Raw genomic sequence first — 108,543 nt, forward strand, 5'->3', positions numbered from 1 at the left:
TGTCCGCCGCGCTCGCCGCCCCCCGCCCCCCCGGGGCCTCCTTCCCGGGCGCGGACACCCGCCGGCCCGGCGCCATCCGGATGGCGCCCCGCTAGGTCAGTCCGCCCGCCCGCGGGCGGCGCGCACGGCCAGCCGCCCGACGGCGTCCGAGACCAGCACGGCCGCGACCGCCAGGGTCGCGGCCACCAGGCACAGCGCCGCGGCCCTGGCCTCGCCGCCGGGGGACTGGACGGCCGCATAGATGGCCGAAGGCAGGGTCAGGGTCTCGCCCGGGATCGCGGCCACGAAGGTGATGGTCGCGCCGAACTCGCCCAGCGCCTTGGCGAAGCCCAGGATCGCCCCGGCGGCCACCCCCGGCGCGGCGAGCGGCAAGGTGACGCGGATGAACCGCATCAGCGGCGGTGCGCCCAAGGTCAGGGCGGCCTCGACCACCTCGCGGTCGATCGCCTCGATCGCCAGCCGCATGGGCCGCACCATCAGCGGAAAGGCCATGATCGCGGCGGCGAGGGCCGCGCCGGTCCAGTCGAAGGCGAAGACGATCCCCGCCTTCTCCAGCAGCGCCCCGAGCGGGCCGCGCCGGCCGAACAGCAGCAGCAGAACATAGCCGGTCGCCACCGGCGGCAGCACCAGCGGCAGGGTGACGAGAGCGTCCAGCGCCACCCGCACCCCGTAGCGTCCCCGCGCCTGGGCCAGCGCCGTGAGGAGGGCGACCGGCGCGCTCGCGATCGTCGCGGCCGCCGCCACCTTCAGCGACAGCAGGACGGCGGCGAGGTCTTCCGGCCGAAGGCTCTCCATCAGGCCACGGCCGCCGGCGGGACCTCGACGCAGACGCCCGCGGCGGCCAGGGCCCGAAGCTCGGCCGCGTCCGCCGGCGCGGTGACCACCCGCACGGCCGTGCGCCCGGCCCGCGCCAGGGCGATCAGCGCCTCGGCCGTGGCCTCGGCGGCCTCCAGGCGCTCGGCGTCGCGCCGGGCGAGGGCCAGGATCGCGGGGTCCGCATCCGGGTCGGCGATCAGGAGGTCGGCGGCGGCGAGCGCGCGCACCGCCCGCAGGGTCAGGAGATCGGCCGGACCCCGCCCGGCCACATACACCACCCGTCCGGCGCCGGCCGCGCCCTGCGCCAGCGCCGCGCGCAGCAGTTCGGCCGCCGTCTCCGTGTCTCCCGCCATGGCCGCCTCGGCCACGGGCCCGCTCAGCTGGCTCCGCAGGAACGCGCGGCGTTGGGCGAGGTCCGGCAGGGCGGCGCGCACCTCGTCCTGCAGGCGACGGAACAGCGCCGCCACGCGTCCCGCGCCCTCCGGCACCCGCGTTTCGATGTCATGGCGAAGCAGGGTCGCCAGCATCGGCGACGCGCCGCCGGTGCCGATGGCGGCCACCACCTCGCCGCGGTCGATCACCGCCGGCGTGGTGAAGTCGCAGGCGGCCGGCCGATCGACCACGTTCACCGGCACGTGCGCAGCGCGCGCGGCGCGGGCGGCGGCCTGGGCGAACAGGTCGTCGTCGCTGGCGACGAAGGCGAGGACGGCGCCGGCGTAGGTCCCCGGCAGGAAGGCGGCGGGGCCTTCGACGCGCTCGACCCGCGCCGGCGAGCCGTCGAACAGCCGCGCCTTGGCCTCGGCGGCCTCGCCGGAACCGGCGATCACCACCCTTCGCCCGGCGAGGGGGAAGTATGCGGGAAAGGCGTCCACGGGCGCCTAGCGTCCCAGAAGCCCAAGCGGCGCGGGACCGCCGCTCACTTCAGCGTCCGAACATAGTCGACGAGAGCCGCCCGGCTGGCGGCGTCCGGAACAGCCGTGAGCATTCGGGTTCCGGGCGCGAACCCGGCGGGCTTGGCCAGGTAGGCGTCGAGATTCTCGGCCGACCAGGTCCCCGTCTTCGCCTTCAGTCCCTTTGAATAGGCGTAGTCCGACCGCCCCGCGATCTTGGCTCCGAAGACGCCGCTCAGCGTCGGCCCCATCGGCGTGCTCTTGGCGCCGTGGCAGGACTTGCACTGCAGGGCGAAGAGCTTGGCTCCATCCGCGGCCGCAGCAGGCGCGGCGCAGGCCAGGACGGCGGCGAGGGCGAACAGCAGGGTACGCATCGGTGACTCCCTTCGGGCTGCAAACCCTAGCCCGTGACGGGCTGGACCGCCACTCCGGCTCAGGTTAGGTTCGCGAGCTGAACGCTGTTCAGATCCAATCTCAAATCGCTGGAGGGCTGCGCCAATGGCCACGACTCTCGACGTCAACGGCAAGTCGGTGGCTGTCAACGCCGCGCCGGACACGCCGCTTCTTTGGGTCCTGCGCGATGAGCTCGGCCTGACGGGAACCAAGTACGGCTGCGGCATCGCCCAGTGCGGCGCCTGTACGGTGCTCGCCGACGGCCAGCCGATCCGCTCGTGCTCGGCCACCCTGGAGATGGTCTCCGCAGCCAAGATCACGACCATCGAGAGCCTGGGCGGCCAGCATCCGCTGCAGCAGGCCTGGGTGAAGCTCGACGTGCCCCAGTGCGGCTACTGCCAGTCGGGCCAGATCATGTCGGCCGCCGCGCTGCTGCAGGCCAATCCAAGCCCCAGCGACGAGGACATCGACGCGGCGATGGACGGCAACATCTGCCGCTGCGGGACCTATCAGCGCATTCGCGCGGCCATCAAGGAGGCCGCCTCCGCCGCGACCACCCCCGCCACGACCGCCCCCACTACGGCCGCCTGATCGGAGGACCACCCATGAATGCTCCGGTGAACCCTTCCCGGATCGGCGCCACCCGCCGCGACGTGGTGGTCGGCGCGACGCTGGCCGGCGGCGCCCTCTTGGTCGGCTGCTCGCCCGCCGACATGCTGAGCCTCGGCGCCAACGACGACTTCGGCGCCTTCGGCCCGTTCGTGAAGATCGGCGACGACGGCGCGGTGACCGTGGTCTCCAAGCACATCGAGTTCGGCCAGGGCAACCACGCCGGGCTCGCGGCGATCGTCGCCGAGGAGCTCGACGCGGACTGGACGAAGGTCAAGGTCGAACAGGCAGCCGCCAACGCCAAGGTCTACGGCAACACCCTGATGGGGGTTCAGGGCACGGGCGGCTCCACGGCCATCGCCAACTCCTGGGACCAGCTGCGCAAGGCCGGCGCCGCAGCCCGCGCCATGTTCGTCCAGGCCGCCGCCGCCAAGTGGAACGTCCCCGCCGGCGAGATCACGGTGAAGGACAGCGTCGTCAGCCATGCGGCCTCCGGGCGGTCGGCCGGGTTCGGCGAGCTGCTGGCCGAGGCGGCCCAGGTCGCCCCGCCCGAATCCCCGGCCCTGAAGGAGCCGAAGAACTTCACCCTGATCGGCACCGACCGGGTCCGCCGCAAGGACGCCCAGGCCAAGAGCGACGGCACGGCCCGCTTCACCCAGGACGTCACCGCGCCGGACCTGCTGATCGCCATGGTCGCCCATGCGCCGCGGTTCGGCGCCAAGGTGGCCTCGTTCGATGCGGCGGCGGCCAAGGCGGTCCCCGGCGTCGTCGAGGTGGTGGAGATCCCGAGCGGCGTGGCCGTGGTGGCCAAGAACACCTGGGCCGCGCACAAGGGGCGCGAGGCCCTGAAGGTGACCTGGGACGAGGACAAGGCCGAAAAGCGCGGCTCCGACCAGATCCTGGCCATGTACAAGGACCTCGTCGCCGGCAAGGGCCTGAACGACAAGCTGAAGTGGGAAGCCTTCGAGACCAGGGGGACGGTCGACGAGACGGCCACGGGCCCGCAGGTGTTCGAGGCGGCCTACGACTTCCCCTTCCTGGCTCACGCCGCGATGGAGCCGATGAACTGCGTGGCCCAGGTCAAGGGGAACAAGGCCAAGCTGACCTTCGGCTCGCAGATTCCCACGGTCGACCAGCTCAACACCGCCAAGATCGTGCTGAACCTGCCCGGCGCGGTGGAGATCGAGACCCTGTTCGCCGGCGGGTCCTTCGGGCGCCGGGCGAACTTCCAGTCCGACTACGTGGTGGAGTGCGTGCACATCGCCAAGAAGGCGGGCAAGGGCCGGCCGGTGAAGCTGGTGTGGACCCGCGAGGACGACATGCGGGCCGGCTACTTCCGGCCCATCGCCCACCATGCGGTGCGCATCGTCACCGACGCCGAGGGCTACCCGACAAGCTGGCGGCACCGCATCGTCACCCAGTCGCTGATGAAGGGCTCGCCCATGCCGCAGAAGGGCCTGGACGAGACCGCCGTCGAGGGGACCAAGGGCTCGCCCTACCTCAAGGCCACGGCCAACGTCGACGCCCAGGCGATCCTGCCCGACACCGGCGTGCCGGTTCTGTGGTGGCGCTCGGTGGGGGCGACCCACACCGCCTTTGTGATGGAACACACCATCGACCAGCTCGCCCGCAAGGCCGGCAAGGACCCGGTGGAGTACCGCCGCGCCCTCTACGCCAAGGCCGGCGCCAACCGGCATCTGGCGGTGCTGGACCTGGCGGCCGAGAAGGCCGGTTGGACCACGCCCGCCCCCGAGGGCTGGACCCGCGGCGTTGCGGTGCACGAGAGCTTCGGCTCGGTGGTGGCGCAGGTCGCCGAGGTCAAGATCCAGGACGGCGAGCCCCGGGTCGGCCGCGTGGTCACCGCCATCGACTGCGGCGTCGCCATTTCGCCCGACCAGATCGCGGCGCAGATGGAGGGCGGGACCTGCTACGGCCTGTCGGCTGCGCTCTTCGGCGCCATCACCCTGAAGGACGGGGCGGTCGAGCAGGCCAACTTCGACACCTACCGCGTCCTGCGCCAGAGCGAAGCGCCGACCGTGGAGACCTACATCGTCGCCTCCGGCAATCCGCCGAGCGGCGTGGGCGAGCCCGGCACGCCCGTGATCGGGCCGGCCGTGGCCAATGCGCTGCTGGCGATCGACGGCAAGCCGACGAACGCCCTGCCCTTCGTCAGGATCTAGGGCGGTGTCGTCCGTCAGCGTCGAGACGCGAGGGCGGACCGCGGTCGTCACCATCGAACGGCCGGAGCGCCGCAACGCCGTCGATGGTCCGACGGCCCGGGCGCTCTACGACGCCTTCAAGGCGTTCGACGCCGCCCCGGACGTCGATGTCGCCGTCCTGCAGGGCCGCGGCGGGGCGTTCTGCGCCGGCGCCGATCTGCATGCGGTGAGCCAGGAGCAGGGCAATCCGTTCATCGCCACCGGCGACCTCGGCCCGATGGGCTGCACGCGGCTGGAGCTGTCCAAGCCGGTGATCGCCGCCGTCGAGGGCCACGCCGTGGCGGGCGGCCTGGAGATCGCCTGCTGGTGCGACCTGCGCGTCGCCGCAGAGGATGCGGTGTTCGGCGTCTTCTGCCGCCGGTTCGGCGTGCCGCTGATCGACATGGGCGCGGTTCGCCTGCCGCGCCTGGTCGGCCAGTCGCGGGCGATGGACATGATCCTCACCGGCCGCCCGGTGGGCGCCGCCGAGGCGCACGCCATGGGCCTGGCCAACCGCGTCGTCCCCCCGGGCCAGGCGCTCGAAGCGGCCCTCGAGCTGGCCGCCCGGCTCAGCGCCTTTCCCCAGACCTGCCTGCGCAACGACCGCGCCCTGGCGCTGGCCCAATGGTCGCTGGAGCACGACGCGGTCCTGGCCCTGGAGCACCGCCTGGGCACGCAGACCCTGCGGTCCGGCGAGGCCCAGGCCGGCGCCGCCCGCTTCAGCCAGGGCGAAGGCCGCCACGGCCGTTTCTGAGACGTCCCCCGATCGGCGCCGTTGCGTCAGGCGAACAGACGTTTGATACTCGCGGCGGAATGCGTCCGGCGGCGTTTTCGGCGGGCGCGCGCATACCGACTTTTCGAATTTTTGGCCGGCGACTGACGCGGGAGGATTGAATGGCTTGGGATTTTGAGACCGATCCGGAGTTCCAGAAGAAGCTCGACTGGATCGAGGACTTCATGCGCGAGGAGGTGGAGCCCCTCTCCCACCTGGGCATGATCGCCCACGGCTCGCTGGGCCGCGAAAAGCTGATCAAGCCGCTGCAGGACAAGGTGAAGGCCCAGGGCCTTTGGGCCTGCCATCTGGGGCCGGAACTCGGCGGCCAGGGCTACGGCCAACTGAAGCTCGCCCTGATGAACGAGAAGCTCGGCCGCAACAGTCTCGCCCCCACCGTCTTCGGCTGCCAGGCGCCGGACACGGGGAACGCCGAGATCATCGCCCACTACGGCACCGAGGCGCAGAAGGAGAAGTGGCTTTGGCCGCTGCTGAACGGCGAGATCCGCTCGGCCTTCTCCATGTCCGAACCGACCGGCGGCTCCGACCCGCTGACCTTCAAGACCCACGCGGTCAGGGACGGCGACGACTGGATCATCAACGGCGAGAAGTGGTTCTCCACCAACGCCCGCTACTCCAAGCTGCTGGTCGTCTATGCGATCACCGATCCGGACGCCAAGGATCCCTACCGGCGCACCTCGATCTTCCTGGTGCCCACCGACACTCCCGGGGTCGAGATCATCCGCAACGTCGGCGTCGGCGGCGGCGGCGAGATCGGCGGCGGCAACGAGGGCTATGTGCGCTACAACAACGTGCGCGTCGGGCCCGAGGCGCTCCTCGGCGACCGCGGCCAGGCCTTCGTCATCGCCCAGGTGCGCCTGGGCGGCGGACGCGTGCACCACGCCATGCGCACGGTCGGGGCCTGCAGGCACGCCCTGGACCTGATGTGCCGCCGGGCGGTCTCGCGCACCACCCGCGACGGGCGGCTCTCCGACCTTCAGATGGTCCAGGAGCAGATCGCCGACAGCTGGATCGCGCTGGAGCAGTTCCGCCTGCTCGTGCTTCGCACCGCCTGGCTGATCGACAAGCACAAGGACTACAACAAGGTCCGCAAGGACATCGCCGCCATCAAGGTGGCCATGCCCAAGGTCTATCACGACATCGCCACCAAGGCCGCGCACCTGCACGGCGCGCTCGGCGTCTCCAACGAGATGCCGTTCATGCACATGGTGACGTCCAGCCTGGTCATGGGCATCGCCGACGGCCCGACCGAGGTGCACAAGGTCACGGTGGCCAAGCAGGTGCTGAAGGACTACCGCCCCGACAACGACCTCTTCCCCAGCTACCACATCCCCAAGCTGCGCGAGGACGCCCAGGAGCGCTACGCCAAGGAGCTCGACGAGCTCAAGGCCGCCTACGCCGAGCAGCGCGGCGCCGGCCGCCGCGAGAAGGCCGAGGCCTAGTCCACATTCGGGGTCGGGCGAAAGCGCCCGGCCCCGAATCCCCGACATCGGCGCGCCCATCCTGCCGCCCCCCGGGCCGGCGGATTTGCTTTCCCCTGCGCGGTAGGGACCATTATCTCAGTGCGGCCACGGTCGCGCCTTTCGCTCAGACGCATTCTCGAGACCTCATAAGCATGTCCCAGGCTTCTCCTTCCGCCGCCCCCTGGCCCGTGATGACCATCGCCGAGGCTCACGCCCGGCTCACCGCGCCGGGCCAGCGCTTCGAGATGGAGGAGAAGACCATCCGGGGCGTGACGACGCGGGTCTGGAAGAACGCCCCGCCCACCCTGCGCGACGTCTTCCTCAACGGCCGCGCCTTCCAGGACCGCGAGTTCGTGGTCTACGAGGACGACCGCGCGACCTACGAGGGCTTCGCCCGCGCGACCATCGCCCTGGCCCGCCAGCTCCAGGCGGACGGCGTGCGGAAGGGCGACCGGGTGGCGGTCGTCATGCGCAACCTGCCCGAATGGCCGGTCGCCTTCTTCGCCGGCGTGCTCTGCGGCGCCATCGTCACCCCGTTGAACGGCTGGTGGACCGGGCCGGAGCTGGAATACGGCCTGGCCGACTCCGGAACCAAGGTCGCCCTCGTGGACGACGAGCGGCTCGAGCGGATCGCCCCTCACCTCGCCGCCTGCCCGGCCCTGGAGAAGGTCTACGTCTGCCGCCACGCCGGCGCGGTCCCGGGCGAGCGCGTCCATCGCCTGGAGGACGTGATCGGGCCGGTGAACGCCTGGGGCGGGCTGCCCGACCAACCCCTGCCCGGGGTGGCGATCGACCCGGACGACGACGCCACCATCTTCTACACCTCGGGCACCACCGGCCGGCCCAAGGGCGCCCTGGGCACGCACCGCAACATGACGTCCAACATCATGGCCAGCGGCATCGCCGCCACGCGCAACTTCCTGCGCCGGGGCGAGCCGCCGCCGGAGTCCGATCCGCACAAGCTGCCCCAGCGCGTCACCCTGCTCGTGGTGCCGATGTTCCACGCCACCGGCTGTTCGGCCACGCTGTCGCCGGCGATCAACGGCGGCGGCAAGCTGGTGCTGATGCGGCGCTTCGAGGCCGAGGAGGCCATGCGCCTGATCGAGCGCGAGAAGGTCACCGCCACCGGCGGGGTGCCCACCATCGCCTGGCAGATCATCGAGCATCCGGCCCGGGCGAACCATGACCTGTCCAGCCTGCAGCAGGTCACCTACGGCGGCGCCCCGTCCGCGCCCGAACTGGTGCGGCGCATCGTCGAGGTCTTCCCCGCCAGCCTGCCCGGCAACGGCTGGGGCATGACCGAGACCACCGCCACCTTCACCTCGCACCTGGGACGCGACTACGAGGCCCGCCCCGACAGCGCCGGCCCCGCCGCGCCGGTCGGCGAGATGCAGATCCGCGATCCGGCCGACCCCGCCGTCGTCCTGCCGGCCGGCGCAGTCGGCGAACTGTGGGTCAAGGGCCCGCAGGTGGTGCGCGGCTACTGGAACAAGCCCGAGGCCACCGCCCAGACCTTCGTCGACGGCTGGCTGCGCACCGGCGACCTCGCCCGTCTGGACGAGGAGGGATTCCTGTTCATCATCGACCGGGCCAAGGACATGCTGATCCGCGGCGGGGAAAACATCTACTGCGTCGAGGTGGAGAACGTGCTCTACGAACACCCCGACGTGATGGACGCGGCCCTCGTCGGCCGGGCGCACAAGACCTTGGGGGAGGAGCCTGTGGCGGTGGTGCACCTGAAGCCCGGCGGAACCGCCACGGCGGGGGACCTGCGGGCCTTCGTCCGCGAGCGGCTGGCCGCCTTCAAGGTTCCCGTGGACGTGATCTTCTGGCCCGAGACCCTGCCGCGCAACGCCAACGGCAAGATCCTGAAGACCGAACTGAAGACGGCGGTGCAGCCGGCGGCGGTGGAGGCGTGAGCGCCCCTCGCGAGCGCCCCCTGATCGTCGGCCTTGGGGGCACCATCCGCGCCGGGTCCTCGACCGAGAAGGCCCTGACGGTGGCCCTGCGCGCGGCCGAGGCCGGCGGCGCGGAGACCCGCCTGCTGGGCGGGGAGTTCCTGGCCAGCCTGCCGATCTTCGACCCTCGGCCAGGCGAGCCCACCCCCGCGCAGCGCGATCTGGCCGAAGCGATCCGCGCCGCCGACGGCGTGATCATCGCCAGCCCCGGCTACCACGGCTCGGTCAGCGGCGTGATCAAGAACGCCCTGGACACCCTGGAGCTCACCCGCAGCGACCCTGCGCCCTATTTCCAGGGCAAGGCGGTCGGCTGCATCATCTCCGCCGACGGCTGGCAAGCCGCCGGAACCACTTTGACGGCGCTGCGCGCGATCATACATGCCTTGCGTGGCTGGCCGACGCCGTTCGGCGCGGCCCTCAACGCCGGGGCGGCCCTGTTCGACGAACGGGGCGAGTGCCTCGACGCCAAGGACGCCTGGCAACTGGCCACGGTGGCCCAGCAGGTGATGGAGTTCGCGAGAATGCGGCAGGCCCTGAACACGCGAGCAGCGACATGAAGACCCCCTATCTGGTCCAACCCGGCGCCGAGCCCGCCAAGGCCGCGGCCCAGGAATCCCTGTCCTCGGCGATCAGTCCGATCGAGGACATCATCGAGGACGCGCGCAACGGCCGGCCCTACATCCTGGTCGACGCCGAGGACCGGGAGAACGAGGGCGACGTCATCATCCCGGCCCAGTTCGCCACCCCCGACCAGATCAACTTCATGGCCAAGCACGCCCGCGGCCTGATCTGCCTGTCGATCACCGGCGAGCGTGCGCGCCAGCTGCGCCTGCCGCCGATGGCCGCGGACAACCAGTCCGGCCACGGCACCGCCTTCACCGTTTCCATCGAAGCGCGCGAGGGGGTCACCACCGGAATCTCGGCCCATGACCGGGCTCACACCATCGCCGTGGCGATCGACCCGACCAAGGGCCCCGACGACATCGTCGCGCCGGGCCACGTCTTCCCTCTGGTGGCCAAGGACGGCGGCGTGCTGGTCCGGGCCGGACACACCGAGGCGGCCGTGGACATCAGCCGCATGGCGGGGCTGAACCCCGCCGGGGTGATCTGCGAGATCATGAAGGACGACGGCTCCATGGCGCGCCTGCCGGACCTCGTCGCCTTCGCCCAGCTCCACGGCCTGAAGATCGGCACCATCGCCGACCTGATCGCCTATCGCCGGCGCACCGAGCGCCAGGTCGAGCGCGTGCTGGAGACGCCGTTCGATTCCGCCTACGGCGGCCGCTTCCGGATGGTGATCTACCGCAACATCCTGGACGGCACCGAGCACGTGGTGCTGACCAAGGGCAAGATCGACCCGGACAAGGCCACCCTGGTCCGCATGCACCGCGTCGACTTCGCCGCCGACATGCTGGGCCACGTCGAGGCCCGCCGCGACTACGTGCCCCGGGCGCTCAAGGCGATCGCCGAGTACGAAGGCGCGGGGGTGGCGGTGTTCATCCGCGACTCCAATCCGGCCTGGCTGTCCGAACGCTACGGACACAGCCAGTCCCCCGAGGACCGCGGCGCCAGCATCCTGCGCGACTACGGCATCGGCGCGCAGATCCTGCTCGATCTCGGCGTGCGCGACATGGTGCTGCTGACCTCGTCCAAGACCGTGCTGCCGGGCTCCGGCGGCTATGGCCTGAAGATCGTCGCCCACCGCAGCTTCGACTGAAACGGAACCAGTCCCGGGCGCGCCGACTCACCCGTCCATGACGGCGCTGCGCATCGGCTGCTCGGGCTGGACCTATGACGACTGGGCCGGCTCCTTCTATCCGGAAGGGGTCCGCGCCAAGGACCGCCTCGCCTGGTACGCCAGCCGCTTCGACACCACCGAGGTGAACGGCAGCTTCTATCGCCTGCCCAGCGAGAAGACCGTGGCCGCCTGGGCCGAGGCGGCGCCGGCCGGGTTCCTGTTCGCCTGGAAGGTCTCCCGCTTCATCACCCACAACAAGAAGCTCAGGGACTGCGAGGACAGCGTCGAGCTGGTGTTCGGCCGAATGAGCGGGCTCGGCGAGGCCGAGGGCCCGGCCCTCATCCAGCTCCCCCCGAGCCTGCGCCGCGACGACGAGCGGCTGGAGGCCTTCCTGAAGCTGCTGCCGGCGCGGGTTCGCCGCACCGTCGAATTCCGCCATCCCAGCTGGTACGACCCGGCGGTCTTCGACCTGCTTGGCCGCCACGGCGCGGCCCTGTGCATCTCCGACCATCACGCCGCCCCCTCGCCCTGGGAAACGACGGCGGACTTCGTCTATGTGCGCCTGCACGGGCCCGGCGGCCGCTATCACGGCCGCTACCCGCAGGGGGATCTCTCCGCCCTTTCCGAGCGCATCACCAGCTGGCGGCGGGGCCGGCGCGACGTCTACTGCTACTTCGACAACGACATGAAGGCCGCCGCGCCCCACGACGCCCAGGCGCTCCTGGAGCTCTGCGCCTGATCGGACGATTGTCGTTTTCTTGCAGGCGGAACAGGCCTATATCAAACGTCAATACCCTCGCGCCCGGCCGAAAGGTCGGGCGCCGTCATTTCGAGAGCCTGCCCATGACCGAGATCCTGATGCCGAAGGCGACCGCCGTCTGGCTCGTGGACAACACCTCGCTCACCTTCGAGCAGATCGCCGACTTCTGCGGCCTGCACCCGCTGGAAGTGAAGGGGATCGCCGACGGCGAGGTGGCGCGCGACATCCGCGGCGCCGATCCGATCGCCAACGGACAGCTCGCCCGCGAGGAGCTGGACGCCGCCCAGGCCAACTCCTCCTATCGCATGAAGGCCCAGAAGAGCCGCCACGCCGAGCTGCTCAAGCCGGTCAAGAAGGCGCCGCGCTACACGCCCGTCTCGCGCCGGCAGGACCGGCCGGACGCGATCGCCTGGTTCCTGCGCAATCACCCCGAAGTGCAGGACAGCCAGATCGCGCGCCTCCTCGGCACCACCAAGGCCACCATCGACCAGGTGCGCAACCGCACGCACTGGAACTCGGCCAACATCAAGCCGGTGGACCCGGTCACCCTCGGCCTCGCCACCCAGCTCGAGCTGGACGCGGTCGTCCGCAAGGCGGCCGACAAGAAGGCCAAGGACGACGCCCGCCGGGGCGTGACCGAGCCCGAGGGCCCGACGCTGCGCGCGGCCGGCGACTACGAGGAACCCTTGTCGGCCGAGCCGGCGCCCGAGGAGCCCGTCTTCGAGGACGAAGGCTACACGGACGACTGACCGGCACGAGCGCCTGCGATGCAAAAGGCCCGCGAACGCGGGCCTTTTTTCATCCGTGGATCAGTGGAGTCTGGCGCGGAGGGTTTCCATTTCCTCCTTGAGCTTCAGCTTCTGTCGCTTGAGCTCCTTCAGTCTGACGTCGTCGGCGGCCGGTCGTGTCATCTCTTCGTGGATCGCGTCTTCCAGGGCGCTGTGGCGCGAGCCGAGTTCGCGGATCCGAGCTTCAACGGCCATCGGTTAAGCCTCCTTCTTTGAACGTCTATTGCAAAGTGAACACCCGCTGGCTGACGCTGTCAGATCACATATGTTTGCAGCGGGCGGTGGTTGATCGGCGCCTGCAGCGCAGGCGCGGGAAAGGCTCAGATGGCGAAATCCGAACGGCCTAGGCTGGTGGTCGGCCTCTCCGGCGCCTCCGGCGTGGTCTATGGCCTGCGGGTGCTGGACGCCTGCCGGGAGCTCGGCGTGGAGACCCATCTGGTCCTCACCCGCGCCGCGGCCCTGACCCTTAGCCAGGAGACGGCGCTTTCCCTCGCCGAGGTGACGGCGCGGGCCGACGTGGCGCACAGGCCCGGCGACGTGGGCGCGTCCATCGCCTCCGGCTCCTTCCCGACCCTCGGCATGATCGTCGCGCCCTGCTCGGTGCGCACCATGAGCGAGATCGCCACCGGCGTGACCTCCTCGCTCATCACCCGCGCGGCCGACGTCACCCTCAAGGAGCGCCGCCCCCTGGTGCTGATGGTGCGCGAGACCCCGCTGCACCTCGGTCACCTGCGCACCATGGTCCGGCTGGCCGAAATGGGCGCCGTGATCGCCCCGCCCCTGCCGGCGTTCTACGCCAAGCCCGCCAGCCTCGAGGAGATGGTGGACCAGTCCGTCGGCCGCGCGCTCGACCTGTTCGGCCTCTCGTGGGACGCCGTGCGGCGCTGGGGGCGCGACGTGGGCCCGCTCGCCGGCGAGGCGTGAATGGCGATCTGGGACTGGGCCCTCGCCGTCTACGCGCGCCCTGGCGTTCCGGAGGCCTGCCTCAAGCTGCAGGACCTGCACGGCCAGAACACCTCGCTGCTGCTCTGGGCGGCGTACGCCGGGGCCCAGGACGAGGCGATCCTCGCCCGCGCCTGCGCGATCGCCCGCACCTGGGACCAGACGGCCCTGCTGCCGCTGCGGGCCGTGCGCCGGGGGCTGAAGCCGCCGCTGCCGCCGGTCGACGACCGCGCCCGCGAGGGGCTGCGCGACGACGTCAAGGCCGCCGAACTGCGGGCCGAGCGGGTTCTGCTGGAGACTCTCGAATTGCTGGGGACCGGCGGCGCCGACGCGGTGAGCGCCCTTCGCGCGGCCAGCGCCGCCTGGGGCCCGCGCGCCCCGGACGCGGCCCTTGTCGAGCTCGCCCGGGCGCTTGGCTGAGCCGCCGCCAACGGCCGCTTGCCGCAGGGTGCAGCTTTGCGCATCATCCGCCCAGTTGGCTCGGGCGGGCGGGATTGCATGAACGATCATCTCGATGGCGGCGACGCCGAGGCGGCGCTTCGCGCCAGGCTCGCCGACCTGATCCAGCAGCACGGGGACCTGGACGTCGCGGTCAACGCCATCGCCCAGTCGGCCATGCCCGACATGCTGGTGATCGGCCGCCTCAAGCGCAAGAAGCTCGCCTTGAAGGACGAGATCACCCGCCTGCAGGACATGCTCACCCCGGACATCATCGCCTGAGGGCGCCGTCGCGGCGCCGGACCTAGGCCGCCCAGCGCGCCAGGTCCTGCCGGTTCTGCAGCACGTCCAGCACATCGCGCATGCCGAACGCCGGATCGGCTGGATGGAGGGCGTCGTAGACCGCGCGCGCGAAGGCGAAGTCCGCCGGCGTCTTCACCCGCCAGTCCAGCGCCGACCAGTCCCGGCCCGCCCGGAAGTGGGCCTGGTCGAACAGGTCCGGCCGACGGCGCACCAGGCCGAAGGGCGAGGTCGTGCGCGCCTCCTCCGGCTCGGCCTTGGCGGCGGCGGCGAAGAGGATGCGCGCGGCCGCGACCTCCACCTCCAGCCCCTTGGGAAAGCTCGGGCGCACGCGGTTGGAGACGTAGGCGGCGCGGGAATTCAGGGCCAGGCGGACGCACTCGTCGATCAGTCCGGCGTCGATGAACGGAGAATCGCCCTTCAGCCGCACCACGTGGCTGACCGGCCCGGCGGCCTCGACGCAGCGCAGGAAGCGTTCGGAGAGATTTTCCGAGGCGCCGCGGAACACGGTCTGACCGCGGGCGAGCAGGAAGGCGGCCAGGGGATCGTCCACCGGCTCGGCGCTGGTGGCGACGATCACCTTGGCGAGGCAGCGGGCCTGGCGGATGCGTTCCACCTGCCGCCAGATCATCGGCTCCCCCCGCAGCGGCGCCATCGCCTTTCCCGGAAGCCGCGGCGAGGTCATGCGGGCCTGGAGGATGGCGAGGATCATGGCGGGGGCTCCTTCTGAGCGGCCCGGAGGGGGAGCCGCTCTAGGCGGCGGCCCAGCTCCGGGGATCGAGGGCCACCGGATCGTCCAGGGCCATTTCGTCCCAGTCGAGGTCGGGCGGCGGGCTGGAGGCGGCGGCGATCACCGCCGACAGCTCGGCGGCCGAGGTCACGCCGACCAGCACGGCGGCGGCCTCCGGACGGGACAGGGCGAAGCCCAGAGCGGCCTGCAGCGGATCGCTCCGCCCCTCGGCGATCAGGCGCCTGGCCCGCGACAGGCGCCCGGCGGCGCCCTTCAGCTGGTTCGGAATGCGGTCCGGCGGCAGGAACAGGAGGCCGTTCAGGAAGATGGAGCGCAGATGCACCTCCACGCCCATCTCGCACAGGGCCGCCAGGGTGCCGTCCACCAGGAGGCGCTGGTCGAGCAGGCTGGCCGGCGCCTGGACCACGTCGGGCCGGAAGCGGCGGGCCACGCCCACCGGATCGTCCGACGCGTAGAGCGACACGCCGATGCGCCGGCACAGGCCCTGGTCGCGCATCATCTGCAGGCGGGTCCAGAGCGCCAGGCCGTGCGGGCCGAACAGGTCGCTGGCCGAGGGCACGAAGATCACGTCGACCTGGTCCAGGTTCAGGCGGCGCAGGGCGGCGCGGGCCTCGGCCTCCACGACCTCCGGGCCCTTGTCGGGGCGGACGGTGGAGATGGAGACGCGGAACGGGTTGGGCCTGGGCGCCACCTGGCCGAGGATCGTCTCGGCCTGCGGCGAGCGGCCGGCGACGTCGAACACCGGCAGGCGCGAGCGGGCGGCGATCTCCAGGATGTCCCGCACCTCCGCCTGGGGCGGCCGGCCGCGGGCCGTCCCATGGACCTGGTCCAGGGGGAACTGGCCGGAGCCCAATCCGAGCTTATCTAGGGGAGAGGTCATGCGGTCTGGAGACGCTCTTACTGAACCTGACGGCGGCCATCCTGACGAAGATGCCTAAAGAACCCGTATCTGGAACCTTGCCGGGGAGTTAAGGTCCACACATGCAAGATCCGCTGCCCGAGTGGCCCCTCTTCGGCATGGCCGACGACGTCCGCCCCGCGCTGCGCAAGGCCCGGGCGGCCGGCCGGCCCATGGTGCTGGCGACCCTGACGGCCGTCGAGGGCGGCGGCCCGCGCCCGCCCGGGGCCCAGATGGCGTTCGCCGACGGTATCGTTGCGGGCTACTTCTCCGGCGGCTGCGTGGAGGGCGACGTGGCCGGCCACGCCGAGGCCTGCCTCGCCGACGGCGAACCGCGCACCCTGGTCTATGGCGAGGGCAGCCCCTGGCCCGACATCCGCCTGCTCTGCGGCGCGCGCATCGAGATCTTCCTTGAGCGGGTCGCTGCGGACGACGTTGCGCTGGCGGAGCTGCTGGCGGCGCAAGACGCCCGCCGTCCGGCGCTGTGGCTCAGCGACGGCCGCCGCCGCGTCTGCGGGCCCGCCGACGGGACGCGGCCGTGGCCCGGCGCCGTCGCCCGCGCCTACGAGCCGGCGCCGCGCCTGATCGTCGTGGGCGGCGATCCCGCCGCCCTGGCCATCGCCGGCCTGGGCGCCCAGTCGGGGCTGGAGACCACGCTGGTCCGCCCCAAGGGGCCGCAAAGCCCTCCGCCGATCTCCGGCGTCGCCTATCGTCGCGAGGAGCCGGCGGCGGCCCTCGCCGCGATCGGCCTCGACCGCTGGACCGCCGTCGCCGTCGCGAGCCACGACCTGGAGACCGATCAGGCGGCCCTTTGCGCGGCCCTGCCGTCTCCCGCCCCCTATGTCGGACTGCTCGGCGCCCGCGCCCGCCTGCCCGAGCGGCTGGCCCGGCTGCGGGCGGCGGGGGTGGCGGAGGCCGCCATCGGCAAGCTGCACGCGCCCATCGGCCTGGACATCGGCGGAAAGGCGCCCTGGGAGGTCGCCGTCTCGGTGATCGGCGAGATCATGGCCCTGCGCTATGCGCGCGCCAGCGGCAGCACCTCGCAGGCCGCGCCTTCCGCCGCCGCCGGCGCGCCGGGTGCCCGCCGCAGGAGGGCGTCCGCCCCGGCGAACACGGTCACCAGCGACGAATCCTGATCGCGGTAGGGCAGCGCCCAGACCTCGCCCTGGCGATGCTCCAGCCGCGCCCGCATCCAGTGCTCGCGGGGGCCGTTGGCGCCGAGGGCGCTGGCCAGCCGCGCGCCGATCGTCCGCGGCCCCGCCGCCGCGCCCTGGAAGGCGTTCAGCACCGGCCGCAGGAAGAGTTCGGCGCAGACCAGGGCCGAGGCCGGATTGCCCGGCAGGCCCAGCAGCCGCCGCCCGTCGCCGAGCACGCCGAAGAAGGTCGGCTTGCCCGGCCGCACCGCCACGCTCTGCACCCGCGGCTGAAAGCCCAGGGCCTCGGCGGCGGCGCGCACCAGGTCGTGGTCGCCCACCGAGGCGCCGCCCACCGTCACCACGAGGTCGGCCTCGGCCTCCCGGAGGGCGGCGATCACCGCCTCCAGCTCGTCCTTGACCGGCCGCGCCTTGAACGGCGTCCCGCCCCAGGCGGCCACCAGGGCGCACAGCGCCGGAGCGCCCGAATCGTAGATCTGGAACGGTCCCGGGACAGCCGGCGCCTCCACGATCTCCTCACCGGTGGAGATCACCGCCACCTTCGGCCTGGCCCGGACCCGCACGCTCGCTCGGCCGGCCGCGGCCGCCAGCGACAGCCGCCAGGGATCGATCCGCTCGCCGGACCGCAGCAGCAGGGCCTCGGCCTGGAAGTCGCCCCCGGCCGGACGCACGTTGTCCCCGCTGTGGGCCTGCGGCGTACGAACCGCGTCGCCATCGCGCTCGGCGTCCTCCTGGATCACCACCGCATCGGCGTCCTCGGGCAGGGCCGCGCCGGTGAAGATGCGCACCGCCTCGTGCGGCCCGAGCCGCCCGTCATAGCCGCGCCCCGCCGCGCTCTCGCCGACGATGCGCAGCGCGCCGGGCGTGTCCACCGCCCGCACCGCCCAGCCGTCCATCGCCGACGCCGCAAACGGCGGCTGGTCGCGCACGGCGGTCACGTCCTCCGCCAGAACCCGGCCGATCGCCTCGGTCAGGGGCGCCGTCTCGGCGGCCAGAGGCGCGATCTCGGCCAGCATCCGCGCGCGGGCTTCCTCGACGGGCAGAAGCTTCATGCCCGCGTCCAGTCGCCCGAGGCGCCGCCCGATTTCTCCATCAGGCGCACCGCATCAATGGTCATGGCCTTATCGGCGGCCTTGAGCATGTCGTAGATGGTCAGGCACGCGACCGACACGGCGGTCAGGGCTTCCATCTCCACGCCGGTCTGGCCGGTGGTGCGGACCCTGGCGGTCACTGACAGCCCGTCCTCCGCAGGCTCCACGCGCACCTCCACCTTCGACAGCGCCAGGGGATGGCACAGGGGGATCAGCTCCGCCGTGCGCTTGGCCGCCATCACGCCGGCGATCTCGGCCACGGCGCGCACGTCGCCCTTCTTGGCGTCGCCCGAGAGGGCCAGGTCCAGGGTCTCGGCCGCCATGCGCACGCGGCCTTCGGCCAGCGCTTCGCGGGTGGTGACCGCCTTGTCCGAGACGTCGACCATGCGCGCCCGGCCGCTCTCGTCGATGTGGGTGAGCCGGCTCATGCGACCGCTCAGGCCTCCAGGAGGCGCGGCATCAGCTCGACCATGTTGCAGGGCCCATGGCGGCTGTCGAGCTGGGCGGAGATGACCTTGTCCCAGCCGTCCTTCACCGCCCCGTTCGAGCCGGGCAGGCAGAAGATGAATACGCCCTTGATCAGCCCCGCCAGGGCCCGCGACTGCAGCGTCGACAGGCCCACGGACTGGTAGCTGACCATGTGGAAGACCACCGAGAAGCCGTCGATCTCCTTGTCGAGCAGGGGCCGTACGGCTTCGGGCGTCACGTCGCGGCCGGTGATGCCGGTCCCGCCGGTGGTGACGATCACGTCCACCGAGCCGGAGGCGACCCACGCCTTGACCTGCTCGCGGATGCGCACGACGTCGTCCGGCACGATGGCGCGGTCGGCCAGCTCATGGCCGGCGTCCCTCACCCGCCCGGCCAGGAGGTCGCCGGAGGTGTCGCTCTCCTCGTCGCGGGTGTCCGAAATGGTCAGCACGGCGATCCGGACCGGCGTGAACGGCTTGGTCTCGTCGATCTTGCCGCCGGGGGTGAAGGGCGCATTCATTCTTGGGTCTCCCAACGGGCGATGTCGGCGTGGTCCTGGTCGCGCGGCTCGATCCAGCGCTCCCCGTCCGGGCCACGCTCCTTCTTCCAGAAGGGCGCCCGGCTCTTCAAGTAGTCCATCAGGTAGTCGCAGGCCTCGAAGGCGGCCCTCCGGTGCCGCGCGGCGGTGGCCACGAACACGATCGGCTCGCCCGGCGCGATCCGGCCCACTCGGTGCAGGATCATCAGGTCGTCGAGCTGGAACCGCTCGCGCGCGGCCGTGGCGATCTCGCCGATGCGCGCCTCGGTGAAGCCGGGGTAGGCCTCCAGCTCCAGGATGCGCGTCTGGCCGGCCTCGGCCCGGGCGAGCCCCGTGAAGGTGGCCACGGCCCCGGTCTCCGCCCGGTCGTGGCAGAAGGCGCTCAGGAGCGCGCCCGGATCGAAGGCCTGATCGACGAGCTGGATCATCCGCCGCTCATCGGAGGCAGGAACGCGACCTCCGCCTTGGGATGCAGCGGGGCGTCGCCGCGCACGATCGCCTGGTCCAGCGCCACCTGCACGCCGGGCCCGCGCAGCGCCTCGCCCAGGCGGGCGTCCTCGGCGGCCAGCAGGTCGCGCAGGGCGAAGACGCTGGCGGGCGTGGCCTCCAGGTCGCGCTCGCGCCAGCCGGCGAGATCGCGCAGGGGGCCGAATAGCAGCACCCGGGCCATCCTCAGCCTCCCGTGGTCGACATATGCCGGGCCACCGCCGGCTCGGCGGACCGTTCGATGCGGAAGTCGTGCCCCTGCGGCTTGGCGTCCACGGCCCGGCGGATCGCCTCCACCAGGCCGGCGTCGTCGGCGCCCGCGCGCAGCACCGCGCGCAGGTCGCTGGCGTCCTCACGCCCAAGGCAGGTGTGCAGCGTGCCCGTGCAGGTCAGCCGCACCCGGTTGCACGCCTCGCAGAAATTGTGGCTGAGCGGGGTGATGAAGCCGAGCCGGCCGCCCGTCTCGGCCACCCGCACGTAACGCGCCGGCCCGCCGGTGTTGAGCGGCAGGTCCTGCAGCGTCCAGAAGCTCTCCAGGTCCTGGCGCACCTGCTTCAGCGACAGGAACTGGTCCGTCCGGTCGGTTTCGACCTCACCGAGCGGCATGGTCTCGATCAGGGTCACGTCGAGGCCGCGGCCGTGACCCCAGGCGATCAGCTCGGGAATCTCCGCGCCGTTGTCGTCCTTGAGCGCGACGGCGTTGATCTTCACGGCCAGGCCCGCGGCCTGGGCCGCATCGATCCCCGCCAGCACCTTGGAAAGCTCGCCGCCGCGGGTCAGCCGCCGGAACAGGTCGGGCCTGAGCGTATCCAGCGAGACGTTGATGCGCCTGACGCCCAGATCCGCCAGGGGACCGGCGAACTCCGCCAGGCGCGTGCCGTTGGTCGTCAAGGTCAGCTCGTCCAGCGCCCCCGAGCGCAGGTGCCGCGACAGGCTCTCGAACAGGCCCATCACGCCCTTGCGCACCAGAGGCTCGCCGCCGGTCAGCCGCAGCTTGCGCACCCCCAGGCTGACGAATGCGGAGGAAATCCGGTCCAGCTCCTCCAGCGTCAGCACCTCAGCCTTCGGCAGGAAGGTCATGTGCTCGGCCATGCAGTAGACGCAGCGCAGGTCGCAGCGGTCGGTGACCGAGACCCGCAGATAGGTCACCGTGCGGCCGAATCCGTCGATCAGCGCCGGCCCGCGGGCCGTGGCCGCTTGCGGCGATGGGGCGTCATAGGGCGTCATGTGGCCCCTAACATAGAGAGGATGCGGCGGTGACGACAGGGGCGCAGGCGCCATTCGAGGCCGTGGTCCTGGCGGCGGGAGCCGGCAGCCGCTTCGGCGGGGGAAAGCTCCTGGCGCCGTTCGAGGGGGGCGTCCTCTTGGACGGGGCGCTGCGGGCCGCCCTCGCCGCCCCCGCCCGAAGCGTCACGGTCGTCACCGGCGCCGACGCCGAAGCCGTCGCCGCGGCCGCCCGCGCCCATGCCGAGGCCGCGGGCCAGTCACGGCGGCTGCGCGTCCTGCACGCCCCCGACCACGCCCTCGGCATGGGCGCGTCCCTGCGCCGCGCGGCCCTGGAGCTGCCGCAGGACGCCGGCGGCGTCTTCGTCTTCCTGGGCGACATGCCGCACATCCCGAGCGCCGTGCTGAGCCCGCTGGCGCAGGCCGTGCGCGACGGCGCCCCGGCGGCGGCGGCGGCCTTTCAGGGTCGGCGCGGCCATCCCGCGCTGATCGGGGCCGGGCTGTTCCCTGCGCTGCGCACCCTGGCCGGCGACGAAGGAGCCCGCGCCGTCCTGCGCGGCCTGGGCGAGCGCCTGGCCCTGGTGGAGACCCAAGACGCCGGCGTCCTGTTCGACGTCGACACGCCCGCGGACCTCGGCCGGCCGGGGCTCGATTCCTGAGGCCCAGCCGCTACAGTCGCGGTCGCATTCCAAGACGCGAGGATTTCATGGCCGCCGCCTCCCTGGGCTTCTCCCAAGACCGACTGCAGAAGATCGACCGCTTCATCGCCGACCGCTACATCGGCCCGGGCAAGATCCCCTGCGCCCAGATCCAGGTCCTGCGGGGCGGCGAGCTGGCGCACGAGGCGGTGCTCGGCATGGCCGACGTGGAGCGCGGGCGCAAGCTCGAGGCCGACGCCATCTTCCGCATCTACTCGATGACCAAGCCGATCACGAGCATCGCCCTGATGATGCTGGTGGAGGAGGGCGCCATCGCCCTCGACGATCCGGTGCACAGGCACATCCCCGACTGGAAGGACCTCGGCGTCTTCCAGGCCGGCCTGCCGGGCCAGTTCCTCACCACCGTCCCTGAGCGGCCGATGCAGGTGGTCGACCTCCTGCGCCACACCTCGGGCCTCACCTACGGTTTCCAGAACCGCACCAACGTCGATTCCGCCTATCGCAAGCTCAAGGTCGCGGAGGTCTACGGCGGGCGCGACCTGGCCGGCTTCATCGCCCAGCTCGCCGAGCTTCCCCTGGAGTTCTCGCCGGGAACGGCTTGGAACTACTCGGTCTCCACCGACGTCGTCGGCTATCTGGTGGGCAAGGTCTCGGGCATGGCCTTCGAGGACTTCCTGAAGACGCGGATCTTCGAGCCCCTCGGCATGGCCGACACCGGATTTCACGTCCGTCCCGGCGAGGAGAAGCGCCTGGCCGCCTGCTACCAGGCTCTCCCCGGCGGCGGCATGAAGCTGCAGGACGATCCCGAGAAGAGCCCCTATCTCGCCCCCCCGACGATGGTCTCCGGCGGCGGCGGCCTGGTCTCCACCGCGGCTGACTACGCCCGCTTCTGCCGCATGCTCCTGAACCGCGGCGAGCTGGACGGCGCCCGGCTGATCGCCCCCAGGACCCTGGCTCTCATGACCGCCAACCATCTGCCCGGCGGGACGGACCTGACGCAGATGTCCCGTTCGCTGTTCTCCGAATCCACCAACGCCGGCGTCGGCTTCGGCCTGGGCTTCGCCACGGTGTTCGAGCCGGCCCGCACCCTGCTGCCCTCCAGCCGCGGCGAGTACTACTGGGGCGGCATGGCCTCCACCGCCTTCTGGGTCGACCCCGTGGAGGAGGTCGCAGTGGTGTTCATGACCCAGCTCATGCCCTCCAGCACCTACGCGATCCGCCGCGAACTGCGGACCCTGGTCTATTCGGCCCTGATGGAGACCAACGGCTAGAGCGCAATCCGCCGAGGTGGACACCGGTTCGGCGAAACGATTGCGCTCCAACTCGAAGAGATGGAGCCAGATGATCCCGATCAGGTCGATTCAGCCTGATCGGGTCGGGCTCTAGGGTTCCCGCCTCGCCAGCGCCGCCTCGTCGTCCATGTCCGGCGGGGCCATGCCGGTGTCGGCGGCCTGGCCGTGCGGAGCCGTCTCCATCAGCCGGGCCTTCCGCCAGCCGCCCCAGCGGTAGTAGGCGAGCGCCAGGGCGCAGGAGACGGCGCTGCCCATCGGGAAGCTCCACCACACCGCCTCGGCGCCCATCGTCTGCTGGAAGTAGCCGGTGAAGGGGATGCGCACGAGCCACATGGAGATGAACAGGATCACCAGCGGCGCCACCACCGCCCCGGTGGCCCGCACCACGCCGAACAGCACGAAGGCCGCGCCAAGGGGGATGAAGCCCCACAGGGCGAAGGCGTTGATGTGCATGGCGATCGGCAGCGAGGGGCTGGTCGCCGGCAGGAACAGCCGCAGGATCCAGGGCTCCACCGCATAGATCGCCAGCACCGGGGCGGCGGTGAAGACCAGGGCGTAGGCGACGCCGCTGTGGGCGACCTTGTCCACCCGGTCCATGCGCCCGGCCCCGACGTTCTGGGCGGCCATGGAGGAGACGGCCGCCCCCAGCGCCATGGCGGGCATCTGCACATAGGTCCAGAGCTGGATCGCCGCGCCGTAGGCGGCCGCCGTGTGGCTGCCGTAGCGGTTGACGAAGCTGATCATCACCACCGCCGCGCCCGAGACCACCAGCATCTGCATGGCCATCGGCAGCCCCTTGAAGACCAGGGCGCGCACGACGGACAGGTCCGGCTTCAGGAGCGGCCAGTCGGCCGGACGCAGCACCAGCACGCTGCCCTGCCGGTAGAGGTGGACCAGCATCAGCCCGAGCGTCAGGCTCTGGGAGATCAGGGTCGCCGTCGCCGAACCGGCGACGCCAAGGCGCGGCGCGGGCCCGATCCCCATGATCAGCACCGGGTTCAGCGCCACGTCCAGCGCCACGGCGAACAGCGAGAACCAGAACGGCGTCCGCGAGTCCCCCGTGCCCCGCTGCGCCATCATGACGAAGCTGAAGAAGTACATGAACGGCATGGCCAGGAAGATGACGCGCAGGTAGTCGATCGCCTGCTGGCGCGCATCGCCCGGCGCGCCCATCGCGGTCAGTATGCCGGGCGTCAGCAGCCACCCGGCCGCCCCGACCCCCAGGGACAGCATCAGGAAGAAGCTGGTGGAGGTTCCCACCACCTTCTTGGCCAGGTTCCGGTCGTTCGCCCCCACCGCCTGGGCGATCATCAGGTTGGCGCTCATGCTCACGCCGAACACCGCGCCCAGCATCAGGAACATGACGTTGTTGGCGTTGGAGGTGGCGGCCAGGGCCTCCTCGCCCAGGGCGTGGCTCACCCAGATGGCGTTGGCCGAGCCGTTCAGCGACTGCAGGATGTTGGAGCCCATCACCGGCAGGGCGAACAGGATCAGGGTGCGTCCGATCGGCCCGGTGGTCAGGTCCTGAACGGTGCGCCCTTTGGCGGGCGCGCCGGACGCCTTGGGCGGGTGGTCGGATGTCGAGTTCACGCGGGGTCCTGGACGGCGGCGGCGGGCGCTCCGGCCCCGGTCGGATCAAGACTAGGCGCCGAGGCGGCCGCCCTCAAGCTCGGGCGCCTCAAAACCGCCACGGCGACACGGTTTGAGCGTGCGCCCCGAGGCTGCTAGACGAAGCCTCCCAACGTCAAAATGACGTGGCAAGCGCGCATCCATCGCATACGAAAGACCTCATGAAGATTCTGATCACGGGCGGCGCGGGCTTCATTGGCTCGGCGGTGGTTCGCCGGGCGGTGGCCGAGGGGTTCCAGGTGGTGAACCTGGACGCGCTCAAGTACTCGGCCAATCTGGACAACGTCGCCGAGGTCGCCGGCTCGCCGCTCTACGCTTTTGAACAGGTCGATATCTGCGACGAAGCCGCCGTGCGCGCCGTGTTCGCCAAGCACAGCCCCGATGCGGTGATGCATCTGGCCGCGGAGTCCCACAACGACCGCGCCATCGAGGACCCGCTGAGCTTCGTGCGCACGAACGTCATGGGCACGGCGGTGCTGCTGGACGCCGCCCGGGCGCACTGGAACGCCCTGCCGGCCGATCGCAAGGCCGGGTTCCGCTTCCACCACGTCTCCACCGACGAGGTCTTCGGCGCCCTCGGCGAGTCCGGCGACTTCTCCGAAACCACGCCCTACGATCCCAATTCGCCCTACTCGGCCAGCAAGGCCGGCTCCGACCATTTGGTCCGCGCCTGGAACCGCACCTTCGGCCTGCCGGCGGTGCTGACCAACTGCTCGAACAACTACGGCCCCTTCCAGTTTCCCGAGAAGCTGATCCCCACGGTCATCTCCCGGGCCATGGAGGGCAAGACGATCCCGGTCTACGGCCAGGGCCTGCAGGTGCGCGACTGGCTGCACGTGGACGACCACGCCGAGGCCCTGCTCCTGGTGCTGCGCAAGGGACGGCTGGGCGAGACCTACTGCATCGGCGGCGACAACACCGTGCGCAACATCGAGCTGGTGAAGACGCTCTGCGCCCACCTCGACAAGTACGCCCCGGCCAACACGGCCCACGCCGAACGCATCGCCTTCGTCGCCGACCGGCCGGGCCATGACTTCCGCTATGCGATCGACGCCTCCAAGCTGAAGCGCGAACTCGGCTGGTCGCCGCGCATCGCCCTGGACGACGGACTCGAGGACACCGTGCGTTGGTATGTCGAGAACCGCGCCTGGTGGGACGGCATCCGCGCCCGCGGCTTCCACAGCGAGCGGATGGGCCTGGTCAAGGCATGAGCCTGAAGATCCTGCAGTTCGGCGCCACCGGGCAGCTTGCACGCGAGCTGCTCGACCGGCGGACCGACGGCGTGGAGATCCGCGCCCTGTCGCGCGCGGACGTCGATCTGGCCGATGCGGACGCGGTCTCCCGCGCGGTCGGCGAGGCGGGCGAGCTGGACCTGGTGATCAACGCCGCCGCCTACACCGCCGTCGACAAGGCCGAGAGCGAACCGGACCTGGCCTACGCGGTCAACGCCCGCGCCCCCCGCGCCATGGCCTGCGCCTGCCAGGCCCGCGGCGCGCCCCTGGTGCAGGTCTCGACCGACATGGTGTTCTCCGGCGCCAAGGACGGCGCCTACGCCGAGGACGATCCGGTCGGGCCGCTGCACGTCTACGGCGCCTCCAAGCTCGCCGGCGAAGACGCCGTGCTGGACAACTGCGACCGGGCGATCGTCCTGCGGGTTTCCTGGCTTTTCTCCGCCTACGGACAGAACTTCCTGCAGGCGATGCTTCGCCTGGGCCAGACGCAGCCGGTGCTCAAGGTCGTCGCCGACCAGCGCGCCCGGCCGACCGCCAGCGGCGACGTCGCGGCGTTCGTCCTGTCGCAGGCGCCGCGTCTGGCCGGCCTGCCGGCCGGGGCGGCCGAGTGGGGCCTCCTGCACTTCGCCAACGCCGGCGTCGCCACCCGTTTCGAAATGGCCGAGGCGATCTTCGCCGCCGCCTGGCCCGACAGACCGCCTCCCGCCATGGAGCCGGTCCCCACCAGCGCGTTCCCCACGCCCGCGCGGCGCGCCCTCAACGCCGAGCTCGACTGCTCGCGCCTGGGCGCGGTGTTCGGCGTCGAGCCGCGTCCCTGGCGAGAGCCCCTCGCCGAGGTCGTGGCCAAGATCGTGGACGCCAACAACAGGAAGGTCGCATGAGGCGCGGCATCGTTCTGGCCGGCGGGTCCGGCACCCGGCTGCACCCCCTGACCATCGCGGTCTCCAAGCAGCTCCTGCCCATCTACGACAAGCCGATGATCTACTATCCGATCTCGGTGCTGCTGCTCGCGGGCGTCCGCGAGATCCTGATCATCACCACGCCCGAGGACCAGGCCAACTTCCAGCGCCTCTTGGGCGACGGCTCGCAGCTTGGCGTCCGCTTCGAATACATCGTCCAGCCCAGCCCCGACGGCCTGGCGCAGGCCTACATCCTCGGCGAGGAATTCGTGAACGGCGAGCCCAGCGTCATGGTGCTGGGCGACAACATCTTCTGGGGCCAGAACTTCGCCCAGATCCTGCGCAGCGCCGACAAGCGCCAGTCCGGCGCCACGGTGTTCGGCTATCCGGTGCACGATCCGGAGCGTTACGGCGTGCTTGAGCTCGGGCCGGAGAACCGTGTCCTCGGCATCGAGGAGAAGCCCAGTCAGCCGAAGTCCAACTACGCGGTCACCGGCCTCTACTTCTACGACGGGCGCGCCAGCGAGTTCGCCAAGACCCTCACTCCCTCCGCCCGCGGAGAGCTGGAGATCACCGCGCTCAACCAGCGCTACCTCGACGAGGACGACCTGCATGTCGAGCTCCTCGGCCGCGGCTTCGCCTGGCTGGACACCGGCACCCACGACAGCCTGATCCAGGCGGGCGAGCTGATCCGCACGCTGGAGCAGCGCCAGGGCCTGCGCATCGGCTGCATCGAGGAGGCCGCGTTCCGCATGGGCTTCATCGACCGCGCCCGCCTGGCCGAGCTCGGCAAGGCTCAGGCCAAGAGCGAGTACGGGCTCTACCTGCGCCAGCTCGCCGAAAGCCCCCTGGCCGCCGACGAGCCGGCGGAGTAGGCCTCAGGCTCGCGCCAGGCGGCTCGTGCGCCGGCCGTAGGCCATGTAGACGGCCACTCCGATCAGGTTCCAGATGAAGAACCTCACCATCGTCGCCTGCGGCAGGCTGACGAACAGGTAGATGCAGCCGGCCACCGCCAGCGGCCCGACGATCCAGGGCTGCGGGCAGCGGAACGCCCGCGGCCGGTCCGGATCGGTGCGGCGCAGCACCATCATGCAGACCGCCGTCGCCACGAAGGCCAGCAGCGTCCCGGCGTTGGCCAGCTCGGCGATCTCCTTCAGGGGCAGCAGACCGGCGATCACCGCGGCGATGGCGCCGGTCAGCAGCGTCACCGGAACCGGCACCCCCCGCGCGCCGACCTTCGCCAGGCCGGCGGGCAGGACGCCGTCGCGGGCCATGGCGAAGAAGATCCGGCTCTGGCCGAACATGAAGACCATGATCACCGTCGGCAGGGCCACGATCGCCGCGCCGGCCACCAGGGCGGCGGCCAGGGGGTGGTTCAGGTCGCGCAGGATGAAGGCCAGCGGCTCGGCGCTCTGGGAGAACACCTGGAACGGCGAGGCGCCCAGGGCCGCGGCGGCCACCACCATGTAGATGGTCGTGCACACGACCATCGAGCCGATGATCCCGATCGTCAGGTCCCGCGCCGGGTTCCTGGCTTCCTCGGCCGCCGTGGAGATGGCGTCGAAACCGTAGAAGGCGAAGAAGATCAGCGCCGCGGCCGCCATGACCCCGCGCTTGACCCCGTCGGCGTCCTCGTGGCCGGCGAAGCCGAACGGGGCGAACGGCTGGAAGTTGCCCGCCTCGAAGGCCGGCAGCGTCAGGACCACGAAGGCGGCCAGGGCGGCGATCTTCACGATCACCAGCACGAAGTTGACCGTGGCGCTTTCCCGGGTGCCTGCGAGCAGCAGCCCGGTCACCGCCAGGGCCACCAGCACCGCGGGCAGGTTGACGATCCCGCCGGCGTGCGGCCCGGCCGCGAGCGCCGCCGGCAGATGCACGCCGGCCTGCTCCAGCACGCCCACCGCATAGGCCGCCCAGCCCACCGAGACCACGCTGCAGACCACCGTGTATTCCAGGATCAGGCTCCAGCCGACGATCCAGGCGACCAGTTCGCCCAGGGCCGCGTAGCTGTAGGTGTAGGCGCTGCCGGCCACCGGCATCAGGGTGGCCATCTCGGCGTAGGCCAGGGCCGCGCAGGCGCAGACCGCGCCGGCGATGGCGAACGAGAGGATCACCGCGGGCCCGGCCAGGCCCGCCCCCACGCCCGTCAGGGTGTAGATTCCCGTGCCGATGATCGCGCCGACGCCCAGGGCCGTCAGGTGCGGCCACGACAGCGTCGGCTTCAGCCGATGATGGGGCGCGTGGTCGGCGAGGCCGTCGATCGACTTGCGGCGCGTGACGAAGCTCATGAAAGTTTCCCCCGTAACCAGATGGGCCACCATGCCCGGCCGTCCGCAGAGGGGAAAGCCATGCTGAAGGGATTGATCGCGGCCGCGGTGCTGCTGGCGGCCGGGCCGGTCTGCGCCGCGCCCCTGGACGAGCTGATCGCCGACTACGAGGCCTTCGCCCTGGCGGACGATCCGATCACCGCCGGCCAGGAGGGCGACCGCGCGGCGCTGTCGCGCCTGCCCGACGTCACCCCCGCGGCCGACGCCCGGCGCATGGCCGAACTGCAGCGCTTCCAGGCGCGGCTGCAGCGCATCCCGGCCGAGGGGCTCTCGCCGGACGCGGCCCTGAACCGCGACTTCCTGGCCTGGGTGATCGGCGAGCGGCTGGAGAGCCTGGCCTTCGACGAGGGCCGCATGCCGTTCAACAGCGACGGCGGCTTCCAGTCGCTGATGGGCTATCTGGCGGCGGTCACCCCGGTGCGCTCGGCCGCCGACGCCAGGGCCTGGATCGACCGGCTGAACGCCCTGCCCGGCTACTACCAGGCCAACATCGCCAACGCCCGCCGCGGGATCTCCAGCGGCTTCACCCAGCCGCGCCCGACCATAGAGGCGGTGATCGCCCAGGCCCGGCGCCAGGCCGACGCCCCCGTGGAGACCGATCCCCTGCTCGCCCCCCTCGCGCGCCTGCCCGCCGCCATGCCCGCCGCCGAACAGCAGGCCCTGCGCGCCGAGGCCCAGGCCGTGGTGCGCGACAAGGTCCGCCCGGCGCAGCGCGAGTTCGTCGCCTTCCTCGAGCAGGACTACCTGCCCGCGGCCCGGGCGGGCCTGGGCGTGCGCTCGGTCCCGGGCGGCGAGGCCTACTACCGCTGGCTGGTCCACGACCACACCACCACGAACCTCACGCCGGACCAGATCCACGCGGTCGGCGAGGCCGAGGTGCGGCGCATCCGCGCCGAGATGGACGCGGTGATCGCAAAGACCGGCTTTTCCGGCGACTTTCCGGCCTTCGTGGCCATGCTGCGCAGCGACCCGCGCTTCTACGCCGCCTCCCGCCAGGACCTCCTGGAAAAGGCCTCGGAGATCGCCAAGCGGATCGACGACCAGCTTCCCGCCTGGTTCGCCACCCTGCCGCGCCTGACCTACGGCGTGCGCCCGGTCCCCGCCGACATCGAGGAGACCTACACCACCGGCCGCTACTTCTCCGGCAGCCCGGCCCAGGGCGTGGCCGGCGGCTACATGGTCAACACCTCCCACCTGGACCAGCGCCCGCTCTACGAGCTGCCGGCGCTCACCCTGCACGAGGCGGTCCCCGGCCATCACCTGCAGATCGCCCTCAGCCAGGAGCTGGAAGGCGTCCCCGCCTTCCGCCGCAACGCCGGCGTCACCGCCTTCACCGAGGGCTGGGGGCTCTATTCGGAGAAGCTCGGCGGGGAGATGGGCATCTACCGCGACGCCTATGAGCGGTTCGGCCGGCTCTCCTACGAGATGTGGCGGGCCTGCCGCCTGGTGGCCGACACCGGGATCCACTGGATGGGCTGGAGCCTGGGCCAGGCGCGCGCCTGCTTTACCGAGAACTCCGCCCTCTCGCCGCTGAACATCGACGTGGAGCTGGCCCGCTACGTCTCCTGGCCCGGCCAGGCCCTGGCCTACAAGGTCGGCGAGCTGAAGATCGTCGAGCTCCGCGCCAGGGCCGAGGCCGCCCTCGGCGAGCGCTTCGACATCCGCCGCTTCCACGACGCGGTGCTCCTGGCCGGCCCCCTGCCGCTGGAGCTGCTGGAGCCCCGCATCGACGCCTGGATCGCCGCCGAAAAGGCCCGCTGACCGCCCCGAAAGATGCTCCCCCCGGCCCTGGGGGAGCTCCCGGCGGAGCCGCGCGAGGGGACTGAAACGTCCCTCGGCCGCGCTTTGCGCAGGGACCGCGCGGGTCGCCGCCGCCTCGGGCGGCTAGACCTCGTCAACCCCCCGAAACCCCGGCAGCGACCAGCCGAACGCGATCGCCCCGCCGCGCACCACGGCGGCCACGGCGAAGCCCGCCAGCGCCGCGCTCACCGCCGGCAGGCCCGAGAGCGTCAGGAGCACATAGGCGCTCGCCCCGCCGAGCGCGGCGGTGACATAGATCTCGCGCTTGAGCAGGATCGAGGGCTCCTCGGCCAGCACGTCGCGCAGCACCCCGCCGAAGGTGGCCGTCAGCACCCCCATGATCACCGCCGAGAACGGCGGCGCGCCGAGCGCCAGCGCCTTGGCCGAGCCCACCACCGTGTAGGCGCTCATGCCCAGCGCATCGAGCCAGGTCAGCAGCCGCGCGCGGAACCGGCGCGGGCCTAGCAGCCACACGGCCACCGCCGCGGCCAGGCAGGCGGCGACGTAGGTCGGCCGCGCCACCCAGAACACCGGCGCCCCGACCAGCAGGTCGCGCAGCGTGCCGCCGCCCACGCCGGTGACGGCCGCGAAGAAGCCGAAGGTGACGATGTCGTGCCGCCGCCGCGCCGCGGCCAGCGCCCCCGTCGCGCCGAACACGAACACCGCCGCATAGTCGAGCGCCGAGAGCGCGGTTCCGATCGAGTCCATCCCGGCCCTCCCTGGACGGCCAGCCTACCGCCGGCCGGGGGGCGGCGTCATCCCCTGGGGCGGAGGGTCGTGATGACTGAGGGGTGCCAAGAGTGAAAGTTGCGACCGGAGCGGGAAACGGACGTTGAGTGTACCCTACCCTCGCTGGTCCTAACGGCCCACCGAGAGCCGACGCCCATCGACTCGCGCATACCGTGCGTCATTCTCGATCGCACGTGCTAACCTGTATGGGGGAGTCACCATGCACGTCGTCGATCTCCGTATTGAAAACTTCCGAGGCGTTCGCGAAGGGCACGTACGATTTGGGAAACACACTGTCCTTGTTGGCCCAAACAACAGCGGAAAGACGACAATCATTGAAGCGCTAGCTTTGTTGTTCGGCCGGGACAGAATGGTGCGAACACTTACTGAGCATGACTTCTACGGCAGCGATCCGCAGCCTATCGACCGCATTCGCCTGATTGCCACTATTGCCGGGTTCGAGGACAACAATTTCACCAATCATCCGGATTGGTTCAGAGATGATCGTGCAATCCCAAAGTGGTGGAACCCTGCCACGGGTGACGTGACGGCGGTGCGCCCTGCTGATGACGCGCAGCTTGCCTGTCAGATTGGATTTCTGGCGCGCTTCGACAGGAACGAATTAGAGGTCGAGACGCTTCGCTATTTCCACGATGATGACGCCGTCGGTGACCTTTTCGTCGATGAGTCCGCCACCCTCGTGCCCTCGCGGCTCATTCGCGATATTGGCTACTTCTTGGTTCCAGCGAGCCGGACCTGGGACCGCGTTGTTTCCTTCGGGTCGGAGTTGTTCCGGCGGGTCATTGCTTCTGCGGGCGGCCACCCTTCGGAGTCAGTGCTCGGCGAGCGTGACCGCCTGCGGCGGCCAAATCAGCCGCTGGAGAGTGACACTCACCTGCAGCCGATCATCGCGGATTTAAACGCAGAATTGGCGGGCTTCTTCCACGCTGGCCCTACTTTGCAGCTCCGCGTCACCACCACCGACAGCGAGGGCCTACTTGATGCTGTCATGCCTCACTACGCAACCGGTGTGGGCCTCGGCGTCCCAGCTCGGCGGCATGGGAGTGGTCTACTATCGCTCCAGCACTTGCTCTTGCTGCTGCAGTTCGGTCGTCAACGCGCGGCCGCGGGTGAAGGGTTCTGGATGGCGCTCGAAGAACCCGAGCTTCACGTCCCGCCGCCGCTACAGCGCCGATTGGTGCACCGAATACAGGCGCTCTCGTCACAGACCTTCGTGTCGACCCACTCGCCGATGGTCGCGGCGACCGCCAATCCCGCGTCGGTCGTTGTGTTGCGCAACGATGGGGGTCGCTTGACTGCAACCTCACTACTGCCCGGTGGCCTCCCAGCTGCAACGCCTAACGGAGTGCGCAAGCTGTTCCAGCTCAACCGCGTCGACACGATCGGCGCGCTCATTCACGACGCTGTTCTTGTTCCTGAAGGCCGCTTAGATTTCGAGTGGCTGCGGCTGCTGATGCAGGCGGTCGACCTCGGGCAAGGCTGGGGAGCCGAGGAGAGCCGGTTCAGCGCCCGCATCGGCCTAATACCTACGCACGACGCAGCGATTGTCGCGTCGATTTCAGCCTTGGAGTGTCTGCACCCGCGCCTTTGCGCCGTCGTAGATGGAGACGCCGCGGGCCAAGGCTATCGCGACGAGCTCTGTCGCCAAAGGCCAGGACCTCAGGTCGTGGTCCAATGGCCTGCCGGGTGGACGATCGAGGACGTTGTGGGTTGGATTCTTCAGGTGGATTCCGCCGGAGCCATCGGAGCCTTGGCGGCCAACTTGCCCGCACCTCCGCCAGATGTTCCCACGCTCGTGGCGAACCTGAAGTCGGAGGTTCGCGCCGCGGGCGGGCTGAAAGGCGATCTTGTGGCCTATGAAGCCGTGGCAGACGCCGCTAGCGGCGTCGATCTCTGTAGGCGGCGGGCGCAGGATCTCCTCAACGGGCTTTGTGATGCCCTGCTTGGCTCGCCGTCGCCACTTTTCGTGTCCGAGGCCAATGCCGATCCAAGGGTGAAGACCTTTCGCCCATGACGCTGTTCGCCATCGAAGGGGCAGCTGGCTGCGGCAAGACCGTGCGGCTGATGAGCGAGGTTGAAGCCGCCCTCGAAGAAGCGCCGTTGCTCGACGGACAGCGCGTTCTTGCCGTCACTTTCATGCACGGTGCAAGGCGACGCCTGCATCAGAAGCTCAATGATGTCGCGGCCCTACGCGGCCGACTGCACTGCGTGACGATCGACAGCTTCGCACAGCGGCTAGTGGCGCGGTGGCGGGGTCTCGCGCTCGAACTTGGGATACAGCCGCCGCGAGCGGACGAATGGGATGCCTGCTGCGATCTTGCCGGTCTGCTCCTTGAACAGCACGAAGTCGCCCGTTGGGTCGCGGCGAGCTTCCCGATCATCCTCGTCGACGAGGCGCAAGACCTGAAGCCACAACGGCTCCGGATGATTGCCGCGCTGACGCCAGCGGTCCGGCTGTTCGTCGCGGCTGACGACTTTCAATGTCTGGATCAAACGCTCAGGCCCAACCCTGCAGTGGCTTGGTTGCGCGCCGCGTGCCAGCCAGTGACGCTTGACCGGGTGCACCGCACAAACGTCAATGCGCTGCTTGCCGCCGCGGGTGCCCTCCGTGCGGGCCGAGCGCCGGCAGCTGACGGTGCCTTTCGGATCTTTGCCGCGCGAGGTGCGCCTCTTGCCGCCGCCGCCCTCTCGAACGCCCTCGCTTGGCGTCGCGGCGGAAGTGTTGCAGTGATCACACCAGCGACGGCGGGTGGCTTCGCGCACGACGTGGTGCAACGGGTCGGGGCAGGCCCCATCGGGCAACGGCAAAACGGCCCCTTCAGGATCGTCTGGGAGCGATCGGAAAGCGACGACGCAGATGCCGTCCTAGCGGGCTTAGTTCTGGTTGGGCCCGCAAGTCTTGCTGATACCGTCGGGGCTCTCCGTGGTCTGCCGGACGCAGGCGTCGCTCGCGCGGTCATAGGTCGCGTGCGGCGGCAAGCGGCAGCTGGTGGCGCGGCGCAATTCGATCCAGCAGATATAGTTCAGTTGATCCGCAGGCAGGTCGCTGTAAGACGCCAGCATGGTCATTTCGACGAGCCGACGTTCGCCGCTATGACGGTTCAGCAGGCCAAGAACAGGGAGTTCGACGGCGTAGTGGTACTGTGGCCGTTTCGGGTAGGAGGTGACGCAGAACACAAGCGACGCTTACTCTACAATGGCATCACTCGCGCGCGGCGCTGGTGCACGGTCATACTACAGAGCGAGAATTTGCTCCGCAGTCCACCGTTCAGCGTCCCGATTGTCTAGGCTAGGCCCTATCCGAGAAACGGTTCTGGGCATCAATGCCCCGAGTTCCCTGCGGGTGCCGAACCGACGTTCTGAATGTCGCCTTGGAGCCCAACGCGGCCCATCCACACGCCAGCTGGCGCATGCCCCGCCCACCCGAAAATCCTTGACGTCCGTCTCGACTTATGTTCTTGTTTTGTTCATGTCCGGAGCGGGCAATAACATACTTGACTCAGGAAGTCACTCAGGCTATATTGGGGTCATGGAAACGAAGCCCGCCCCTCAGCCCAAGACCCTCATGGAAGCGGTTCGCTATTTCGCGGACGCCGACCGCACGCTTGCGATGGCGGTTGAGCTTCGCTGGCCGGAGGGCGTGCATTGCCCGACCTGCGGGCGCACGGACGTTCGGTTCCTGTCGACCCGCCGCATCTGGGAATGCAAGGAGAAGCACCCCAAGCGCCAGTTCTCGGCGAAGGTTGGCACGATCTTCGAAGACAGCGCCCTTCCGCTGGACAAGTGGTTCGTCGCGATCTGGGCGGTCGCCAACTGCAAGAACGGGATCAGCAGCTACGAGCTGGCCCGCGCCGTGGGCGTCACGCAGAAGTCGGCTTGGTTCATGCTCCACCGCATCCGCATCGCCATGGACGCGGGCTCCCCGACCAAGATGGGCGGGATCGTCGAGGCGGACGAGACGTTTATCGGGGGTCTCGCCAAGAACATGCACGAACGCAAGCGTAAGCAGCGGGTCACAGCCGGCGGCGGCGACGCCGACAAGATGACTGTCATGGGCCTCATCCAGCGTGGCGACGGCAAGGTCGCCAGCCGGGTCCATGCCCGCGTGATCCGCGACCGGAACGCCAAGGCGATCCAGGGCGTTGTGCGCGAGATGGTGGAGCCCGGTTCCATGGTCTTCTCGGACTCGCACATGAGCTACCGGGGCCTGAGCGCCGACTACTTCCACGCCTATGTGAACCACGCTGTGGAGTACGTTCGTGGCCACGTCAGCAGCAACGGCGTGGAGAACTTCTGGAGCCTCCTGAAGCGCACCGTGAAGGGAACGTACGTCTCGGTCGATCCCCACCACCTGAACCGCTACCTGGGCGAACAGGCGTTCCGGTTCAATGAGCGCAAGGACAATGACCTTGGTCGCTTCCGAAACGTGCTAGGCTCCGTCGCAGGCAAGCGCCTGACTTGGAAGGACCTGACGAACCATGCCCTCTCGCCCGCCTTCTGAAGGCGTCCCCAAGGACGCGGAAAACGAAGAGCCGGAAGCCAAGGTGACGCGCGGTAATTTCGAAGCCCTCGCGAGGGGGCTCTTTCGCGTGACGCCTAAGCAGTACGCCATCGCCGAAGAGCGACGTCGAGAGGCTGGCGGCGACAAGAAGGCATGAATGTGGAGGAGGTGTAGCTCTGCCGCAACATTCTTGCAGCCCTCCCCTCGCGAAACGCCAAAAAATACCCACTTTTTGTTGGTAGAAACTTAAACCTCCCGTAGCGCACGATTCGTGCCGCGAATGATTCCCCTTGAGTCAAGAGGAACGGGCGCTAGAACGGCTGGTTGTAGAAACGGAGTTTGACCCCATGAACCGAGCGAAAATGAAAGCGCTCGTGCATTACGTGATCGCCAAGAGCGATCCGTCACGCCTGGGCGCCGTCCGACTGAACAAGATCCTTTTCTACATCGATTCAATCGCCTTCCGAGCGGACGGCCAATCGGTGACGGGGGGGACGTATGTCAAGCGTCAACTGGGACCGGTTCCGAAGGATATTCTCAGCATCCTAGGTGAGCTTGAGCACGAGAACGCGATTGTCATCCGCAATCGCGATCGGTTTGGCATGTCGATGCGTGAATTTATTGCCCGGACCGAAGCCGACACGTCGGCTTCCCTCTCCGATGACGAACTAGCCCTTACCGAGTCTGTGCGCTCTGTGATCTGCGAGGATTTCACGGCGAACGGCATTAGCGCTCTGTCACATGATAAGGTGTGGGAAGCCGCGAATATCGGTGAGGTTATCCCTCTCGCAGCTACGCTCGTCGCTGGCGAAGGGGAGTTCAGAGACGAGACCTACAAGTGGGCGGACTCTGTCGTCGCTCGCTACGAGGCGATTCAGAAAGTCGCCTAGATGACCTGGAAGACGCTGCGCACTGTCATCCACGAGTTGGACGTATCCGTGCTCGTGGATGCCCTGACGGAGCGCCATCCCCGCTTCGCTGAGGTCTGGGAGGGCATAGAGTGGCTTCTTGCCCGGACCCCAGACCTTAAGGGGTCCGCACGCCGTGAGGGCGCGGAGAACATCCGCATTCATCCATTTGCGGGCGATGAGTTGGCCGGAACACCCGACGTCTGGGTCGTCTACAAATTCGACGACAACGAAGTCGTGATTCTAGGCGTGACGGTTCCCGACCCTGTCGAGGGTGCCGAAGGCGCAGGGGATACCTGAAGCATCACCGACCGCGACCGATTTTCGGGTCTGCTGAGTCAGGTATGTTGTTGCCCCGGAGCGCCCAAGGAGATGGTCGAGCGGCAGGGCCGCATGCTGGCCGAGCTTTCCGAGCTCGGCATGAGCCTGGCGCGCCGCACGCACGAGCGCGCCATGGCGGCCGAGGACCCCGACAGGGCCGAGCGCCTGGCGCTCGCCTTCCATCGCATGTCCCGTTCCGTGCGCCAGACCCTGGCCCTGGAGGCCCGCCTGGAGCGCGAGGCCCGCCGCGACGCCGTCGAGGCCGAGCGCCGCGCCGATGAGCATCGCCGCGAGGCCGTGCGCGCCCGCCGAAGCTATGTCGGCGGCGTCGGCTCGCGCCTGATCTGGACCGAGGCCGAGGGCGACGAGGTCTCGGCCCTCCTGGTCGACCTCAAGCGCTGGGTCGACGAGGAAGCCTTCTTCGAGGAGGACTTCCTCGCCGCCCCCGTCGAGACCCTCGTCGAGCGCCTGCGCGAGGACCTGGGGCTGGCCGCCGCCGATCCCGATGAGGACGAGGACAGGGACGAGGCGGACGGGCGCCCCGCGGACGGCGCCGCCGGACCCGCGCTCCTGGAGCCGCACAGCTCGGCCTAGCGCCCTTCGCCGCGGACGCCTCCGTCCGGTTTCACCGCCAGCCCGCAAGACGCGGCCAGGGCGCCCGCGCCCTTGGCCTTCTTGGCGCGCCTGATGGCCGGATCGGCCCTTCGCCCAGGTGACGGCGGGCGGCGCTAAGGCTAGAAGCCCCGCATGACCGAACCCAAGAAAGGCTGGTTCCAGAAGCTGACGGCGGGCCTGTCGCGCACGTCCAAGCAGATGAGCGACCAGCTCGCCGGCGCCTTCGCCAAGGCGCCCCTCGACCAGGCCAAGCTCGACGAGCTGGAGGAGATGCTGATCGAGGCGGACCTCGGCCCCCACTCGGCCGCTCGCATCACCGAGCGCTTCGCCGCCGAGCGCTTCGGCAAGAGCGTCGACGAGACCGAGATCAAGGAGGCCCTGGCCGAGGCGATCGGCGAGGAGCTGGCCGCCCGCGAGGGCGACTTCGACCCGCTGGCCGGGCCGCGCCCCTTCGTGGTGATGTTCATCGGCGTCAACGGCTCGGGCAAGACCACCACCCTCGGCAAGATCGCCGCCGACCTGAAGAGCCGCGGGGCCAAGGTGCTGATCGCCGCCGGCGACACCTTCCGCGCCGCAGCGGTCGAGCAGCTCAAGGTCTGGGCCGAGCGCGCCGGCGCCGACTTCATCTCCCGGCCCACCGGCTCGGACGCCGCGGGGCTCGCCTACGAGGCCCTCGAGAAGGCCAGGGCCGAGGGCTACGACGTCCTTCTGATCGACACCGCCGGGCGCCTGCAGAACAAGCAGGGCCTGATGGACGAGCTGCACAAGATCATCCGCGTGGTCCGCAAGCTCGACGAGACGGCGCCGCACGAGACCCTTCTGGTGCTCGACGCCACGGTCGGGCGCAACGCGCTCGCCCAGGAGAACATCTTCGGCAACCAGATCGGCGTCTCCGGCATCGTCATGACCAAGCTCGACGGCACCGCGCGCGGCGGCGTGCTGGTGCCGGTGGCCCAGGCTTCGGACTCGCCCATCAAGCTGATCGGCGTGGGCGAGGGGATCGACGACTTGCAGCCGTTCCGCGCGCGCGCCTTCGCCCGCTCGCTGGTCGGCCTGGAGGAAGCATGACGCGGCTCAGTCCCAAGGCGCACAAATGGGTGCGCGGCGGCGTCGACTACGGCCCGCTCTTGGCCTTCGTCGCCGTCAACTTCGCCACCCACGACCTGATCAAGGCCACCGGGGCCCTGGTCGCCGCCTCGGCGGTGGCGCTGACCGTCGGTTTCGCCGTGGAGCGCCGCATCGCCTGGATGCCGCTGGTGGCCGGCGGCGCGGCCATGGTGTTCGGCGGCCTGACCGTGCTGTTCCACGACGAGACCTTCGTGAAGATGAAGCCGACGGTGATGAACACCCTGTTCGGCGTCGCCCTGCTGGGCGGCCTGGTCCTGCGCAAGAACCCGCTGAAGGCCCTGCTCGGCCAGGCGCTGCACCTGCCGGAGGCGGCCTGGCGCACGCTCACCCTGCGCTACGGCCTGTTCTTCCTGGCCCTGGCCGCGCTCAACGAGGCGGTCTGGCGCACCCAGCCCGACGACGTGTGGGTGCTGTTCCGCTTTCCCGGCCTGATGATCCTGGCCCTGGTCTTCTCCTTCACCCAGGCGCCCCTGATGATGAAGCACGCCAAGGCCGCCGAGGGCGAGGCGCCGCCGAAGGGCTGAGCCCGGCATCCGCCGTTCACGGACCTTCCGTCGTCAAATCTACGCATTGACGCTATAGGTTCAGGCTCCAAATCCTGAATGGAGGCGGTCGATGGCGAAGGACAAGACGTCTGACAAGGGCAAGTCGGCCGCAGACGACGGCGTCCCGGCGCTCGACCGCTCGCCGAGCCATCTCCTGCACCGGGCCCTGCAACTGGCCCTCGACGTCTACGCCGAGGAGGTCGGCCCCACCGGCCTCACCCAACGTCAGTACGCGGTGCTCGCCGCCGTCGAGGCCCGCGAGGGCCTGACCCAGACCGATCTGGTGCGGATCACCGGCATCGACCGCTCCACCCTCGCCGACATGGCCCAGCGGATGATCGCCAAGGGCCTTCTGGTGCGCGAGCGCTCGGCCGAGGACGCCCGGGCCAATGCGGTGCACCTCAGCGAGCAGGGCCGGCTGGTCCTCGCCGAGGCGAGCCCGCGGGTGGCCGCGGCCGACGCGCGGCTGCTGCGGCTTCTGTCCTCCGGCAAGCGCGACGGCTTCCTGTCCCTGCTGCGCGAGCTCGCCCGGGCCGATCTTCAGGCCCCCCCGGCGGCGGCGGGCGACAAGAAAAAGAAGAAGAAGGTGAAGGCCGAAAAGGCCGAAAAAGCCGCCGTCGACGGCAAGAAGAAGAAGACGAAGAAGGCCGCCTAGGGCTTTCCTCCGCGCCGAGGGCCGCGCTCAGCCTCTCACACGCGGATGTCCAGCAGCGATCCGGGACGCAGCGGCGTCTTCGGGGCGTCCTGCGCTTCGGCGGCGGCTGGCGGCGGGTCCGCGGGGCGGGCCGCGGCCGGCTGCGCGGCCTGCGGTCGCTGAGCCTGGACAGGGGCCGCGGCGGGCTCGGCCTTGCCGAGGGCGGCCTGGAAGAAGGCCTTCTGCGCGGCCAGACGCGCGGCGTCGGGACGCGGGGCGACCGCCGGGGCCGGCGTGATCGCAGGGCGGACGGGAAGCGCCATGGCGGCCTCGCCTATGGTTAACGAGACCCTGACGTTTGGCCCGCCTTGGCGAACGAAAGGTTAACGCCTCGCCTTCTCCAGGAGCGCCTCGGCGCTTTCGGGCGTCAGCGGCCCGGTGTGCTTGGCGATGATCACACCGTCGGAGCCGACCAGATAGGTCTCCGGCACGCCGGTGACGCCGAACTCCACGCCCGCCCTACCGTCACGGTCCACCAGCCGCGCGGCGAAGGGATCGCCGAGCCGCCCAAGGAAGGCGCGGGTGTTGTCCGGCGCGTCCTTGTAGGCGATCCCCACCACCTGCACGCCCTCGGCCTTCAGCGCCACGAGAACCGGGTGCTCGATCTCGCACGGCGCGCACCAGGACGCGAAGAAGTTCACCAGGATCGGCCCCTTGGCCGCCTCGCGAACCCGCACCTCGCGCCCGTCCTCCAGGGCGGGGAGCGAAAGGTCAGGGACCGGCTTGCCCACCAGGGCCTCGGGCTGGACCTGCGGATTGCGGTTGAGGGCGTAGAGCCCGAACAACAGCCCCAGGGCGACGAGCACGCCCAACGGCAGCAAGGCCAGCCAGCGGCTCATCGACGCCGCGCGTTCAGCTCTTCGGCGCGCTTGCGCCAGCGCCGCGACAGGGCCAGGGAATCTGCGACCATGGCGGCGAACACCACGACGGTGACCGCGAAGGCCGGCCAGACGAAGGCGGCGTACTTGCCGGCGTCGAAATCGAGCATCGTCAGCTCCTCGCGGCGCGCAGGGCCGCAGCCTCGGCGCGGCGGCGCCAGACCTCGGCCCGGGTGCGCACCAGCCACAGCGAACCGAACGCCGCCATGTAGGCGAGGCCCATCAGCAGCAGCGGCCAAAGGAACACCGCCGACATCGCCGGCCCGTCGGCGCGGAACACCGATGCGCCCTGGTGCAGGGTGTTCCACCAGTTCACCGAATAGTGGACCACCGGCAGATTGACCGCCCCGACCAGGGCCAGGATGGCCGCCGCCCGCGCGCCCTTGGCCTCGTCATCGATAGCCGCGCGCAGGGCCATGTAGGCCAGGTAGAACAGGAACAGGACCAGCACCGAGGTCAGGCGCGCATCCCACACCCACCACGCGCCCCACATCGGCCGGCCCCAGAGCGCGCCGGTGATCAGGGCCAGGAAGGTGAAGGCCGCCCCAAGGGGCGCGGCCGCCTGAGCCGCGGCGTCGGCCAGGGCGTGACGGAACACCAGCGCCAGGAAGCTGGCTCCCGCCAGGCAGGCGTAGACGAACATGCTCAGCCAGGCCGCGGGCACGTGGATGAACATGATCCGCACCGTGTCGCCCTGCTGGTAGTCCTCCGGCGCGGCGAAGCCCAGCCACAGGCCCGCAAGGGCCAGGATCACGGCGATCACGCCGAACAGGGGAGCCGCCCAGCGCGAGAACGCCATGAAGCGCTCGGGATTGGCCAGGAATGCGGGCGCCGGGATCATCAGGCGCACTTAGCCCCCGCCGCCGTTTCCGGCAAGGCGGGGGCGGCGTTTCGGCGCGTCGCGGCGTCCGCCTGCGGTCAGCCGCGTCCCTGGCCCATGCGCTGACCGCCCATGTGGCGGCCTCCGCCGTGGTGCATCGGGCCCATGGCGTCGAACGCCTTCTGCTGCGTCGGCGTCAGTTGCGCGTAGAACCGCAGGGTGGCGGCGGCCCGCTTGTCGAACTCCGCCTGCCGGCGGGCCATCATCGCCTTCATGCGCTCGAGGCGCTCGGGGGTGGTCAGCTTGGCCATCTCCTGGCGCTGGCCGCGCATGGCCTGCCGCGCGCCCTCGGGCGGCTTCATGGCCGCGACATAGGCGTTTAGCGCGGGTTCCTGCTCGGGCCGCAGTTGCAGCATGGTCTTCAGGCGCTCGGTCATGCGCGCGGCCATCTCGGCCGGATCGCGCATCGCCTTGCCGCCCTGCCCGGCCATGCGGGCTTCGGCCGCCGGCCTCTGCGCGGGCTGGGCCTGGGCCTGGACGGCGAGGCCCGCAGACAGGATCGCCGCGCCAAGGACGAGAGACCGGAACTTGGTCGAATGGGTCAAGGATTACTCCTGGTTCGTGACGCCCCTCAGACCTTCAACGGCGCACGCCGCAGAGTCCGTCGCGTAAAACCGCGTCAGGAGAGCGCATTGCGGCAGGCCGCCGCCATCGCCAGCGGGCCCAGGGCCACCGCGCCGGCCGTATAGGCGCCCAGCAGCGCAAACCCGGGGCGCCACGGCAGCCCGCCGGCGAAGGAATCCAGCGCCCCGCCCCCGAAGATCACCGGCGCGACGAACAACGGCAGCACGATCACCGCGGTGAGCAGGCCGCCGCGCCGCGCGCCGAGGCTGAGCGCGGCCCCCACGCCGCCGGTGAAGGCGAACGCCAGCCCCCCGAGCAACGCGCAGACGAAGATCAGGGGCGCCAGGGCGGTGTCCGCCCCCAGGGCGATCGCCGCCACCGGCGCGGCCAGGGCCAGCGGCGCGCCGGTGGCGATCCACTGGCCCAGGCACTTGGCCGCGCAGGCCAGCTCCAGCGGAACCGGCGACAGCGTCAGCAGGTCCAGCGCGCCGTCCTCGTAGTCGCGCTCGAACAGGCGGTCGAGGGAAAGCAGGGAGGCCAGCGCCAGGGCCACCCAGGCCGCGCCGGGGGCGATCGCCGCCAGGCGCGCGGGCTCCGGCCCCGTCGCCAGCGGCAACAGCGTCGCCACCCCGGCGTAGAAGCCGACGGTGACGATCGGACCGCCGCCGCGGCCCCAGGCCAGCACGATCTCGCGACCCAGCAGGGCTGACAGACGGCTCATTGGACCGGCTCCGCAGCGCCCACGTCCAACGACTGGGCGGGCACCGGCAGAGGATCGTGCACGGCCGCGACGATCAGGCCGCCGTCCGCCAGATGGCGGGCCATCAATTCGCCGAAGCGCGCCCGCCAGCCTGCGTCCAGCGGGCTCATCGGCTCGTCGAGCAGCCACAGGGCCCGGGGGGTGGCGAGCAGGCGGGCGAGCGCCAGACGGCGGCGCTGGCCCGCCGACAGGCGGCGAACCTCCAGGTCCAGGAGCGGGGTCAGCTCAAGGGCCTCGGCCGCGTCCAGCGCCTCCGCTTCGCCGGCGCCCAGCCAGCGGCTCCAGAACACCAGCTCCTCGCGTGCCGTGCGGCCGGTCTTCAGGCCGTCCTGGTGGCCGACGAAGTGGACGTGCTGGGCGCGCGCCTCGGCCGGCTCCAGCTCGCCGAAGCCGATCCGTCCGCCCTCGAGCTCGACCAGACCGGCGATCGCGCGGAGCAGGCTCGTCTTGCCCGCCCCGTTCCGCCCAACCAGAGCGGCGGCCTGGCCGGCGGCCAGGTTCAGCTTCAGCCCCTCGAACAGGAGCCTGCCGCCGCGGCGAACCGCCAGATCGTCGAGTGTCAGATGTTTGATCACGCCCGGGCCTTAGCGCAGCACGGAGCCGGCGTCGCCTGCCGGGTTGCTGCGAACCGCTCGCAGGCGCCTGCGCGCGCATGGACGCCGCCAAATCCGAGGTCTATGAAGCGCCCGGCCGTCGCCGTCTTCTGGGGCGTACGCGGCGCGGATTCGGACGCTGTGTGTCCGTCTCTTGAGCGCGCGATCCGTGAAGCTGGGTCTTGGGCGGCCGTGGACAGAGGAAGGATCCGTAAGACATGGCGTCGATCGACAGCCTGAAGACCCGCCGCGAACTGACGGTGGGCGACAAGAGCTACGTTTACTACAGCCTGCGCGCGGCGGAAGAGGCCGGCCTTGAAGGCATCTCCAAGCTCCCCGTCTCCATGAAGGTTCTGCTCGAGAACCTGCTGCGCAACGAGGACGGCGTCTCGGTCGGCATGGACGACCTGAAGGCGGTGGCCGCGTGGCTCGCCAACAAGGGCGCCACCGAGCACGAGATCAGCTTCCGCCCCGCCCGCGTGCTGATGCAGGACTTCACCGGGGTTCCGGCGGTGGTCGACCTGGCCGCCATGCGCGACGCCATGACCAGCCTCGGCGCCGACCCGGAGAAGATCAACCCGCTGAACCCGGTGGACCTCGTCATCGACCACTCGGTGATGGTCGACTACTTCGGCAACGCCAAGGCCTTCGGCGCCAACGTCGAGCGCGAGTACGAGCGCAACATGGAGCGCTACCGCTTCCTGCGCTGGGGCTCCTCGGCCTTCAACAACTTCCGCGTGGTGCCCCCCGGCACCGGCATCTGCCACCAGGTGAACCTGGAGTACCTGGCCCAGACCGTCTGGACCGGGGAAGTCGACGGCGCCACCGTGGCCTATCCCGACACCGTGGTCGGCACCGACAGCCACACCACCATGGTCAATGGCCTGGCCGTGCTGGGCTGGGGCGTGGGCGGCATCGAGGCCGAGGCGGCCATGCTGGGCCAGCCGATCCCGATGCTGATCCCCGAGGTCATCGGCTTCAAGCTGACCGGCGCGATGCCGGACGGCGCCACGGCCACCGACCTGGTGCTCACCGTCACCCAGATGCTCCGCAAGAAGGGCGTCGTCGGCAAGTTCGTGGAGTTCCACGGCCCCGGACTGGCGAACCTGACCCTGGAAGACCAGGCGACCATCGCCAACATGGCCCCGGAATACGGCGCCACCTGCGGCTTCTTCCCGGTCTCCAAGGCGACCATCGACTATCTGGCCGCCACCGGCCGCGATCCGGACCGCGTCGCCCTGGTCGAGGCCTACGCCAAGGAGCAGGGCCTTTGGTCGGAGCCGACCGACCCCGATCCGGTGTTCAGCGACACGCTGGAGCTTGACCTCGGCTCGGTCACCGCCTCGCTCGCCGGCCCCAAGCGTCCGCAGGACCGCGTGCTGCTGACCAACGCCGCGGCCGAGTTCAAGACCGCCCTGGCCAACGACTTCGGCAAGGCCGAGACCATGGCCGAGCGCTACAAGGTCGAGGGCGAGAACTTCGACATCGGCAACGGCGACGTGGTGATCGCCGCCATCACCTCCTGCACCAACACCTCCAACCCCTCGGTGCTGATCGGCGCCGGGCTGGTGGCCAAGAAGGCGGTGGAGAAGGGCCTGCAGGTCAAGCCGTGGGTGAAGACCTCGCTGGCCCCCGGCTCGCAGGTGGTCACCGACTATCTGAAGAGCGCGGGGCTGACCAAGTACCTCGACGCCCTGGGCTTCAACCTCGTCGGCTACGGCTGCACGACCTGCATCGGCAACTCCGGGCCGCTTCCCGAACCGATTTCCGAAGCGGTGCAGAAGAACGACCTGGTGGCCGTTTCGGTGCTGTCGGGCAACCGCAACTTCGAAGGCCGCGTGAACCCGGACGTGCGCGCCAACTACCTGGCCTCGCCGCCGCTGGTGGTGGCCTACGCCCTGGCCGGCTCGATGCAGATCGACCTGGCCAATGATCCGATCGGCGAAGGCAAGGACGGCCAGCCCGTCTACCTGAAGGACATCTGGCCCTCGACCGAGGAAATCACCGCCCTGCAGCGCAAGCACGTGACGAACAAGATGTTCGCCAGCCGCTACGCCGACGTGTTCAAGGGAGACAAGGCCTGGCAGGGCATCAAGGTGTCCGGCGGCCAGACCTACAACTGGGACATGGGCTCGACCTACGTCCAGAACCCGCCCTACTTCCAGGGCATGAAGATGGAGCCGACGCCGGTCACCGACATCGTCGAGGCCCGCATCCTCGGCGTCTTCGGCGACTCGATCACCACCGACCACATCAGCCCGGCCGGTTCGATCAAGGCCACGTCGCCCGCCGGCGTCTACCTGCGCGACCACCAGGTGCCGACCTCGGAGTTCAACTCCTACGGCGCGCGCCGGGGCAACCACGAAGTGATGATGCGGGGCACCTTCGCCAACATCCGCATCCGCAACAAGATCACGCCGGACATCGAGGGCGGCGTGACCAAGCACTTCCCCTCCGGCGACGAGATGTCGATCTACGACGCGGCCATGCGCTACCAGGGCGAAGGCCGCCCGCTGGTGGTGTTCGCCGGCAAGGAGTACGGAACCGGCTCCTCCCGCGACTGGGCGGCCAAGGGCACCAAGCTCCTGGGCGTTCGCGCCGTGATCGCCGAGAGCTTCGAGCGCATCCACCGCTCGAACCTGGTCGGCATGGGCGTGCTGCCGCTGCAGTTCATCCAGGAAGGCTGGCAGAAGCTGAACCTGACCGGCGAGGAGATCGTCACCATCCGCGGCCTGTCGGAGCTTTCGCCCCGCCGGCAGCTGACGGTGGAGATGTACCGGGCCTCCGACGGCCGCATCGCCCGCTTCCCGGTGCGCTGCCGCATCGATACGCCCACCGAGCTCGAGTACTTCAAGAACGGCGGCGTCCTGAACTACGTGCTGCGCAACCTGGCCGCCAAGGCCGGCTGACGCCGCAACGCGCCGCGCCCGGCCGGCTGTAACCGGCCGGGCGCGAGCCGCGAACTGATGGGCATGAGCATGCTTCTCCTCACCGCCCTCGGCCTCTGCGCCGCCCTCGCCGCCGGCCCCGCCGGCGCTTCCGCCTCCGCCGCGCCTGCGGTGGTGGAGCTCTTCACCAGCCAGGGCTGTTCCTCCTGCCCGCCGGCGAACGCGGCCGTGGCGGCGCTCAGCACGCGGCCGGACGTGATCGCCCTGTCCTTCGGCGTGACCTACTGGGACGACCTGGGCTGGGCGGACACCTTCGCCCACCCCGACTACACCGCCCGCCAGCGGGCCTACGCCCGCGCGCTGGGCCACAAGGGCCCGTTCACGCCCGAGGTCGTGGTCAACGGCCGCGCCGACACCGTCGGGAACACCCAGGCGAAGATCCTGAAGCTGGTGGCCAGCGCCCGGCCCGCGGACGCCGCGCGGGTCGTGGTCGAGCCGCGCGCCGTGCGCCTTTCGGCGGGCCGCGCCCCCGTGGGCGGCGCCGACGTCTGGCTGGTGCGCTACGATCCGCGCACCATCGCCGTGCCGGTCAAGCGCGGCGAGAACACGGGCAAGACCCTGCCTCACAAGAACGTCGTGCGCGAGCTGAAGCGCCTGGGCCGCTGGACCGGCCAGGCGATCGACTTCGCCGCCCCCGCCGCTGGGGCGGGGCTGAAGACCGTGGTGCTGGTCCAGGCGCCGAACGGCGGTCCGGTGCTGGCGGCCGGCCGGGACGGCTGAGCCGGTCACACCTTGTTGAATCCCACGTGACGCCAAGTCCGCTTAACTGCGCGCCAATGCGAACGGCAGCGCTTTTCAGCCTCATTCTGGCGACGTCCCCCCTGGCCGCGGCCGCCCAGACGCCCACCGTCGTGGAGCTCTACACCGCCCAGGGCTGCGCCTCCTGCGGCGAGGCGAACGCCTTCGTCAGCGAACTGGCCGAGCGGCCAGGCGTGCTCGCCCTTACCTTCCCGGTCGACTACTGGGACTACCTGGGCTGGGAGGACACCTTCGCCAAGCCCGAATTCGCCGAGCGGCAGAAGGCCTATGTCGCCCACCTGGACCTGCGCGAACCCTATACGCCGCAGGTGATCGTCGATGGCCGCGCCCAGGCGGCGGGCCTGCAGACCGAGAAGATCGACAAGCTGGTGGAGGCGGCGGCCGAGGCGCCGCGCGACCCGCCGGACATGGCCTTCATCGGCAAGGCCCGCGCCGACGTCGGTTATGGCCGGGCGCCGCGGGGGGGCGCCGACGTGTGGCTGGTGCGCTACGACCCGCGCCGGCTGGAGGTGACGGTCAAGAAGGGGGAGAACCGCGGCCAGACGCTGATCCACCGCAACGTGGTGCGCGAGCTGGTGCGGCTGGGCTCGTGGCGGGGCCGGCCCACCGCCTATCGGCTGCCGCCGGCGGGGGAGGAAAACCTGTCCACGGCCATCATCGTGCAGGCGCCGAACGGCGGGCGCATCCTGGCTGTGGCTGAAAAGGGGTCCTGACCCGGACGGCCGACACGACGAGACCCGCGCGGTTCAAAGGGGGAAGTCCGCGCGGGTCCGACGCTGTGTGTTTCGGGAACTAGGGGTGTCGGCTGGCCGAAGCTCGCGATCCCAGGGGGGCTGGGGGGGCTGTTCAGGATCCGGGACCGGCGAGGGGTCTCGACCAACCGACCCTCGCACTTTCGAGGTCCAAGCGGGCGCGTCCGCGACGGAAATAAGGTCATTTCGCGGCGGCGCGCGTCAAAGCATGTCTGGCGCGCCGGGGGCTCGCGGCCCCTCGCCATACGGACGGTTTTGAGTCTAGGCTCGCGCCGATGGCATTCGACCCTAGCGCGCCCCGCGCCGGACAGGTGTTCTTCGATCGACGCGAGCTGGAGCGGCTGCTCTCGCTCTACGGCCGGATGGTCGCGGCCGGCGAGTGGCGCGACTACGGCATCGCCGGCCTGACGGACGCGGCGGTGTTCAGCGTGTTCCGCCGCGCCTCCGAAGCCCCGCTCTACCGCATCGAGAAGCGGCCCGAACTCGCCCGCCGCCAGGGCGCCTGGGCGGTCATCGGCCAGGGCGGGCTGGTGCTGCGCCGCGGACACGAGCTGGAGCAGGTGCTCCGCTTCTTCGACAAGGGCCGCTTCCGCGTCGTCGACTAGCCGGGCGTCCAGGCCAGGCGCGCAACGAAAAACCCCGGCGGTCGCCCGCCGGGGTCGTCGTCTTCGAACCTGCAGGGCCTTTAGCGGCGGTCGCCGAACAGGGCCAGCAGGGTTTGGAAGAGGTTGATGAAGTTGATGTACAGGCTCAGCGCGCCGTAGTTGGTCGCCACGCCCATGGCCGCCTGGTCGCCGCCCAGCTGGTAGTACGTCATCTTCAGACGCTGGGTGTCGTAGGCGATCAGCCCCGAGAAGATCAGCAGGCCCAGCACGTTGATGATGAAGGCCATCGGCCCGCTGTGCAGGAACATGTTGACGACCGAGGCGATCACGATGCCGAACAGGCCCATGATCAGGAAGCTGCCGAAGCCGGTCAGGTCCTTCTTGGTCGTGTAGCCGAACAGCGACAGGGCGCCGAAGGCCGTGGCCGTGATCAGGAAGGTCGAGGCGATCGAGGCGCCGGTGTAGACCAGCACGACCACGCCGAGGGAGGCGCCGATCAGGCTGACGATGGTCCAGTAGAGCGCGCCCGAGGTCTTCGGCGTGGCGTTGCGCAGCGCGAAGGCGCCGAACAGGATCACCGCCAGCGGCGCGAAGGCCACGATCATGCCGAGCAGGGTGAAGCCCGCCAGGCGGCCGTCGGCCGTAACCTGGAACATCAGGTCGCGAACCGGCGGATAGGAGCCGGTCAGGAAGGCCAAGGCGGCCGAAACCACGAGGCCCAGCGCCACCTTGTTGTAGACGCCGAGCATGAAGGCGCGAAGTCCCGCGTCCACCGACATGTCGGCGCGATCAGCGGGGATCGTGCGCGCGTAGCCGCGGTTGAAGTCGCTCATCGTAAGGTATGCCCATTTCTTCAACGTCCCGATTGGACGCCCTCGGAATATCGTGAGCGCGGCGGTTCCGCGCAAGGCTTTACGGGATAACGCTTGCGTCAGCCGCTTTCCGGGCCGGTCGGGGGCGCGCTAGGGTCTGCGCATGATCCGCCTGTTCGCCGCCCTCGCCGTGCCTCCCGAGATCGCCGAGCCCCTCGCCCGCCGCCAGCACGGCCTGCCCGGCGCCCGCTGGCGGCCCCTTGAGGCCCTGCACGTGACCCTGCGCTTCTTCGGCGATGTGCGCGAAGACGTGGCCAAGGACCTGGACGAGGAGCTGCAGGGCGTCGCCGGCGATCCGCTGGAGCTGGTGCTGTCGGGGGTGGGGGCCTTCGGCGAAGGGCGCGACATCCACGCGGTGTGGGCGGGGGTCGAGGACAATCCGGCCCTGGCCCGGCTCGCCGCCCGCTGCGAGGCGGCGGCCCGCCGCGCGGGCCTCAAGCCGGAGACGCGCAACTATCTGCCGCACGTGACCCTGGCCTACCTGCGCCGGCCCGAGCCGGACGACGTGGCCGCCTGGATCCAGGCCAACAACCTGCTGAAGTCCCCGTCCTTCCGCCTGGACAGCTTCGGCCTCTATTCGAGCTGGCGGTCCTCGGAGGGCTCGCGCTACCGCCTGGAGCAGGACTATCCGCTCGCCTGAGCCGCGAGCCTAGGCCTTGACGGCGTAGTCCTTCAGCACCCCCAGGGGCACGATCGCCAGGGTCTCCTCATGGGTGGCCTCGAGCACCAGTTGCGGGGCGGCCCCGGCGTCCAGCGCCTCCTTCCAGCGCGGGGCGCACAGGCACCAGCGGTCGCCCGGCTTCAGGCCCGCGAACGCGAGCTCCGGCCGCGGCGTCGACAGGTCATTGCCCATCATCCTGGAGAACTCCAGGAACTCCGCGGTCATCACCGCGCAGACGGTGTGCATCCCCACGTCGTGCGGGCCGGTCTCGCAGCAGCCGTTGCGGAAGAACCCGGTCATCGGGTCCGTCGAGCAGGACTGCAGCTCGCCGCCGAGCACGTTCTTCGCGCCCTCGTCGTAGCGGGTGGTCATGACAGGTCCTCGCCTCCCCGCAGCCGCCTGCGGTCCACCCGCACAGCTAAGGATGGACCGCCGCCGCTGGCAAGGCCGTGCGCCGCCACGCCGCGCGCCGGGACGCAACTCCCGGCTGGCCGACGCCTGCGATTCGACGGAAATTGGCCCGGCCAAGCCCTGGGAACAGGCGGCTGAGCGGGAGAGCCATGAGCGCGACGGCGGCGAAGACGGCGTGGACAGCGGCGGGCGTGCTCGCCCTGACCCTTGCGGCCCAGGCCCCGGCCCAGGCGCAGGTCCAGGAAACGGGCGCGTCCAGCGATCCGATCGGCGCCCTGCTCGACGGCCAGGCTCCCGCGCCTCCTGCGCCCCGCCCCGCGCCGGCCGCCGTCGCCCCGCAGGCGACGCCGGTGTTCGTCAACGAGGTGGGCCGTACGCCCGATGGGCCGCCGACGCCCACCGACCGCAACTACGATGCGCGCCTGCGCGCGTCCTTCGCCTCGGCCCAGGGGCTGCAGGGCCCCCTCGACGGCCAGTGGACCCTGAGCATGGGGGGCGGCGAACTCTACGCCCTGCAGCTCGTGGACGCCGGCGGCGCGCCCCTGGAAGGGGCCTGGCGCGACATCCGCCGCTCGGGCGCCACCGCCGCCGCCTCCGGCTTCCTGGCCGACATCCAGCGCCTGGGCTCGACCGTCACCTTTCAGTTCCAGCCCAGGCCCGACGGCCCGATGCTGACCGTCCACGTCTCGCCCGGGCCGGACGGCCGCTGGACGGGCGAGGCGTTCGACGGCGCCGCGCGCCGCCCCGTGTCGCTGCAGCGGGACTAGGCTCGGGTCAGGACCCCGCGCGCCGCCGCCAGGGCCGCCGCCAGGGCGTGGTCGTCGTAGGGCTCGGCCGCGCCGCCCCCCCACACAGGGCCCGGCCAGGCCGCGTCGTCCGGGCGCCGGCCGACCACATGCACATGAAGTTGCGGAGTCACATTGCCCAGGGCGCCCACGTTCAGCTTGTGCACCGGCCGGCCGACGGCCTCGCCGGCCGCACGCACCGCGCGGCCGGCGGCCAGGACCTCGTCCATCAGGGCCGTGCGCGCCATCGGGTCGAGGTCCTCCAGCTCGCGCAGGCCCGCCCGGCGCGGGATCAGCACGATCCACGGGTAGCGCGCGTCCGCCTGGAGACGCGCTTCGCACAGGGCAAGGTCGACCACGTGGACCGAGGTCGCGGCGAACGCCGGATCGAGGGTGAACATGAGCCCCACCTTGGCCATGCCCGCAGGCGCCGGCAAGCCGGCGTGAGCGAAGCGCTTCGCGCCTGCGGCATTGCGGGGTGGCCGCATATTGAGTTATGCGCCGCGCGACTTGGTCCGCAGGCCGGCCGCATCAGCACTGGAGCAGCAACATGAGCACGAAGAAGCCGATCCGCGTAGCGGTCACCGGCGCCGCCGGCAACATCGGCTACGCCCTCCTCTTCCGCATCGCCTCGGGCGAGATGCTGGGCAAGGACCAGCCGGTGATCCTGCAGCTCCTGGAGATTCCGGTCGAAGGGCCGCAGAAGGCGCTGAAGGGCGTGGCCATGGAGCTCGAGGACTGCGCCTTCCCGCTGCTGCAGGACATGGTCCTGTGCGACGATCCCAAGGCCGCGTTCAAGGACGCCAACTGGTGCCTGCTGGTCGGCTCCAAGCCCCGTGGCCCGGGCATGGAACGCGCCGACCTCCTGAAGGACAACGGCAAGATCTTCATCGCCCAGGGCAAGGCGATCGACGAGGTGGCCGCCGACGACGCCCGCGTGGCGGTGGTGGGCAACCCCTGCAACACCAACGTGATGATCGCCGCCAGCCAGGCCCGCCGCCTGCCGGCCGACCGCTTCACCGCCATGGTCCGCCTGGACGAGAACCGCGGCCGTGCGCAACTCGCCAAGAAGGCCGGGGTCTCGATCAACGAGGTCTCCGAGCTGTTCATCTACGGCAACCACTCGCCGACGATGTTCGCCGACTTCACCCACGCCAAGATCGGGGGCAAGCCGGCCGCCGAGGTCATCGGCGACGAGGCCTGGCTGAAGAACGAGTACCTGCCCGCCGTCGGCAAGCGCGGCGCGGCCATCATCGAGGCCCGTGGGCAAAGCTCGGCCGCCTCGGCCGCCAACGCCCTGATCGACCACGTGCGCGACCTGACCACCGTGGGCGCCGTCCACTCGGTGGCCGTGCCGAGCATGGGCCGCTACGGCTTCTCCGAAGGCGTGTGGGCCGGCATGCCGGTGAAGACCACCGCCGCCGGCTACGAGGTCGTCACCTCCTATGAGATGGACGATTTCGCCAAGTCCAAGATCGCCGCCACCAACGACGAGCTGGTGAGCGAACGCGACACCGTGAAGGACATGCTGGGCTAAGCCCGACCTTCCAGCCGATCCGAAGGCGCGGGGGTCCTGCCTCCGCGCCTTCGTCGTTCCAGGAGCTTCCCATGAGCATCGGCCCGACGCTCGAGACCGAACGGCTGATCCTGCGCCCTCCGGCCGCCGAGGATTTCGAGCCCTGGGCGCGCTTCTCGGCGGACGCCGAGACGATGCGCTACATCGGGGGCGTGCAGCCGCCGTCGGTCGCCTGGCGCTCCATGTGCGCGATGACCGGCGCCTGGACGATCCGCGGCTTCTCCATGTTCTCGGTGATCGAAAAGGCCACCGGCCGGTGGGTGGGACGGCTGGGCCCCTGGCGACCGGAGGGCTGGCCGGGAACCGAGGTGGGCTGGGGCCTGGTCGGCGAGGTGCGCGGCAAGGGCTACGCCACCGAGGGCGCGACGGCGGCCATCGACTGGGCCTTCGACGTCCTGGGCTGGACCGAGGTGATCCACACCATCGAGCCAGGAAACGCCGCCTCCCAGGCCGTGGCGCGGCGGCTGGGCTCGACCATCCTGCGCCAGGCGCAGATGCCGGCGCCCTTCGAGACCACCGTCTGCGACGTCTGGGGCCAGAGCCGCGATCAGTGGCGGGCGCGGCGCTGAGACCGGTTCAGATCCAGCCGCGTTCGCGGATCGCCTTGGCGTAGGTTCGGCTGACCGGAACCTTGGAGCCGTCCTTCAGGGTCAGGATCGCACGCCCGTCGCCGCGCTCGGCGCCGACCACCGCCTCGCGGGAGACCCACCAGGAGCGGTGCACCTGCGCGCCCTCGATCCCGTCCAGCTCGGCGACGGCGTCGGCCAGTCGCATCAGGATCAGATCCTGGCCCTTGGAGGTGTGCAGCCGCAGGTAATGGTCCTCGGCCTCCACCGCCCAGAGCTCGGCGCCGGCCAGCTTGGGCGGCAGCCGCTCCAGGAAGCGCGGCGGCGCCGCGGCCGGGGCGTCGGCCGCCACGGCGCGGCGGCGGCCGACCCACACCGCCAAGGCGGTCATCCCCAGGCACATGATCAGCGAGTTGAACGCATAGCCGGGCAGATGCCGCACCGGCGCGCCGCCGCCGGGGAGGAAGCGGGTCGCCCCCCACACCACCAGCGTCATCGGCGGCGTCATGGCCGCGCCGCTCAGCGCCGCCTGCAGCCACACCCGCCCGCCCGTCCAGGACAGGCGCCGCACGAGGCGGAAGCTCGCCACCCCGAGCAAAGCGCCGATCCAGGCCAGGACCGTCATGTAGGCCGTGCGCGCCAGGAACGGCGCGTCTCCGGAGCCGAACGCGCGGACATAGCTCATGAAGAGGCCGACGACCGTCGAGGTCGCCAGGGCGCGCAGCAGCACCCGGCCGGTGAGGGGATCCGCCGGCGTTTCTGCGACTGTCGGCCCGCGCACGTCCAAGCGGCGATCTCCGTGGCGCCCTCACAGGCCCGAGCGGCCTTCGGCCTGGAGATATCCAATGCCGTCGAATTGGCAATCGGCGAGCTTCGCAGGCGCCCGGAGGCTCGCATAGCGCAGGTATGAAATTGAGGCCCTGTTTGACGTTACGTGCGGTTGCCACGCTGCGACGGGGCGCCTATAACCCCGGCCACTCGCCGGACGGGCGAGACGATCGCAGCGAATCCCCGACCTCATGAACATCCACGAGCACCAAGCCAAGGCCGTCCTCTCCGAGTTCGGCGTCGCGGTCCCGCGCGGGTATCCCGCCTTTTCCGTCGATGAAGCCGTCGCCGCCGCCGAGAAGCTCGGCGGGCCGGTCTTCGTCGTGAAATCCCAGATCCACGCCGGCGGGCGCGGCAAGGGCCGGTTCGAAGGCCTGGGTCCGGACGCCAAGGGCGGGGTGCGGGTGGTCAAGTCCGTCGAGGAGGTCAAGGCCAACGCCGCCGAGATGCTCGGCCGCGTGCTGGTGACCCACCAGACCGGCCCCTCGGGCAAGCAGGTCAACCGCCTCTACATCGAGGAAGGGGCCGCGATCGCCAAGGAATTCTACCTCTCGCTCCTGGTGGACCGCGAGACGAGCCGGGTGTCGGTCGTCGCCTCCACCGAAGGCGGCATGGACATCGAGGACGTGGCCCATTCCACGCCCGAGAAGATCGTCACCTTCTCCATCGACCCGGCCACCGGGGTGTTCCCGCACCACGGCCGCACGCTGGCCAAGGCCCTTGGCCTGACCGGCGGCCTGGCCAAGGAGGCCTCGGCCCTGCTCACCCAGCTCTACACGGCGTTCCTGGCCAAGGACATGTCGATGCTGGAGATCAACCCGCTGATCGTCACCGCCGACGACCACCTGCGGGTTCTCGACGCCAAGGTCAGCTTCGACTCCAACGCCCTGTTCCGTCATCCGGACGTCGTCGCGCTGCGCGACGAGACCGAGGAGGACCCCAAGGAGATCGAGGCCTCCAAGTACGACCTGAGCTACATCGCCCTGGACGGCGAGATCGGCTGCATGGTCAATGGCGCGGGCCTGGCCATGGCGACCATGGACATCATCAAGCTCTACGGCGCCGAGCCGGCTAACTTCCTGGACGTGGGCGGCGGGGCGACCAAGGAAAAGGTCACCGCGGCGTTCAAGATCATCACCGCCGATCCCAACGTGAAGGGGATCCTGGTGAACATCTTCGGCGGCATCGCCCGCTGCGACATCCTCGCCCAGGGCGTGGTGGAAGCGGTCAAGGAGACCGGCCTGAAGGTTCCTCTGGTCGTGCGGCTGGAAGGCACCAACGCCGAGCTCGGCAAGGAAATCATCAACAACTCGGGCCTCGACGTGATCGCCGCGAACGACCTGTCGGACGGCGCCGAGAAGATCGTCAAGGCCGTGCGGGGAGCCGCCTGATGTCCATCCTGATCGGCAAAGAAACGCGCGTCATCTGCCAGGGCATCACCGGCAGCCAGGGCACATTCCACTCCGAGCAGGCGATCGCCTACGGCACCAAGATGGTCGGCGGCGTCACCCCGGGCAAAGGCGGCACGACGCACATCGGCCTTCCGGTGTTCGACACCGTGCAGGAAGCGGTCAAGCAGACCGGCGCCGACGCCAGCGTCATCTACGTCCCGCCGCCGTTCGCCGCAGATTCGATCCTGGAAGCGATCGACGCCGAGATCCCGCTGATCATCTGCATCACCGAGGGCATTCCGGTGACCGACATGATCAAGGTGAAGCGCTCGCTCTCCGGCTCCAAGTCGCGCCTGATCGGGCCCAACTGCCCGGGCGTCCTGACGCCGGACGCCTGCAAGATCGGCATCATGCCCGGAAACATCTTCAAGCGTGGCTCGGTGGGTGTTGTCTCTCGCTCGGGCACCCTTACCTATGAAGCCGTGTTCCAGACCTCACAGGTAGGCCTCGGCCAGACGACCGCTGTCGGCATCGGCGGCGACCCCGTCAAGGGCACCGAGTTCATCGACATCCTCGACATGTTCCTGAAGGACCCGGAAACCGAGTCGATCATCATGATCGGCGAGATCGGCGGGTCGGCCGAGGAAGATGCGGCGGAATTCATCAAAAATTCGCCGATCAAGAAGCCTATGGTCGGGTTCATCGCGGGACGCACCGCGCCGCCCGGGCGGCGCATGGGTCACGCTGGCGCCATCATCTCCGGCGGCAAGGGCGGGGCCGAAGACAAGATTGCGGCGATGGAGGCGGCGGGGATCCGCGTGTCGCCCTCGCCGGCGAAGCTCGGCGAAACCCTGCTGCAGGTCCTGAAAGGCGCCTGAAGGCGACAAACGAAGCGTATGGGCGGTTTGCGCTCGGCACCTGATCAGATGTCCGCGCGGCGATCGCCGGGAAGCGGATGACATGGCGGACGATGCTAGCCTGATCAACGAAGTGCTCGCGGAGACCTCGTTCCTCTACGGAGGAAACGCGGCCTTCGTGGAGGACCTCTACGCGAAGTGGGCGGCGAACCCGGACGCGGTGGAGCCCTCGTGGCGAGCCTTCTTCGCCTCGCTGCACGACCGCGCCGACGAGGTGCAGGCGGCCGCCAAGAAGCCCGGCTGGACCCCTCGCCAGGCGCCGGCGCCCCGGCCCGACTGGCTGTCCGCCATCGACGGCATGTGGCCCGCAGTCGAGGCCAAGGTCGGCAAGACGATCGCCGAGCGCGCCCCGGCCGCCGGCCAGGACGCCATCCGCGCCGCCACCCTGGATTCGCTGCGCGCGATCATGATGATCCGCGCCTACCGGATGCGCGGCCACCTGCGCGCCAACCTCGACCCCCTGGGGATCGCCACCACCCCCGGCGACGCCAGCGAGCTCGATCCGGCCACCTACGGCTTCACCGAGGCCGACTACGACCGCCCGATCTTCCTGGACTACGTGCTCGGCCTGGAGACCGCGACGATCCGCGAGATCCTGGAGATCCTGCGGCGCACCTACTGCAGCGACATCGGCGTGCAGTACATGCACATCTCCGACCCGGCCCAGAAGGCCTGGCTGCAGGAGCGCATCGAGGGCCGGGACAAGGAGATCATCTTCACCAAGGAAGGCAAGATCGCCATCCTGAAGAAGCTGATCGAGGCCGAGGGCTTCGAGAAGTTCCTGCACAAGCGCTTCCCCGGCACCAAGCGCTTCGGCCTGGACGGCGGCGAGGCCATGGTCCCGGCGCTGGAGCAGATCATCAAGCGCGGCGGCGCGATGGGGGTGAAGGACATCGTCATCGGCATGCCGCACCGCGGCCGCCTGAACGTCCTGGCCGCCGTCATGGGCAAGCCCTACCACATCATCTTCCACGAGTTCCAAGGCGGCTCGAGCGTGCCTTCGGACGTGGAGGGCTCGGGCGACGTGAAGTACCACCTGGGCGCCTCGTCGGACCGCACGTTCGACGGCAACAGCGTGCACCTGTCGCTGACGGCCAACCCTTCGCACCTGGAAATCGTCAACCCGGTGGTGATCGGCAAGGCCCGCGCCAAGCAGGCTTTCAGCCTGCGCGAGAACCCGACCACCGGGCGCAGCCACGTGCTGCCGCTGCTGCTGCACGGGGACGCCGCCTTCGCCGGCCAGGGCGTGGTGGCCGAGTGCTTCGCCCTGTCGGGGCTGAAGGGCTACGGCGTGGGCGGCTCGATCCACTTCATCGTCAACAACCAGATCGGCTTCACCACCAGCCCGAAGTATTCGCGCTCCTCGCCCTACCCGTCGGACGTGGCGTTGATGGTCGAGGCCCCGATCTTCCACGTGAACGGCGACGATCCGGAAGCCGTCACCTTCGCCGCCAAGGTCGCCACCGAGTTCCGCCAGCTGTTCGGCAAGGACGTGGTGATCGACATGTTCTGCTATCGCCGGTTCGGTCACAACGAAGGTGACGACCCGACGATGACCCAGCCCTTGATGTACGCCAAGATCAAGGGCCACCCCACCACCCGCGAACTCTACGGCCAGCGCCTCGTGCGCGAGGGCGTGGCGACGCAGGAGGAGGTGGACGCCTGGGTCTCCGAGTTCCAGGACTTCCTCGACCAGGAGTTCGAGGCCGGCAAGGCCTACAAGGCCAACAAGGCCGACTGGCTGGACGGCAAATGGTCGGGCCTGACCGTGCCGGGCAGCGACGATCGCCGCGGCGACACCGCCGTGCCGCTGCAGAAGCTCAAGGACCTGGGGCGCAAGATCACGGCGATCCCCGAGCACGTGACGGTCCACAAGACCGTCGAGCGGGTGATCCACAACCGCCGCGAGGCGATCGAGGCCGGAACCGGGCTGGACTGGTCGACGGCCGAGCACCTGGCGTTCGCGAGCCTGCTCGACCAGGGCTATCCGGTGCGCCTCTCCGGCCAGGACAGCGTGCGCGGCACCTTCGTCCAGCGCCACTCCGGCCTGATCGACCAGAAGACCGAGGACGTCTACTTCCCGCTGCGCCACATCTCCCCGACCCAGGCCCACTTCGAGGTGCTGGATTCGGCCCTGTCGGAGGAGGCGGTGCTCGGCTTCGAGTACGGCTTCTCCCTGACCGACCCGAAGACCCTGACCCTGTGGGAAGCCCAGTTCGGCGACTTCGCCAACGGCGCCCAGGTCGTGGTCGACCAGTTCATCTCCTCGGGCGAGCGCAAGTGGCTGCGGATGAGCGGCCTGGTGATGCTGCTGCCGCACGGCTACGAAGGCCAGGGGCCAGAGCACTCCTCGGCGCGGCTGGAGCGTTACCTGCAACTCTGCGCCGAAGACAACATGCAGGTGGTCAACTGCACCACCCCGGCCAACTACTTCCACGTCCTGCGCCGCCAGCTCCTGCGCGAGTTCCGCAAGCCGCTGATCGTGATGACGCCCAAGAGCCTGCTGCGCCACAAGCGGGCGGTCTCCAGCCTGGCCGACATGGCCGAGGGCTCGTCCTTCCATCGGGTGATGATCGACGGCGCCGAGGCCGGCCAGGACGTCGGCGGCGTCACGCTCAAGCCGGACGACCAGATCAACCGGGTGATCCTGTGCTCGGGCAAGGTCTACTTCGACCTGGTCGAGGCCCGCGCCCGCTACGAGCGCGACGACGTCTACTTGCTGCGCCTGGAGCAGTTCTATCCCTGGCCGGTGAAGTCCCTGTCCAACGAGCTGAAGCGCTTCAAGAACGCCGAGCTCGTCTGGTGCCAGGAGGAGCCCAAGAACATGGGCGGCTGGACCTTCGTCGACCCCTGGCTGGAGCTGACCCTGGAGCGTCTGAACGTGAAGGCCAAGCGCGCCCGCTACGTCGGCCGCCCGGCCTCCGCCTCCACCGCCGCCGGCCTGATGAGCCGGCACATGCGTGAACTCGAAACCTTCCTCGCAGAAGCCTTCGCCTGAGGCGTCGAGGCGAAAGAACATAGGAGCCCTTCAATGGCCGACATCATGACGCCCGCCCTGGGCGAGTCCGTCACCGAGGCGACGGTGGCGCGCTGGACCAAGAAGGCCGGCGAGGCCGTCCGGAAGGACGAGATCCTGGTGGAGCTCGAGACCGACAAGGTCAGCCTTGAGGTCGCCGCCCCGGCCGACGGCGTGCTGGCGGAGATCTCCGCTGAAGAAGGCGCCACGGTCGAGCCCGGCGCGATCCTGGGCCGGGTGACCGAAGGCGCCGCCGCCGCCGCCCCGGCCAAGGCTCCCGCCGAGGCTGCGGCTCCCAAGGCCGAGCCCAAGCCGGCCCCCGCCCCCGCGCCGGCGCCGGCGCCGGCCGCCAAGGCCGAGCCGGTCCTCGCGCCCTCCGCCCAACGGATCGTCACCGAGAACAAGATGGACGCCGGCGCCATCGCCGGCACCGGCAAGGGCGGGCGCGTCACCAAGGGCGACGCCCTGGCCGCGCTGGAGGCCCGCGCCGCCGCCCCGGCGCCCGCCCCCGCGCCTTCGGCCCCGCGGGAGGTGCACGAGCGCGAAGAGCGCGTGCGCATGACGCGCCTTCGCCAGACGATCGCGCGGCGCCTGAAGGAAGCCCAGAACACCGCGGCCATGCTGACGACCTTCAACGAGGTCGACATGAGCGCCGTGATGGCCCTGCGCAGCCAGTACAAGGACGTCTTCGAGAAGAAGCACGGCGTGAAGCTCGGCTTCATGAGCTTTTTCGTGCGCGCCTGCGTGGCAGCCCTCAAGGCGATCCCGGACGTCAACGCCGAGATCGACGGCACCGACATCATCTACAAGAACCACTACGACATCGGCGTGGCCGTGGGCACCGACCGCGGCCTGGTCGTGCCGGTGGTGCGCGACGCCGACGCGATGAGCCTGGCCGAGATCGAGAAGGCCATCGGCGACCTCGGCAAGAAGGCCCGCGACGGCCAGCTGGCGCTGGAGGACCTGCAGGGCGGCACCTTCACCATCTCCAACGGCGGGGTCTATGGCTCGCTGATGTCGACGCCGATCCTCAATGCGCCGCAGTCCGGCATCCTGGGCATGCACAAGATCCAGGAGCGGCCGATGGTGGTGAACGGGCAGATCGTCGTTCGCCCCATGATGTACCTGGCGCTCAGCTACGACCACCGCGTGGTCGACGGCCAGGGGGCGGTGACCTTCCTGGTCAAGGTGAAGGAAGCGCTGGAGGACCCGCAGCGGCTGCTGCTGGACCTCTAGGGGCGCATCCCGCCGTCGAACCCAATTGGCGGCGGGGCGAAGGCCTCGCCGTTTCCGCGAAGGACTACCAGCATGGCCCAGTACGACGTCATCATCATCGGGGGCGGCCCCGGCGGCTACAACGCCGCGATCCGCGCCGGCCAGCTTGGCCTGAAGGTCGCCTGCGTGGAGAAGCGCGCCACCCTCGGCGGCACCTGCCTCAACGTCGGCTGCATGCCGTCCAAGGCCCTGCTTCACGCCTCCGAGCTCTATGACGCCGCCAACGGCGAGTTCGCCAAGCTGGGCATCCAGGTCCAGCCCAAGCTCGACCTCGTTCAGATGATGAAGCAGAAGGCCGAGAGCGTGGCCGCCCTGACCAAGGGCATCGAGTTCCTCTTCAAGAAGAACAAGGTCGAGTGGGTGAAGGGCGCCGGCAGGATCGCCGGGCCGGGCAAGGTCGAGGTGACCGCGGAGGACGGCTCCGTCACGGCCCTGGAGGCGCGCAACATCGTCATCGCCACGGGCTCCGAACCCTCGCCCCTGCCGGGCGTCGTGGTCGACAACAACCGCATCGTCGATTCCACCGGGGCCCTGTCGCTGCCCGAGGTTCCCAAGAGCCTGGTGGTGATCGGCGCTGGCATCATCGGCCTGGAGCTGGGCTCGGTGTGGCGCCGCCTGGGCGCCGAGGTGACCGTCGTCGAGTTCCTGGACCGCATCACGCCCGGGATGGACGGCGAGACGGCCAAGACCTTCCAGCGCGCCCTGACCAAGCAGGGCATGACCTTCAAGCTCGGCTCCAAGGTCACCGGGGCCAAGGCCGGAAAGAACGACGTGACCCTCACCGTCGAACCGGTGGCCGGCGGCGAGCCGGAGACCCTGAAGGCCCAGTACGTGCTGCTGGCGATCGGCCGCCGTCCGTATACGGACGGCCTGGGCCTGGAGACCGTGGGAATCACGCCCGACAAGCGCGGCTTCATCGAGACCGACCACTTCAAGACCTCGGCCCCGGGCGTCTGGGCCATCGGCGACGCCATCCATGGCCCGATGCTCGCGCACAAGGCCGAGGAGGACGCCGTGGCCTGCATCGAGCTGATCGCCGGCAAGGCCGGGCACGTCGACTACAACCTCGTGCCGAGCGTCGTCTACACGGCCCCTGAAGTCGCCTGGGTCGGCAAGACCGAGGAACAGCTCAAGGAGGCGGGGATCGCCTACAAGACCGGCAAGTTCCCCTTCACCGCCAACAGCCGCGCCAAGATCAACCACGAGACCGAAGGCTTCGCCAAGGTGCTGGCCGATGCGACGACCGACGAGATCCTGGGCGTCCACATCATCGGCCCGCAGGCCGGGGAGATGATCGGCGAGTACTGCGTGGCCATGGCCTTCCGCGCCGCCAGCGAGGACATCGCCCGCGTCTGCCACCCCCACCCGACGCGCTCCGAGGCCGGCCGCCAGGCCGCCATGGGCGTGGAGGGCTGGACCATGCAGGCCTGATGAAGGACCTCGTCATCCGCCGGGCGGCGGCCGACGAGATTCCCGCCTGCGCGGCGCTCTATGCGCGGGTGCACCGGGAGACCTTCACCTGGGTGCGGCCCGACCGGCTGCCCACGGCCCAGGATTTCATTGCGGATGCGGCGGAGGAGGACGTCTACCTCGCCGCCACCCCGGCCAAGCTCTATGGCGTGGCGGCGTTCCACGCTCCCTCGAACTTCCTGCACTCCCTGTTCGTCGCCGAGCGCGGCCAAGGGATCGGCAAGCGGCTGCTGGACCACGTCTGCGCGCAGGCCGACGGGCCGGTGACGCTGAAGGTGCAGGCGCCCAATCTGCGGGCCGAAGCCTTCTACCTGCGCGAAGGCTTCAGGGCGCTCTCGCGCGGGGAGGACCCGCCGCCGGGCTTTCCGTGGATCCGGATGGTGCGCTGATCTCGCGCCCGCGGCGGTTGAATGATACCATCAGACCACCCTTCACGGGAGGTCCCCATGCTCGCCCTTGTCGCCGCCGGCCTCGTCCTCGCCGCCCAGCAGCCAGCCGAGCGCCCCCTCGCCCCACCTGCGGCCGCGTGCCTGCCGGACAGCAGGCTCATCCGCTCGAGCGCTGCGCCCAAGGTTCAGAAGCTTGGCGAGCTGCCCAAGGCGCGCGTGATGCTGCCGGTGCTGCGGCGTGTGGACGGATGCGACCTGGCGACCTTCGTCTCAGGGCCGATCGAGGGGAACGGGCGCTTCGCCCCTCCGGCCCGCAAGACCCCCTAGGCGCCTGCGCCGCCCTCAGAAACGCAGGCGCAGGCTCGCCTGGGCCGCATGGTCCTGGGCCGTGTCGCCGGCGACGCCCTGGTAGCCCACACTGGCCGAGAGCCGGCCGCTGACCTGCCAGTCGATCCCCGCGTCGATCGCCACCGCGTCGCGGTCGAGGGGCGCGGCGGCCACCTGGAAGCCGGGACCGCCGCTGCGGAACGCCAGGTCGGCGGTGGACGCGGCGCCCTGCAGGGTCCTGCGCCAGGCGACGCCGACGTGCGTGGACACGGCGTCGTCCGCGCCAAAGCTGCGCGAGGCCCGGACGCCCAGGTCGCCGACCGTCACCTGGCGGCTGTCGCCGCCGCCCTGCAGCGCCAGGTCGCCGCCCTGTTCGGCGAAAGCCTCGGTGTCGTAGCGCAGCGTGGCCAGGCCGAGCGTCGGCTCCAGGGTCGCGACAGGGGTCCGGAAGGGACGGCCGATCTCGACGAACGCCTGGGCCAGGGAGCCTTCGGTCGTGCTGCTCACGGCCTCCGCCACGGAGCCGAAGGCGATCGTGCGGTCGGCGTCGATGGAGAGGTCGGCGTAGCCCGCCCCGCCCCGCAAGGTGAAGCCCCCGGCGGTCCCGCCGGCGTAGGCGTAGACCTGTGAAGCCTCGACATCGCTCGACGAACGGCGAGCGTCCAGGTCCACCGACGTGCGGCTGTAGCCGCCGGCGAGGCCCAGCGTCATGCCATTGGCGAGGGTGCGCTCGGCCCCCACCATGACCCCCGCGCGGGTGCGATCGGCGCCGGCCGCCCCGCCGTCGCCGTCGGTTCGCCCCCAGCCGCCGGTCGCCGACGCCCAGAGCCAGGGCCGCTCCTGGCCCGCGCCTGCCGTCAGCCGGCCCAGCAGCAGGCCGCGCGCCGCCGCGCCTTCGGCGAGGGCGGCGTTGGCGCTGGTTGCGTGGATTTCGCCGGACATGGCGTCATAGGCGTCTCGGGCGTCCTGCGCCGTGCCGCGCAGCAGGGTGTCGTAGACCTCCGAGCCATAGCCGAAGACCTGGTCGGCCACGGCGCCTACCGCCGCCTGGTTCGGCGTGGCGGCCACGCTGGCGAAAGTCAGGTCGTTGCGCACCAGCGTCAGAGTGACCGCATCCGCCGAGTAGTTCAGTTCCGGCGAGAGGAACGCCAGGTTGGTGGTGGCGCCCGCGAAGGTTCCGGTCACTCCGCCGTCGGCGGTGAGGATGGTGTAGGTGGTCATGGGCTTGTACTCGCCGTCGGCGGCCAGCACCTGGACCGTGCCGCCCTCCAGCGTCGCCGTCCCGGTGGCCGCGATCCGATCGTTGGCGCCCGCGGCGTCCACCTCGAGCGCGTAGGTCGAGCCCTTCTCGAACACCACGAAGGTGGCCACGCTGAGCTTGCCGATGGAGTTGCCGGGCGCGGCGGTGGCGCGATTGCGCACGATCAGGCCGCCGATCCGCCCGTTGCCGCCGATCTCCGCCCCCTCCAGCACCGTGGCGAGGCCGCCGGCGAGAGAGCCGTTCACGGCCAGACGCCCGCCCTGAATCTGCACCTGGCCGGAGAAGCCGCTGTCGCCTGTCAGATTGAGCAGCCCGTCGCCGGTCTTGATGAGCGGCCCTGAACCGGAGATCACGCCGCTGGACTGGATCGCGTTCGACTGGGTGTCGATGGTCAGCCCGCCCGACTCCACGTTGACGTCCTGTCCGAGCGCGCCGGCGTAGCCGAGCTGCAGCACCCCGCCGGCGCCGGTGATCGGGCCCGAGCCGGCCGCGCCCTGGCCCAGCAGGTTCAGGACGCCGCCCTCGATGCGCGTGCCGCCGGTATAGGTGTTGGCGCCGGAAAGGATCAGAACGCCGGAGCCGATCTTGGTCAGGCCGCCGGCGCCGGTGACGGCGCCCGGCAGCGTCAGGTCGCCGCCCGAGCTGTCGATGACGCCGCCGCCAGCCTGCAGGACGATCAGCTTGTCCAGGGTGAGGGACTGGGTCGGCGCGAAGACGCCGCCGTCGAAGGTGATGTCCGTCCCGCTGGCCGCCGCGTCGTTCTGCGAGAACGAACTCTGCGAGCCGTCGATGATCGAAGGCGCGGGAGTGGTGTCGATGCCGAGGGCCGCGGCCGTCAGGGTGAGCTGGCTCGACAGGATGATGCTGTCGGTGGGCTGCCACGTGGCGGTGGGGAGCGCGATCGGCAGGTAGGTGAAGACGTAGGTGCCGGCCGCCAGGTTGATGAAGGTGACCCCCTGCCAGGCCATGATGCCGCCGCTGGTGTCCACGCCGGTCAGCTGCGTGCCGTCGGAATAGAAGTTGGTGTCGCCGTCGACCAGGCCCGTGGGCTTGGTCGTAGCCAGTTCCGTGAACGTGACCGTCTGGTTGTAGGTGACGTCCTGCCCCACCAGCGAAAGCGAGCCTTCGGTGAAGGACACCCCGGCATGGTAGGTGCCGTACCAGATCGTCACCGATCCGGGCCCCGCGTTCTCGTAACCGACGGACGTGGTGTGGGCCTGAGCCTGCGCGACGACGCCCAGGCTGACGGCCGCGCACAGGGCGGCCCTCGAAATGCTACGCGACATACGTAAAACCGCCCCCGCGCGCCGAACAGCCAGGGCGCGCATTAAAATTAACGTTCCTGAGGATCTCGGGCGGAGAGGGTAAACAATGTCCTATGGTCAGTAACTCAGCGACACCGCGCCGCACGATATTCAACTATTAGAATATATTGAGATTCATATTCTTATCCGCCGCATCGGCCGAGAGGAATATGACTTATCCCTTGCCGGCGACGGGTTTGAGCGCCGTGGGCAGGTCCGGACCCATCAAACCGCTTTTTCGAAAAGCGTGGCGGGCGCCAGGTCGATTGCGTATCAATGATCACCTAGTCTCTCGCAGTCCCGCCCGGCGTGCGCCGGGCCGGGCGCTGCGCGCCGCCATTTCGAATCGAGGTCCCATCAGATGCCGGATTCCAACGAGCTCCAGAGCGCCGCGCGCAAGCCGATCGACAAGGAGGCGCTGCTCGCACGCTATCGGGCCGAGCGCGACAAGCGCCTGCGTCCCGACGGCAACGCCCAGTACCTGGAGCTCAAGGGCCAGCTTTCCCACTATCTGGACGATCCCTACACCCCCTTCGTCGAGCGTGCGCCGAAGACCGACCACGTCACCTTCGCCTTCGTCGGCGGCGGGTTCGCTGGACTGGTGACGGGAGCGCGGCTGAAGGAAGCGGGCGTCGCCGACGTGCGCATCGTCGAAAAGGGCGGCGACTTCGGCGGCACCTGGTACTGGAACCGCTATCCGGGCGCCCAGTGCGACACCGCCTCGATGATCTACATGCCGCTTCTCGAAGAGACCGGCCACATGCCGACCGAGAAGTACGCGCACGCCCCCGAGATCCTGGAGCAGTGCCGCCGGATCGGCCGCCAGTTCGACCTTTACGGCGACGCCCTGTTCCACACCGAGATCACCGCCCTCACCTGGGACGGCGAGCGATCGCGCTGGGTGATCGAGACCAATCGGGGCGACCGCTTCACGGCCGACTACATCGGCCTGGGCACCGGCCCGCTGCATGTGCCCAAGCTGCCCGGCATTCCCGGGATCGAAAGCTTCAAGGGTCACTCTTTCCACACCAGCCGCTGGGACTACGGCTACACCGGCGGCGATCCGTCCGGGGCGCTGATGGACACGCTCGCCGACAAGCGAGTCGGCATCATCGGCACCGGCGCCACCTCGGTTCAGGCTGTGCCGCACCTGGCCCGCGCCGCCAAGGAACTCTACGTCTTCCAGCGCACCCCCTCCTCTGTGGACGTTCGCGCCAACGCGCCGATCGACCCCGAGTGGTTCGCCTCGATCGCCACGCCGGGCTGGCAGCAGCGCTGGCTGGAGAATTTCACGGCCAACCAGGCCGGCGGCACGGCCGAGGAAGACCTCGTCCAGGACGGCTGGACCGACCTGTCGCGGCGCATCCGCACCAAGATCATGGGCCTGCCCCGCGACCAGATGACGCCGCAGAACATGCTGGCCGCCTACGAGGACTCCGATTTCGAGAAGATGGAGGAGATCCGCGCCCGCGTGGACGCCATCGTCGAGGATCGCGAGACCGCCCAGAAGCTGAAGGCCTGGTACCGCCAGCTCTGCAAGCGCCCGTGCTTCCACGACGCCTATCTGCAGGCGTTCAACACCCCCGGCGTCCACCTGATCGACACCGACGGCAAGGGCGTGGAGCGGATCACCGAGAAGGGCGTGGTCGTCGGCGGGGTCGAGTACGAGCTCGACTGCATCATCTACGCCTCCGGCTTCGAGGTGGGCACCGAGTGGACCCGCCGGGCCGGCTTCGACCTGACCGGCCGCGACGGCCTGACGCTGTCCCAGGCCTGGAGCGAAGGGATCAAGTCCATGCACGGCATCCACGTGCACGGCTTCCCCAACGCCTTCTTCGTCCAGCCGACGCAAGGGGCGAACCTGATCTCCAACGTGCCGCACAACCTCACCGACTCCGCGCGCACCATCTCCCTGATCGTGAAGACGGCCCTGGAGCGCGGGGCCAAGGAGGTGGAGGTGACCAAGCAGGCGCAGGACGACTGGGTCGCCCTGCTGCTCACCGGTCCCGGCCGCATGATGATCGGCTCCCCCGACTGCACCCCCGGCTACTACAACAACGAGGGCCAGGATCCCGGTCCGGCGGCCAAGCTCAACGTCGGCTATCCGGCGGGCGCCACGGCCTACTTCAAGTACATCGAGGAGTGGCGCAACCGGGGCGACTTCGAGGGCCTGGAGTTCCGCTGAGCCGGGCCGATCACGCCCGCGGGTGCGCCTTTTCGTAGGCGGCCAGGAGGCTGGCGGCGTCCACCTGCGTGTAGCGCTGGGTGGTCGACAGCGAGGCGTGGCCCAGGAGTTCCTGGATCGAGCGCAGGTCCGCGCCAGCGCCCAGGAGGTGAGTGGCGAAGGAGTGGCGCAGGGCGTGGGGCGTGGCGCTGTCCGGCAGGCCCAGCCGGCCGCGCAGGCCCTGCACCGTCGCCTGCACGTGGCGCGGGCTGAGCGGGCCGCCGCGCTTGGCGCGGAACAGCGGCTCCGCCGGCCCGAGCGCGAACGGGACCTCCGCCAGATAGGCCTGGACCGCTTCGCGCACGGCCGGCAGCACCGGGACGATCCGCGTCTTGCCGCCCTTTCCGGTGATCCGCAGCGACGACGGCAAGGGCGCGTCCGACCGCGTCAGCGACAGGGCCTCGGAGATCCGCAGTCCGCAGCCGTAGAGCAGGGTCAGCACCGCCTGGTCGCGGCTGGCTTCCCAGTCCTCGCGATCGGGATCCAGCCCCGGCTCGGCGATCAGGCCGCGGGCCTGGTCCTCGCTCACCGGTCGCGGCGCGCCGGGCCTCACCTTTGGCCCGCGCACCAGGGCGATGGCCGAGTTGGCGATTCCGAGCCTGCGGTCGAGAAAGCGGTGAAAGGTGCGAACCGCCGACAGGGCCTGCGACAGCGAGCGCGGGCTCAGCGGCGGCTCGCCCCCGCGCAGATGGGCGAGCCAGGCGCGCACTTCGGCCGGGGTCACGCCGCCCAGATCGGCCAGACTTGGGGTCCCGCCCCGGTGCTGCTCGAGGAAGGCCAGATAGCGGCGCGCGGCGAATCCGTAGGCCTCCAGGGTGCGCGGCGAGGCGCGGCGCTCCTTTTCCAGGTGCTCCAGCCAGGCGGCCAGCGCTTCGCGGGCGCTCACAGGACCGGCCATCGCTCCGCCGTGCGCTCCACCACCCGCGCCAGGAAGGCGACGAGCTCTGCGCCCATGTCCTCGGTGAAGCCATGCTCGTCGGCGGAGCCGAAGGCGATCAGCCCCTGGCGGGCCGGCTCCCAGATCGCCATGCGCACGATGGCGACCGAGCGGACCTGGTCGGCGCGCTCGCCGAACAGGCCATGGGCGACGGGCGCGACGCCCATCCGCGCCAGCTTCTGATGATCGCCGAGGATCATGTCCGTCTGGCCCTCGACCAGCATGCGCCAGCCGGCCGGCACGCGGCCGGTGTCCTCGAGGGCCAGCACCCCGGCGGCGAGGCCGAAGCGCAGCTGGGCGAGGTCGTCGACCCGGCGGGCGAGGTCGGCGTGGTTGCGCGCCTCCAGCAGGTCGACCACCGCCCCGTGGGTCTGGGCCTGGGCGGCGAAGTTCGCCCGCGCCGTCGCCTCAAGCTGCCGCCGGGCGCTGGACTCGCGCTTGTGGGCCGCATGCACCCGCGCCAAGGCGGCGGGACCGAAGTCGACGATATTGGCCGCGTCGATCCGAAGGCCGAGCTGCGCCAGGAGTTCGGCGTCGCCGCGCAGGAAATCGGGATTGGCGGTGAGGAAGCGCCTGACGCTATCGGGCTCCAGCGAATCCGTCGTCGCCAAGACCGTCGCGTCCATCTGCGCCCCCATCAGTCCGTCACAGGATCGACTGCCCCGTCTTGGCCCAGTCGCTCATGAACTGTTCAAGCCCCTTCTCGGTTAACGGGTGCTTGAAGAGGTCGGCGAAAACGCCGGGCGGAATGGTCGCACAGTCGGCCCCGGCCAGGGCCGCGGCGGTCACGTGCGCCGGGTTGCGGATCGAGGCGGCCAGGATCTCGGTGTCGAAGTCGTAGTTGTCGTAGATCGCCCGGATCTCGGTGATCAGGCCCATGCCGTCGGCGCCATGGTCGTCCAGCCGGCCGATGAACGGGGAGACGAAGGTGGCCCCCGCCTTGGCCGCCAGCAGCGCCTGGGCGGCGGAGAAGCAGAGGGTGACGTTGGTCTGGATGCCCTCGCGGGCGAACTCGGCCGTGGCGATGAGGCCCTCGCGGGTCAGGGGGACCTTCACCACCACGTTGGCGGCCACGCCGGCCAGCTTGCGGCCCTCGGCCAGCATGGCGGCCGCCTCGACGGCCGCCACCTCGGCGCTGACGGGCCCCTCGACGAGATCGCAAATCTCGGCGATGACCTCCAGCATGGGACGACCGGACTTGGCGATCAGAGAAGGATTGGTGGTGACGCCGTCGACCAGGCCGGTGGCGGCCAGGTCCTTGAGGACCGCCGTGTCGGTGGTGTCGAGAAAGAGCTGCATGATCGCCGTTCCGCCGTTCAGGAAGGCCCGTCTTCTAGCCGGTCTTGATGACGCCTTGAAAGCCCCGGCGCGCCGATGAGCCGGATCGCCTCCGTCCTTCTGCCCATGCCCCTGCCGGAGGCGTTCGACTACGCCGAGCCCGAAGGCATGGAGCTGGGCGTCGGCGACCAGGTCGCAGCGCCCCTGGGCCCCCGCCTCCTGCGCGGCGTGGTCGTGGGCCTGCGCGACGCGACGGGCGGCAACCGGCCGCTGAAGCCGGTGGAGGCGCGGCTGGAGGAGCCGGCCCTGCCGGCGCGCACCCTGGAGTTCATCCAGTGGGCCGCCCGCTACGGCGTGGACGCGCCGGGCGCCCCCCTGGCCATCGCCCTGCGCGGCGCGCGTGCGCCTAAGCCCCGCCCGCTAAAGGTTGTGGAGCCCACCGGCGCCGCGCCGGCCCGCCTGACCCCCGCCCGCGAACGGGTGATGGCCTGCGCGGCCCAGGCGCCGGTCTCGCCGGCCGACCTCGCCCGCGCCGCCGGCGTCAGCGCCGGGGTGGTCAAGGGCCTCGTCGACGAGGGGGTGCTGGCCGTGCGCCTGGTGGAAGCCGAAGCCAGCTTCGATCCGCCTGACCCGAGCCGCCCGGGCTCGGCGCTCAACCCCAGCCAGGCCGCGGCTGCGCAGGCCCTGCGCGAGGCGGTCGGAGCCGGCGGCTTCAACGTCACCCTGCTCGACGGCGTCACCGGCTCGGGCAAGACTGAGGTCTATCTCGAGGCCGCGGCCGCCGCCCTTGCGGCCGATCCACAGGCCCAGGTCCTGGCGCTCCTGCCCGAAATCGCCCTCACCCAGGCCGTAATCGCCCGCTTCGCCGAGCGTTTCGGCGCCCGGCCGGGCGAATGGCACTCCGACGTCGCCCCGCCCGCCCGGCGGCGGGTGTGGGAAGCGGTCGCAGCAGGCCGCTGCCGCATCGTCGTGGGCGCCCGCTCGGCCCTGTTCCTGCCGTTCCGCAAGCTCTCCCTGATCATCGTCGATGAGGAGCACGACAGCTCCTACAAGCAGGAGGAGGGCTTCATCTACCAGGCGCGGGACCTGGCCGTCGTGCGCGGCAAGATCGAGGACGCCTCGGTGATCCTGGCCTCGGCGACGCCTTCGCTGGAGACCCTGCGCAACGCCGAGACCGGCCGCTACCGCTGGCTGCGCCTGTCCGCCCGCCACGGAACCGCCGAACTGCCGCAGGTGGAGCTGGTCGACCTGCGCGAGACCCCGCCCGAGGCCGGCCGCTGGCTCTCCCCGCCGCTGGTCCAGGCCATGGGCGAGACCCTGGCCCGGGGGGAACAGACCCTGCTCTTCCTGAACCGCCGCGGCTACGCCCCCCTGGTGCTGTGCCGGGCGTGCGGCGAGCGGCTGTGCGCCCCGGACACCGACTCCTGGCTGGTGGAGCACCGCTACACCGGCCGCCTGGTCTGCCATCTGACCGGCTTTTCCATGCCCAAGCCGGACAAGTGTCCCCACTGCGGCGCCAAGGACAGCCTGGTCTCCATCGGCCCGGGAGTGGAGCGCGTGGAGGAAGAGGCCCGGCATCTCTTCCCCGAGGCGCGGATCGCCGTCTTCTCCTCCGACACCCTGGTCGACGCCCGCGAGGCGCGGCGGCTGGTCGAGGCCATGGAGAGCGGCGAAATCGACATCCTGGTGGCCACCCAGGCGGCGGCCAAGGGCCACAACTTCCCCAACCTCACCCTGGTGGGGGTGGTCGACGCCGACCTCGGCCTGCGCGGCGGCGACCTGCGCGCGGGCGAGCGCACCTACCAGCTCCTGGCCCAGGCCACCGGCCGCGCCGGCCGGCATGAGCGGCCGGGCCGGGCGCTGCTGCAGACCTACGCCCCCGACCATCCGGTCATGCAGGCCCTGCAGGCGCAGGACCGCGACGCCTTCCTTCAGGCGGAGATGGCCGAGCGGGAGCTGGCTGGCCTGCCGCCCTTCGGCCGCCTGGGCGCGGTGATCGTGTCCGGCGAGGACGCAGCGGGGCTGGAGGCTTTCGTCCAGACGATGGCCAAGGCCGCCCCCAACACCGAAGGGGTGGAAGTCTACGGTCCGGCCGACGCGCCCCTGGCCCTGGTCCGCGGCCGGCGGCGCAAGCGCTTCCTGGTCCGCGCCGACCGAACCGTCGACCTGTCGGCCTATCTGGCCGCCTGGCGCGCCCGCGTGAAGCCGCCGGCCTCGATCCGCGTGGCCATCGACGTTGATCCCTACAGCTTCCTCTAGGAGGAACGCGGCGCCTGGCGCGGCCTCCTAGTCGTCGTTCCAGGCCCGGCCGTAGCGCTCGGTCAGGGCGAAGGCGCCCGCCGGGCCCCAGCTCCCGGCGGCGTAGGCCCGCGGCGTGTGGCCGGACTCCCGCCAGGCCTCGGCCACCCCGTCGATCCAGGCCCACGCCTGCTCCACCTCGTCCCGGCGTACAAACAGGGTGGAGTTGCCGTGGATCACGTCCAGCAGCAGCCGCTCATAGGCGATGCGCCGGCGCGCGTTGGGTCCGGCGTAGGCCTTCAGCAGCGACAGGGACAAGGGCAGGGGCTGCAGGCGCATGCCCTCGCGCGACAGCCCCGGGGCCTTGTTCATCAGCAGGAGTTCGATGTCCTCGTCCGGCTGCAGGTCGATAATCAGGCGGTTGGCGACGAGGTCGGCCTTGGCCGAGCCGCCGAACACCGAGTGCGGCACGCCCTTGAACTGGATGGCGATCTGAGTGCGCCGCTCGGGCAGCCGCTTGCCGGTGCGCAGGAAGAACGGCACCCCCGCCCAGCGCCAGTTGTCGATGTCCACCCGCAGGGCGACGAAGGTCTCGGCGCCGCTCGGCGCCCCGCGCTCGGTCTCGTAGCCGGCCACGGAGCGGCCTTCGACCACGCCCTGGGTGTACTGGCCGCGCACGCTGTTCCGCTCGGCGTCGATGCGGGTGAAGCGACGCAGGGAGCGCAGCACCTTGACCTTCTCGTTGCGCACGGACGCAGGCTCCATATCCGCCGGCGGCTCCATGGCCACCAGGCAGAGCAGCTGCAGCATGTGGTTCTGCACCATGTCGCGCAGGGCGCCGTACTCGTCGTAGTAGGGCCAGCGCTCGCCCACGCCCTCGGTCTCGGCCACGGTGATCTGCACGTGGTCGATGGTCAGGTTGTTCCACAGCGGCTCGAACAGGGTGTTGGCGAACCGCAGCGCCATCAGGTTCTGCACCGTCTCCTTGCCCAGGTAGTGGTCGATGCGGAAGATCCGGTCCTCGCTGAACACCGACCCCACCGCCGCATTGGTCGACATCGAGCTCGCCAGGTCGCGGCCGATGGGCTTCTCCAGCACGATCCGGCTCTCCGCACCGGCCACGCCGGCGCCCGCCAGGGCCGCGCAAACAGGGCCATAGAGGCTTGGCGACAGGGCCAGGTAGAACAGCGGCCGCTTCGCCTCGCCGAGGGCGGTCTTCAGCACCTTGGCGCCTTCCGGGCTGGTGGCGTCGGCGGCGTGGTACTCCAGGCGCGCGGCGAAGCGGCGCCAGATCTCCTCGTCGATCCCATGCTGGCCCGTGCGCTCCGCCACGGCATCCCGGACGAGGTCGGTGAAGGCGTCCTGCTCCAGGGGCGCCCGCGCGGTGGCGATGATCCGGAAGTCCTCGGGCAAGAAGCCGTCGGTGTCGAGGAAGTACAGAGACGGAAACAACATCCGCTGCGCCAGATCGCCGGTTCCGCCGAACAGGACGAGCGCGTCGGCGCGGGGCGCGTCGGGCATGAGCTTCACCATAGAGTGATCGTGGCGGGAGAGGCTTGAACTTAGCTGGTTGCAACCACCTGCGCACCCCGCGGGTTCCGACTTCGCGCGACATGCGCGGGAGCAGGGTCGGGAGTCCGACGGACGGAAATGCTTAAACGGGCGCCTGGGGCCCGGCGCCCGCCCGCCTCCGCCACGGCGCGCGGGTGAATGGAGGCCGAGTGATGAGTCGCCTGATCGTTGTTTCGAACCGCGTGACGCCGCCGTCGGGCGACGGCGAGGAAAGCGTCGGCGGCCTGGCCATGGCCCTGGCCGCGGCCCTGCGGGAATACTCGGGAATCTGGTTCGGCTGGAGCGGCCGCACGACGCCGGAGTTCACGGGCCATCTGCACATGAGCCGGGTCCAGGGCGTGACCGTCGCGACGGTGGACCTCGAGGAGGCCGACCTGGAGGAGTACTACAACGGCTACGCCAACAAGACCCTCTGGCCGCTGTTCCACTATCGTCTCGACATCACCGCCTACGACCGATCGTTCGGCGAAGGCTACGAGCGCGCCAACCGCCGGTTCGCCGAAACCCTCCGCCCACTGATCGAACCCGACGACCTGGTGTGGATCCACGACTACCACCTGATCCCGCTCGCCCGTGAGCTGCGCCGCCTGGGCGTCAAGAACCGCATGGGGTTCTTCCTGCACATCCCCTGGCCCGCCCATCAGCTGATGGTCACCCTGCCCCGCCATCGCCAGCTCGTGCAGGCGATGTTCGACTACGACCTCGTCGGCTTCCAGACCGACGGCTATCTTCAGGCCTTCGAGGAATATGTGACGAGCGAAGTCGACGGGATGCGTCTCGACGACGAACACATCGCCGCCTTCGGCAAGACCGTGCGGGTCGGCGCCTTTCCGATCGGCGTCGACGCGGCGGACTTCTCGCGCATCGTCAGTTCGCCCCGGGCCCTTCGCACCTACGACGTGATGGCCGCCCACACGGTGTTCCGCAAGATGATCGTCGGCGTCGACCGGCTCGACTACTCGAAGGGGCTGGAGGAGCGGTTCCTGGGCTTCGAGCGGTTCCTGGTCGACAATCCGGAGCTGCGCCGCGAGGTGCTGTTCCTGCAGATCGCCCCCCTGAGCCGCGAGAGCGTCGACGCCTACCAGGAGATCCGCGCACGGCTGGACGCCCTCTCCGGCCGCATCAACGGCGAGTTCGCCGACATCGACTGGAACCCCGTGCGCTACGTGAACAAGACCTATCGGCGCGACGAGCTTGCGGGCGTCTACCGCGCCGCTCGGGTGGGCCTGGTCACGCCCCTGCGCGACGGCATGAACCTGGTGGCCAAGGAGTACATCGCCGCCCAGAATCCCGAGGATCCCGGGGTGCTGGTGCTGTCGCGGTTCGCCGGGGCGGCCGACCGCATGCGCGAGGCCCTGATCGTCAATCCGAACAGCCCCGAGGAGATTTCCGAAGCCCTGGCGCGGGCCCTGACGATGGAGCGTGAGGAGCGCATCCGCCGCTGGCGGGCCCTGTTCGACCGGGTCTGCCGCGAGGACGTTGAGAGCTGGCGCGACAGCTTCGTGAACGCCCTGGCCGACCCGCCGCGGCCCAAGGCCGCGACTCCGCAGGCCCTGGCCAGCTGAAAGCCCGCCCCCGCAATCCTCTGGACGGGCAGCCGCGCAACGCGCCAGGGTCGGTCCGAAGGGATTCCCCCTAGCCGGAGGCCGCACTGGCGACGCCCGCCCCGTCCGATCGCGAGACCGCCGTGATGGGCGTGGAGATCTCCAGCCCGGACAAGGCCCTTTGGCCCGCCTCGGCCGACGATCCGGCCCCTGTCGCCAAGCTTGAGTTCGCCCGCTACCTCGAAGCCGTCGCCGACCGGATCATGCCCCACGTGGAGCGGCGGCCCTGCGCGATCGTGCGCGCCCCCGACGGGGTGGGCGGCGAGATCTTCTTCCAGCGGCACGCCGGCAAGGGAGTCTCACGCCTGATCGACCGGGTGAAGGTCGCGGGCGCGCGGCGCCCCTACATCCAGATCTCGCGCCCCGAAGCGCTGGCCGCCCTGGCGCAGATCGCCGCGATCGAACTGCACCCCTGGGGATGCCGGCCCGGCGAGCCCGAGGTTCCCGGCCGCCTGGTGTTCGACCTCGATCCCGGTCCTGGCGTCGCCTTCGACGCCGTGGTCGAGGCGGCTTGGGAGATCCGGGACCGGCTCGAGTCCCTGGGCCTGGCCGGCTTCTGCAAGACCACCGGCGGCAAGGGCCTGCACGTGGTGGTCCCCCTGGCGCCGCCTCGGGAGCGGGCGCTGGACTGGACCATGGCCGGCGCCTTCGCGCACGACCTTTGCCGGGCCATGGCGGCCGACCGTCCGGGCCGATACGTGGCGGTCGCGGCCAAGGCCCGCCGCACGGGACGCATCTTCCTGGACTATCTGCGCAACGGTCGGACCGCCTCTGCGGTGGCGCCCTTCTCCGCGCGGGCGCGGGAGGGCGCCACGGTGGCCACGCCGCTCACCTGGACGCAGGTCCGCAGCGGCCTCGATCCGCGCCGCTTCACCGTCCGCACGGTCCCGCCCCTGTTCGACGGCCTGAAGGCCTGGGCGGACTACGGCGAGGCCGAGCGTCCCCTGGACGAGGCCGTGGCGCGCCTGGCGGCGGGCTGAAGCGCGAGGAGCGTCTTCGCCGTCGGCGGACGGAGCCGGCTCCTACTGCGCAACTCCGAGCCCGGGCAGGGCCACCCGCTCCTGCGCGTCCAGCTGCCGCTTTCGCAGGCCGGTGCGCACGCCGCTGTCGGCGCCGAACTCCATGAGCTGGTCGCTCGACGGATCATAGGCGGGCCACGCCGGACCGCTGGCGCAGGCCGGCGCCGAGGTTTTGGCGAACGCCACCCAGCAGGAGTGCATCAGGTCGGCCATCGCCCGATCCTCCGCGCTCAAGCTCGCCGGGTCCGTACGCCGTCCCCAATACTCGAACACGTACTGGATCTCCGCGGCGTGCGCCGCGGTGGTGACCGCCGGGCGAAAGCGCGAGCCGACGTAGGAGAAGTAGTAGAGCCAGGCCGGCGCGCCGTCCGCGGCCTCGGCGGCGATCCAGCGGGCCGGCGCGCCCATGACCCGGTCGGTGAACACCGCCCGCGCCAGGGCCTCGTCGCCCTTGGCGGCGTCCTCGGCGTAGACCCGCCGCACCAGCGGGCCCAGGCGCGCGCCCTGCTCGGCCGGCTTCAGGCCGAAGGCGTCCATCAGGGAGTCTTCGCCGCTGTTGGAGCCGATCATCAGCGGCACGTCCACCTCGCGGCCCGCCGCGAACGCCTGGGTGGGCGTCTCCTTCAGGAGACGGCCGTCGGGGGAGGGGCCGATGTCGCCGGTCAGGGTCGCGGCGATCAGCCTGTCCACCGGCAGGGCCCGCAGGTCCTCCAGGGCGGCCTTGGCCCCGGGAAGGCCGAGCTTTTCAGCCACCGCCGCGCCGTCCGCCTCCTTCTGCGCCAGGGTCTCCGGGGCGAACCAGCCGCCGCCCGACTGCACGATGGCCTTGCTGTAGAGGCCCCGGGTCTCGGGAACGGCCAGGATCTGCAGGGTGCTCATCGCGCCGGCGCTTTCGCCGAACACGGTCACGTTGGAGGGGTCGCCGCCGAACGCCGCGATGTTCCGCTGCACCCACTGCAGGGCCGCGATCTGGTCCATCAGCCCGTAGTTCACCAGCGGCTGTCCGGCGCCGGCCGCCGCCGTCAGCGCCGGATGGGCGAAGTAGCCGAGCGGGCCTAGGCGGTAGTTGATCGCCACCAGCACCACCCCGTCCCGGGCGAAGTTGGAGCCGTCGTAGATCCAGCCGGAGCCGAAGCGATGGGCGCCGCCGTGCAGCCAGACCATCACCGGGGCCTTGGTCGCCGCCTTGGGCGCGAAGACGTTGAGCTGCAGGCAGTCCTCGCTGGTGGGCCCGTTGGCGGCCCCCGCGTTGGGCCGGCCGTCCGGCCGCATCGGCTGCGGACAGGAAGGGCCGGGCTTCACCGCCTCGCGCTCGCCTTCCCAGGCGGACGCGGGCTGGGGCGGGGCCCAGCGCAGCTCGCCCACGGGGGGCGCCGCATAGGGAATGTTGCGGAACACGAGCGCCTTGTCAGTGGCCTCTCCCACCAGCACCCCGGTCTCGATCTTCACGGCGACCGGCGCCGCACGGGCCGCCGCCGTCCAGGCGAAAGCCGCCAGCGCCAGGCCGGTCAGGAACACGCGTGCGCGCATGGCGCCCTCCCACGATCTTTGCGCCGCCAGCATCCGGCGCACGCCTTCGCCCGGTCAAGCGCCGGCGGGTGACGAAGTGTTTCCCGCGGCGGCTCAGTGGAAGTCGCGGCTGCGCACCATCCTGCCTGCGCCCTTGCCCGACGCGGCCCCATCCTCGTCCTGGCGCAGCTCGGCCAGGCGCTCGGACAGATCTGCGAACCGCTCGGCCACCAGGTGGATCACATCCCCCGCCCGCTGCAGCCGCCCGTACACCACCACGAAGGAGGCGGTCATCACCAGCCGCCGGTTGGCTTCGAAGACATCGCGCCAGACCACCACGTTGGCCGGCCCGGTCTCGTCCTCCAGGGTCATGAAGGTCACGCCCTTGGCGGTGCCGGGCCGCTGGCGGATCAGCACCAGCCCGCCCACCGAAAGCCGCCGCCCGTGCCGCATCTCGCGAAGGGCCGCGGCCGGGGTCGCGCCCATCCGCTCCAGGTCCTGGCGGAAGAAGCTGCACGGATGGGCCTTCAGCGACAGACTGGTCGTCCGATAGTCCTCGGCCACCTGCTGCGGCAGGCTCATGAAGGGCAGCTCCACCTGGGCCTCGCGGGAGACCAGGCGCGCGGCCAGGGGCGCGTCGGTCTCGATCCGCGCCTCACCGCCCAGGCCTTTCACCGCCCACAGCGCCGCCCGCCGCTCCACCCCCAGGCCGCGGAAGGCGTCCGCCTCGGCCAGCAGTTCCAGGGTGCGGCGCGACAGCCGCCCCGCCCGGGCGAGATCGGCGATCGTCTTCGCCCCCGCCGCCCGCGCGGCGACCAGCCGCCGGCCTTCCTCCTCCTGCAGCCCGCGCACCTGGCGCAGCCCCAGCCGCACCGCCTTCACCGGCCGCGGCACGGGCCGGCCCAAGGGCTCCAGGGTGCAGTCCCACTGGCTGGCAATGACGTCGGGCGGACGCACCTCCACCCCGTGCTCGCGGGCGTCGCGCACCAGCTGGGCCGGCTGGTAGAAGCCCATCGGCTGACTGTTGAGCAGGGCTGCGCAGAACACGTCCGGATAGTGGTGCTTGATCCAGGCCGAGGCGTAGACCAGCAGGGCGAAGCTGATCGCATGGCTCTCCGGAAAGCCGTAGGAGCCGAACCCCTCGATCTGCTTGAAGCAGCGCTCGGCGAACGCGGGGTCATAGCCGCGCGCGGTCATCCCCTCCACGAACTTGACCCCGTACTCGCCCACCGTGCCGTAGTGGCGGAAGGTGGCCATGGAGCGGCGCAGGCCGTCGGCCTCGGAATCGGTGAACTTGGCGCCCTCGATGGCCAGGCGCATGGCCTGCTCCTGGAACAGGGGCACTCCCAGGGTCTTGCCCAGCACCTGGTGCAGCTCGTCCGCCGGACCGTGCTCCGGGGACGGCGAGGGGAACTCCACCGGCTCCAGCCCGTCGCGGCGGCGCAGATAGGGATGGACCATGTCCCCTTGGATCGGGCCGGGCCGCACGATCGCCACCTCGATCACCAGGTCGTAGAAGCGCCGCGGCTTCAGCCTTGGCAGCATCGACATCTGCGCCCGGCTCTCCACCTGGAAGACGCCGATCGAGTCGGCCCGGCAGAGCATCTCGTAGACCGCCGGGTCGTCCTGGGGGATGTCGGCGATGTCGGCCAGGTCGCCCCGGCCGTGGTCGGCCTGCAGCATGGTCAGGCCCCGCTTCAGCGCCGTCAGCATGCCCAGCGCCAGCACGTCGACCTTCATCAGCCCCAGGGCGTCGATGTCGTCCTTGTCCCACTCGATGAAGGTGCGGTCGGCCATGGCCGCATTGCCGATCGGCACGGTCTCGTCCAGCCGCCGTTTGGTCAGCACGAAGCCGCCCACGTGCTGCGACAGGTGCCGGGGAAAGCCGAGCAGCTCGCCGGCCAGGGCGACGGCGCGGCGGATCTGCGGATTGTCCGGGTCCAGCCCGGCCTGGCGCACGTGGGCCTCGGGCATCTCGTGGCCGTAGCTGCCCCAGACGGTGTTCGCCAGCGCCGCGGTGATGTCCTCCGTCAGGCCCAGGGCCTTGCCCACCTGGCGGATCGCCATGCGCGGGCGGTAGTGGATGACGGTGGCCACGATGGCGGCGCGGTGGCGGCCATAGCGCCGGTAGACGTACTGCATCACCTCCTCGCGCCGCTCGTGTTCGAAGTCGACGTCGATGTCCGGCGGCTCGCCGCGCTTTTCGGAGATGAAGCGGGAGAACAGCAGGTCCTGGTCCTCCTTGGTCGGATCGACGGCGGTGATCCCCAGGCAGAAGCAGACGCAGCTGTTGGCCGCCGAGCCGCGCCCCTGGCATAGGATCCCCTGCTCGCGGGCCCAGCGGACGATGTCGTGAACCGTCAGGAAGTAGTTGGGAAAATCGAGCTTTTCGATCAGGTCCAGTTCCTGCTCCAGGACCTTGCGCTCCTTGTCCCGGACGCCGTGGGGAAAGCGCCAGGCCGCCCCCTCCCACGTCAGGTCGCGCAGGTGCTGGATCGCGGTCTTGCCGGGCGGCACCGGCTCGTCGGGGTATTCGTAGCGCAGCTGCGACAGGTCGAAGCCGATGCGGCCGGCGATCTCCACCGTGCGCTCGATCGCCTCGGGGAAGCGGGCGAACAGGCGGGCCATCTCGGCCGGGGACTTCAGGTGCCGCTCGGCGTTGGCCTCCAGCCGCAGCCCCGCCTCGTGGATCGTGCACTTCTCGCGGATGCAGGTCAGCACGTCCTGCAGCGCCCGCCGCTCAGGGCCGTGGTAGAGCACGTCGTTCACCGCCACCATGGGCGCTCCCGAAGCCTGAGCCAGGTCCGCAAGCCGCCCCAGCCGCGGCAGGTCGCGCGCGCCATAGCCCCGGGCCGCCGCCAGCCAGACGCTCCCCCCCAGCGTCCCGGCGATGCGGTCCAGCCGTTCGGCGAAGGCCTCGTCCAGCCGCTCGGGCGGGACGACCAGCGCCAGCTGGCCCTCGGCATGGTCGATGAAGTCGCTCCAGAAGAGCTGGCATTCGCCCTTCCTGGAGCGGCGCTGGCCCAGGGTGAGCAGGCGGGTGAGGCGCCCATAGGCCTCACGGTCGGCCGGATAGCAGATCAGGCTGGGCGTGGCGTCGGCGAAGTCCAGGCGGCATCCGGTCAGCGCCCGGACCCCGCGATCCTGGGCCGCGCTCCAGGCGCGCACGACGCCGGCCAGGGAATTGCGGTCGCAGACGCCGATCGCCTCCATCCCCAGCCCCTCGGCGGTGGCCACCAGCTCGCCGGGGTGCGAGGCGCCGCGCAGGAACGAGAAGTTCGAGACGGCCTGGAGTTCGGCGTAGCGGGTCATGCGCGCGTCACGTCAGGTCGGTGAAGGGGTTCCAGGCCACCTCCCAGAGATTGCCCTCGGGATCGGCGAAATAGCCGGAATAGCCGCCCCAGAAGACGTCCTGGGGCGTCTTGACCGGCGCGGCGCCGGCGGCGAGGGCCTCGGCGAAGGCGCGGTCGACGGCCTCCTTCGAGGGTTCGTTGTGCGACAGGACCACGCCCGAAAACCCCGAGCCTTCCGACGATACGCCGGCGTCTTCAGCCGAGGCCTTTCGCGGGAAAAGACCGAGCCAGCTTCCTTCCAGGCGGAACATCACCATGTCGTCGCCGTCCGTGTAGTTGTGCGTCGGAAAGCCCAGCCCATCCCGGTAGAAGGCGACCATCCTCGGCAGGTCGCGGGCGCCCAGGGTGATCAGGCTGATCTTGGGTTTCATCGAGGTCTCCTCATCCGAACAGGCCATGCAGCCACCATTTCGCCGGTGTCCCGGCCACGTAGAGGCCGGCGCGGAAGACCCAGAAGCGCGCACCCTCCTGGTCCTCCACCCGGTAGTAGTCGCGCACGTGGGCGACGCTGACGTCCTCGATCGGCCCGCGCCACCACTCCTCCCCGATGCGCTCGGGCCCTTCGGCGGCCCGCACCCGATGCAGCCGGCCGCGCCAGCGGAACTGCACGGGCGGATCGTCGGGGATCGGCGCCATCGCCTCGATCGGCTCGGGCCGGCGGAACAGGCGCAGGGGCCGCGGCAGGTCGGCCGCCCAGGGCCGGGCTTGCGCAGGCTCGGCCAGGGGACCGGCCCGGCCCACGGCCCGCTCGGGGACATGGCTCTCCACCGGGACCGCCCGCCAGACGCGCTCGGCCCCCAGGCGGTTGGTCAGCCGATCAACCAGGGGAACGACGCCGGCCTCCGCAGCCGCCTCAGCGGCCTCGTCCAGGGCCGTCTGGCGCTCGCCCAAGATCTCGACCTCCGCTGCGGTCAGGGTCGCCGCCTCGATCCCGAATCCGGGGTCCACGTGCTCGAGCTTCGGGGCGAACAGGCGGGCGATGCGGTCGGCCTCTCGGCCGGGCCGGGCCAGGCCCACGGCCACCGCCTGCACCTTGCCGTCGAGGCGATGGAAGCCGAGTTCGAAGCGCCGCGCCCCCCGGCCTTCGGCCTGGAGCCGAGCGCAGAGCCGCATGGCGATGTCGCGCGCCACCCGGGCCAGGTCTTCCGGCGCGCTGATCGGCTCGGCGAAGGCCAGGCGGTCGAACCAGGGCGTGGGCGGGCGGCGGAAGGCCAGGGCTTCGCCCGCGCGGCCCAGCGCCTGGTCCAGGCGCATCAGCACCTCGCGGCCGAAGCGGCGGGCCAGCGGTCCCCGCGGCAGAGCCAGGAGTTGGGAGAGCCGCGCCAGGCCCAGTCGCGCGAGCTGGGCGGCGGTGTCCGGCTGAAGGCGCAGAGCCGCCGGCGGCAGGGGCTCCAGCGCCGCGGAACTCGCGCCGGGTGGAACGATGGTCCCGGTCCGCCCGAAACGGGCCACGGCCCAGGCCGCTCCGGGGGTGTCGGCGATCGCCCAGCGCACGCCGAGGCCGGCCTCCCCCAGCCGCCGGGCCAGGTCGGCGGCCATCTCGGCCTCCCCGCCCCACAGGTGGGCCACGCCCTCGATGTCCATGAACAGGCCGTCCGGCGGATCGGCCGCCACCGCCGGGGAGAAGCGCACGCACCAGTCCACCAGGGCTTCCAGGGCGGCCGCATCGGTCTGCGGCTCGGCCTCGGCGGTGACGAGGTCCGGGACGAGGGCGGCGGCGTCGGCCGCCTTCTGTCCCGCATACAGGCCCAGGGTCGCGGCGACGGCGTCCACCGCCGCCAGCCGCCGCACCCCGCGCACGGTCTCGACGAGGGCGAAGGGCTTATCCGGCGAGGCGGAGGGGGTGCGCCGGCGCCAGTTGTCGATCGCCCAGTGCGGCGACCAGGCGCAGAGGGTGCGTCCCATCGGTCTCTTCCCAGCTTGAGGGGTCGAAGGCGGCCGACGCCTCCAGGATCCAGGCGCCCGGCCGCCCGCCGCGGCAGCGCTCCAGGCTCGCCTGCCAGCGGGGCGCGCCCAGGCCGAAGGCCGCCGGGGCGCTGGGCGCGGACGCGACCCGCCAGCGGGTGGCCGCCGCCGAGCCCGCCGCCCGTTCCGCCCCGCCGCCATAGGGCCGGCGACGGATGACGAAGCCGACGCCGCCGCGCCGTTCGCAAGCCAGTTGAAGTCGCCGCCCGGCTGTCAGGTCCACCTCGTCCACTTCGGCGAACACGGCGGCCACGCCGGCCGTGGCCAGGGCGTTCTCGGCCACCGAGAGAGCCTCGGCCTCGTCGCGCGCGCAGACCTGGATCAGCCGGTCGGCGGGAAATCCCAGGCCCGCCAGGCCGGGGGCGAACAGGTCGTCGCGCCGCAGCACCCAGACCGCCTGACCCCGCCGGGCCAGCGGCGCGGCCATGAGGGCGGCGAAGGCCGCGGGCGCAGCGGCGGTCTCGGTCTCCAGCCCCTCGCCGATCAGTTCGTGCCAACGGCCCAGCGGCAGCCCCCCGCCCGGCAGGTGGGCGTCCAGCTCCGGCGCCCCGAAGGCCAGGACGCCGGCCTCGCGCCGGGCGCCCGCCTCGATGGCGGCGATCTGGGCCCGCAGGGCGCGGACGTCGGGCATGGCGGCGGACTCCTTTCGTTCGCATTTTGTTCTAGACCGGAGTCCGCGGGAGTCAATCACCCCCAGGTCGCGAAAGGCCGACGAAAAAAGTCCCGCGGGTCTGTCGGGACCGCCGCGGCCCCGGCGTCTTACAGGCGGCGCTGTTCCGGCGGCACGGCGCCCGCGGTATCATGTCCGCCATCGAACGGTCTCCAGGGAGGAAGGCCATGTCGAGTCCCATCCAACTGCTCGTCGGCACCCGCAAGGGCGCCTGGATCTACCGCTCCGACGCGGACCGCCGGACCTGGCGGGTGCAGGGCCCGATCTTCCTGGGCCACATCGTTAATCACCTGGTGCTCGATCCGCGCGACGGCCGCACCCTCCTGATGGCCGCCTCCACCGGCCACCTCGGCCCCACCATCTTCCGCTCGACGGACGGGGGGCGGACCTGGGCCGAGGCCGCCAGGCCCCCCGCCTTCCCAAGGGCCGAGGGCGAGGGGCCGGCCCGCTCGGTCGACCACAGCTTCTGGCTGGAGCCCGGCCACGCCTCCGAACCCGGCGTCTGGTGGGCGGGAACCTCGCCGCCCGGCCTCTTCCGCAGCGAGGACGGCGGCGCGACCTGGGAAGGCGTTTCCGGCTTCAACGACCACCCGATGTACTGGAAGTGGTGCCCGGAGGACGGCGGAACCCCCGACGGCGCCCTGCTCAACCAGATCCAGATCGACCCCCGCGACCCGAAGCACATGTACATCGCCACCTCCACCGGCGGCGTGTTCGAAAGCCTCGACCAGGGGGCGGGCTGGGCGCCGTTGAACCAGGGGGTGGAGGCCAACTTCTTCCCCGATCCCTATCCGGAATATGGACAGGACGCCCACTACATCGCCCTCGCACCCACCCGACCGGACCGGATCTGGCAGCAGAACCATTGCGGGATCTATCGCCTCGACCGTCCGGAAACCCGCTGGGAACGGATCGGCAAGGCGATGCCGCCGGAAATCGGCGACATCGGCTTCACCATCATCGCCCATCCCCGGGACGCGGACACCGCCTGGGTCCTGCCCATGGACGGAACGGAAGTCTGGCCCCGCACCAGCCCCGGGGGCCGTCCCGCCGTCTACCGCACCCGCGACGCGGGCCAAAGCTGGGAGCGCCAGGACAAGGGCCTGCCCGGCGAGCAGGGCTGGTTCACGGTCAAGCGGCAGGCCTTCTGCGCCGACCAGGCCGATCCCCTGGGCCTCTACTTCGGCGCCACCAACGGCGAGATCTGGATGAGCGACGACGAGGGCGAAGGCTGGCGCCTCGTCGCGCGCCACCTGCCCGAGATCTATTCGGTGAGCGCCGCGCCCCTATGAGCCCGCCCGACATCCAGGTCCTGATCCCCAGCCAGCTCACCTCCTACACCGCCGGGGCCAGCCGCGTGGCGGCCGCCGGGACGACAGTGGACGCGGTGCTGGAGGACCTGGACCGCCGCTTCCCGGGCCTGAGGTTCCGCGTGATCGACGAACAGGACCGCGTGCGCAGGCACATGCGCGTCTATGTCGGCCAGGACCGCGTCTTCGACCTCGCCACGCCCGTGGGCGCGGGGCAGGAAGTGCTGATCTTCGGCGCGCTGTCGGGCGGCTAGTCGAGCTGGCGGCTCAGCGCCTTCGGCGCGACCGCGACATAGCTCTGCTTGAGCCAGGCCTTCAGCGTGTCGAGCTCGGCCAGGACGTCGTCCTTCGGGCCGAAGTCGGCGATCACCCAGTTGTGCTGCTTGAACCAGCCCTTGGCCTCCCGCACAAACGGCAGGTGGGCCGCCATCTCGGCCGAGATCGGCAGCTTGAGGATGACGGTCAGGGCGTCCTGCGGCTGGTCCCTGTCGCCGAACACCGCAAAGCCCTTCTTTCTCACATAGAGGCCGCGGGTGACGCCGAAGGAGGGCCCGCTCGTCGTCTCGGGGAAGGTCAGGCCGTAGGCCGTGAGCGCGGCCTCGGCGCGCTGGTGAGGCGTCTGGGGCATGCGGGCTTCCGTCTGCTGCGGCGAGCTTGCGCGCGAGGGACCCGCCGGGCAAGCGCCGCGGCGGCCGATGACGCCCGGCGCGACACAGTCTAAGAGCCGGGCGAGGAGCCAGTCGTCAGAGGAATTGCACCGGATGCTTCGGCGCCTGTTCGCGCGCTCCGTTCGAACGCCGCCCCCCGGCGAGGCGCTGCAGGCCGGCGCCATTCCCTATGTGATCCAGGACGGCCTGGTGGTGTTCCTCGTCGTCACCTCGCGCGGGAGCGGCCGCTGGGTGTTTCCCAAGGGCGGACTCCTGGCCGGACTGACCCCGTCCCAGTCGGCGGCGGCCGAGGCGCTGGAGGAGGCGGGCGTCGAGGGCGAGGTGGACGACGAGCCGGTCGGCGCCTATGGCGACACCAAGCTCATCGGCGGCCGGGAGACGCCGGTCTCGGTGGCCATGTACCCCCTGCGCGTCACCCGCCAGCTCGAAGACTGGCCCGAGCGGCGGCAGCGTCGCCGCCACTGGGCCTCGCTGCTGGAGCTCCGCAGGCTCTTGACGACTCCCGGCCTGCTGAAGCTGGCGGAGCTGACCCAGGCGAGGGCCCTAGCCGCCGGTGACCCAGGCCAGCCCCAGGTAGAGCAGCCCCGCCAGGACGGCTGAGGCCGGAACCGTCACCACCCAGGCGGCGGCGATGCCCCAGGCGTGGTTTCGGCGCACGAGCTTGCGCTTCTCGCGCTTGGCCAGGCGCAGCACCGCCTGTTCGGGCGTGAGGCTGCGCTCGGCCGCACGCAACGGCACCGGCTCGTTGGCCCCTATGCGGCGGCGCAGGCCGCGGTTGGTCAGCGCCTCGCGCAGCAGGCCGACCCCGAAGATTCCGCCCACGGCGATGTGCGTCGAGGACACCGGCAGGCCGAACGCGGAGGCGACCAGCACCGTCACCGCCGCCGAGAGCGCCACGCAGAACGCGCGCATGGAATCCATCTTGGTGATCTGTTCGCCTACGGTGCGGATCAGCCGGGGGCCGAACAGGGCCAGGCCCAGGGAGATGCCGAGCGCGCCGATCATGAGGATCCACATCGGCAGGGTCACGGCGGCGGGCGCGGAAACGCCGTTCTCGACCGCAGCGGCGATGGCCGCCAGCGGGCCCACCGCATTGGCGACGTCGTTGGCGCCGTGGGCGAACGACAGCATGCCCGCGGCGACGATCAGGGGGGCACGAAGAGGCTGCTGATCTGCTTGCGGCGGTTCTCCATCTCGTGGCTGCGCATCCGCACCCAGGGCACGGCCGCCGCCCAGGCGAGGCCGAACACCACCGCAGCGATGGTCCACACGAGCCCGTCCGCCGGCCGCCAGATGCGCTGCAGCCCCTTGGTGAGCAGGTAGAGCGCAAAGACGCCAGCCATCAGCGCCATCAGCAGCGGCACCCAGCGCCGGGCGGCCGCCACCCGGTCCTCGCGGAACAGGATCGCCCACTTGATGAAGGCCAGGATCGCCGCGGCGATCAGTGCGCCAAGGAGAGGCGATACGATCCAGCTGGCGACGATCGCCCCGACGACGGGCCAGACCACGACGTCCGGCCCCACGGCCGCGATCGCCGCCCCCAGCACCGCGCCGACCACGGCATGGGTGGTGGACACCGGCGCCCCGAGCACGGTGGCGATGTTGATCCACACGGCCGCGCAGAACAGGGCCGCCATCATCACCTTGATGAAGTCGGGGGCGGGCATGTCGGCCGGGGCGACGATGATGCCCTTGGAGATGGTCGAAACGACGTCCCCGCCGGCCAGGATCGCCCCGGCCGCCTCGCAGAGCGCAGCGATGGCCAGGGCCGCGGCCATGGGCAGCGCCTTGCCGCCGACGGCGGGCCCCATGTTGTTGGCGACGTCGTTGGCGCCGATGTTCAGCGCCAGGTATCCGGCGATGAGCGCAGCGAAGATCAGATAGACGCCGAGGGGGCCGTGGGCGACGACCGTCACGGCGAAGATCGCCACAGCCAGCAGGAACAGCGCCGCCAGACCGGGCATGGCGAGCTGACGCGACAGGTCCATGGTGGCGGCCTGCAGCCGTCCGACCTTCTTCAGGTCCTTGTCGAGAGTGGTCTTCCGCAATGCGCCGCCGATTCGATCTTCCGTACACGGCGCACTAGCAGATCACGCCGCAGTTCAAAGGGCGTATCGAGCGACCGTGTCGACTTCACGCGCCTGGCGGGTCCCCCGGAGGCCGTGCGACGGGCCTCCGGGGAAGGGCTCAGAACCGCAGGACGCGGGCTTCCTTCACATGCGGAAGAGCGCGGATGCGCTCCAGCAGGTCGCCCACCGGCGGCTGGTCCACGCCCACCAGGGCGATGGCGTCCTCGCCGGCCGACACCCGGCCCAGGTTGAAGGTCGCGATGTTCACCCCGGCGTCGGCCAACAGGGCGCCCAGGGCGCCGATGAAGCCGGGTTTGTCGAGATTGTTCACGTATAGCATGGTCGGGCCGAACGGGGCGTCCAGGTCCATGCCCTTGACCTCCACGACCCGCGGCGTGCCCGCCAGCACCGAGCCGGCGAAGGAGCGCTTGCCCTTCTCGGTGGTGATGGTGACCCGCATCAGGCTTTCGTAGATCGGCGAGTCCTCCTGGTGGGACTCCGAGACGGTGATCCCGCGCTCCTTGGCCACGGCAGGCGCCGAGACCATGTTGACCGCGTCGCCCAGCATCGGGCGCAGAACGCCCGCCAGCGCCGCGGCCGTCAGCGGCCGAGCGTTCAGCTTGGAGACCTCGCCCTCGTAGGCGATGTCGATGGCGGTGATGCTGAAGTCCACCATCTGGCCGGCGAAGGCGCCCAGCTTCTCGGCCAGGGCGATGAAGGGCTTCAGGCGCGGCGCCTCCTCGGCCGTGACCGAGGGGCTGTTCAGGGCGTTGGTCACCGCCCCGGTGAGCAGGTAGTCGCTCATCTGCTCGGCCACCTGCAGGGCGACGTTTTCCTGGGCCTCGTTGGTCGAGGCGCCCAGGTGCGGCGTGGCGATGAAGTTCTCCGCGCCAAACAGCACGTTGGCCTTGGCCGGCTCCTCGACGAACACGTCGAAGGCGGCCCCGCCGACGTGGCCCTCGTCCAGGAGCTTGCGCAGACCGGCCTCGTCGACCAGGCCGCCGCGGGCGCAGTTGATGATGAGCACGCCCTTCTTGGTCTTGGCCAGGTTCTCGGCCGACAGGATGTTGCGGGTCTTGTCGGTGAGCGGCGTGTGCAGGGTGATGACGTCGGCGCGCGCCAGGAGATGGTCCAGCTCCACCTTCTCGACCCCGATCTCCACCGCCCGTTCCGGCGACAGGAAGGGATCGTAGGCCACGACCTTCATCTTCAGCCCGATGGCGCGGTCGGCGACGATCGAGCCGATGTTGCCGGCGCCGATCAGGCCCAGGGTCTTGCCGTACAGCTCGATCCCCATGAAGCGGTTCTTCTCCCACTTGCCGGCCTGGGTGGAGACGTCGGCGGCGGGCAGTTGGCGAGCCAGGGCGAACATCATCGCGATGGCGTGCTCGGCGGTGGTGATCGAGTTGCCGAACGGGGTGTTCATCACCACGATCCCGGCGGCGGTGGCGGCCGGGATGTCGACGTTGTCCACGCCGATGCCGGCGCGGCCGATCACCTTCAGGTTCTTGGCGGCGGCGATGACGTCCTTGTCGGCCTTGGTGGCCGAGCGGACGGCGAGGCCGTCGTAGTCGCCGATGATCTTCAGCAGCTCGTCCTTGGACAGGCCGGTCTTCACGTCGGCGTCGACGCCGCGCTGCTTGAAGATCTCGATGGCGGCCGGGGAAAGCTTGTCGGCGATGAGTACGCGGGGAGCCATGGGCTTCATCCTTGCGAATAGGGGGTCGGAGGCTCCGTCCGCCTCCTCGCCCTCATCCGGACGGGCGAGGGCGAGGAGGGGTCTGGAGCTTGGATCGTCTGGAATTCAGGCGGCGGCCAGTTCGGCCACGACGGTCTCGAACGCCCAGTCCAGCCAGGGCGTCAGGGCGTCGACGTCCGAGGTCTCGACCGTGGCGCCGCACCAGATCCGCAGGCCCGGAGGGGCGTCGCGGTAGCCGCCGACGTCGAGGGCCGCGCCCTCCTTTTCGAGCAGGCCGGCGAGCTTCTTGGCGAAGTCGGCCTGGGCGGCCTCGGGCAGGCCCGTGACCCGCGGATCGACCACCTTCAGGCACACCGAGGTGTTGGAGCGGGCGGCCGGATCCTCGGCGAGGAACTCAACCCACGGCGTCTTGGCGACCCAGTCGGCCAGGATCGACAGGTTGGCGTCGGCGCGGCGCTGCATCTCGGCCAGGCCGCCGATCGACTCGGCCCACTTCAGGGCGTCGATGGCGTCCTCCACGCACAGCATCGAGGGGGTGTTGATGGTCGCGCCCTCGAAGATGTCGAGGCTGACCTTGCCGCCCTTGGTCATGCGGAACAGCTTGGGCATGGGCCAGGCCGGCGTGTGGCTCTCCAGCCGCGCCACGGCGCGAGGCCCCAGGATCAGCACGCCGTGCGCACCTTCGCCGCCGAGCGCCTTCTGCCAGGAGAAGGTGACGACGTCGAGCTTGGCCCAGTCGAGCTTCTGGGCGAAGGCCGCGCTGGTCGCATCGCAGATCGTGAGGCCCTCACGGTCGGCGGCGATGAAGTCGGCGTTGGGCACGCGCACGCCGGAGGTCGTGCCGTTCCAAGTGAAGACGAGGTCCGCGTCCTTGCGCACCTTGGCCAGGTCCGGCAGCTGGCCGTAGGGCGCTTCGAGCACCTCGGCCGGCAGCTTCAGCTGCTTGACGACGTCCGTCACCCAGTCCTTGCCGAAGGACTCGAAGGCCAGGAGCTGGATCGGCCTGGGCCCCAGCATCGACCACATCGCCATCTCCACGGCGCCGGTGTCCGATCCGGGCACGATGCCGATCAGGAAGTCGTCGGGAACCTCCAGCACCGCGCGGGTGCGGTCGATCGCGTCCTTCAGCCGGCCCTTGCCGAGCTTGGAGCGGTGCGAACGGCCGAGCACGGCGTTCCTGAGGTTTTCGGGGGTCCATCCAGGGCGCTTGGCGCACGGGCCGGAGGAGAATTCGGGGCGAGCCGGGCGCATGCCGGGCTTGGCGAGGGTCGTCACTGCGATGTCTCCCATCCTTGCAGATGGGCTGCGCCCCGTTGGGAGGGCGTGGCCCGCCGCGCAGAAACCGCCATTCTGCCCATCTGGCAAGCGAAACTTTTCTGGGGGCGCCGCCAGAAATGGCGCCGAAGCGTCAGGCCGCCTCGGCCGGCCTGGCCCGCGCGCGACCGTTCGCCGCAAGGGCGCCGGCCAGAAGGCAGCTCAGCACCCCGAAGAGGTCGATGTTGTTGACGATGGAGTAGAGCGGGTCATACGGCCGCTTCAGCACGAAGTAGAAGGCGTGCAGGCTGAACTGCACCGCCTGGAACAGCATGGCCCCGCCCAGCCACAGGCTCGTGTAGCGCACCGCCACGAACAGGAAGCCCATGGCCAGCAGGCCGTCCGCCGCCAGATGTCCCACCTGGCGCGCGTTGTCCTTGAGTCCAATTTCGATGAGGCCGCCGAGCAGCGCGACCAGCAGGATCAAGGCGGCGCCGAACCGTTCGGGTGGGCCGCCCTTCCAGAGCGCGTAGCCGCAGACTCCGAAAATCAGGAGCCACAGGCCGGCCCAGACGATCTGAATTAGGCTCGGAATGACCATGTGTTGCGCCCCTAAACCGAATTAGGGGCGCAACACCAGTTAATCTATCGCAACCAGGCGGCCGATCAGCCGACTTCGCGCATCTCCGTGCGGCTTTCGCCGCGCATCAGGAACTTCATCGGCGTGTCCATCTTTGTGCGGACGCCGAGACGGAGCTTGGCTTCGTTCAGCTCGTTGTGGACGCCGACCATGGCCGTGCGGGCTTCGCCCAGGGCCTTGATGGCTTCGATCAGCTTCGAGGCGGCCTCGTCGCCGAACACCATCGACGCGCCGAGGTCCTTACGGGCCTGCAGCATGTCGCTCATCAGCTCGGTGGCTTGGGCCAGGGCCGCATCCACCGAATCCTCGGTCGCGAACAGCTTGGTGGCGACCCGCTGCGCGACAAACGCCTTCTCCATGGAACCCTCCTTTAACCAGACATCAAGGAAGGTAAACCAAAGGTTAAGCCTCGTCTAACGGAAAGGCTGCGGCGTTCGCGCGCAGAGGTTGCAAGCTCGGCCGCGCGGCGTCCTGTCGCGCTTCGGCGCCCCGAATCCGGGCGCCGAACGAAGCGAAGCGTTAGGACTATTGGGGTACGGGAAATGCTCGGCGGACCATGAGCATGACCGATCAGGCCAACATCCGAGGCGCGCAGCAACACGCGACGTTCCACGCGCGGGTGGCCGGCATCGCCCTGATCACCACGATCGCGGTCCTCATGGCCGCGTGCCTGACGTTCATGCTGCAGCAGTGGGCCGTGGCCCGCGAACAGTCCAACGACGCGCACAAGGCGCTGGCCGAGATCGCGGCCGCCGCGGCCGCGCCAGGGCTCGCCGCGGACGACGCCAAGGCCGCGCAGCGGGCCCTTACCGTGATGTCCCACGCCGAGCGCGTGGCCGCCGCCCATCTGGTGGACGCCGAAGGCCGCCCGGTCGCCGACTATGTGCGCCCGGGGCCGGGCCTGAAGGACGGCGCCACGGCCATCCGCGCCGACGTGGGCCTCGGCGGCGAGCGTCTGGGCGAACTGATCCTGACCGTCGAGCCGCCTTCCCTCAGCGCGATGCTGCCCCAGTTCTTCGCCCTGACGGCGGCCCTGTTCTTCGGCGGCGTCGGCGTGGCCCTGTTCCTGGCCCGCGGCCTGGCGCACCGGGTCATCGCCCCCGTGCAGAGCCTGTCGGAGGCCATGCACGCGGTCGCCGCCTCCGGCAGTTTCGCGCCGATTCCGGTGACGGCGCAGGACGAGCTCTTCCGCAGCCTGACCCAGAGCTTCAACCACCTGCTCTCGCGGCTGGACGCGCGCGAGCAGGACCTGCACCGCACGCTGCAGGAACTGGTGGTCGCCCGCGACGCCGCGAACACCGCCAACGTCCTGAAGTCCCAGTTCCTGGCCAACATGAGCCATGAGATCCGCACGCCGCTGAACGGCGTGCTGGCCATGGCCGAAGTCATGTCCATGGGCGAGCTGTCCGAGGCCCAGCGCGAGCGGCTGGACGTGATCCGCCAGTCCGGCGGCCTGTTGCTGTCGGTGCTCAACGACGTCCTGGACCTGTCCAAGATCGAGGCCGGCAAGCTCACCCTGATGGACGACGACTTCGAGCTGGAGCGGGTGATCAATCCGGCGCGGGAGAGCTATGCGGTCCTGGCCAAGGCCAAGGGGCTAGATTTCACGCTGCGCATCGCCGAAAGCGCCCGCGGCTGGTGGCGCGGCGACGCCGACCGCCTGCGCCAGATCGCCGGCAACCTGATCTCCAACGCGATCAAGTTCACCCCGGACGGCGCGGTCTCGGTGATCTTCGACGTCAACCCGGACACCGGGGCTCTGCGCTTCTCCGTCGAGGACACCGGGGTCGGCATCCCCGAGGGCAAGCTCTCGAGCCTGTTCGAGAAGTTCACCCAGGCCGACAACTCCGCCACTCGCCGCTTCGGCGGCACGGGCCTGGGCCTGGCCATCTGCCGCGAGCTGACGCAGATGATGGGCGGGACCATCGCCGTGGCCAGCCACGAGGGCCTGGGCTCGGTCTTCACGGTCGAACTGCCCTTGCCGCGGGGTGAGGCGCCGGCCGAGGAGTTCGCCGCCCCGGCCGCCGAGGAGACCGAGCCCGGCGCCCTGCACATCCTGGCCGCCGAGGACAATCCCACGAACCAGCAGGTGCTGACCGCGGTGATAGAATCCCTCGGCATCGACGTCGACATCGTCGCCGACGGCCGGGCGGCCGTGGACGCCTGGCGTTCGGGGACCTACGACCTGATCCTGATGGACATTCAGATGCCGGTGATGGACGGCATGGACGCCGCGCGCGCCATCCGCGCCGAAGAGCGGCGCGCCGAGCGCAGCCGCACCCCGATCGTCGCCCTCACGGCGAACGCGCTGAGCCACCAGGTCGAGGAGTACCTGGCGGTCGGCATGGACGGCCACGTCGCCAAGCCGATCGAGATCGCCAAGCTCTACGAGGCGATCGGCCACGCCCTGGCCGCCAACTCCAACGACGCGTCGGTCGCCGCCTGAACCTGTGCGGCCAAGGCGCGGGGGACGTTGAATCCCCCGAAAATCGGCGCACACTGCGTCAAAACAGACGGGGAGACGCCGTGAGCGACCAGCAGACTGCGACGCAGGTCTGGAACATCGTCCAGACCACCGCCTTCGATCCCGACGCCCGCACGGACCCCCACGGCCGGCTCAAGGACCTGCGCGAGGCCTGCCCGGTCATGCGCGACGAGCCGGTGAAGACCTGGTTCCTCACCCGCTACGCCGACGTGCGCGAGACGGTGAACGACCGAAGCCTCTGGCGCCATTGGAGCCGGGCCGAGCCTGGCGCGCTCCTGCGGCGCATGGACCAGGACCCGGACGAGCCGCGCACCGACAGCATCCTGTCCATGGACGAGCCGGACCACAGCCGCGTACGCCTGCCCCTGGCCAAGGCCTTCTATGCGCGGATCAATGCGATGAAGCCGCGAATCGAGGCGATCATCGACGAGGTGATCGACGCCGCGCCGGCCGATGCGCCCTTCGACCTGATCGGCGAGATCGGCATCCCGATACCGATCCTGGTGATCGCGGCCATCCTGGGCGTGGAGCAGCACCGCTACCGCGAGTTCCGCGAGTGGTCGGAGGCCTCGATCCTGGGCCTCAATCCTCTCCGCACGCCGGAAGAGACCGAGCGGATGGAATGGGGCTCGGGCAAGCTCGCCGACTATTTCACCGAGCTGATGCAGGCTCGCCGCGCCGCACCGCAAGACGACCTGATCAGCGATGTCGTCGCCCTGCAGGCGCAGGGCGCGCCGCTCTCCGACGAGGAGGTTCGCGTCAATCTCTCGGCCCTGCTCATCGGCGGCAACCTCACCACCACGGACCTGATCGGCAACGGCGTGTGGCTCCTGCTGCGGCACCCCGCGGAGCTGGCCAAGCTCAAGGCCGACCCAAGCCTTGCGGCGGCCGCCGTCGAGGAGATCCTGCGCTACGAGTCCCCGGTCGCCATCACCAATCGCGTGGTTTCGGACGAGCGCCGGGTGGGCGGGTGCCCGATGCACGCCCACCAGTCGGTGATCACCTCGCTGCACGCGGCCAACCGCGACCCCGCCGTGTTCGACGACCCCGACCGCTTCGACATCACCCGCAAGCACGTGCCGCATGTGGCTTTCGGCGGCGGCAGCCACATGTGCATCGGCGCCCCGCTGGCCCGCATCGAGGCCAAGCAGGCCCTGGCCCGGCTGTTCGAGCGCTTCCCTGACCTGAAGCTCGCGGGGCCGGAGCCGACCTGGCGGGCGCTTCCGTTCTTCAGGGGCATGGAAGCCCTGATCGTCCGAGGCTGAGGCGCCGGCTCCAAGCTGAACGCCCGACAACGGCGGCCTCAGGCTGAGGTCAGCCGCCCTGCGGTTTCCTGCGTGCGTCGTCACCCCCGACGACCGCAAGGAGACCCTACTGATGAAGACGATCCTCATCGCCCTCGCCGCGGCGTCGACCCTCTCGGCCGCAGCCGCCGCGCCCGCGGCCGCCGCCCCCTGGCGCCCCGTCGATCAGCGCCAGGGCGAACTCGACCGACGCATCGACATGGGCGTGCGCAACCATTCGCTCACCCGCGCCGAAGCCGCGCGCCTGCACGGGGAGCTGCAGCGCATCGTGCGCCTGGAGCGCCGCTACCGCCAGGACGGCCTCAGCCGCTGGGAAATGGCCGATCTGGACCGCCGCATGGACGGCTTGAGCCGTCAGATCCGCGTCGAGCGGCACGACCGCCAGCACCGGCGCTGACCCCACGCCCGCAACCGATCCGCCGCGAATGGGTTTCCTCAGCCTCCTTCGCGGTTGGAACGCCACCGGACGAAAGGACCGAAACAATGAAGACCATCGCAAGACTGTCCCTCATCGCCGCCTCGGCTCTCGCCATGACCGCCGGCGCCGCCCAGGCCCAAGGCTGGACGCCGATCAACGCCCGCCAGGCGAGCCTGGACGACCGGATCGACGCGGGCGTGCGCAGCGGCGACCTGTCCCGCGAAGAAGCGATCCGGCTGCGCGGCGAATTCCGCCAGATCCAGGCGCTCGAAGCCCGCTATCGCTCGGGCGGCCTCTCCGACTGGGAACGCCGAGATCTCGACCGGCGCATGGACGCCCTGTCCATCCGCGTCAGCTCCGAGCGCACCGACCGCCAGACCGGATCGGGCTGGTACGGCGGCCGGGGCTGGACCGACCAGCGCGGGGAGTGGGTGTCGATCAACCGTCGCCAGGACCAGCTCGACCGCCGCATCGAGGCCGGCTACCGCAGCGGGCGCCTGACGCCCCGGGAGGCCACCCGCCTGCGGGCCGAGTTCAACGCCCTGGAGAAGCTGGAAGCGCGCTACCGCGTCAACGGCCTGTCCGGCCGTGAGCGGGCCGACCTCGACCAGCGCTTCGACCGGCTCGCGGCGAACCTTCGCGAGGAGGCCCGCGACGGCCAGCGTTACGGCTACGGCTACGGCGGCTACGACCGCCGCTGAGCCGAGGGCATGGAGAGCGCCCGGCTGGACGGGGGCGGCGAGAGCCGCCCCCGTTTCACGTGGGCGCCGGCCTGCGGCCTCAGTCGATGATCGTCAGCTCGGGCCAGCGACGGCGGGCGGCCTCCGCGGTGCGGGCGAATCCGGCCGTCCACCGCCTCGGGTTCGGCCGAAGCTTCAGGTCGAACAGATCGTCCAGGCCGAAGGGGGCGACCAGCGTCATGGCGCCGTCCGGCTCCAGCCGCGCGCCCACCGAAAAGGTGGTGCTGGTGAAGCGCTCGAGCGCCTCGGACGTGTTCGCCAGGGGTGTGTAGGCCTCGCCAAACTTGTCCTCGAACCACAGGTGCACGCGCGCCTGGTTCCGCACTTCCACCATTTCGCGGAGCGGCGGTTCGAAGGCGGCGGCGACCCGCCGGATCACCGCGTCTTCGGCCTCGTAGGTCGTGTCCGACGCGTCGTAGTAGCCGAGGTCGTAGTCCTTGATCCCATAGTCCGGCGCGCGACCGGTCAGGTGGTTCAGCACCGGCTGGTAGACCGCGCCGGAAAACACCAGCCAGTCCGGAAGGGCCAGGCCACGGGCCGTCTCCAGCACCCGCATCAGGCCGGGCGTCGCCCTCAGGATCGCCTCCAGACGGGCCGACTGTGTGGCCTTCGCGCTCATCCGCCCCGTCCCCTCAGCGGCCAGGCGTGGTCCAAAGGCCCATGTCCGGCGCCGAAGCCGGGAGCGCTGGCCATGGCCTCCTGCACATAGGCCCAGGCCCGGGCGACGGCCTCGGCCAGGGGCAGGCCCTGGGCGAGCCCGGCCGCGCAGGCCGAGGCCAGGGTGCAGCCGGTGCCGTGGGTGTGGCGGGTCTCGAGCCGCGCCGCCGCAAAGGTCGTCTCGCCCTCCGGCGTGATCAGCACGTCCACCACCGTTTCGCCGGGCACGTGGCCGCCCTTCATCAGCACCGCCCCCGCGCCCATCGCCAGCAGCGCGTCCCCGGCGCGGCGCTGGTCGTCGGGGCTCTGCACGGAAAGGCCGGTCAGCGCCTCCGCTTCGGGCGCATTGGGCGTGAGCAGCGCCGCGCGCGGAATCATCAGCGTCCTCACCGCCTCCACGGCCTGCGGCGCCAGCAGGGCCGCCCCGCCCTTGGCCACCATCACCGGGTCGACCACCGCCGGGATCGCCGCCGCGGATTCGAGGACCGCGGCCACGCACTCCACCGTCTCCACGGCGCCCAGCATGCCGGTCTTGATTGCGTCGGCGCCGATGTCCTCAAGGACCGCCCGCGCCTGGCCGGCGACGATGTCGAGCGGGATCGGATGCACGGCGCTGACGCCCAGGGTGTTCTGCACGGTGATCGCCGTCACCGCCGTGGCCGCGTAGCCGCCAAGCGCCGTCACCGTCTTGATGTCCGCCTGGATCCCCGCGCCGCCGCCGGAGTCGGACCCCGCGAGGATCAAGACGCGGCCCAGGGCCTGGGCGGAGGGTGGTGCGGCGCTCATGCCGCCTTGTTCCACATCCTGGCCTGCGCTTCGAGAGCCACGCTCAGGAACCCTATGGGCGGCCGTCCTGAATCGCCGACCACACCCGTAGCGCCTGGACGGTTTCGCGCACATCGTGGACCCGCACCGCCGAGACGCCCGCCGCCGCGCCCGCAAGCGCCGCGGCGATCGAGCCGCCAAGCCGCGCCTGCGGCCCCGCACCGCCGTCAAGGGCGCCGATGAAGCTCTTGCGGCTGGCGCCCAGCAACACCGGAAACCCCAGCGCGGCGACCCGGTCCAGTCCGGCCAGCAGCGGCAGGTTGTGGCGGGTCACGTGCTTGCCGAAGCCGACGCCGGGATCGAGCCAGATCTTCTCCGGCGCAACGCCCGCCGCGACCGCCGCCTGCGCCCGCTCGTCCAGGAACGCGCAGACCTCGCCGACCACGTCGGCGTAGCGCGGCTCGCGCTGCATGGTCCCCGGCTCGCCCTGCATGTGCATGAGCACCACCTCGCAGCCGAGCTCGGCGGCGGCCTCCGCCGCCTGTGGACCGCCGCGAAGGGCGCTGACGTCGTTCCAGATGCTCGCGCCGGCCGCCACCGCCGCCCGCGCGACGGCAGGCTTCATCGTGTCGATGCTGACGGGGATGTCGCTTTCGGCCCGGATCGCGGCGATCAGGGGGACGACGCGTTCGATCTCCTCATCCTGCGCCACCGGCCGGGCGCCGGGGCGGGTGGATTCCCCGCCCACGTCCAGGATGTCCGCCCCCTCGGCTATCAGGCGCCGGGCATGGGCCAGAGCATCGCCGTGGTCCAGCCAGCGCCCGCCGTCGGAGAAGCTGTCCGGCGTGACGTTGACGATGCCCATCACCCGCACGCGCGGCATGGCGCAGGCCTTTTCCGGCTCAGCCGTCAGGAGCGCAGGCTCAGGCCGGCTCCGGATCGGCCGGGCGCGGCGAGATCGGCACGGCCGCCGACGGGCCGGAGGGGCGCTTGGACTCGACCTCGTCGCGCTTCGGCGGCACGCCCTTCAGCGCGTTGACGATCTCCTCGCCGGACAGGGTCTCGTACTCGAGCAGGGCCTTGGCCAGGGTGTGCAGGTCGTCGAGCTTCTCGGTCAGGATCCGGCGGGCCTCGTCGAAGCCGCCCTGCACCAGGCGCTTGACCTCGGCGTCGATGATCCGCGCCGTCTCTTCCGAGACGTTCTGGGTGCGGCTCACCGAGTGGCCCAGGAACACCTCGTCCTGGTTCTCGCCGTAGGCCACCACGCCGAGCTGGTCGGAAAAGCCCCACTTGGTCACCATCGCCCGCGCCAGCTTGGTCGCCTGGTCGATGTCGGAGGAGGCGCCGGAGGTGATCTTCTCCTTGCCGAAGATGATCTCCTCGGCCACCCGCCCGCCCATCAGGATGGCCAGGCGCGAGGTCATCTCCTGATAGCTCATCGAAAGCTTGTCGCGTTCGGGCAGCTGCATGACCATGCCCAGCGCCCGGCCGCGCGGGATGATGGTCGCCTTGTGCACCGGGTCGGTGGCCGGCACGTTCAGCGTCACCAGGGCGTGGCCGCCCTCGTGGTAGGCGGTCAGACGCTTCTCGTCCTCGGTCATGGCCATCGACCGGCGCTCGGCGCCCATCATGACCTTGTCCTTGGCGTCCTCGAAGTCGCGCATGGTGACCATGCGGCGGTTCTTGCGGGCGGCCATCAGGGCCGCCTCGTTGACGAGGTTCGACAGGTCCGCGCCGGAGAAGCCCGGGGTGCCGCGGGCGATCACCTTCACGTCCACGTCGGCGGCCAGCGGCACGTTCTTCATGTGCACGCGCAGGATCCGCTCGCGGCCGTTGATGTCGGGGTTGGGCACCACGACCTGGCGGTCGAAGCGGCCAGGACGAAGCAGCGCCGGGTCCAGCACGTCGGGACGGTTGGTGGCGGCGATCAGGATGATGCCTTCGTTGGCCTCGAATCCGTCCATCTCCACCAGCAGCTGGTTCAGGGTCTGCTCGCGCTCGTCGTTGCCGCCGCCGAGGCCCGCGCCGCGATGACGGCCCACCGCATCGATTTCGTCGATGAAGATGATGCAGGGGGCGTTCTTCTTGGCCTGCTCGAACATGTCGCGCACGCGGCTGGCGCCGACGCCGACGAACATTTCCACGAAGTCCGAGCCGGAGATGGTGAAGAAGGGCACGCCCGCCTCGCCCGCGACGGCGCGGGCCAGCAGCGTCTTACCGGTGCCGGGAGGACCGACCAGCAGCGCGCCCTTCGGAATCTTGCCGCCCAGGCGCTGGAACTTCTGCGGGTCCTTGAGGAAATCGACGATCTCGGTCAGTTCTTCCTTGGCTTCGTCCACGCCGGCCACGTCGTCGAAGGTGACGCGGTTCTTGTTCTCGGTCAGCAGCCGCGCCTTGGACTTTCCGAAGCCCATGGCGCCGCGCGCGCCGCCCTGCATCTGGCGCATGAAGAAGATCCACACCCCGATCAGCAGCAGGATCGGCAGGCTGTTCAGCAGGAAGCCCAGCAGGGTGAAGCCGCCGGCCGGCTTGACCTGGATGTCCGCGCCCTGGCTCTCCAGGCGCTTGACCAGCTCGTCCTGGTTCTCCGGGGTCACGGCCGTGTAGGTCTTGCCGCTCTGGTCACGGATTTCGACGGCCGTGCCGCGGATCACGGCCGACTTCACGTCGCCGGAGTTCACGCGGCTGAGCAGGGTCGAGTAGCTGATCTCACTCGTCGCGGCCGCGTGTCCGCCGCCGGTCATCATGCTGTACAGACCGATCAGGACGACGACGATGACGCCCCAGATGGCGAGATTACGAAGGTTCATGATGGCTCAGACCGTCTCGAAAAACTTGTTCGCCTTGAAGATAGGACGCCGTTCGCCGTTTCACCAGCAAGCGCCGCGCCAGCGCGACCGAAGACCGCGCCTTGGCCATGGCGCGCAAACCTTGACCGTACAAGAGAAAGGGCCGCGCGGTCGCCCGCACGGCCCCGAAATCCCTACAGATCCGCAGACGCCTTAACGCGAAGGCTTCTTCGGCGCCGCGATCAGCCCTTCGCGCTGGGCCCGCTTGCGGGCCAGCTTGCGCGCCCGGCGCACCGCTTCCGCCTTTTGGCGGGCGCGCTTCTCGGACGGCTTTTCATAGTGGACGTGGCGCTTCATCTCGCGGAACGAGCCCTCGCGCTGCATCTTCTTCTTGAGCGCCTTCAGGGCTTGGTCGACGTTGTTGTCGCGGACGAAAATCTGAACCAGGGGTCTCTCTCCTTTGGTCGCTCCCGCTCGGCCATCCGACCGGGGAGGCGGCGAGCGAACAAAAACAGGTGGCCCGGGGGCGAGGGCCTCCGGGTTTGGAAGCGGCGCTGATATCAGAATGCGGAGCCGATGTCCACGGCGAGACGGCGCGCGTTCAGCACGCTAGAATGCCTTATGACCGATGCCGACGCCTGGGCCGCAGAGGCCGAAGACCGCGTTCTGGACAAGGCGCTCGAGCTGGCGCCGACCATGGGCTGGACCCGCCTGACCGCCCGAGCCGCCGGTCGCGCCTGCGGCCTGACGCCCGCCGACGTGGAGCTGCTCATGCCCAACGGGGCGGCCGACCTGGCCGCCCTGCTGGCCCGCCGGCACGACGCCCGAGCCCTGGCGGCCCTTGGCGACGTCGATCCCCAGGCCCTGAAGGTGCGTGAGCGCGTCCGCGCGGCCCTGGCCGCGCGCATCGAGGCGGCGGCCGCCGACGGTCCGGCCGTGCGTCGCTGGGCCGGCTGGCTCGCCCTGCCCCACCACCTGCCCCTGGCCGCCCGGCTCCTGTGGGCCAGCGCAGACGCCCTGTGGCGCTGGGCCGGCGACACGGCCACCGACGAGAACCACTATTCCAAGCGCGCGATCCTCGGCGGCGTGCTGGCGGGCGCCCTGGCCATCCGCCTGCAGCAGGGGGAGGCCGCCGCCATGGCCTTCGTCGACGCGCGCATCGACAACGTCATGACCTTCGAGAAGTGGAAGGCGACCACCAGGCTTCGCCCGCAGGACGCCCTGCGCGACCTCGCCGTCGCCCTCGGCAAGCTGAGGTACGGATAGGCCCGGCGCGAGCTATTTCAGCGGGTGCAGCCGGTTGACGTGCCCCATCTTGCGACCCGCCTTCATCTCCCGCTTGCCGTAGAGGTGCAGACGGCTTTCCGGCTCGGCGGCCAGGGCCGCCCAGGCCGCAGCTTCCTCGCCCAGGAGATTGGTCATCTCCACCCGGTGGTGCGGCTCGGTGGGCCCGAGCGGCCAGCCGGCCACCGCGCGGACGTGCTGTTCGAACTGATCGACCTCGCAGCCGTCCTGGGTCCAGTGCCCGGTGTTGTGCACCCGGGGCGCAAGCTCGTTGACCAGCAGCCGGCCGCCCTTCAGCTCGAACAGCTCGATGCCGATCACCCCGACATAGTCCAGGCTGTTCAGGATCTGATGGGCGATGCGCTCGATCTGCTCGGCGGCCTTCCTGCTCACCTGCGCAGGCGCGGAGGTACGGCGCAGCACGCCGTTCTCATGATGGTTCTCGCCCGGCGGATAGATGGCGATCTCGCCGCCGCGGGCCCGCACCGCGATCACCGACAGCTCCCGCATGAAATCGGCCGGAGCCTCGACGATCACCGGGTCGCCGCCCAGGGCCGCGAAGGCGGCGGCGGCGTCGGCGAGGTGCTCCACCCACCTCTGTCCCTTGCCGTCATAGCCGTCGCGGCAGGTCTTCATCAGCGCCGGGACGCCGACCTGCGCCACCGCCTCGGCCGCGCCGGCCGCGTCGTGCGCCGCGGCGAAAGCGACGGTGGCCACCCCCGCCTCGTTGAGGAAGGTCTTTTCCGCCACCCGGTCCTGGGCGACCGCCAGGGCGCGGGCGCAGGGCGCGGTCTCCACGCCGAGTTCGGCCAGGGTCGCCACCGCCCGCGCCGGCACGTTCTCGAACTCGTAGGTGACCACGTCGCTCAGCTCGGCCAGCCGAGCCAGGGCGGACGGGTCGTCATAGGCGCCGACGACGGCGTGCGCAGCCACCCGCGCGGCTGGCGAGTCCGCCTCCGGCTCCAGCACCGCCACATCGAACCCCAGACGCGCGGCGGCCAAGGCCAGCATTCGGCCGAGCTGCCCCCCGCCGAGGACGCCGATCACCGAGCCGGGGGGAAGCGGAAAGGCGGTCATGGTCAGGCGTCTTCCACCGATTGGGGCACCGAGTCGGCCTGGCGGGCGCGATGCGCAGCCAGCCGCTCGGCCAGGTCCGGATCGTTGAGGGCAAGGATCTGGGCGGCCAGCAGGCCCGCATTGCGCGCCCCGGCCTCGCCGATGGCCAGCGCCCCCACGGGAATCCCGCCGGGCATCTGCACGATCGACAGAAGCGAATCCATGCCCTTCAGCGCCTTGGATTCCACGGGAACCCCCAGCACCGGGAGCTCGGTCATCGAGGCCGTCATGCCGGGCAGGTGGGCTGCGCCGCCAGCGCCGGCGATGATCACCTTCACGCCAGCGGCCTTGGCTCCCTTGGCGAAGGCGTACATCCGGTCCGGGGTGCGGTGAGCGGAAATCACCTTAGCCTCATAGGCCACGCCCAAGGCGTCGAGGCTCTCGGCGGCGGCGCGCATCGTGGGCCAGTCGGAGCGGCTGCCCATGATGATGGCGACGGGCGCGGCCGGACCGCTCGCTGAATTGGCCATCGTGTCGGAGCCCCTGCGAAGAAAGGCGCGGAGTATAGGCGCCGCCTTTGCGCCCGCAACCGAGGAAAGATAGGGTTAACGGTGGTTTCGGTCGGGGGCGATTCGAACGGCCATGAAGATCAGCGGCGCACGCAACCAGCCGTTTTCCGACATCCGGCGCCGGGCCCTGGCCAAGGCTGCGGCCGGCGTGCCCGTTCCGCCCGGCTCGGCGGACAAGGCCGCCTTCCTCGGATTGGCGGAGACCGACCTGACGCCGCCCGTGCGCAGCGCCGTCCAGACCCTCCTCACCGAGATCGACGACCTGCGCAGCGAGGTCGGCCGGCTGAAGGCGAGGCTCGCCGAGGTGGAGGGCCTGGCCGACCGGGACCCGCTCACGCCCCTGCTCAACCGCCGGGCCCTGGTGCGCGAGCTTGGCCGCATCCGCACCTTCGCCGCCCGCTACGGCTCGCCCGCCAGCCTGATCTACTTCGACCTCGACGGCTTCAAGCTGGTCAACGACCGCTTCGGCCACGCCGCCGGCGACGCGGCCCTCAAGGCCGTGGCCGAGCGCCTGAGCGCCCAGGTGCGCGAGAGCGACATCGTCGGGCGCATGGGCGGAGACGAGTTCGCCGTGATCCTGGCTCAGGCCGACCATGCGGCGGCCGAGGCCAAGGGCCAGGCCCTGGCCCGCGCCATCGAGGCCCAGCCGATCACCTTCGGCGACTGGTCGGCGCCCCTGCACATCTCCTACGGCGTCTGCGAAATCACGCCGGACCGCGCGCCCGAGGACGTCGTGGCCGAAGCCGACCAGGCCATGTTCGTCCGCAAGCGCGAGCGCCGCGCCCCCTGAGCCCGCGGGCCAGCCCCCGGGGACGTCCGCGAACGGGGCGGTCTCGGCGCGCCGGTCAGGCCTTCCAGATGCCGAACGGGTCGGCGAAGGGCTTGCCGAGGGCCTCGGCGACCGCGGGATGGGTGACCTTGCCGTTCAGCACGTTGAGCCCGCGGGCCAGATGAACGTCCGCCTTCAGGGCGTCCAGGCCCTTGTCGGCCAAGGCCAGGCCGAACGGCAGGGTGGCGTTGCCCAGGGCCTCCGAGGAGGTGCGCGGCGCCGCGCCCGGCATGTTGGCCACGCAGTAGTGCACCACGCCGTCGATCACATAGGTCGGCTCGGCATGGGTGGTCGGCCGGCTCGTCTCGAAACAGCCGCCCTGGTCGATGGAGACGTCCACCAGCACCGAACCCGGCTTCATGTGCTGCAGGTGCTCGCGGCGGACCAGCTTGGGCGCCGCGGCGCCCGCGGTCAGCACCGCGCCGATCACCACGTCGGCCTTCAGCACCTCTTCCTCGACGGCCGCGAAGGTCGAATAGCGGGTCAGGATCCGGCCCTGGTAGAGGTCGTCCAGTTCGCGCATCCGCGGGATCGAACGCTCCAGCACCACGACCTCGGCCCCGAGCCCTGCGGCCATGCGCGCGGCGTTGGAGCCCACCACCCCGCCGCCCAGCACGGCGACCCGGGCCGGAGGAACGCCGGGAACCCCGCACAGCAGCAGGCCCATGCCGCCGTTGTGCTTGAGCAGGGTTTCCGCCGCCGAGAAAACGGCGATGCGGCCGGCCACTTCAGACATGGGCGCCAGCAGCGGCAGGCCGCCCCGGGCGTCGGTCACCGTCTCGTAGGCCACCGCCGCGCAGCCGGAGGCCAGCAGCCCCTCGGTCTGGGCCGGATCGGGCGCCAGGTGCAGATAGGTGAAGAGGATGTGATCGGTGGTCAGCCGGGCCCATTCGACGGCCTGCGGCTCCTTCACCTTCACGATCATCTGGGCCTGGGCGAACACCGCCTCCGCATCGGGCGCGATCTGCGCGCCGGCGCGCTCATAGACCTCGTCGGCGTAGCCTGCGCCCTGGCCGGCGCCGGACTGCACCAGCACCTGGTGGCCGTGGGCCACGTATTCGCGCACGGCGATGGGGGTGAGACCGACGCGATGCTCGCCCGGCTTGATTTCAGTAGGAACGCCGACGCGCATGAAGGGACCTCCCAAAGGCTGATCTGCAGATATAAGCGCAGCGGGCGCGTGGCTTCCCGGCTGGATTCACGGAGGAATATTCCTATGCTGCAGCTTTCCCGCGCCGCACCCGCGAAGCATGGTGGAAAGCTGCATGGACCAGTTCGACTGGAAGATTATCGCCCATCTTCGCCAGAACGGGCGCGCCAGCTACGTCGAGCTGTCCCAGGCCGTTCACATGTCCGAGACCACGTGCCAGCGGCGAGTCCGCGCCCTGGAGGACGCCGGCGTGATTTCCGGCTATGCGGCGCAGATCGACGAGCGGGCGCTCGGCCTGTCGCTGAGCGTCTTCGTCACGGTCACCCTGGCCTCCCAGGCCGAAGCGGCGCTGAGCGCGTTCGAGGCGGCGATCTGCGAGGTCAAGGAAGTGGCCGAATGCCACCTGATGACCGGCGGCGCCGATTATCTCCTGCGCCTGGCGGTGCGCGACGTCGACGACCTGGAACGCGTGCACTCCAAGGTCCTCACGCGCATTCCGGGGGTGGAGCGCATCTCCTCAAGCCTGGCCATGCGCACGGTCGTGCGGCGGACCGCGCTGCCCGTCTGAACGGGCCGGCGGCTATTCCAGGACGCAGGAGGCCAGGCCGTCGCGGCGCACCGCGCCGGCCGCGCGGGTGATCTTGCCCGAGCGCTTGCGCACATAGGGGCCCGGCTTGGCCGCCTTCCACTTCAGCGGGCTGGGCAGGATCGCCGCCAGCCGCGCGGCCTGGGCTGCGGTGAGCTTGTCGGCGCCGACCCCGAAGTTCTTCTGCGCCGCCGCTTCCGCGCCGTAGACGCCGGGGCCCCACTCGATGGAGTTCAGATAGACCTCCATGATCCGCCGCTTGCCCCACAGGACTTCGATCAGGACGGTGAAATAGGCTTCCAGCCCCTTGCGGACATAGGAGCGGTCCGGCCACAGGAACACGTTCTTGGCGGTCTGCTGGCTGATGGTCGAGCCGCCGCGCAGCTTCTTGCCCTTGGCGTTGGACTCCATCGCCTTCTCGATCGCCTCCAGATCAAAGCCGTGGTGCTGGCAGAAGCGAGCGTCTTCGGCGGCGATGACCGCGCGGACCAGCTTGGGCGAGATCTCGTCGATCGGCCGCCAGCGGCGGTCGAAGCCCTTGCCCTCGAACAGCCGCTCGATCATCAGCCAGGTGATCGGCGGGGGCACGAAGCGGTAGAGCGCCGTCACGGTCACGGGGCCGACCAGGCCGAAGATCAGGACGAGCGTCAGGGCCAGCCTGAAGAGCCGTCCGAACGTTCCGCCTTTCGAAGCCTTGCGGGCCAAGTCGACGCCCCTTGCCGTGACCTTAGGGACAGGTGCTAGCCGTGACCGAAGATTCCGTCCAGATGACCCGATGAGGCGCCCCCGCATGAACGTGACCGACGCCGTCGCCGCCCGCATTTCCATCCGCGCCTTCAAGCCGGACCCTGTGCCGGGCCCGCTGGTGCGCGAAATCCTGGAGGCCGCGGCGCGCGCGCCTTCGGGCGGCAACCTCCAGCCCTGGCGGGTCTATGCGCTCGCCGGCGCCCCGCTGGACGCGCTCAAGGCGGCGGTGGCCGCCAATCCCATGGGCGAGCCGCCGGAGTATGACGTCTATCCGCCGAACCTGTGGGATCCGCTGCGCACCCGCCGCTTCGAATGCGGCGAGGATCTCTACGCGACCATCGGCGTTCCGCGGGAGGACAAGCCGGCGCGCCTTCGCCAGCTGGCGAAGAACGGCGAGCTGTTCGGCGCCCCGGTGGGGCTGTTCTTCTGCATCGACCGGCGCTGCGGGCCGCCGCAGTGGTCCGACGTCGGCATGTACATGCAGACGGTCATGCTGCTGGCGACAGAGCGGGGCCTGGACACCTGCGCCCAGGAATACTGGGCGCGCTATCCGAAGACGGTGGCCCGGGCCGTCGGCCTGCCCGACGATCACATGCTGTTTTCCGGAATGGCCCTGGGCTGGCGCGATCCCGACGCGCCAATCAACACCCTTCGCACCCGCCGCGACCCCTTCGAGGCCTGGGGCGAGATGAATGGATTCGATTGACGCGCCGGGCCGGCCTCAGGCGGCCTCTGCCGTCAGCGGGGGATGCGCCGCGCGGAGCCCGACCTGCAGGCGGTTCCAGGTGTTGATCGCGCCGATCGCCAGGGTCAGGTTGACCTGCTCGGCTTCGCTGAACTCGGCCGCCAGGGCCGCGTAGTCCTCGTCCGGCGCCCCGGTTTCGGCCACCCGGGTCAGCGCCTCGGTCCAGCCCAGCGCGGCGCGCTCGCGCCGAGAATAGAGCGAGGATTCGCGCCAGGCGTTCAGCATGTAGAGGCGCATCTCGCCCTCGCCTGCCTTGCGCGCATCGGAGGCGTGCATATGGATGCAGAAGGCGCAGCCGTTGATCTGGGACGCCCGCATCTTCACCAGCTCGAGCAGACTGTGCTCCAGGCCGCTGTCGGCCAGGGCGGCTTCAAGGGCGAACATGGCCTTCATCGCGGCCGGGGCGAGCTTTTGCGGTTGGGTCAGGCGAGGGGTCATGGGGAGGATCCGTCTGCGTGTGGATGACACGACAAGGACGCGCCGGCCGCCGGCCCTGTGACACCCTAGGCGTCAGACCTGAGAGTCGGCCACGCCCGCCCCGCCGTCCTCGTCGCCCCAGGCCACCCGTTTGCCGTCCCTGGACAGCGCCAGGGCGGTGATCGGCGGCCCCTTCTCGGCCTTCACCT

The 108,543-nt window shown here is 70.5% G+C and carries 111 protein-coding genes and 1 pseudogene (1 of these 112 only partly in view); 58 read left to right on the forward strand and 54 right to left on the reverse strand.

Going from position 1 to position 108,543, the window contains the following annotated elements:
- Positions 1 to 96: 96 nt before the first annotated feature.
- From modB to ACK4YQ_RS01880, 3 genes are read right to left on the reverse strand one after another with little or no spacing between them, the layout of a single operon-like run.
- Entirely contained in the window at positions 97 to 795 is a 699-nt protein-coding gene (gene modB, locus ACK4YQ_RS01870; RefSeq protein ID WP_409607699.1) for a molybdate ABC transporter permease subunit, read from the reverse strand.
- Entirely contained in the window at positions 795 to 1,688 is an 894-nt protein-coding gene (locus ACK4YQ_RS01875; protein WP_409607701.1) for a bifunctional precorrin-2 dehydrogenase/sirohydrochlorin ferrochelatase, read from the reverse strand. Before ACK4YQ_RS01875 ends, modB begins: the two co-directional genes overlap by 1 nt.
- A gap of 44 nt (positions 1,689 to 1,732) precedes the next feature.
- On the reverse strand, positions 1,733 to 2,080 hold the full coding sequence (locus ACK4YQ_RS01880) for a c-type cytochrome (protein ID WP_409607703.1): 348 nt from the start codon (positions 2,078 to 2,080) through the stop codon (positions 1,733 to 1,735).
- Between the two features lie 124 nt (positions 2,081 to 2,204).
- Between ACK4YQ_RS01880 and ACK4YQ_RS01885 the strand changes: the two genes are divergently transcribed.
- From ACK4YQ_RS01885 to ACK4YQ_RS01925, 9 genes are all read left to right on the forward strand, one after another.
- Positions 2,205 to 2,690: a (2Fe-2S)-binding protein gene (locus ACK4YQ_RS01885; protein WP_409607705.1), complete on the forward strand. Its 486-nt coding sequence runs from the start codon at positions 2,205 to 2,207 to the stop codon at positions 2,688 to 2,690.
- Between the two features lie 14 nt (positions 2,691 to 2,704).
- On the forward strand, positions 2,705 to 4,888 hold the full coding sequence (locus tag ACK4YQ_RS01890; RefSeq protein ID WP_409607707.1) for a molybdopterin cofactor-binding domain-containing protein: 2,184 nt from the start codon (positions 2,705 to 2,707) through the stop codon (positions 4,886 to 4,888).
- A gap of 4 nt (positions 4,889 to 4,892) precedes the next feature.
- Positions 4,893 to 5,660 carry a crotonase/enoyl-CoA hydratase family protein gene (locus tag ACK4YQ_RS01895; protein WP_409607709.1) on the forward strand — a complete coding sequence of 256 codons (768 nt, stop codon included), beginning with the start codon at positions 4,893 to 4,895 and terminating at the stop codon, positions 5,658 to 5,660.
- 140 nt (positions 5,661 to 5,800) lie between these two features.
- Entirely contained in the window at positions 5,801 to 7,141 is a 1,341-nt protein-coding gene (locus ACK4YQ_RS01900) for an acyl-CoA dehydrogenase family protein (RefSeq protein ID WP_409607711.1), read from the forward strand.
- 173 nt (positions 7,142 to 7,314) lie between these two features.
- A complete protein-coding gene (locus ACK4YQ_RS01905; protein ID WP_409607713.1) occupies positions 7,315 to 9,081 on the forward strand; it encodes a class I adenylate-forming enzyme family protein in 1,767 nt (588 codons plus the stop codon).
- Positions 9,078 to 9,677, forward strand: a complete 600-nt coding sequence (locus tag ACK4YQ_RS01910) for an NADPH-dependent FMN reductase (protein ID WP_409607715.1) — start codon at positions 9,078 to 9,080, stop codon at positions 9,675 to 9,677. The genes ACK4YQ_RS01905 and ACK4YQ_RS01910 overlap by 4 nt, the downstream gene beginning before the upstream one ends.
- Complete coding sequence (gene ribB, locus ACK4YQ_RS01915; protein ID WP_409607717.1) at positions 9,674 to 10,837, forward strand: 3,4-dihydroxy-2-butanone-4-phosphate synthase; 1,164 nt, start codon at positions 9,674 to 9,676, stop codon at positions 10,835 to 10,837. The genes ACK4YQ_RS01910 and ribB overlap by 4 nt, the downstream gene beginning before the upstream one ends.
- 37 nt (positions 10,838 to 10,874) lie before the next feature.
- Positions 10,875 to 11,597 (forward strand): DUF72 domain-containing protein, encoded by a 723-nt coding sequence (locus ACK4YQ_RS01920; RefSeq protein ID WP_409607719.1) that lies wholly within the window; start codon positions 10,875 to 10,877, stop codon positions 11,595 to 11,597.
- Positions 11,598 to 11,701: 104 nt separating this feature from the next.
- On the forward strand, positions 11,702 to 12,367 hold the full coding sequence (locus ACK4YQ_RS01925) for a DUF1013 domain-containing protein (protein ID WP_409607721.1): 666 nt from the start codon (positions 11,702 to 11,704) through the stop codon (positions 12,365 to 12,367).
- A 60-nt stretch (positions 12,368 to 12,427) separates the two neighbouring features.
- Here the strand turns inward: ACK4YQ_RS01925 and ACK4YQ_RS01930 are convergent, their stop codons facing one another.
- Complete coding sequence (locus ACK4YQ_RS01930) at positions 12,428 to 12,601, reverse strand: YdcH family protein (RefSeq protein ID WP_409607723.1); 174 nt, start codon at positions 12,599 to 12,601, stop codon at positions 12,428 to 12,430.
- 129 nt (positions 12,602 to 12,730) lie between these two features.
- Here ACK4YQ_RS01930 and ACK4YQ_RS01935 point away from each other — a divergent pair, with 129 nt between their 5' ends.
- The 3 genes from ACK4YQ_RS01935 to ACK4YQ_RS01945 all read left to right on the forward strand — a co-directional run bounded on the left by ACK4YQ_RS01935 (position 12,731) and on the right by ACK4YQ_RS01945 (position 14,068).
- Positions 12,731 to 13,330 carry a UbiX family flavin prenyltransferase gene (locus tag ACK4YQ_RS01935; protein WP_409607725.1) on the forward strand — a complete coding sequence of 200 codons (600 nt, stop codon included), beginning with the start codon at positions 12,731 to 12,733 and terminating at the stop codon, positions 13,328 to 13,330.
- Entirely contained in the window at positions 13,331 to 13,768 is a 438-nt protein-coding gene (locus ACK4YQ_RS01940) for a TIGR02444 family protein (RefSeq protein WP_409607727.1), read from the forward strand.
- Between the two features lie 78 nt (positions 13,769 to 13,846).
- Complete coding sequence (locus ACK4YQ_RS01945; RefSeq protein WP_409607729.1) at positions 13,847 to 14,068, forward strand: YdcH family protein; 222 nt, start codon at positions 13,847 to 13,849, stop codon at positions 14,066 to 14,068.
- Between the two features lie 22 nt (positions 14,069 to 14,090).
- Here ACK4YQ_RS01945 and ACK4YQ_RS01950 read toward each other — a convergent pair whose 3' ends face one another.
- Both ACK4YQ_RS01950 and ACK4YQ_RS01955 read right to left on the reverse strand, forming a co-directional pair.
- Positions 14,091 to 14,798, reverse strand: a complete 708-nt coding sequence (locus ACK4YQ_RS01950; RefSeq protein ID WP_409607731.1) for a cytidylyltransferase domain-containing protein — start codon at positions 14,796 to 14,798, stop codon at positions 14,091 to 14,093.
- 40 nt (positions 14,799 to 14,838) lie between these two features.
- The gene (locus ACK4YQ_RS01955; RefSeq protein WP_409607733.1) at positions 14,839 to 15,717 is read right to left on the reverse strand and encodes a bifunctional regulator KidO; all 879 of its coding nucleotides are present in this window, start codon (positions 15,715 to 15,717) and stop codon (positions 14,839 to 14,841) included.
- Between the two features lie 191 nt (positions 15,718 to 15,908).
- On the opposite strand from ACK4YQ_RS01955, the pseudogene ACK4YQ_RS01960 reads away from it, so the two are divergent.
- Positions 15,909 to 16,679, forward strand: a pseudogene (locus tag ACK4YQ_RS01960) (XdhC family protein); the annotation flags it as partial.
- Positions 16,680 to 16,750: 71 nt separating this feature from the next.
- Here ACK4YQ_RS01960 and glp read toward each other — a convergent pair.
- The 6 genes from glp to moaA are packed head-to-tail and all read right to left on the reverse strand — an operon-like array spanning position 16,751 to position 20,699.
- Positions 16,751 to 17,941 (reverse strand): gephyrin-like molybdotransferase Glp, encoded by a 1,191-nt coding sequence (gene glp / locus ACK4YQ_RS01965; RefSeq protein WP_409607735.1) that lies wholly within the window; start codon positions 17,939 to 17,941, stop codon positions 16,751 to 16,753.
- Complete coding sequence (moaC, locus tag ACK4YQ_RS01970; RefSeq protein ID WP_409607737.1) at positions 17,938 to 18,408, reverse strand: cyclic pyranopterin monophosphate synthase MoaC; 471 nt, start codon at positions 18,406 to 18,408, stop codon at positions 17,938 to 17,940. Before moaC ends, glp begins: the two co-directional genes overlap by 4 nt.
- Positions 18,409 to 18,416: 8 nt before the next feature.
- Entirely contained in the window at positions 18,417 to 18,968 is a 552-nt protein-coding gene (gene moaB, locus ACK4YQ_RS01975) for a molybdenum cofactor biosynthesis protein B (RefSeq protein ID WP_409607739.1), read from the reverse strand.
- A complete protein-coding gene (locus tag ACK4YQ_RS01980) occupies positions 18,965 to 19,414 on the reverse strand; it encodes a molybdenum cofactor biosynthesis protein MoaE (RefSeq protein ID WP_409607741.1) in 450 nt (149 codons plus the stop codon). Before ACK4YQ_RS01980 ends, moaB begins: the two co-directional genes overlap by 4 nt.
- Positions 19,411 to 19,656: a MoaD/ThiS family protein gene (locus ACK4YQ_RS01985; protein WP_409607743.1), complete on the reverse strand. Its 246-nt coding sequence runs from the start codon at positions 19,654 to 19,656 to the stop codon at positions 19,411 to 19,413. Before ACK4YQ_RS01985 ends, ACK4YQ_RS01980 begins: the two co-directional genes overlap by 4 nt.
- Positions 19,657 to 19,658: 2 nt before the next feature.
- Positions 19,659 to 20,699, reverse strand: coding sequence for a GTP 3',8-cyclase MoaA (gene moaA, locus ACK4YQ_RS01990; RefSeq protein WP_409607745.1), 1,041 nt, complete (start codon positions 20,697 to 20,699; stop codon positions 19,659 to 19,661).
- Between the two features lie 29 nt (positions 20,700 to 20,728).
- Here moaA and ACK4YQ_RS01995 point away from each other — a divergent pair, with 29 nt between their 5' ends.
- On the forward strand, positions 20,729 to 21,355 hold the full coding sequence (locus ACK4YQ_RS01995; protein WP_409607747.1) for an NTP transferase domain-containing protein: 627 nt from the start codon (positions 20,729 to 20,731) through the stop codon (positions 21,353 to 21,355).
- A 47-nt stretch (positions 21,356 to 21,402) separates the two neighbouring features.
- Positions 21,403 to 22,626: a serine hydrolase domain-containing protein gene (locus ACK4YQ_RS02000; protein WP_409607749.1), complete on the forward strand. Its 1,224-nt coding sequence runs from the start codon at positions 21,403 to 21,405 to the stop codon at positions 22,624 to 22,626.
- Between the two features lie 111 nt (positions 22,627 to 22,737).
- Here ACK4YQ_RS02000 and ACK4YQ_RS02005 read toward each other — a convergent pair whose 3' ends face one another.
- Positions 22,738 to 24,237, reverse strand: coding sequence for an MATE family efflux transporter (locus tag ACK4YQ_RS02005; RefSeq protein ID WP_409607751.1), 1,500 nt, complete (start codon positions 24,235 to 24,237; stop codon positions 22,738 to 22,740).
- Positions 24,238 to 24,437: 200 nt separating this feature from the next.
- Between ACK4YQ_RS02005 and rfbB the strand changes: the two genes are divergently transcribed.
- The 3 genes from rfbB to rfbA are packed head-to-tail and all read left to right on the forward strand — an operon-like array spanning position 24,438 to position 27,282.
- Positions 24,438 to 25,487, forward strand: coding sequence for a dTDP-glucose 4,6-dehydratase (rfbB, locus tag ACK4YQ_RS02010; protein ID WP_409607753.1), 1,050 nt, complete (start codon positions 24,438 to 24,440; stop codon positions 25,485 to 25,487).
- Positions 25,484 to 26,389 (forward strand): dTDP-4-dehydrorhamnose reductase, encoded by a 906-nt coding sequence (rfbD, locus tag ACK4YQ_RS02015; protein ID WP_409607755.1) that lies wholly within the window; start codon positions 25,484 to 25,486, stop codon positions 26,387 to 26,389. The genes rfbB and rfbD overlap by 4 nt, the downstream gene beginning before the upstream one ends.
- Positions 26,386 to 27,282 carry a glucose-1-phosphate thymidylyltransferase RfbA gene (gene rfbA, locus ACK4YQ_RS02020; protein ID WP_409607757.1) on the forward strand — a complete coding sequence of 299 codons (897 nt, stop codon included), beginning with the start codon at positions 26,386 to 26,388 and terminating at the stop codon, positions 27,280 to 27,282. Before rfbD ends, rfbA begins: the two co-directional genes overlap by 4 nt.
- 3 nt (positions 27,283 to 27,285) lie before the next feature.
- Here rfbA and ACK4YQ_RS02025 read toward each other — a convergent pair whose 3' ends face one another.
- Positions 27,286 to 28,695, reverse strand: coding sequence for an amino acid permease (locus ACK4YQ_RS02025; protein WP_409607759.1), 1,410 nt, complete (start codon positions 28,693 to 28,695; stop codon positions 27,286 to 27,288).
- 60 nt (positions 28,696 to 28,755) lie between these two features.
- Between ACK4YQ_RS02025 and ACK4YQ_RS02030 the strand changes: the two genes are divergently transcribed.
- Positions 28,756 to 30,495: a DUF885 domain-containing protein gene (locus ACK4YQ_RS02030; protein ID WP_409607761.1), complete on the forward strand. Its 1,740-nt coding sequence runs from the start codon at positions 28,756 to 28,758 to the stop codon at positions 30,493 to 30,495.
- A gap of 123 nt (positions 30,496 to 30,618) precedes the next feature.
- On the opposite strand, the gene ACK4YQ_RS02035 is transcribed toward ACK4YQ_RS02030, so the two are convergent.
- Entirely contained in the window at positions 30,619 to 31,242 is a 624-nt protein-coding gene (locus ACK4YQ_RS02035) for a trimeric intracellular cation channel family protein (protein WP_409607763.1), read from the reverse strand.
- 241 nt (positions 31,243 to 31,483) lie between these two features.
- On the opposite strand from ACK4YQ_RS02035, the gene ACK4YQ_RS02040 reads away from it, so the two are divergent.
- The 9 genes from ACK4YQ_RS02040 (at position 31,484) to ACK4YQ_RS02080 (ending at position 39,957) form a co-directional block, all read left to right on the forward strand.
- Positions 31,484 to 33,298 (forward strand): ATP-dependent nuclease, encoded by a 1,815-nt coding sequence (locus ACK4YQ_RS02040; RefSeq protein WP_409607765.1) that lies wholly within the window; start codon positions 31,484 to 31,486, stop codon positions 33,296 to 33,298.
- Positions 33,295 to 34,572 carry an ATP-binding domain-containing protein gene (locus tag ACK4YQ_RS02045; RefSeq protein WP_409607767.1) on the forward strand — a complete coding sequence of 426 codons (1,278 nt, stop codon included), beginning with the start codon at positions 33,295 to 33,297 and terminating at the stop codon, positions 34,570 to 34,572. Before ACK4YQ_RS02040 ends, ACK4YQ_RS02045 begins: the two co-directional genes overlap by 4 nt.
- Positions 34,573 to 34,813: 241 nt before the next feature.
- Positions 34,814 to 35,785 carry an IS1595 family transposase gene (locus ACK4YQ_RS02050; protein WP_409607769.1) on the forward strand — a complete coding sequence of 324 codons (972 nt, stop codon included), beginning with the start codon at positions 34,814 to 34,816 and terminating at the stop codon, positions 35,783 to 35,785.
- A gap of 290 nt (positions 35,786 to 36,075) precedes the next feature.
- Positions 36,076 to 36,675, forward strand: a complete 600-nt coding sequence (locus tag ACK4YQ_RS02055) for a Panacea domain-containing protein (protein ID WP_409607771.1) — start codon at positions 36,076 to 36,078, stop codon at positions 36,673 to 36,675.
- A complete protein-coding gene (locus tag ACK4YQ_RS02060) occupies positions 36,676 to 36,993 on the forward strand; it encodes a hypothetical protein (RefSeq protein ID WP_409607773.1) in 318 nt (105 codons plus the stop codon).
- Positions 36,994 to 37,065: 72 nt separating this feature from the next.
- Entirely contained in the window at positions 37,066 to 37,608 is a 543-nt protein-coding gene (locus ACK4YQ_RS02065) for a hypothetical protein (protein ID WP_409607775.1), read from the forward strand.
- 153 nt (positions 37,609 to 37,761) lie between these two features.
- Complete coding sequence (ftsY, locus tag ACK4YQ_RS02070; RefSeq protein ID WP_409607777.1) at positions 37,762 to 38,697, forward strand: signal recognition particle-docking protein FtsY; 936 nt, start codon at positions 37,762 to 37,764, stop codon at positions 38,695 to 38,697.
- On the forward strand, positions 38,694 to 39,281 hold the full coding sequence (locus ACK4YQ_RS02075) for an inner membrane-spanning protein YciB (RefSeq protein WP_409607779.1): 588 nt from the start codon (positions 38,694 to 38,696) through the stop codon (positions 39,279 to 39,281). Before ftsY ends, ACK4YQ_RS02075 begins: the two co-directional genes overlap by 4 nt.
- 91 nt (positions 39,282 to 39,372) lie before the next feature.
- The gene (locus tag ACK4YQ_RS02080; protein WP_409607781.1) at positions 39,373 to 39,957 is read left to right on the forward strand and encodes a MarR family winged helix-turn-helix transcriptional regulator; all 585 of its coding nucleotides are present in this window, start codon (positions 39,373 to 39,375) and stop codon (positions 39,955 to 39,957) included.
- 35 nt (positions 39,958 to 39,992) lie between these two features.
- Here ACK4YQ_RS02080 and ACK4YQ_RS02085 read toward each other — a convergent pair whose 3' ends face one another.
- From ACK4YQ_RS02085 to ccmA, 7 genes are all read right to left on the reverse strand, one after another.
- Complete coding sequence (locus ACK4YQ_RS02085; protein ID WP_409607783.1) at positions 39,993 to 40,259, reverse strand: hypothetical protein; 267 nt, start codon at positions 40,257 to 40,259, stop codon at positions 39,993 to 39,995.
- A 60-nt stretch (positions 40,260 to 40,319) separates the two neighbouring features.
- Positions 40,320 to 40,835, reverse strand: a complete 516-nt coding sequence (locus ACK4YQ_RS02090; RefSeq protein WP_409607785.1) for a DsbE family thiol:disulfide interchange protein — start codon at positions 40,833 to 40,835, stop codon at positions 40,320 to 40,322.
- Positions 40,832 to 40,984 (reverse strand): heme exporter protein CcmD, encoded by a 153-nt coding sequence (ccmD, locus tag ACK4YQ_RS02095; protein ID WP_409607787.1) that lies wholly within the window; start codon positions 40,982 to 40,984, stop codon positions 40,832 to 40,834. The genes ACK4YQ_RS02090 and ccmD overlap by 4 nt, the downstream gene beginning before the upstream one ends.
- 2 nt (positions 40,985 to 40,986) lie before the next feature.
- Positions 40,987 to 41,715, reverse strand: coding sequence for a heme ABC transporter permease CcmC (ccmC, locus tag ACK4YQ_RS02100; protein ID WP_409607789.1), 729 nt, complete (start codon positions 41,713 to 41,715; stop codon positions 40,987 to 40,989).
- A 77-nt stretch (positions 41,716 to 41,792) separates the two neighbouring features.
- Positions 41,793 to 42,299, reverse strand: coding sequence for a Spy/CpxP family protein refolding chaperone (locus ACK4YQ_RS02105; RefSeq protein ID WP_409607791.1), 507 nt, complete (start codon positions 42,297 to 42,299; stop codon positions 41,793 to 41,795).
- A gap of 74 nt (positions 42,300 to 42,373) precedes the next feature.
- Positions 42,374 to 43,039, reverse strand: a complete 666-nt coding sequence (gene ccmB, locus ACK4YQ_RS02110) for a heme exporter protein CcmB (RefSeq protein WP_409607793.1) — start codon at positions 43,037 to 43,039, stop codon at positions 42,374 to 42,376.
- Entirely contained in the window at positions 43,036 to 43,653 is a 618-nt protein-coding gene (gene ccmA / locus ACK4YQ_RS02115) for a heme ABC exporter ATP-binding protein CcmA (protein WP_409607795.1), read from the reverse strand. The genes ccmB and ccmA overlap by 4 nt, the downstream gene beginning before the upstream one ends.
- A 236-nt stretch (positions 43,654 to 43,889) precedes the next feature.
- Here ccmA and acnA point away from each other — a divergent pair, with 236 nt between their 5' ends.
- The 4 genes from acnA (at position 43,890) to ACK4YQ_RS02135 (ending at position 48,735) form a co-directional block, all read left to right on the forward strand.
- On the forward strand, positions 43,890 to 46,580 hold the full coding sequence (gene acnA / locus ACK4YQ_RS02120; protein WP_409607797.1) for an aconitate hydratase AcnA: 2,691 nt from the start codon (positions 43,890 to 43,892) through the stop codon (positions 46,578 to 46,580).
- A gap of 63 nt (positions 46,581 to 46,643) precedes the next feature.
- Positions 46,644 to 47,339, forward strand: a complete 696-nt coding sequence (locus ACK4YQ_RS02125) for a DUF1223 domain-containing protein (protein ID WP_409607799.1) — start codon at positions 46,644 to 46,646, stop codon at positions 47,337 to 47,339.
- A 56-nt stretch (positions 47,340 to 47,395) separates the two neighbouring features.
- Complete coding sequence (locus ACK4YQ_RS02130; protein ID WP_409607801.1) at positions 47,396 to 48,091, forward strand: DUF1223 domain-containing protein; 696 nt, start codon at positions 47,396 to 47,398, stop codon at positions 48,089 to 48,091.
- Between the two features lie 314 nt (positions 48,092 to 48,405).
- Entirely contained in the window at positions 48,406 to 48,735 is a 330-nt protein-coding gene (locus ACK4YQ_RS02135; protein WP_409607803.1) for a DUF2794 domain-containing protein, read from the forward strand.
- An 80-nt stretch (positions 48,736 to 48,815) separates the two neighbouring features.
- Here the strand turns inward: ACK4YQ_RS02135 and ACK4YQ_RS02140 are convergent, their stop codons facing one another.
- Positions 48,816 to 49,568, reverse strand: coding sequence for a Bax inhibitor-1/YccA family protein (locus ACK4YQ_RS02140; RefSeq protein WP_409607805.1), 753 nt, complete (start codon positions 49,566 to 49,568; stop codon positions 48,816 to 48,818).
- A gap of 142 nt (positions 49,569 to 49,710) precedes the next feature.
- On the opposite strand from ACK4YQ_RS02140, the gene thpR reads away from it, so the two are divergent.
- Positions 49,711 to 50,247 (forward strand): RNA 2',3'-cyclic phosphodiesterase, encoded by a 537-nt coding sequence (gene thpR / locus ACK4YQ_RS02145; protein ID WP_409607807.1) that lies wholly within the window; start codon positions 49,711 to 49,713, stop codon positions 50,245 to 50,247.
- A gap of 9 nt (positions 50,248 to 50,256) precedes the next feature.
- On the opposite strand, the gene ACK4YQ_RS02150 is transcribed toward thpR, so the two are convergent.
- Positions 50,257 to 50,640 carry a DUF2237 family protein gene (locus ACK4YQ_RS02150; RefSeq protein ID WP_409607809.1) on the reverse strand — a complete coding sequence of 128 codons (384 nt, stop codon included), beginning with the start codon at positions 50,638 to 50,640 and terminating at the stop codon, positions 50,257 to 50,259.
- Between the two features lie 188 nt (positions 50,641 to 50,828).
- On the opposite strand from ACK4YQ_RS02150, the gene ACK4YQ_RS02155 reads away from it, so the two are divergent.
- Complete coding sequence (locus ACK4YQ_RS02155) at positions 50,829 to 51,446, forward strand: hypothetical protein (protein ID WP_409607811.1); 618 nt, start codon at positions 50,829 to 50,831, stop codon at positions 51,444 to 51,446.
- Here the strand turns inward: ACK4YQ_RS02155 and ACK4YQ_RS02160 are convergent.
- Positions 51,443 to 51,883 (reverse strand): HIT domain-containing protein, encoded by a 441-nt coding sequence (locus ACK4YQ_RS02160; RefSeq protein WP_409607813.1) that lies wholly within the window; start codon positions 51,881 to 51,883, stop codon positions 51,443 to 51,445. The genes ACK4YQ_RS02155 and ACK4YQ_RS02160 overlap by 4 nt on opposite strands.
- Positions 51,884 to 52,014: 131 nt before the next feature.
- On the opposite strand from ACK4YQ_RS02160, the gene ACK4YQ_RS02165 reads away from it, so the two are divergent.
- Together ACK4YQ_RS02165 and ACK4YQ_RS02170 are read left to right on the forward strand one after the other, a co-directional pair.
- The gene (locus tag ACK4YQ_RS02165) at positions 52,015 to 53,001 is read left to right on the forward strand and encodes a malate dehydrogenase (RefSeq protein ID WP_409607815.1); all 987 of its coding nucleotides are present in this window, start codon (positions 52,015 to 52,017) and stop codon (positions 52,999 to 53,001) included.
- 71 nt (positions 53,002 to 53,072) lie between these two features.
- On the forward strand, positions 53,073 to 53,609 hold the full coding sequence (locus ACK4YQ_RS02170; protein ID WP_409607817.1) for a GNAT family N-acetyltransferase: 537 nt from the start codon (positions 53,073 to 53,075) through the stop codon (positions 53,607 to 53,609).
- Between the two features lie 7 nt (positions 53,610 to 53,616).
- Here ACK4YQ_RS02170 and ACK4YQ_RS02175 read toward each other — a convergent pair whose 3' ends face one another.
- On the reverse strand, positions 53,617 to 54,387 hold the full coding sequence (locus ACK4YQ_RS02175) for a LytTR family DNA-binding domain-containing protein (RefSeq protein WP_409609497.1): 771 nt from the start codon (positions 54,385 to 54,387) through the stop codon (positions 53,617 to 53,619).
- Positions 54,388 to 54,625: 238 nt separating this feature from the next.
- On the opposite strand from ACK4YQ_RS02175, the gene sucC reads away from it, so the two are divergent.
- The 7 genes from sucC to ACK4YQ_RS02210 all read left to right on the forward strand — a co-directional run bounded on the left by sucC (position 54,626) and on the right by ACK4YQ_RS02210 (position 63,219).
- Complete coding sequence (sucC, locus tag ACK4YQ_RS02180; RefSeq protein WP_409607819.1) at positions 54,626 to 55,825, forward strand: ADP-forming succinate--CoA ligase subunit beta; 1,200 nt, start codon at positions 54,626 to 54,628, stop codon at positions 55,823 to 55,825.
- Positions 55,825 to 56,703, forward strand: coding sequence for a succinate--CoA ligase subunit alpha (gene sucD / locus ACK4YQ_RS02185; RefSeq protein WP_409607821.1), 879 nt, complete (start codon positions 55,825 to 55,827; stop codon positions 56,701 to 56,703). Before sucC ends, sucD begins: the two co-directional genes overlap by 1 nt.
- An 82-nt stretch (positions 56,704 to 56,785) precedes the next feature.
- A complete protein-coding gene (locus tag ACK4YQ_RS02190; protein WP_409607823.1) occupies positions 56,786 to 59,740 on the forward strand; it encodes a 2-oxoglutarate dehydrogenase E1 component in 2,955 nt (984 codons plus the stop codon).
- A gap of 33 nt (positions 59,741 to 59,773) precedes the next feature.
- Positions 59,774 to 60,994 (forward strand): 2-oxoglutarate dehydrogenase complex dihydrolipoyllysine-residue succinyltransferase, encoded by a 1,221-nt coding sequence (gene odhB, locus ACK4YQ_RS02195; protein WP_409607825.1) that lies wholly within the window; start codon positions 59,774 to 59,776, stop codon positions 60,992 to 60,994.
- A gap of 72 nt (positions 60,995 to 61,066) precedes the next feature.
- The gene (lpdA, locus tag ACK4YQ_RS02200; RefSeq protein ID WP_409607827.1) at positions 61,067 to 62,464 is read left to right on the forward strand and encodes a dihydrolipoyl dehydrogenase; all 1,398 of its coding nucleotides are present in this window, start codon (positions 61,067 to 61,069) and stop codon (positions 62,462 to 62,464) included.
- A complete protein-coding gene (locus ACK4YQ_RS02205) occupies positions 62,464 to 62,892 on the forward strand; it encodes an N-acetyltransferase family protein (RefSeq protein WP_409607829.1) in 429 nt (142 codons plus the stop codon). The genes lpdA and ACK4YQ_RS02205 overlap by 1 nt, the downstream gene beginning before the upstream one ends.
- Positions 62,893 to 62,949: 57 nt before the next feature.
- Positions 62,950 to 63,219 (forward strand): hypothetical protein, encoded by a 270-nt coding sequence (locus ACK4YQ_RS02210; RefSeq protein ID WP_409607831.1) that lies wholly within the window; start codon positions 62,950 to 62,952, stop codon positions 63,217 to 63,219.
- A gap of 15 nt (positions 63,220 to 63,234) precedes the next feature.
- On the opposite strand, the gene ACK4YQ_RS02215 is transcribed toward ACK4YQ_RS02210, so the two are convergent.
- Positions 63,235 to 65,766: an autotransporter domain-containing protein gene (locus ACK4YQ_RS02215; protein WP_409607833.1), complete on the reverse strand. Its 2,532-nt coding sequence runs from the start codon at positions 65,764 to 65,766 to the stop codon at positions 63,235 to 63,237.
- A 379-nt stretch (positions 65,767 to 66,145) separates the two neighbouring features.
- Between ACK4YQ_RS02215 and ACK4YQ_RS02220 the strand changes: the two genes are divergently transcribed.
- Positions 66,146 to 67,969 (forward strand): flavin-containing monooxygenase, encoded by a 1,824-nt coding sequence (locus tag ACK4YQ_RS02220; RefSeq protein ID WP_409607835.1) that lies wholly within the window; start codon positions 66,146 to 66,148, stop codon positions 67,967 to 67,969.
- Between the two features lie 10 nt (positions 67,970 to 67,979).
- Here the strand turns inward: ACK4YQ_RS02220 and ACK4YQ_RS02225 are convergent, their stop codons facing one another.
- From ACK4YQ_RS02225 to fsa, 3 genes are read right to left on the reverse strand one after another with little or no spacing between them, the layout of a single operon-like run.
- Entirely contained in the window at positions 67,980 to 68,906 is a 927-nt protein-coding gene (locus tag ACK4YQ_RS02225; protein WP_409607837.1) for a tyrosine recombinase XerC, read from the reverse strand.
- Positions 68,891 to 69,571: a DUF484 family protein gene (locus ACK4YQ_RS02230; protein WP_409607839.1), complete on the reverse strand. Its 681-nt coding sequence runs from the start codon at positions 69,569 to 69,571 to the stop codon at positions 68,891 to 68,893. Before ACK4YQ_RS02230 ends, ACK4YQ_RS02225 begins: the two co-directional genes overlap by 16 nt.
- Positions 69,572 to 69,590: 19 nt before the next feature.
- On the reverse strand, positions 69,591 to 70,244 hold the full coding sequence (gene fsa, locus ACK4YQ_RS02235) for a fructose-6-phosphate aldolase (protein ID WP_409607841.1): 654 nt from the start codon (positions 70,242 to 70,244) through the stop codon (positions 69,591 to 69,593).
- A 75-nt stretch (positions 70,245 to 70,319) separates the two neighbouring features.
- On the opposite strand from fsa, the gene ACK4YQ_RS02240 reads away from it, so the two are divergent.
- A complete protein-coding gene (locus ACK4YQ_RS02240; protein ID WP_409607843.1) occupies positions 70,320 to 72,482 on the forward strand; it encodes a primosomal protein N' in 2,163 nt (720 codons plus the stop codon).
- Positions 72,483 to 72,509: 27 nt separating this feature from the next.
- Here ACK4YQ_RS02240 and zwf read toward each other — a convergent pair whose 3' ends face one another.
- Positions 72,510 to 73,982 (reverse strand): glucose-6-phosphate dehydrogenase, encoded by a 1,473-nt coding sequence (gene zwf / locus ACK4YQ_RS02245; protein ID WP_409607845.1) that lies wholly within the window; start codon positions 73,980 to 73,982, stop codon positions 72,510 to 72,512.
- A gap of 203 nt (positions 73,983 to 74,185) precedes the next feature.
- On the opposite strand from zwf, the gene otsA reads away from it, so the two are divergent.
- Together otsA and ligD are read left to right on the forward strand one after the other, a co-directional pair.
- Positions 74,186 to 75,598, forward strand: coding sequence for an alpha,alpha-trehalose-phosphate synthase (UDP-forming) (otsA, locus tag ACK4YQ_RS02250; RefSeq protein WP_409607847.1), 1,413 nt, complete (start codon positions 74,186 to 74,188; stop codon positions 75,596 to 75,598).
- A gap of 125 nt (positions 75,599 to 75,723) precedes the next feature.
- On the forward strand, positions 75,724 to 76,617 hold the full coding sequence (gene ligD / locus ACK4YQ_RS02255; protein WP_409607849.1) for a non-homologous end-joining DNA ligase: 894 nt from the start codon (positions 75,724 to 75,726) through the stop codon (positions 76,615 to 76,617).
- Between the two features lie 42 nt (positions 76,618 to 76,659).
- Here ligD and ACK4YQ_RS02260 read toward each other — a convergent pair whose 3' ends face one another.
- From ACK4YQ_RS02260 to ACK4YQ_RS02280, 5 genes are all read right to left on the reverse strand, one after another.
- A complete protein-coding gene (locus ACK4YQ_RS02260; RefSeq protein WP_409607851.1) occupies positions 76,660 to 78,186 on the reverse strand; it encodes a carboxylesterase/lipase family protein in 1,527 nt (508 codons plus the stop codon).
- Between the two features lie 93 nt (positions 78,187 to 78,279).
- Positions 78,280 to 81,477, reverse strand: coding sequence for an error-prone DNA polymerase (locus tag ACK4YQ_RS02265; protein WP_409607853.1), 3,198 nt, complete (start codon positions 81,475 to 81,477; stop codon positions 78,280 to 78,282).
- 7 nt (positions 81,478 to 81,484) lie between these two features.
- A complete protein-coding gene (locus ACK4YQ_RS02270; protein ID WP_409607855.1) occupies positions 81,485 to 81,889 on the reverse strand; it encodes a VOC family protein in 405 nt (134 codons plus the stop codon).
- A 10-nt stretch (positions 81,890 to 81,899) separates the two neighbouring features.
- A complete protein-coding gene (locus ACK4YQ_RS02275; RefSeq protein WP_409607857.1) occupies positions 81,900 to 83,423 on the reverse strand; it encodes a DUF6504 family protein in 1,524 nt (507 codons plus the stop codon).
- Positions 83,341 to 84,114, reverse strand: a complete 774-nt coding sequence (locus ACK4YQ_RS02280; RefSeq protein WP_409607859.1) for an ImuA family protein — start codon at positions 84,112 to 84,114, stop codon at positions 83,341 to 83,343. The genes ACK4YQ_RS02275 and ACK4YQ_RS02280 overlap by 83 nt, the downstream gene beginning before the upstream one ends.
- 206 nt (positions 84,115 to 84,320) lie before the next feature.
- On the opposite strand from ACK4YQ_RS02280, the gene ACK4YQ_RS02285 reads away from it, so the two are divergent.
- On the forward strand, positions 84,321 to 85,445 hold the full coding sequence (locus ACK4YQ_RS02285; RefSeq protein WP_409607860.1) for a WD40/YVTN/BNR-like repeat-containing protein: 1,125 nt from the start codon (positions 84,321 to 84,323) through the stop codon (positions 85,443 to 85,445).
- Positions 85,442 to 85,717 carry a MoaD/ThiS family protein gene (locus ACK4YQ_RS02290; protein WP_409607862.1) on the forward strand — a complete coding sequence of 92 codons (276 nt, stop codon included), beginning with the start codon at positions 85,442 to 85,444 and terminating at the stop codon, positions 85,715 to 85,717. The genes ACK4YQ_RS02285 and ACK4YQ_RS02290 overlap by 4 nt, the downstream gene beginning before the upstream one ends.
- On the opposite strand, the gene ACK4YQ_RS02295 is transcribed toward ACK4YQ_RS02290, so the two are convergent.
- The gene (locus ACK4YQ_RS02295) at positions 85,714 to 86,091 is read right to left on the reverse strand and encodes an MmcQ/YjbR family DNA-binding protein (RefSeq protein WP_409607864.1); all 378 of its coding nucleotides are present in this window, start codon (positions 86,089 to 86,091) and stop codon (positions 85,714 to 85,716) included. The two genes, ACK4YQ_RS02290 and ACK4YQ_RS02295, sit on opposite strands and share 4 nt — an antisense overlap.
- 133 nt (positions 86,092 to 86,224) lie before the next feature.
- On the opposite strand from ACK4YQ_RS02295, the gene ACK4YQ_RS02300 reads away from it, so the two are divergent.
- Entirely contained in the window at positions 86,225 to 86,731 is a 507-nt protein-coding gene (locus ACK4YQ_RS02300; RefSeq protein WP_409607866.1) for an NUDIX hydrolase, read from the forward strand.
- Here the strand turns inward: ACK4YQ_RS02300 and ACK4YQ_RS02305 are convergent.
- The 6 genes from ACK4YQ_RS02305 to ACK4YQ_RS02330 form a co-directional block, all read right to left on the reverse strand.
- Entirely contained in the window at positions 86,675 to 87,262 is a 588-nt protein-coding gene (locus tag ACK4YQ_RS02305) for an inorganic phosphate transporter (RefSeq protein ID WP_409607868.1), read from the reverse strand. The two genes, ACK4YQ_RS02300 and ACK4YQ_RS02305, sit on opposite strands and share 57 nt — an antisense overlap.
- 14 nt (positions 87,263 to 87,276) lie before the next feature.
- Positions 87,277 to 88,179, reverse strand: coding sequence for an inorganic phosphate transporter (locus ACK4YQ_RS02310; RefSeq protein ID WP_409607870.1), 903 nt, complete (start codon positions 88,177 to 88,179; stop codon positions 87,277 to 87,279).
- A 139-nt stretch (positions 88,180 to 88,318) separates the two neighbouring features.
- A complete protein-coding gene (serA, locus tag ACK4YQ_RS02315) occupies positions 88,319 to 89,899 on the reverse strand; it encodes a phosphoglycerate dehydrogenase (RefSeq protein WP_409607872.1) in 1,581 nt (526 codons plus the stop codon).
- A 105-nt stretch (positions 89,900 to 90,004) separates the two neighbouring features.
- A complete protein-coding gene (locus tag ACK4YQ_RS02320) occupies positions 90,005 to 91,189 on the reverse strand; it encodes a phosphoserine transaminase (RefSeq protein ID WP_409607874.1) in 1,185 nt (394 codons plus the stop codon).
- 118 nt (positions 91,190 to 91,307) lie between these two features.
- Positions 91,308 to 91,754 carry a hypothetical protein gene (locus tag ACK4YQ_RS02325; protein ID WP_409607876.1) on the reverse strand — a complete coding sequence of 149 codons (447 nt, stop codon included), beginning with the start codon at positions 91,752 to 91,754 and terminating at the stop codon, positions 91,308 to 91,310.
- A 65-nt stretch (positions 91,755 to 91,819) separates the two neighbouring features.
- Entirely contained in the window at positions 91,820 to 92,152 is a 333-nt protein-coding gene (locus ACK4YQ_RS02330) for a hypothetical protein (protein ID WP_409607878.1), read from the reverse strand.
- A 197-nt stretch (positions 92,153 to 92,349) separates the two neighbouring features.
- Between ACK4YQ_RS02330 and ACK4YQ_RS02335 the strand changes: the two genes are divergently transcribed.
- From ACK4YQ_RS02335 to ACK4YQ_RS02350, 4 genes are all read left to right on the forward strand, one after another.
- A complete protein-coding gene (locus ACK4YQ_RS02335) occupies positions 92,350 to 94,239 on the forward strand; it encodes an ATP-binding protein (RefSeq protein ID WP_409607880.1) in 1,890 nt (629 codons plus the stop codon).
- Positions 94,240 to 94,319: 80 nt separating this feature from the next.
- Positions 94,320 to 95,543, forward strand: coding sequence for a cytochrome P450 (locus ACK4YQ_RS02340; protein ID WP_409607882.1), 1,224 nt, complete (start codon positions 94,320 to 94,322; stop codon positions 95,541 to 95,543).
- Between the two features lie 112 nt (positions 95,544 to 95,655).
- Positions 95,656 to 95,979 (forward strand): hypothetical protein, encoded by a 324-nt coding sequence (locus ACK4YQ_RS02345; RefSeq protein ID WP_409607884.1) that lies wholly within the window; start codon positions 95,656 to 95,658, stop codon positions 95,977 to 95,979.
- A gap of 86 nt (positions 95,980 to 96,065) precedes the next feature.
- Complete coding sequence (locus ACK4YQ_RS02350) at positions 96,066 to 96,701, forward strand: hypothetical protein (RefSeq protein WP_409607886.1); 636 nt, start codon at positions 96,066 to 96,068, stop codon at positions 96,699 to 96,701.
- 79 nt (positions 96,702 to 96,780) lie between these two features.
- Here the strand turns inward: ACK4YQ_RS02350 and ACK4YQ_RS02355 are convergent, their stop codons facing one another.
- The 5 genes from ACK4YQ_RS02355 to rpsU form a co-directional block, all read right to left on the reverse strand.
- Positions 96,781 to 97,359, reverse strand: a complete 579-nt coding sequence (locus ACK4YQ_RS02355) for a nucleotidyltransferase family protein (protein WP_409607888.1) — start codon at positions 97,357 to 97,359, stop codon at positions 96,781 to 96,783.
- Positions 97,356 to 98,183: a bifunctional hydroxymethylpyrimidine kinase/phosphomethylpyrimidine kinase gene (gene thiD / locus ACK4YQ_RS02360; RefSeq protein ID WP_409607890.1), complete on the reverse strand. Its 828-nt coding sequence runs from the start codon at positions 98,181 to 98,183 to the stop codon at positions 97,356 to 97,358. The genes ACK4YQ_RS02355 and thiD overlap by 4 nt, the downstream gene beginning before the upstream one ends.
- A 52-nt stretch (positions 98,184 to 98,235) precedes the next feature.
- Positions 98,236 to 99,045 (reverse strand): dihydropteroate synthase, encoded by an 810-nt coding sequence (folP, locus tag ACK4YQ_RS02365; RefSeq protein ID WP_409607892.1) that lies wholly within the window; start codon positions 99,043 to 99,045, stop codon positions 98,236 to 98,238.
- A 40-nt stretch (positions 99,046 to 99,085) separates the two neighbouring features.
- Entirely contained in the window at positions 99,086 to 100,972 is a 1,887-nt protein-coding gene (gene ftsH / locus ACK4YQ_RS02370; protein WP_409607894.1) for an ATP-dependent zinc metalloprotease FtsH, read from the reverse strand.
- Between the two features lie 192 nt (positions 100,973 to 101,164).
- Complete coding sequence (gene rpsU / locus ACK4YQ_RS02375) at positions 101,165 to 101,398, reverse strand: 30S ribosomal protein S21 (protein ID WP_111275467.1); 234 nt, start codon at positions 101,396 to 101,398, stop codon at positions 101,165 to 101,167.
- A 174-nt stretch (positions 101,399 to 101,572) separates the two neighbouring features.
- On the opposite strand from rpsU, the gene ACK4YQ_RS02380 reads away from it, so the two are divergent.
- A complete protein-coding gene (locus ACK4YQ_RS02380; protein WP_409607896.1) occupies positions 101,573 to 102,217 on the forward strand; it encodes a COQ9 family protein in 645 nt (214 codons plus the stop codon).
- 12 nt (positions 102,218 to 102,229) lie between these two features.
- Here ACK4YQ_RS02380 and ACK4YQ_RS02385 read toward each other — a convergent pair whose 3' ends face one another.
- On the reverse strand, positions 102,230 to 103,312 hold the full coding sequence (locus tag ACK4YQ_RS02385) for a 5-(carboxyamino)imidazole ribonucleotide synthase (RefSeq protein ID WP_409607898.1): 1,083 nt from the start codon (positions 103,310 to 103,312) through the stop codon (positions 102,230 to 102,232).
- Positions 103,313 to 103,314: 2 nt separating this feature from the next.
- On the reverse strand, positions 103,315 to 103,821 hold the full coding sequence (purE, locus tag ACK4YQ_RS02390; RefSeq protein WP_409607900.1) for a 5-(carboxyamino)imidazole ribonucleotide mutase: 507 nt from the start codon (positions 103,819 to 103,821) through the stop codon (positions 103,315 to 103,317).
- Positions 103,822 to 103,933: 112 nt separating this feature from the next.
- Between purE and ACK4YQ_RS02395 the strand changes: the two genes are divergently transcribed.
- Complete coding sequence (locus ACK4YQ_RS02395) at positions 103,934 to 104,650, forward strand: GGDEF domain-containing protein (RefSeq protein ID WP_409607902.1); 717 nt, start codon at positions 103,934 to 103,936, stop codon at positions 104,648 to 104,650.
- 55 nt (positions 104,651 to 104,705) lie between these two features.
- Here the strand turns inward: ACK4YQ_RS02395 and ald are convergent, their stop codons facing one another.
- Positions 104,706 to 105,821 carry an alanine dehydrogenase gene (ald, locus tag ACK4YQ_RS02400; protein ID WP_409607904.1) on the reverse strand — a complete coding sequence of 372 codons (1,116 nt, stop codon included), beginning with the start codon at positions 105,819 to 105,821 and terminating at the stop codon, positions 104,706 to 104,708.
- A gap of 133 nt (positions 105,822 to 105,954) precedes the next feature.
- Here ald and ACK4YQ_RS02405 point away from each other — a divergent pair, with 133 nt between their 5' ends.
- Positions 105,955 to 106,407 (forward strand): Lrp/AsnC family transcriptional regulator, encoded by a 453-nt coding sequence (locus ACK4YQ_RS02405; RefSeq protein WP_409607906.1) that lies wholly within the window; start codon positions 105,955 to 105,957, stop codon positions 106,405 to 106,407.
- 12 nt (positions 106,408 to 106,419) lie between these two features.
- Here ACK4YQ_RS02405 and mtgA read toward each other — a convergent pair whose 3' ends face one another.
- Entirely contained in the window at positions 106,420 to 107,217 is a 798-nt protein-coding gene (gene mtgA, locus ACK4YQ_RS02410; protein WP_409607908.1) for a monofunctional biosynthetic peptidoglycan transglycosylase, read from the reverse strand.
- Here mtgA and ACK4YQ_RS02415 point away from each other — a divergent pair.
- A complete protein-coding gene (locus tag ACK4YQ_RS02415; RefSeq protein WP_409607910.1) occupies positions 107,216 to 107,878 on the forward strand; it encodes a nitroreductase in 663 nt (220 codons plus the stop codon). The genes mtgA and ACK4YQ_RS02415 overlap by 2 nt on opposite strands.
- Before the next feature lie 15 nt (positions 107,879 to 107,893).
- Here ACK4YQ_RS02415 and ACK4YQ_RS02420 read toward each other — a convergent pair whose 3' ends face one another.
- Positions 107,894 to 108,355 carry a carboxymuconolactone decarboxylase family protein gene (locus tag ACK4YQ_RS02420; RefSeq protein WP_409607912.1) on the reverse strand — a complete coding sequence of 154 codons (462 nt, stop codon included), beginning with the start codon at positions 108,353 to 108,355 and terminating at the stop codon, positions 107,894 to 107,896.
- Between the two features lie 72 nt (positions 108,356 to 108,427).
- Positions 108,428 to 108,543, reverse strand: the end of a protein-coding gene (locus tag ACK4YQ_RS02425) for a WD40 repeat domain-containing protein (protein ID WP_409607914.1). Its footprint extends 856 nt past the window's final position; 116 of the gene's 972 nt are visible here — the last part of the coding sequence; the start codon falls outside the window, past its right edge — the gene reads right to left on this strand; the stop codon is at positions 108,428 to 108,430.

This window comes from Phenylobacterium sp., from assembly GCF_046291545.1.
Classification (GTDB): Bacteria; Pseudomonadota; Alphaproteobacteria; order Caulobacterales; family Caulobacteraceae; genus Phenylobacterium.

Bases quoted from the DNA above. Each gene is read 5' to 3' on its own strand.
- serA (WP_409607872.1), bottom strand. From the start codon at position 89,899: ATGGCTCCCCGCGTACTCATCGCCGACAAGCTTTCCCCGGCCGCCATC.
- rfbD (WP_409607755.1), top strand. From the start codon at position 25,484: ATGAGCCTGAAGATCCTGCAGTTCGGCGCCACCGGGCAGCTTGCACGC.
- lpdA (WP_409607827.1), top strand. From the start codon at position 61,067: ATGGCCCAGTACGACGTCATCATCATCGGGGGCGGCCCCGGCGGCTAC.
- ACK4YQ_RS02345 (WP_409607884.1), top strand. From the start codon at position 95,656: ATGAAGACGATCCTCATCGCCCTCGCCGCGGCGTCGACCCTCTCGGCC.
- folP (WP_409607892.1), bottom strand. From the start codon at position 99,045: ATGCCGCGCGTGCGGGTGATGGGCATCGTCAACGTCACGCCGGACAGC.
- ligD (WP_409607849.1), top strand. From the start codon at position 75,724: ATGGGCGTGGAGATCTCCAGCCCGGACAAGGCCCTTTGGCCCGCCTCG.
- ACK4YQ_RS02335 (WP_409607880.1), top strand. From the start codon at position 92,350: ATGAGCATGACCGATCAGGCCAACATCCGAGGCGCGCAGCAACACGCG.
- mtgA (WP_409607908.1), bottom strand. From the start codon at position 107,217: ATGCGGGGGCGCCTCATCGGGTCATCTGGACGGAATCTTCGGTCACGG.
- ACK4YQ_RS02060 (WP_409607773.1), top strand. From the start codon at position 36,676: ATGACCTGGAAGACGCTGCGCACTGTCATCCACGAGTTGGACGTATCC.
- ACK4YQ_RS02305 (WP_409607868.1), bottom strand. From the start codon at position 87,262: ATGCTGTCGTTCGCCCACGGCGCCAACGACGTCGCCAATGCGGTGGGC.
- ACK4YQ_RS01900 (WP_409607711.1), top strand. From the start codon at position 5,801: ATGGCTTGGGATTTTGAGACCGATCCGGAGTTCCAGAAGAAGCTCGAC.
- ACK4YQ_RS02420 (WP_409607912.1), bottom strand. From the start codon at position 108,355: ATGACCCCTCGCCTGACCCAACCGCAAAAGCTCGCCCCGGCCGCGATG.
- ACK4YQ_RS02040 (WP_409607765.1), top strand. From the start codon at position 31,484: ATGCACGTCGTCGATCTCCGTATTGAAAACTTCCGAGGCGTTCGCGAA.
- ACK4YQ_RS02215 (WP_409607833.1), bottom strand. From the start codon at position 65,766: ATGTCGCGTAGCATTTCGAGGGCCGCCCTGTGCGCGGCCGTCAGCCTG.
- ftsY (WP_409607777.1), top strand. From the start codon at position 37,762: ATGACCGAACCCAAGAAAGGCTGGTTCCAGAAGCTGACGGCGGGCCTG.
- ACK4YQ_RS01945 (WP_409607729.1), top strand. From the start codon at position 13,847: ATGAACGATCATCTCGATGGCGGCGACGCCGAGGCGGCGCTTCGCGCC.
- ACK4YQ_RS02260 (WP_409607851.1), bottom strand. From the start codon at position 78,186: ATGCGCGCACGCGTGTTCCTGACCGGCCTGGCGCTGGCGGCTTTCGCC.
- ACK4YQ_RS02285 (WP_409607860.1), top strand. From the start codon at position 84,321: ATGTCGAGTCCCATCCAACTGCTCGTCGGCACCCGCAAGGGCGCCTGG.
- ACK4YQ_RS02000 (WP_409607749.1), top strand. From the start codon at position 21,403: ATGGCCGCCGCCTCCCTGGGCTTCTCCCAAGACCGACTGCAGAAGATC.
- thiD (WP_409607890.1), bottom strand. From the start codon at position 98,183: ATGAGCGCCGCACCACCCTCCGCCCAGGCCCTGGGCCGCGTCTTGATC.
- odhB (WP_409607825.1), top strand. From the start codon at position 59,774: ATGGCCGACATCATGACGCCCGCCCTGGGCGAGTCCGTCACCGAGGCG.
- ccmB (WP_409607793.1), bottom strand. From the start codon at position 43,039: ATGAGCCGTCTGTCAGCCCTGCTGGGTCGCGAGATCGTGCTGGCCTGG.
- sucC (WP_409607819.1), top strand. From the start codon at position 54,626: ATGAACATCCACGAGCACCAAGCCAAGGCCGTCCTCTCCGAGTTCGGC.
- ACK4YQ_RS02045 (WP_409607767.1), top strand. From the start codon at position 33,295: ATGACGCTGTTCGCCATCGAAGGGGCAGCTGGCTGCGGCAAGACCGTG.
- ACK4YQ_RS01980 (WP_409607741.1), bottom strand. From the start codon at position 19,414: ATGATCCAGCTCGTCGATCAGGCCTTCGATCCGGGCGCGCTCCTGAGC.
- ACK4YQ_RS02395 (WP_409607902.1), top strand. From the start codon at position 103,934: ATGAAGATCAGCGGCGCACGCAACCAGCCGTTTTCCGACATCCGGCGC.
- rfbB (WP_409607753.1), top strand. From the start codon at position 24,438: ATGAAGATTCTGATCACGGGCGGCGCGGGCTTCATTGGCTCGGCGGTG.
- ACK4YQ_RS01985 (WP_409607743.1), bottom strand. From the start codon at position 19,656: ATGGCCCGGGTGCTGCTATTCGGCCCCCTGCGCGATCTCGCCGGCTGG.
- ACK4YQ_RS02220 (WP_409607835.1), top strand. From the start codon at position 66,146: ATGCCGGATTCCAACGAGCTCCAGAGCGCCGCGCGCAAGCCGATCGAC.
- ACK4YQ_RS02080 (WP_409607781.1), top strand. From the start codon at position 39,373: ATGGCGAAGGACAAGACGTCTGACAAGGGCAAGTCGGCCGCAGACGAC.
- ACK4YQ_RS02130 (WP_409607801.1), top strand. From the start codon at position 47,396: ATGCGAACGGCAGCGCTTTTCAGCCTCATTCTGGCGACGTCCCCCCTG.
- ACK4YQ_RS02330 (WP_409607878.1), bottom strand. From the start codon at position 92,152: ATGGAGAAGGCGTTTGTCGCGCAGCGGGTCGCCACCAAGCTGTTCGCG.
- ACK4YQ_RS02210 (WP_409607831.1), top strand. From the start codon at position 62,950: ATGCTCGCCCTTGTCGCCGCCGGCCTCGTCCTCGCCGCCCAGCAGCCA.
- otsA (WP_409607847.1), top strand. From the start codon at position 74,186: ATGAGTCGCCTGATCGTTGTTTCGAACCGCGTGACGCCGCCGTCGGGC.
- ribB (WP_409607717.1), top strand. From the start codon at position 9,674: ATGAAGACCCCCTATCTGGTCCAACCCGGCGCCGAGCCCGCCAAGGCC.
- ACK4YQ_RS02050 (WP_409607769.1), top strand. From the start codon at position 34,814: ATGGAAACGAAGCCCGCCCCTCAGCCCAAGACCCTCATGGAAGCGGTT.
- ACK4YQ_RS01950 (WP_409607731.1), bottom strand. From the start codon at position 14,798: ATGATCCTCGCCATCCTCCAGGCCCGCATGACCTCGCCGCGGCTTCCG.
- ACK4YQ_RS02090 (WP_409607785.1), bottom strand. From the start codon at position 40,835: ATGAGCCGCTGGCTGGCCTTGCTGCCGTTGGGCGTGCTCGTCGCCCTG.
- ACK4YQ_RS02380 (WP_409607896.1), top strand. From the start codon at position 101,573: ATGACCGATGCCGACGCCTGGGCCGCAGAGGCCGAAGACCGCGTTCTG.
- ACK4YQ_RS01920 (WP_409607719.1), top strand. From the start codon at position 10,875: ATGACGGCGCTGCGCATCGGCTGCTCGGGCTGGACCTATGACGACTGG.
- modB (WP_409607699.1), bottom strand. From the start codon at position 795: ATGGAGAGCCTTCGGCCGGAAGACCTCGCCGCCGTCCTGCTGTCGCTG.
- thpR (WP_409607807.1), top strand. From the start codon at position 49,711: ATGATCCGCCTGTTCGCCGCCCTCGCCGTGCCTCCCGAGATCGCCGAG.
- ACK4YQ_RS02230 (WP_409607839.1), bottom strand. From the start codon at position 69,571: ATGGACGCGACGGTCTTGGCGACGACGGATTCGCTGGAGCCCGATAGC.
- ACK4YQ_RS02190 (WP_409607823.1), top strand. From the start codon at position 56,786: ATGGCGGACGATGCTAGCCTGATCAACGAAGTGCTCGCGGAGACCTCG.
- ACK4YQ_RS01940 (WP_409607727.1), top strand. From the start codon at position 13,331: ATGGCGATCTGGGACTGGGCCCTCGCCGTCTACGCGCGCCCTGGCGTT.
- zwf (WP_409607845.1), bottom strand. From the start codon at position 73,982: ATGCCCGACGCGCCCCGCGCCGACGCGCTCGTCCTGTTCGGCGGAACC.
- ACK4YQ_RS01935 (WP_409607725.1), top strand. From the start codon at position 12,731: ATGGCGAAATCCGAACGGCCTAGGCTGGTGGTCGGCCTCTCCGGCGCC.
- ACK4YQ_RS02240 (WP_409607843.1), top strand. From the start codon at position 70,320: ATGAGCCGGATCGCCTCCGTCCTTCTGCCCATGCCCCTGCCGGAGGCG.
- ccmD (WP_409607787.1), bottom strand. From the start codon at position 40,984: ATGCTCGATTTCGACGCCGGCAAGTACGCCGCCTTCGTCTGGCCGGCC.
- ACK4YQ_RS02225 (WP_409607837.1), bottom strand. From the start codon at position 68,906: ATGGCCGGTCCTGTGAGCGCCCGCGAAGCGCTGGCCGCCTGGCTGGAG.
- rfbA (WP_409607757.1), top strand. From the start codon at position 26,386: ATGAGGCGCGGCATCGTTCTGGCCGGCGGGTCCGGCACCCGGCTGCAC.
- ccmC (WP_409607789.1), bottom strand. From the start codon at position 41,715: ATGATCCCGGCGCCCGCATTCCTGGCCAATCCCGAGCGCTTCATGGCG.
- ACK4YQ_RS02085 (WP_409607783.1), bottom strand. From the start codon at position 40,259: ATGGCGCTTCCCGTCCGCCCTGCGATCACGCCGGCCCCGGCGGTCGCC.
- glp (WP_409607735.1), bottom strand. From the start codon at position 17,941: ATGAAGCTTCTGCCCGTCGAGGAAGCCCGCGCGCGGATGCTGGCCGAG.
- ACK4YQ_RS01930 (WP_409607723.1), bottom strand. From the start codon at position 12,601: ATGGCCGTTGAAGCTCGGATCCGCGAACTCGGCTCGCGCCACAGCGCC.
- fsa (WP_409607841.1), bottom strand. From the start codon at position 70,244: ATGCAGCTCTTTCTCGACACCACCGACACGGCGGTCCTCAAGGACCTG.
- ACK4YQ_RS02135 (WP_409607803.1), top strand. From the start codon at position 48,406: ATGGCATTCGACCCTAGCGCGCCCCGCGCCGGACAGGTGTTCTTCGAT.
- ACK4YQ_RS02350 (WP_409607886.1), top strand. From the start codon at position 96,066: ATGAAGACCATCGCAAGACTGTCCCTCATCGCCGCCTCGGCTCTCGCC.
- purE (WP_409607900.1), bottom strand. From the start codon at position 103,821: ATGGCCAATTCAGCGAGCGGTCCGGCCGCGCCCGTCGCCATCATCATG.
- ACK4YQ_RS02275 (WP_409607857.1), bottom strand. From the start codon at position 83,423: ATGGGACGCACCCTCTGCGCCTGGTCGCCGCACTGGGCGATCGACAAC.
- ACK4YQ_RS02300 (WP_409607866.1), top strand. From the start codon at position 86,225: ATGCTTCGGCGCCTGTTCGCGCGCTCCGTTCGAACGCCGCCCCCCGGC.
- ACK4YQ_RS01925 (WP_409607721.1), top strand. From the start codon at position 11,702: ATGACCGAGATCCTGATGCCGAAGGCGACCGCCGTCTGGCTCGTGGAC.
- acnA (WP_409607797.1), top strand. From the start codon at position 43,890: ATGGCGTCGATCGACAGCCTGAAGACCCGCCGCGAACTGACGGTGGGC.
- ACK4YQ_RS02355 (WP_409607888.1), bottom strand. From the start codon at position 97,359: ATGAGCGCGAAGGCCACACAGTCGGCCCGTCTGGAGGCGATCCTGAGG.
- ACK4YQ_RS02325 (WP_409607876.1), bottom strand. From the start codon at position 91,754: ATGGTCATTCCGAGCCTAATTCAGATCGTCTGGGCCGGCCTGTGGCTC.
- ACK4YQ_RS02265 (WP_409607853.1), bottom strand. From the start codon at position 81,477: ATGACCCGCTACGCCGAACTCCAGGCCGTCTCGAACTTCTCGTTCCTG.
- ACK4YQ_RS02075 (WP_409607779.1), top strand. From the start codon at position 38,694: ATGACGCGGCTCAGTCCCAAGGCGCACAAATGGGTGCGCGGCGGCGTC.
- sucD (WP_409607821.1), top strand. From the start codon at position 55,825: ATGTCCATCCTGATCGGCAAAGAAACGCGCGTCATCTGCCAGGGCATC.
- ftsH (WP_409607894.1), bottom strand. From the start codon at position 100,972: ATGAACCTTCGTAATCTCGCCATCTGGGGCGTCATCGTCGTCGTCCTG.
- ACK4YQ_RS02295 (WP_409607864.1), bottom strand. From the start codon at position 86,091: ATGCCCCAGACGCCTCACCAGCGCGCCGAGGCCGCGCTCACGGCCTAC.
- ACK4YQ_RS02405 (WP_409607906.1), top strand. From the start codon at position 105,955: ATGGACCAGTTCGACTGGAAGATTATCGCCCATCTTCGCCAGAACGGG.
- ACK4YQ_RS01905 (WP_409607713.1), top strand. From the start codon at position 7,315: ATGTCCCAGGCTTCTCCTTCCGCCGCCCCCTGGCCCGTGATGACCATC.
- ACK4YQ_RS01880 (WP_409607703.1), bottom strand. From the start codon at position 2,080: ATGCGTACCCTGCTGTTCGCCCTCGCCGCCGTCCTGGCCTGCGCCGCG.
- ACK4YQ_RS02065 (WP_409607775.1), top strand. From the start codon at position 37,066: ATGGTCGAGCGGCAGGGCCGCATGCTGGCCGAGCTTTCCGAGCTCGGC.
- ACK4YQ_RS02125 (WP_409607799.1), top strand. From the start codon at position 46,644: ATGAGCATGCTTCTCCTCACCGCCCTCGGCCTCTGCGCCGCCCTCGCC.
- ACK4YQ_RS02280 (WP_409607859.1), bottom strand. From the start codon at position 84,114: ATGCCCGACGTCCGCGCCCTGCGGGCCCAGATCGCCGCCATCGAGGCG.
- ACK4YQ_RS02205 (WP_409607829.1), top strand. From the start codon at position 62,464: ATGAAGGACCTCGTCATCCGCCGGGCGGCGGCCGACGAGATTCCCGCC.
- ACK4YQ_RS02150 (WP_409607809.1), bottom strand. From the start codon at position 50,640: ATGACCACCCGCTACGACGAGGGCGCGAAGAACGTGCTCGGCGGCGAG.
- ACK4YQ_RS02320 (WP_409607874.1), bottom strand. From the start codon at position 91,189: ATGGGAGACATCGCAGTGACGACCCTCGCCAAGCCCGGCATGCGCCCG.
- ACK4YQ_RS02415 (WP_409607910.1), top strand. From the start codon at position 107,216: ATGAACGTGACCGACGCCGTCGCCGCCCGCATTTCCATCCGCGCCTTC.
- ACK4YQ_RS02385 (WP_409607898.1), bottom strand. From the start codon at position 103,312: ATGACCGCCTTTCCGCTTCCCCCCGGCTCGGTGATCGGCGTCCTCGGC.
- moaC (WP_409607737.1), bottom strand. From the start codon at position 18,408: ATGAGCCGGCTCACCCACATCGACGAGAGCGGCCGGGCGCGCATGGTC.
- ACK4YQ_RS02155 (WP_409607811.1), top strand. From the start codon at position 50,829: ATGAGCGCGACGGCGGCGAAGACGGCGTGGACAGCGGCGGGCGTGCTC.
- ACK4YQ_RS02030 (WP_409607761.1), top strand. From the start codon at position 28,756: ATGCTGAAGGGATTGATCGCGGCCGCGGTGCTGCTGGCGGCCGGGCCG.
- ACK4YQ_RS02170 (WP_409607817.1), top strand. From the start codon at position 53,073: ATGAGCATCGGCCCGACGCTCGAGACCGAACGGCTGATCCTGCGCCCT.
- ACK4YQ_RS02160 (WP_409607813.1), bottom strand. From the start codon at position 51,883: ATGGCCAAGGTGGGGCTCATGTTCACCCTCGATCCGGCGTTCGCCGCG.
- moaB (WP_409607739.1), bottom strand. From the start codon at position 18,968: ATGAATGCGCCCTTCACCCCCGGCGGCAAGATCGACGAGACCAAGCCG.
- ACK4YQ_RS02025 (WP_409607759.1), bottom strand. From the start codon at position 28,695: ATGAGCTTCGTCACGCGCCGCAAGTCGATCGACGGCCTCGCCGACCAC.
- ACK4YQ_RS02290 (WP_409607862.1), top strand. From the start codon at position 85,442: ATGAGCCCGCCCGACATCCAGGTCCTGATCCCCAGCCAGCTCACCTCC.
- ACK4YQ_RS02140 (WP_409607805.1), bottom strand. From the start codon at position 49,568: ATGAGCGACTTCAACCGCGGCTACGCGCGCACGATCCCCGCTGATCGC.
- ACK4YQ_RS02035 (WP_409607763.1), bottom strand. From the start codon at position 31,242: ATGGACTCGATCGGAACCGCGCTCTCGGCGCTCGACTATGCGGCGGTG.
- ACK4YQ_RS01890 (WP_409607707.1), top strand. From the start codon at position 2,705: ATGAATGCTCCGGTGAACCCTTCCCGGATCGGCGCCACCCGCCGCGAC.
- ald (WP_409607904.1), bottom strand. From the start codon at position 105,821: ATGCGCGTCGGCGTTCCTACTGAAATCAAGCCGGGCGAGCATCGCGTC.
- ACK4YQ_RS02270 (WP_409607855.1), bottom strand. From the start codon at position 81,889: ATGAAACCCAAGATCAGCCTGATCACCCTGGGCGCCCGCGACCTGCCG.
- ACK4YQ_RS02165 (WP_409607815.1), top strand. From the start codon at position 52,015: ATGAGCACGAAGAAGCCGATCCGCGTAGCGGTCACCGGCGCCGCCGGC.
- ACK4YQ_RS01885 (WP_409607705.1), top strand. From the start codon at position 2,205: ATGGCCACGACTCTCGACGTCAACGGCAAGTCGGTGGCTGTCAACGCC.
- ACK4YQ_RS01955 (WP_409607733.1), bottom strand. From the start codon at position 15,717: ATGACCTCTCCCCTAGATAAGCTCGGATTGGGCTCCGGCCAGTTCCCC.
- moaA (WP_409607745.1), bottom strand. From the start codon at position 20,699: ATGACGCCCTATGACGCCCCATCGCCGCAAGCGGCCACGGCCCGCGGG.